Origin of the sequence: Anabaena sp. 54 (assembly GCF_017355725.1) — a bacterium.
Taxonomy (GTDB): domain Bacteria; phylum Cyanobacteriota; class Cyanobacteriia; order Cyanobacteriales; family Nostocaceae; genus Dolichospermum; species Dolichospermum heterosporum.
The window spans coordinates 1-115,343 of sequence record NZ_JAAVWA010000010.1; the positions used below are offsets into that span (position 1 = coordinate 1).

The following is a 115,343-nucleotide window of genomic DNA, read 5'->3' on the forward strand; positions in this document are numbered from 1 at the left end:
TGGGGGAGTTGGGGGAGTTGGGGGAGTTGGGGGAGTTGGGGGAGTTGGGGGAGTTGGGGGAGTTGGGGGAGTTGGGGAAGTAAAAGGGGAGAAATATTCTTGTGCAACTAACAACTGACAACTAACAACTAACAACTAACAACTAACAACTGACAACTAACAACTGACAACTGACAACTGACAACTAACAACTGACAACTGACAACTGACAACTGACAACTGACAACTGACAACGAACAACTAACAACTGACAACTAACAACTGACAAAAATACCATGCTGGCAAATGTAGATATTATCAACGCAAAAGTACCCGGTTATCAAGATTTACAAAGAATTTTGGTTAACCAAGCAGGCATAATTGAGGAAATTATGCCCATGAACACAGCATGGGAAAAAGTTGTACCACAAAACTTACAAATTTTAGATGTAGCTGGAGACTGGATTTCTTTAGGTGGTGTGGATTTACAAATCAATGGTGGACTAGGATTAGCCTTCCCGGAATTAACAGCAGACAATTCCTTTATGCTGCCAAAAATCTCTTCATTTCTGTGGGAAGCAGGAGTTGACGGTTATTTACCCACCCTAGTGACAACCTCCATCGAAAATATTCAGCGATCGCTCGCCATTCTCGCCAATTATACCCCCAATTCTCCAACCTCCGCCCAAATTCTCGGAGTCCATTTAGAAGGTCCATTTTTAAACTACTACAAACGCGGCGCACATCCAGCCGAATATCTTCTTCCCCTCACCATAGATCAAGTTAAACGGGTCTTAGGAGATTATGCCCATATTGTCAAAGTCATCACTCTCGCACCAGAATTAGACACCACAGGTAAAGTCATCCCATATTTGGGTTCTTTGGGAATCACCGTCAGCTTAGGACATTCACAAGCCACAGCTACAGAAGCCCAACAAGCTTTTACTCAAGGCGCTACAATGATCACCCACGCCTTCAACGCCATGCCACCCCTACACCACCGTGAACCGGGCTTATTAGGCGCAGCCATGAACAATCCTGATGTGTTTTGTGGTTTCATTGCCGATGGTCAGCACGTTACCCCAATGATCTTAAAAATTCTTCTGCGTGCCAGTGAAAGGTTATTTATTGTCAGTGATGCCCTTGCACCATTAGGATTACCTGACGGCATCTATCCTTGGGATACCCGACAAATAGAAGTTATCAACGGTACAGCCAGATTACAAGATGGCACTTTATCAGGAACAACCCTACCATTATTAACTGGAGTTCAAAATCTAGTGAAATGGGGAATTTGTGACCTAGAAACCGCCGTTAGCCTCGCTACAGACGCACCCAGGCAAGCTATCAACTTACCAAAATTTGCCGCCCAACAACCCGCCCACTTATTACGTTGGAAATGGGATGAGGTTGGTAAAGAACTGACATGGAAACGGTTAACTGTAGCGAACAGTTTTACTCCTGACTCCTGACTCCTGCTGTAATTAGTTTTCAGGATCAATACCTTGTTCAAATCGAAAAAAGTCTTGATTTGTAGGTTGGATTGAGGTACGTTCACGTATCCCTGACGGGAGGCGTTAGCCATAGTGTGGCGATAGCTTGCGTGGCGACGTAGGAGCCATAGCCATAACCCAACAAATGCGTCGGGTTGCGCTGTCGCTTAACCCGACCTACAAAAAATGGACAAGGTATTGCAGGATGACTATTTATATTAAACTCAGGCAACCCCAGACGCTGAATTTACTTTGGCGAGTTGGAGTTATAGTTAGCGACTACACTATCTTTCAGGGATTTATACTGGGAATACAAGTTTTGGAAAATGCCTAAAAGTGCTGATGATAACATTTCTGTATTTTCCGAATTATATGTATGTTTAATAGCTTGATATAAAATTGATTACTGATTTTATTCCGTAGCAACAAGTAAGTATGTATTTTTATATACTCAATAAGTGCATTTGTGCGCGTTTAATGCCATTTTTCTATGGTCTCATTAATTTTTTATTTGGGGATAAGAATAAATACTTACTGGAAATAAATCACTGTTATTGCTTGACAGTAATTGTTTTAATTGCAACTAATTATGTAGACATTTTAAATATATTTACTTACTAAAAATGTAGATAAAAAATCATGTACTGGGCGAAAAGAGTCCAAGTATTTTGACAATTTAATCTTTGTCTAGATTATGTTTAGGCTGGTGATATCTTTTGAAGAGTCAACTATTGGCAGTAAAATTTCATCGAAACACCAAGTAACTGGATGATTTTTCGATACTTCATAATTTACAACTACTGAGAATAAATATTAGGTAGTAATTGTCAAATTGGGCGATCGCTTAATATGAAGTTTCCCGAAGAAAATATAAAAATCTTAAAAAAAACGTTACATAGCCAAAGTCCTGAATTAATCACGGGTTACAAGCTCAAACTCAACTATAAATTTGGACATTTCTTTCAGACTTCCGCTAAAACCCTGATCCCCAAGTCCGAAAATTCATGTTAATGTATTCGAGTTACAAAACACAAAGTGAAAGCGGAACGGGTTAAAGTTTCCGGCGAGAGTCACTGTTCACAAGGTGAAACCCACGCTAATCAAAAAACTTAAGTTCTACAGTCGCTTTAAAATCGGACGCATGAATCAAAGACATTTGTGGACTACAGTTGCCGTAATTCTGGCCGTTTTGGGTTTACCCTCAGTTGGTCGAACTCAAACCAGTGAGGAAAGTTCCCCAACTAGGCAAGCATCATCTATCAGTGATGCAGTCAAAGTAGGAGAATACCAATCCCCAACAGAAAACCCCACCTTGGATGCTGTGATTACTAGGATTTATCCTCACAGTATTAAAGGTTTACAAGCAGCTACTCTTTATGTTCGGGACATTCCTGTTCTGACTTTTTTGGGTTCTACCCCAGTTACTAACAACAAAACTAAAGTTGGAGTAATTGGCAATAATGAGAATATCAATCCTGACTCTCTTGTTGCTACCAATACAGCCAAAGTTGCCAGTTTTAGCAATGCTGGTAATACAATCAATTTTAACAAACAAGTTAGCTCTATTGACAATGATCCAATTCAGAAAGCTAGTGTGATTGCCGCTAGAATTAACGAACTGATCCAGAACAATGTAGATGCCAGCAAGATTACTGTCAGTTGGAAAACAGCGGATAATTCCGTAATTAACAATAAAGCCAATAAAAAAGGCTTCTTCCGTAAACAACCGTCAGTGGATCGCTACACCATTACCATTGACGGTCAAGAACTGGTAGAAGTCAATGAAGGTACTAGATTAGCAGATACCACAGAAAATCTTGCCCAAGATGCCTTACAAGCAACTAACAGACTGCGGAGACTCATCGGCAACGCATCTCCCATTCAGAGAATTGCTAACTTACCCGCTAGTAAATCAGTTTCTAGTGCTAGTCTACCCCGGAAGATTGCCTTCGGTAATGTCAATCTCAGTTTCCAAGGGATGGCTTCTTGGTATGGATATGATGGTTCTGGCAATAAAACCGCTAGTGGTGAAAGATATAATCCCGAAGGATTAACTGCGGCTCATCGTAGCTTACCGATGGGAACAAAAATCCGTGTCACTAACACCCGTAATGGTCGTTCTGTTGTTGTCAGAATCAATGATCGAGGACCTTTCATCCGGGGTCGAATTATTGACCTTTCCGCCGGCGCTGCTCGGCTCTTGGGTATGATCAGCAGTGGTGTTGCTCCAGTTAGTCTTGAGGTTTTAGGAAAATAACCCGTTTCCTAGTTCCGACTCCGTTTTCGCTTTTCACGATTAAATACCCCTGGTTCTTCTATTTTATCTCCCAATTATCCTTTGCGCCACGCTGCGCTATCGGATATACACTAACGGGGGAAAGGATAGAAACTAGGGGTATTTTGTGCGTGTGCTGACAACAGTTGTAGCTTTACGCTGCTATTTAAATCGTCGTCGCTGGCAAAGCCATCTGAGGCTACCAGATGATCTGGGACTTGATGAACAAACCAGTTGGTATCCCACAGCGGTTGGTTTAGTGCCAACTATGGGAGGTTTACATCAGGGGCATTTAAGTTTGATTAAACGGGCTAGACAGGAAAATGCGACGGTAATTGTGAGTATTTTTGTCAATCCCCTACAATTTGGACCCAACGAGGACTATCAATGCTATCCTCGCACTTTGGCACAAGACCGAGAATTTTGTGAACAGGCGGGAGTTGATGTGATTTTTGCCCCAACTCCGGAAGAAATTGGTGTACCGGGGAAGAATATAGCAGAAACTCAAGTGACACAAGTGATCCCTCCATCTGATATGATATCTAGCTTGTGTGGTAATTTTCGTCCAGGTCATTTTACTGGTGTGGCAACTATTGTCACTAAGCTTTTAAACTTGGTAGAACCTGACCGAGCTTACTTTGGACAAAAGGATGGTCAACAATTGGCAATTATTAAACGGTTAGTAGCTGATTTGAATTTGCCAGTAGAAATTGTTGCTTGTCCTACGGTGCGGGATGTGTCCGGCTTGGCTTTAAGTTCTCGTAATCAATATTTGACGGCTACAGAAAAAGAGCAAGCAACTGTGTTATTTAAAGGTTTACGGCAAGCTGAAGCGGCGTTTCGGGCTGGCGTTCGTGACAGTGGTGAACTCATAGCATTGGCGCGGCAAGAAATCGCAAAAGTTAGCAATATCAGCTTGGAATATATTGAATTGGTTGAACCGAATACGTTGATGTTTTTAGAAAAAGTTGAGGATGAAGGAATGTTGGCGATCGCTGCTCGTCTTGGTTCTACAAGGTTAATTGATAATACGATTCTGCGCGATGGCAATGATGGACTCCGCCAACCGATCATTGCTATTGATGGTCCGGCTGGTGCTGGTAAATCTACTGTGGCTCGTCAAGTGGCACAGGAATTAGGTTTGGTGTACTTAGATACTGGTGCTATGTACCGGGCGATCGCTTGGTTAGTCATGGAACAGGGAATTGCTATTGATGATGATTGTGCTGTGGCGGAATTAGCCACTCACTGCAAAATTGACCTCACTCCCAGTCAAAGTTTGCAAACTCCCGTGAGAGTCCAGATTAATGATATTGATGTCACTCAAAAAATTCGCACTGTTGAGGTAACATCTCTTGTATCGGCGATCGCTGCCCAAAGTGCAGTGCGTCAAGCCTTGGTCAAACAGCAGCAAAGTTGGGGACAACGCGGGGGGTTAGTAGCAGAAGGTCGAGACATAGGCACTCACGTCTTTCCAGATGCGGAAATTAAAATCTTCTTAACCGCTTCCGTCGGTGAACGAGCGCGTCGTCGTCAGCAAGACTTTCAAAAAACAGGTTCAATCTTGAGTTTAGAACAACTAGAACAGGAGATTGCTGAACGCGACTTCAAAGATAGCACCCGGAAAGTCTCCCCTTTGCAAAAAGCGGCTGATGCCATTGAACTCCAAACCGACGGTTTAACTGCTTCTGAAGTAGCAGCACAAATCATTAGCCATTACAACCAGCGGCTATCCCATTGGTAGATCACCAGAACGTAGGGGCGCAGGGCCTGCGCCCAAATTCCTAAAGAGACTTCCAAGAAATAAATTATCCTAAGAAACGAACCACAGAGGCACAGAGTACACAGAGAGAGAATTTCTGCATCAGTTTTGGGACATTTTTTTATTTGGAAGTCTCAAAGGACTTCAAAACAGTGGTGAGCGCCGACTAACTCACCATTTTAATTTTTAGTGCTTTGAACTACATCCTAAACTAGTTTCAGATAGATTCATCTTTCTTGAGGTGGATATTAGTCTGAGTTAATAATTGTATATTTTAAACCGGGCTTTTTGTTCACGCAGAGGCGCAGAGTCAACAGAGAGAAGTTAAGAGTTTAAGCTAAATAGATGGAATTTGCTTTGTTTATAAACTAATTGGTGGAAATTTCCACTTTGGTAGTAGAATGACAATGTTAAGTTTTGTATTGCAGGATTAAGTAGGGCTTACTAAATACGAAACCTGTAATTTGCCTAGCTATGGCAATAGCTTTCAACTAGAAAACAGTAAAGAGAGGATTTCACAAAATGGCATTTACCCAACCAGCTTTACCTTTTGCTTCTGATGCTTTAGAATCCTATGGCATGAAGGCTGAAACCTTTGAATATCACTATGGTAAGCATCATAAAGCTTATGTAGATAATTTGAATAAGCTTGTTGATAGCACAGAATTAGCCAACAAGTCTTTGGAAGAAGTAATTCAAATCGCTTTTGGTGATTCTACCAAAGCTGGAATCTTCAACAATGCTGCTCAAGTTTGGAATCACTCCTTCTTTTGGAATTGCTTAAAACCCGCAGGTGGCGGCGCTCCTACAGGCGCATTAGCTGCTAAAATTGATCAGGATTTTGGTAGTTTCGACAAATTCAAAGAAGAATTTTCTAACGCTGCTGCAACTCAATTCGGTAGTGGTTGGGCTTGGTTGGTTGATGATGGTGGTACTCTGAAAGTAATGAAAACCCCCAACGCCGAAAACCCCCTCGCACACGGTAAAAAAGCTCTGTTAACCATTGACGTTTGGGAACACGCATATTACATTGACTTCAAAAATGCCCGTCCTGCATTCATCAAGAATTTCTTAGATAATTTGGTGAACTGGGATTTTGTCGCTGCAAATTTCGCTGCTTAGATTTTAATGGGTAATGGGTAATTGGTAATGGGTAATATTTTTACTTATTACCCCTTATCCAATCTCTAAGAGGATGTTTTAAAAGTGGTATCCCGTAATTTTCATCACATTGTTACCCCCCTTACAAAGGGGAGAAACAAGAAAATCCAGTTCCCTCCCCTTTATAAGGGGAGGGTTAGGGAGGGGTAAAACATTTGATACAGCAATCGTGACTTTTCAAACACCCTCTAAATTAATACTATTTAGGGCTTGCTGAAAAAGTTATCTGTGAGGGCTAGAAGTATGGCTAACGCCACGCTGCGCTATCAGGAGTTCAGGAGTGTATAAGTAGGTGAACACAATAAAACCAAACTGTGTAAAGAAATGTAAAATCGCCTAAACCCTCTTCACTCTTGCCTCTTGCCTCTTGCCTTTTGCCTTGCCATAACGACAATTTTCAACGCCAACCTACTTACTGCTATATTGTTAATTTACAATTTCTGCAATAATTCCTGAGTTAACTGCATAAATGCCTTAGAACCCGCTGTATTTGGACTTAGTAAAGAAACGGGCATAAAACTATCAACAGCTTTGGCAACATTAACATCAACGGGGATTTGAGCTTTACAGATTTTATCTACTCCAAAATCTTCGATAACTCGGTGCATTACCTGTTTATAATATCTGCCATTCAGGAGATTGGCATTAGACATACTAAAGACAATTCCCAACATTTTAATATCTATTTTGGCTTCATGTTCATGACTTTCTTTTAATTGCCCAATGCGTCTTTCTAAAAGTTGGATTCCGACTACAGATAGGGGTTCTGGTCTAGCGGGAAGAATGTAGAAATCACTGGTAGCTAAAGCACTTCGAGTCAAGAGATTATAACCGGGAGCGCAATCTAAAAGAATAAAATCATATTCATTCCGGATAGGTTCTAAAATATCTCTAATTAAGACCCTTTCAAAGCGATTCCAGATGGTTTCAAAATCCTGTTCTCCTAACGCTACTGATTGATTATGCAGCATTTCTGAAACCAAAAATTCATCATATAAATCTATGTCTCCTGGTAATAAGTTTAATCCAGTCAGGTTACAAATCTCAGGTTGAATGATGTCCCCAATTGTAAATTTTGCCTCTGGTTCAGGGTTGATAATTTGATCTAGTAAATATCTAAATGTCTTTCTTTGTTTGCGACGTTTGGCAAAATCAACAGGTGACATTAAACTCAGTGTGGCACTGATTTGACTATCTAAATCTAAAACAAGTACCTTTTTTCCGTGATTTTTGGCTAAACAGGTGGCTATATTCACGGTAATGGTGGTTTTACCAACTCCACCTTTCATGTTTGCGGTTGCAATTACATATCCCATTTTAATTCCTCTACTGACGCTTTCCCAATGATATAGCGTTTATATTATCTAATAAATTTAGATCCCCGACTTCTTAGAGAAGTCGGGGATCTTTTTTTTAAGGTAGTTTAATAGTTTGTGCTAATAAGCTTTGAAGACGTTGTCCGTGCGAACCACCTTGGTAAACTAAATCACCTTTGCCTAATAAATAGGCTGCTGTTGTTTCTTTAGGTCCACCCAGAATAATACATGAATCTGCTTGGCTGGAGGTACGTAGGGCGACTCGTCCAGGTAGGTTAGAACGGATAATTGGGGTGACAATACTGGCTTCTGGGCGTTGTGTGGAAATAATTAGATGAATACCTGCGGCTCTTGCCATTGCGCCTAAACGTTTGATACTTTGTTCTAATATGGTGCGAATTTCTTTTTCTGCCATAAAATCGGCATATTCATCAAATATACAGACAATACGCGGTAAAGCTGGGGAGGAACGTTGATTATAGGTGGTTAAATCTGCACATTTAGCTTTTTCAAATTTTTGATAACGAGATTCCATTTCTGCAACTAGTTCCTGCATTAATTCTACGGCGCGATCGCTATCTTTGACAACTGGTGCATATAACCATGACATTTGTTCAAATTCGGGAAATGTTACCCGCTTGGGGTCAACTAAGGCAATTTTGAGATGTTGGGGAGAATGACGATAGATTAAACTGAGAAGTAAGGATCTCAAAAATTCACTTTTTCCGCTTCCTGTTGTTCCTCCCACCAAAAAATGACAAGTATTCGGATCTGATAAATCAGCCTCTAATAACTTCCCATCAATACCCACTCCAATAGCAATTTTTACGGGTGCTGTTGGGGGTAAAAACTGCTTTTGAATATAATCTTCAAATTTGGCAATTTGTCTATCTTGACGCGGCAAATCAATACTTACATAACCAGCTTGGGGAGCAATTAAAGGCGGATATTCTAACCCTAATTGTACTTGTAAATCAGCGGATAATCTGAGAATTGAAGGAACTTTCACACCTAAATGTGGTTTAATTTTCACCCGAATAAATGCCGGACTTACATCAGCACCATAATAATCTACATTAACCTTAAAAGATTCTAGAATTGCCACTAAAGATGCGCCAATTTCATCAGCATTAATAAATGTATCTTTCTGACTTTTAAAAGTATCTGAAAAACCTCTCTCCTTGCAGGAGAGAGGCTTTGAATTCTCCCCCTTCCCTGGTAGGGAAGGGGGTTGGGGGGTTAGGTTTCGTGTTGGGTTTTCCAAATAATGTGAAGAGTCAGATGTATCTTCTCGTTTTTTGGAAGGTGCTATAAAATCAGGATTGTCATTATCTGGAATAACTTTATTTGGCGGTGCATTAGATTCAACATCGAAAAAAGTCTGACACTTTTGTTGTTGGGGGCAAATTTCACATAAATGAGGTTGAGTTGTCGCAGGTGGTGGGTTAGGATTGGGAGATTCCCAACTCAACCATTGTTGCATTTGTAATAATTTATAGGGAATTAATTGATGAACTGTATTTTCTAGCTGTTCCCAAGAATATTTGTATTCTTTAAATTCTGGTAAAACACAATAAACAGCAGAATCAATAGGTGGTTTTTTCCGCTTCGATAACATATAACTATAGAGAGAAACTTGCGCTAATTGTGCTGCTGAATCTACAGGTTGATAGGTTTTAAATTCTACCATACAAAGGCGTTTAAGTTCAAAATTAAAAACCAGACAATCAAACTCACCTCTAATTAATTGTTTTGTCCCATTAGGTAAATCAAAGTAATATTCTAAACTGCGTTCTTCAGAAATAAAAGTATTCTGAATAACTGTTTCTGCACTGCAATAACGGCGATTGATGATCAACAATTCAGTAAACTTTTTAATTAATCCTTGTAAACCTTGCCAAACTTGTAGCAGTAGAGAGGCTTTACTCGCGTCTTTTGCAATTGCATTTTGTAAATAGGGAAAGAACTTAATTTGATAGAATAATTGTTGAATTTCCGATGTAATTTGATCTAGATTTAATTGTGTTGCAGATGGATTAAATAAACTTTTAAATCTGGGTTCAATCAGCAGTAAATTAATAAAATCATCTGCTAATTTATGAAAAACATTACCAACACCCCCAAGAGTATCTTTAGGAGAGAATATTGCTTTACCATTAAAATGGTGATTTAGATAAAATAGTCGGGGACATTCAAAAGCTAATCTAACTTTAGTGGGAGTTAAAGAGGAATTTTCAGATTTGTGATCTACCATATTAAATACACGACTGATAACATCAGGATTGGATATTTCCAGTAAGCGATAATGAACAGCAGCTAAATAAACTGTATCCATTGCTGCATAGTTTAACTGTTTTTGAGTCAGGGGACGTTTTCCCCAATCACTGCTTCCTTCTTCTGCGTCTACATGAGAAAATTGACAGAGTTCAGCAGCTAGAGTTTTTAGTTTTAAGTTAGTAGTTTGTAAGACTTCTTTGGTGATTTTTCTCGCTATTTTGAAGGTACAAGTCACATTTTCTGCTAGTTCCTTCCCCAAATATTTTAAATCAAAACCAGCATTATGAAAAACTTTCTCAATTTGGGAATTAACCATGATTTGGTTAATGAAATATACAGCCAAATCAGGTTTATCTAAAACATCAAAAATGTAAGCAGATTCACCATTTAAATCTGTATAATCAGCCAATACCTGAATTAGTGCTAATTTTGGTTTATCAGTGTACCAATCAGCAATTTCCGTATCTATCCATAGAGTTTTAGATAGGGACAGTTGGGAAATTTGCTTGTAAATTTCAGAAGCTTCTGTCAGGTAGTGCATTGGCTGATATAAAAAATGTGCTGGATAGATTACTTGTGAAGAACTAAACAAATTGATTGAGCTTCTGGCTTTTCGTCGGGGTTAACAATTTTAACTTTATCTTCCTGACATAGTTGTTCAATCAGACTCCGAATTTCACTTTCTTTTACATCAGGAAATTGGTTAACTGCTTGTGAAATTAAAGTAGGTACTCCCATAAATGCTTGAGTTTTCACGAGATTTAATAGGAAATTTTTAACAGGTCTTAAATCTTTTCCTTCTTTACCATTTGTTTCTGACTTTCGATTTGATTTAGCAACAATATCTAAATCCTGTAATAAAGTACATTGATTCAATATCTCAGATTCATTAATTAAAGTTTCTAGTCTTTGTAAATTAATCGTTTTCCCACCAATTACCAATTCTTGAGATTTGGCAGAGTTTATCAAACCTTGATATGTTGCCAAGTAGTGAATAGAAGCCAGACTTGGTTTAATATGAACATGATTAGTATTGGTGAAAATCTGTCTATAGAGTTGATTTCCCGCTAGGTTTGGTTTTCCTAAATCTCCAGCACGGATTAAGTGCATAGTTTGACAGAGATTTTTTTGAATTACTATTTGACAAGCATTCATTACATGATAAAAACTAGTCATATTTGAGTCTTCTGTCCAAACTATACCCAATTTTTCCCGATTTGTAGGATGTTGATAACTCAAGGAATAACTAGCATATTTTCCGCTTAAAAGTTTAGTTTTAACTCCCTGTACTTTTAAAGTAGATATAGACTGTTGCAACATCTGAATTAAATCAGGTGATGATAACAAAGAAATCTTGGTAATTTTCCCCTGGCTTTTCGTGTATTCGTGCTGCCATAATAATTCAAATTCTGCTTGAGTTGTATCTTGATTATCTTGATGTCGTGGTGGAACAATGATTATAGGTTTAGGAACAGTTTTTTCATCTAATAATGAACCTTTATATTTTTGATATTCATCACGACCTAAAATTAGTGTATTTCTAGGTTTAGTTTTACTACCGGGGTAGTTTTTCTCCAACATTTGGAGATTTAGTGGAAAAATAGCAGATTCAGGTGTGGGATTTGCTCGTTGATGTAATGGTTTTAAGTGATAATTCCAGAGTGATGCGGCTTGTTCTAGTGTAATATCTTTTAACTTAGTTTTTTGATGTATTCCTGCTTTATCGGCTGGGAAAATTCGGTCAAGATGCCGATTCCACGTATTAGTAATAACGCTAATTATTACCAAGAAATTTTTTAGATTTTCTCCATGAATAGTTGTGTTGACATTTAAAAAAGGTTGTATATCCAGAAAACCTTCTGGTAACTGGGGCATAGTCTCTAAATTATCAAAACATAAAACAATCGGTTGGGTTTGTGTGGAAATTCTGCCAAAGTTGGCTAAGATATTTTTTGCAGCATCTTCTGTATCAATGCAGGTTTTGACTTTGATTTCTTGCATAGAATCTTCATTTAAATCATCACCACGCAACCATTCACAAGCCAAATCATATAATTCTGGATTTGCGAGATCATGCAACACTCCAAAAAACATATCAGGGTTATAAATACCTGCTTGTTTATAAGTATCCTTGAGGTGTTTGATGAATTTTTTGCGATTGCTTTGTAATGCTTCCCAAAAATTATCATTAAATATTCTTTGTTTTATATCACTTCTTGTAAATGCAGTTAAACTTTTGAGCCACAACATTAACTGTGATTCTTTTTCTCCTTCAGGAACTTGAATTAAACTATCAACAGTATGACGTAAAATATGCCGCCAAATGTAGGTACTATCAGCCCAGCTACAGAGGATATAAGCAAAAAATGCTTTGCTATTAAATGAGCGTTTAATCCGTCTTAGTAAATAAGTTTTGCCAGAACCAGATTCACCTTCTAGTAAAACTGTACGACTACGATGATCTTTACCCACTAAATCTAGTAATTCTTCAATCTCTCTTATTGCATTTTTATGAATTGATTCAACCATTAGTAATGAGTCTTCTTCGTCAGCCCAAAACTCTAGATGTTTCATTTCGATGTCAAAAGGGTTGACCTCGCGTTTAATAATGTTGTTAATGTCTGTCATAGATATAGGTGAGTGAGAGGAGGAAGTGATGAAAAAATGAAAAATATTTGGAAGACTGTTAATTAACTATGATAAAGAACAGTTGTCCACCAATATTTTGAGGAATTCCCGCGTCAATTTGTTCTGGTGTATAAGCACTAGATTCTTGTAAGGTACTAAAATCAATTTTGTCACTTTTTTGTAACCTATACAACGCCTGATCTAAATCATCTCGTAATAAAGGCGGTTGTAACTTTTGCCGTAAATGGAAAATTGGTAAATAATTCTCTGTACCCAATTCCCTATCTAATTTCTTGATAGTCTCTAAAATTTCTTCATCACTGATATTGCTAGTAATATCAGAATGTGATTCCATATTATCAGAAACTAAAGTAGAAACTTGTTCTGGCTTAACCCGCAAATTCTTCCGCAAAAAGCGCAAGTAATTACCCAGCAATTCCAAACTAATAACAGGGTTAGCACCTTTATGGGGATTATATTCATCCCGCAAAAACTCAATTCCTCTTTCCGTTAACCAAACTTCAGCCTTAACCCTTTTCATCTTGATTTCAGCAGCAATTAAACCCCGTTCACCCAAGGTTTTTAAGATTGCGTCTCGTTCATCTGATTTTAGTGATGAAACTTTGATTTCACTGGGGGCTATTTTTCCAGAACTCTTACCTATCTTCTCCAGTACCTTGAGTTCTTTATCATCAATAGGTAATTGTGCCGAGTCGAGTTTCAGTAGTGCTTGACCAGGAGGTAAAATCTTGACTGTGGCAATTTCGCGGGAATAGTCTACATATTCCAGTTCCCCCAAATCTCGACAAATTTTGTTTTTCTCACTTTTAAAACTATCAAAAGTGCTGGAACTCAAGCCAGTACGATAATTCGGACATCCCAACAGTTTTAAGATGAACTTTAACTCTTTCGTTTCCATACGGTTAGTCTTGCTGTATTCGATACTTGACTACTTTAGCGCGAATCACAAAAAAATAACACACAGTTCCTATATTAACTCTAATAAGAGCGATTTTTCCCTAAAAACTCAAAATATTATCCAAGTTTTCACTGATTACTTTCTAAATAAAAGACGGATTTTTTCTAGAGTTTTTCTACAAGCTTCCATGACATCAAAAAATTGGGAAGACTTGGATCTTCTATCCATTGGACTTTTTTAGAAAAATTTTATACAGATATTAAGTAAGTAGACGAAAATAAATCAAAGTAGATTAAGTAATGTAAAAAATCTGGAGATGATTTCGTAGTGAGGGCTTCAGCCCTCAAATGACGAATAAATTCCTCACTACAAACTTTGAATTATTCAAGCCGTTCTACTTAAATAAATTCCACCATATAGCGAGATTTATATGTATCATCTTTTAGATGACCAGATCATTCTATCTTTGACAATTCACAAAAGTTTAACTATTCATATTTGCACATTCTTTACCGGAAATTCACTGTATCAATTTATTAGAGATAAAGACTTTACAGTCTGCAATTAATATCTTTCTTCCTTTGCGCCTTGGCGTGAGAAAAAAATATAGGGTAGAATAAAAACCTACCCTAATCAACAATTTGCCAAAATCAAATTCCACTCATCTTGAGACAAAGGTATTACCTCTATTTCCATAGCAAAACAATCACAAGCTGCGGCTATTAAAGCCTTAATTATTGTTTCTTGATTGATAGTTTCTGGAAATTGGATAGGATGAAAAAACTCTTGATTAAATACCTTTGCAAATAAATCTGCATCTGGATTCAATCGCATAGAACCATGCTGAAGAACTGCGTCACCTTTCCTTAATTGAGCGCTACCAATCAGTTTAGAACCATCTGCTAAAACTAAATCTGCACCTGTCGCAGTCCCAAAACAATTAGGATTGTGAATATAACCGCGTCCAGCTTGACCATAGTACAATTCTATATTGAGCGATCGCCATCCTTGAATCAAAAACTCACAAATCTGCCCATACACATCCAAACGATTTCCCCTCAGTCCAGATGTTACCACAGAGTAAGTTAAATCACCTTGATGCAAAACAGCCCTACCACCTGTAGGACGACGCACCAAATCTAATTTCTCCCCTTTCCACCGCAAACCTTGCCAAAATTCAGGATATTGACGTTGATGATAACCCAAAGAAATTGCGGGTGGCGACCAAGTATAAAAACGTAAAGTTGGCGGATGTTGTCCCGACTCATGTTGTGCTAATAACCAGCGGTCTATAGCCATCTGAACATCACCAGCGGCAGCTAAAATGGGAATAAGTCGCCACACCTGCGAATCAGGCATTAAATATCACATTCCTTAACTAAGATTATCGAAACCTAAACTGCACAGAACTCGGATTGCAGATATTCATCATTATCATCAGCGATAGTCGCAACAATAGTAATGATGCGGGAAACTTCCCCTGGTGACAACTCCGCTAAAGTGCGTGTAGAAATCACCACCACCTGATGGTCAATAATGCCAAAGCGGGCTTCAAAGGTACTTACACAATTTAACTCTAAGAGATATCGTGTCAATCTGGCTTCATTTTGTACAGGTAACTTTAGCACCGCAGCCCAAACTGTGATCGTATCTTCATCAGTAATTCCCGTTAACTGCACAAATACTTCTACACTGCCATATTGGAATTTCCACAGATATTCCCCCTCAGAACCATGACTAACCATTGCACTTTGATCTTGTGCCAGGGTATCAATTACATTTTCAATAACTTCCACATGATTTGGGGCTGTGGTTTCTTGAATAACTTCATCCAGTAACTCATTTGGAGTTGGGGTTTCTAGGTAGCTGGCCATACAGATTTTTTTCTAAGTAATATAGTCACTGCTTTAATCTACTATTATGCTACCAAAAATGCCAGCATCTAACATACCTGTCTTCCCAAGTCGAGATGTCAGAATAGGAGCCATGTCAATTACTATGACATAAGCTAGACTTATTGTTATGCAGTAAAAACTTGGTTAAATTCTCAATTATTTTTTCCCGGTTTCAGGGCTTCACATCCAGAACCATTAGATGTAAGTCACATTTACCTTCATTTTAGGTAAAGATTTGTAGATTTATTATCTATTGTGTCTTATTAACGAGACTAAATGCCCATTTTGTTTATCTTACATCATTAAATTTCCGCTGTCGGTTACATAAGCTACTAATTTTAGTTAAAATAGGTAATCCAAAGCAGTTTATTTTGGTGTAGCGCAAAAATTACTCGCTAGTTTAGCGTCACAAGATGTAAAAATCAGGCAAAAGGAACAATTTGCTTATTTTTAGCATCAAAGGATACGGAACTGTGAGTTAAATCGTGAGTTACATAATGTACGCAAATTCATCGAAACTCAAGTTGACAAATTAGGGTGCTATCTGTTGAGAGGTTCTAGAATCTGACGTAAAAAACCGAAAAAACCCCAAAAACTTTTTTGAGATTTTTCCGGATTAGCCAAAAAATCTGCGATTATTGTTACACTGATTTTAATAAGCACTATGAATATTAAGCTTGATCACAGCACCCCATGTCATTTAACTTCCTTCTTTACCCTACTCATAAAAGAAGGTATTTCCCCTAATCAAATCGTTCTGGGTATTGTTCAACTAGCCACCCAGACCCATGAATTAGATGGGATGATGGCATCGGCAGATTGTTTACGGTTGCTACTGGTACTGATGCCAGCAGAGATCTGTGCCAAAGGAGTTTCTGAGTATATATCATCTTTAGCATCACAAGGCATTACCACATTAATGTTATTAGATGCTCTGAGCCTAGCTTGCTATGTTTGTGGACAATCAGACGAAGCTAACTTAGTCTACTTGACTTACAAAAGACTACAAGCTGATGCCATCATCTCCCAAATGCTTCGTGATTAAAAGCTAAGTTGTTAATTTTCCATCATTTTTCTAATATCTAACTATTTTCAAGTTAATTCCTACTTGTACATGGCAATTTTGTACTGGATAAATCCGTTTGTTCATTAGGCAATCGGTCGGTTTGATTAATATATAATTTTCTGGGCAACTGTTACTCAATGGCTGTTAGCTATGGCTTGGCTATGATTTGAATATTGCAATATTTCTTGTGAGTTTGACAGCACCGCATCTATCGCTTATCATCTGGGTTGGAAGTCTCTAGTGGTGGGGTAATCCCTGCATCCATAACTTCTCAACTTTTTCTTTAACCCTGTTGATATTCCATTAAAGCTGGAAACTAAAATGGTTATCTGCCAAAATGCCAAAATATGAGATCATCAGCGGAACATTTCGGGAATTCTATATTTTGCAAGTGAAGCGAGCATTTGGTTTGCCGGATTTAGCTTAACCAACAGAAGCCCCACGTCTGACCCGATAGGGCCGCGTGGGATGAATGGCGCGTGAATTAACGACGATTTTCCGACCAACGCGACAGCAAGGAAGGAAAACATGGAGAGAATTCACAAAATTTGTGTTATGAATTGAATATCTCGGCAAGGCGAGAGAATAGCGATAACCAAGCTAGATACATGATCATTTTTGTTGATTAACCTTGATTTTGCCTTTGGAACGAGGGGTCAGCCTATCGCCTTAACATCAGTCTTGTTGTTCTCGAAGAGCAAAAAGCTGTTAACTGGGTAGGAAGCCTATACTTACCCGCAAGGGAAGTGTAGGTAGTTCACATTGATAATTTCACCTTTATTTCATCTGGGGTTGGCATCTTGTGAGATGAACAGTATCGAGCTAATCACAATGCTTACTTACTCTCCAAACCCAACCTTCAGAACCAACTTGCCAAAATCACCCCTATTGGCAACGGTGACGGACGCACTAGGTAAAGTTCCTATTGTCCGATTAAATCGAATTCACCCAAGTTGTCAACAACATCATTTATATTTAAAACTAGAATCTTGTAATCCTGGTGGTAGTATTAAAGAAAAAAATGCGGCTTATCTGGTGAATGAAGCCGAAAAACAGGGTTTATTGCGAGCAGGTGGGACAATTATTGAATCTAGTTCTGGTAACTTTGGCATTGGATTAGCAATTGTGGGCGCTACTAAGGGTTACAGGGTAATGATTGTGATTGATGCCAAAACCCCTGTCACCATGCGAAGAATGCTTACAGCCTACGGTGCAGAATTGGTAGAAGTGCCTTTAAGTGCGGCTGATGCTCAAGGTTCGATGCAAGTAGCAAGAATGACAAAGGCTCAGGAATTAGCCGCAAATATTCCTGATTCTTGGTATTCTTGTCAACATAAAAATCCTAGTAATACTGATGCCCATGAACTTTGGACGGCGCGGGAAATTGAAGAAGCTTTTGGTGGTGCGCCGGATGCTATTGTTATTGGAGTTAGCACAGCCGGACAATTAGGTGGTATTAGTCGCTACTTTAAAAAGTATTATCCCCAAACCAGAATTATTGGTGTAGATGTGGCAGGATCAGCAATTTTTGGTACTCCCAGACACCCCTATAAGATGACTGGACTGGGTTTATCTTTCGTTCCCCCCAATTTTGACCCACAGGTGTTAGATGCGGCTTATAGCGTGGATGATGCTTTGGCGTTTTCTGTTTGTCATGCTTTGGCTAAACAGGAAGGTATGCTTTTAGGTGCTTCCACTGGTGCAATTGTGGCCGCAGCTTTAGCAGATACTCAAAGATTTACTCAGCCTCAAACTATGTTACTACTTAATCCTGATCGGGGCGATCGCTACCTGGAAACAGTTTACAATGCTGATTGGCTTACAGCACAAGGAATTAACATCCTTGAACATTCCCATCTCACAGAAGCAATTGCTAATCTTCTACCTGTACCATTGGATATTGTCGGTAGGAGTCAGGAGTGATAAAGATAATTATCTCACGCAAAGGCGCAAAGGCGCAAAGACTAAAAGGTTGAAATCTGGATTTTGCGCTTTTTTGTCAAAATAGCGTTATTATCACTCATTAGTTGGAAATGATATGAAGTTACAAGAACCCCAATCTCAACCAGTTAGTTTAGGGAGTTTATGGCGGGAATTTTTGCCTTTGTCTCTCAGTGATGTGACTATGGCCTGTGGTGATCCGATGATGACCACTACATTGGCTTATCTTCCTGATGCTCAAGTTAACTTAGCGGCTGTAGGTATTGCTAAATCTTTGGCGATATTTTTTGAAAGTCCGATTATTATGATTTTGCACGCTGCTAATGCTTTAGCCGGTTCTCAAGATTCACGGAAAGCATTATGGCGGTTTACATTATTTGTAGGTGCGGGACTGACTTGTTTATTGAGTTTGTTGGGACTACCAATGATATTTAATTTTGTGGGTGTGAGTCTGTTGGGCATACCATCTGCAATGTTGGCTACAGTTAGTCAAGTATTATTATTAATGGGTGGTTGGCCATTTGCGATCGCCTGGCGGCGTTATTTTCAAGGGTTATTAATTTATCATGGTCAGTCTCGCGCTGTGGCAAAAGCCAGTATTTTCAGGTTATTTACATTAGCATTAGTCCTCACGGGTGGATTTTTCTTGCCCATATCTGGGGGTGTACTTGCTGGATTTGCCCTCATCAGTGGGGTGGTTGTCGAAGCAATAGCTGTAACAATTTTTGCTCGGCTTTCTGGTGCAACTTTACCGCCACAAATAGAACAACCTAATTTACCCCGTAACTTAGCACAGGTGTGGAAGTTCTATTTACCTTTAGCTAATTCTATGATGGTGGTTTGGGGCGGAAGGGCGATATTAATTAGCATTCTTGCCCGCGCTGAAGATTCGACAATTGCTATTGCTGCTTGGTCTGCGGCTTGGGGACTGGTTCTTGTAATTGCCAATTCTACCCGGATGGTACAGCAAATGGTGATTAAATATCGTCATCAAGTGAGCGATCGCCAATTGCTGACTTTTGCTATCAGTGTCGGTGCAGCTTGTTCTAGCTTACTATTGTTGATGAGTGTAACACCGATAGGCGATCGTATCGTTCAAAGTTTCATTGGTAATGATATTATCTTAGCTAACAGCATCAAACCTGTACTTTTAATTTGTACAATTGTGCCATTATTTGTGGCTTTACAAAATGCAACTCAGGGTTTTTTAGTCAGCGAAAACCGCACAGGGCAAGTAAATCTATCTACCTGGTTAGGAACAGGGACTTTATTGATAATTGCCACCTTTGCTATTAACAAGGGCATGAATGGGGCAATGGCCGCCGCTATTGCCATGATTACATCTATGTTAGTTGAAGTTACTTGTTTACTTTGGAAACGAGCGGCAAAATCACAGTAAATGTACTGCCCTTATTTACATGACTTTGTACTTCTAATTTACCTTTGTGAGTTTGGACAATTGCCAAAGTAATAGCCAAACCTAATCCAGAACCACCAGTATTGCGAGAACGATCTGCATTAACTCGATAAAAGCGCTCAAAGATGTGGGGAAGATCAGAATTAGAAATACCAATACCTGTATCTTTAATAGTAATTACACCTTGATGATCATTAGTTGTCAGATGAATATTTACTTCCCCAGATTCAGGAGTGTATTTAATGGCATTACCAACTAAATTCAACAACATTCGATAAATTTGACTTTCATTACCGTGAATATAAAAATCAGATTGATCAGGAATATGACTAGATAATAAAACTTGTGCATCCATAGCCATTGGCATTAATTCCTCTTCTACATCTGCAACTAAATCATTCAAACAAATTTGCTGTAACTTAGCTTCTTGTAATCCACTTTCTAATCTAGATAATAATAACAAATCCTGTGTTAATGTTACTAATCTTTTAATTTGTCTCTTCAATGCTTTTTGAGTTTCTGGGCTAATTGAATTTGTTTCGACAATGGTTTGTAAAGATGTAATGGGAGTTCTTAATTCATGTGCCGCGTCAGCCGTAAATTGTTGTAATTGTTGATATGATTTTTCAATTGGCTGCATAGCTAAACCTGCTAACCACCAACCTGCACCACCAATGAGGATCATAGAAGAGGGAATACCCAATCCTAATAACCAATGTAAACTATTCATATAATCATTTAATCGTTGTACAGTTCGTCCAACTTGTAAATATCCCCACAATTGATTATTGTTGATTTCTAAGGGCATTAAATGTAAATGATAGAGTTCACCATGACGATTTCTGATATCATAAGAATGATTGAGGTGAATATTATCGGGAAATTCATCTGGATTATTACCAATCGCAGCAGTTGCTTCTCCTGATAGTGTTAAAAATCTCAGATAATATCCTTCTGCTAATAAATTCAGTAAATCTGATTCTGATTTAATGGGTAAACAAGATTGTTGCTTTAAACAAAGTCCTGGTAAAGATTTTTGAGTAGTAATAGATAATTCTCCAGGAATTTTTAACTCTGTTTTTAATTGATCTTGAAATACCTTACCAAAAACTTCCAATTCTCGATCAACTGTGCGAGTAAAAGCTTGTACCATGACACTGTGAGCGATGCAACCACATAGTAATAAAGTTGATCCCATCACACCAGCATAGGTAATCGCTAATTTAAACCGAGAATGATTGAATAGTGAATTATTATTCATCTGATTTTAGATTTTGTAAATATAAGATCCCCGACTTCTGGCATTAATTGATAACTTATTGACAAAATAAAAAAGAAGTCGGGGATCTCAACTATCCACAAAAACGATAACCAAAACCTCGGATAGTTTCAATTGCTTTAGAAAAACCACATTCTGATAATTTGCGTCTTAATAATCTCACTTGTGCAGCAACAACATTACTCACAGTATCACTTTCAAAATCCCACAACCTAGCGCGAATTTGATCATGAGTTAGTATTTGTTGAGGATGTTGCATGAAATATTCTAAAAGTTGAAATTCTTTAGCTGTGAGGATAATTGGTGAAGAATTTTCCACTGCTAAATTCACAACTGAAAAATTACTATAATCTAAAATTAAAGAACCTATTTGTAACTGCGGTGGTTGAAAATTTGGTAATCTTCTTTGTAATGCTCTTACCCGCGCCAATAATTCTTCCATACCAAAGGGTTTCACTAGGTAATCATCTGCACCTGCATCTAAACCCGTAACACGATCATTCATGCTATCTCTAGCTGTTAATAACATAATTGGTAACTGATTTTTTTGCGCCCTTAATCTTTTACACAATTCCAATCCTGACAACTTTGGTAACATCCAATCTAAAATCGCAATTTCATATCTTTGAGGTATTGTCTGCAAATAATCCCAAGCAGTCTCTCCATCTTCCACCCAATCTACTATATAATCGCGTTGAATAAGAGCATTATGAATACCATTTCCTAAATCATGTTCATCTTCAACTAATAATAACCGCATAATAATAATTATATGTAAGACTGCACAGAATAATTATCATCCATATTTATCCGCGTTCATCTGCGTTTATCTGCGTTTAATTATTCTTAAAATTCTCTTCTATGCAGTCTCATCTTAATTTGGTACAAGTAAAAATTAAAAGTGTTTTACCAAATATTTCTAGTTGGTTGTTGATTATTTATTGTCAGAAAATTTTTAGTCCCATTAAAAAACGTCTGGGAGTGTTGCCGTGTTTCCACCCCAGACGTTTTTTAAACTTGCTCCTCACACACAAATCTAATTTATCACCCTTTTCTGAAAATGGCAAGTACCCTAGACAACAATTTTAGAAATTGTTTGGAACAGGCAAGAGGCAAGAGGCAAGAGGGAACAAGATTTTTACCAATTACCCATTACCTAATGCAAAAAGTGGCGTACACCAGTGAGAACCATTAATAATCCCAGTTCGTTAGCGGCTTTGATAGAATCCTTATCCTTGAGACTGCCTCCGGGTTGGACAATGGCGGTAATTCCGGCTGCTGCGGCGGCTTTAACGGTATCATCGAAGGGGAAGAAGCCGTCACTAGCGAGGAATGCTCCTTGGGCTTTTTCTCCAGCTTGTTCGAGAGCGATTTTTGTCGAACCGACACGGTTCATTTGTCCAGCCCCGACACCTAAAGTTGTGCGATCGCTCGCAATGACGATAGCATTAGATTTAACGTGCTTACAAACTTTCCAAGCAAACAGTAATTCTGCTAACTCCCAGGGAGTAGGTTGACGTTCAGTGACAACTTGCCATTGACTAGGATCAGCAATGATATCATCAGCAGATTGGACTAAAAAACCACCAGCTACAGCTTTCACAGTTTCTTTCGGTCCAGTCAACAAATCTGGTAAAATCAAAACTCGGACATTGCCTTTTTTAGTTAAAATTTCCTGAGCTTCCTCGTCACAACCAGGAGCAACCACGCACTCTAAAAACGTCTTCGTTAATTCCGTCGCTGTCGCTGCATCAATAGGACGATTTAAAGCCACAATTCCCCCAAAAGCCGAGATAGAATCAGCATTAAAGGCTTTTTGATAAGCGTCAAAAATTGTGTCTGCTTCCGCAGTTCCACAGGGATTAGTATGTTTGATAATTGTCGCCGCAGGACTGGTTGTAAATTCAGCAATTATCCGCCGTGCAGCTTCCAAATCTACCAAATTATTATAACTGAGTTCCTTACCTTGCAGTTTTGTCGCTGCTGTCCAACCTGTAGCTTCACTTCCCGTTTGATACCATGCTGCGGGTTGGTGAGGATTTTCTCCATAACGCAAAGATTGGAGTTGTGTACCAGAAATAGTAAATTCTTGTGTTTGTGTGCCAGCTAAATAGGCTGCTATGGCATTATCATAACTAGCAGTATGCAAAAATCCCTTTAAAGCACATTTTTGGCGAAACTCTAAAGATGCCTCTCCATTTTGGCGTAATTCTTGCAAATACTCACCATATTGAGCAGGATCACATAATACCGTCAAATGGGCGTAATTTTTGGAAGAAGCCCTTAACATAGCCGGGCCACCAATATCAATTTGTTCCACCGCGTCAGCTAAAGTCACACCTGGTTTAGCAATGGTTTCTGCAAAAGGATAAAGATTAACAACGACTAAATCAATGGGACGAATTTGATTATTTTCCAAATCTGTGACATCTTGCTCCACATCTCGCCGTGCTAAAATCCCCCCATGAATGCGAGGATGAAGAGTTTTCACCCGACCGCCTAAAATTTCCGGTGAACCCGTATAATCAGAAACCTTAGTAACTGGTATGCCGGCATCTTTCAGGGTTTTGGCTGTTCCCCCACTGCTGATAATATCAAAGCCAAATTCTTCAACCAAACTCCGGGCTAAATCAATTACACCAGTTTTATTAGATACACTCAGCAGGGCTAAACGCGCCATAATTCCCTAGATTCCTTTGGACTAAATTGCAAACAGAAGAACATTTTACCGAAAGGGTGTTAAAAGTTCATACCAAATTAAGATAAAGCTGTATAAAAGCAGATTTATAGAATTTTGAACGCAGATAAACGCAGATAAACGCGGATGAATGAATGGATCTGATGATTCTGTGCCACCTCACATAAAAATCATCTAAAATAATTAGGGCTTTATTCTCAAAAAACTGGATAATTCGGGCAGAATCCAAACAAAGTTATTATGAATAGTGTATAGAAAACCGGACTTGTACTAGCTTCGGTCTCAATAGCAAAGGTTTAGAGATGTTTACTTCATCGGAAACTCCTATAATTGCAGCCATTGTGCTGATAGCGTCCGGCATTTTAGGCTGGGGCTTTTATCGTGCCAGACCTTTTGGTAAACTAGGCATCCTCGCCTGGTTACAATCTGTTGTCTTAATGACTCCCTGGCTTTTGTTCTTTGGATTATTTGCCGCTGGGATTTATATCAATATTGTTGGTATCTTGTTCTTGGTGGTAGCTTCCGCTGGATTGTATATTTTCCTGGGTAGAAAATTACGGGAAGCCGGTCAAGATGCTATTCTCAAGCAACGGGCAACGGACAGACTTGCAGCCCAAGGTGATAAAGACAGTTCCGTTGCAGTATCAGAACTGCAATTAGAACCAACACCCATACCCGAAGCAGATTTAAGTCTGATTAGAGGTATTTTCGGCATTGACACATTTTTTGCCACAGAAACTATTCCCTACCAAGAAGGAGTGGTTTTTAAAGGCAATTTGCGGGGAGAACCAGAAGCGGTTCATAACCGACTAACAAAAAGTTTACAGGAACGCTTAGAAGATAAATATCGCCTATTTTTGGTAGAAAATACTGACGGCAAACCTGTTATCATTATTCTCCCTAGCCGCACTGACCCCCAACGCGCCCAATTGGCACAAAAAGCTTTTGCAGTGATTTTGTTCATTGCAACTATCGCTACTAGCTTAGAGGTGGGGGGTATATTACAGAATTTCGATTTATTTAGTAACCCGGAACGCTTTGCAGAAGCTTTACCTATTGCTTTGGGTTTATCGGTAATTTTGATCTCTCACGAAGTTGGACATTGGTTGTTAGCGCGTCGTCACCAAGTTAAATTAAGTTGGCCGTTCTTTTTACCAGCGGTGCAAATTGGTTCTTTTGGGGCAATTACTAGGTTTGAATCCCTTGTCCCTAGCCGTAAAGCCTTATTTGATATTGCTTTGGCAGGACCCGCTTTTGGGGGGATTACTTCTTTGTTATTACTGGTGATAGGGTTGCTACTTTCTCACCCAGGGAGTTTATTCCAATTACCCAATCAGTTTTTCCAAGGTTCAATTTTAGTCGGTAGTTTGGCACGGGTTGTCCTTGGTTCGGCTTTACAATCTCCGGTGGTGAATATTCATCCTTTGGTAATTATTGGTTGGTTGGGATTAGTTATCACTGCGTTGAATTTAATGCCCGCTGGACAACTAGACGGGGGGCGAATTGTCCAAGCGATTTATGGACGCAAAACCGCAGGAAGAACCACTTTTGCCACGATAGTTTTACTGGCTATCGTATCATTAGGTAATCCTTTGGCGATGTATTGGGCAATTGTGATTTTGTTTTTACAACGCGATTTAGAGCGCCCCAGTTTGAATGAAATTAGTGAACCAGATGATGCTAGGGCGGCTTTATGTCTTTTGGCTTTGTTTTTGATGATTGCTACTCTTTTACCTTTAACTCCGGCTTTGGCTGGGCGTTTGGGTATCGGTAGTTAGGAATTTTGGCGTTGCTGATTGAAATAATATATCTCACGCAAAGGCGCAAAGGCGCAAAGGTTGAATTTATTAATTTCAATTCGGCAATGTCAGATTTTTTAGGGTTTCCAATTTGCTAATAGGTTGTAAGCATTCAGCCGTCAGCGAACAGTGATCAGCATTCTGAATATTACAGCAAATTGTCATCAAACCTGGAACAAGAACCCCACCCCCAACCCCCTCCCCGCAAGCGATGAGGGGGCTAGGATGTACACCCCTAAAATGTGGTTTTAGCTGACTGCTGACTGCTGACCACTGATAGCTGAATGCTTACAATAGGTTGGGGTAATTGGTGGGTGTGGGGAAGATTTTTTGCCATGTTTGTTGGCGTTGTTGGGGTTTTTCTTGGCTCATGTTCCAGAGGGTTTCGTAGAAGAAGAAGGAAACGCCGGCAAATTTTCGCTCTCGCACTTTTTCTATTTGGGTTTTGATTTGTTCCATTGAAATTGAGCGATTTTTTAACCCACTTAAAATGCCAATGCTGACGGGAATATGAGTTTGGGCTTGTTTGACTTCTGGATATTCTAATTCGTTGATAAAAACGTTTAAATCATTGCGATAAATCTGTATAACTAGGTCTTCAACTATTCCCATTCTTTCCCATTTCTGCCAATCCGCTAGGAAGTATTCGTAGGAAAAACGCTGGGGATTAGGAGCAACGGAAACGATACAATCTTTTTTATTAGCTTTAATTACTGTAAATACCCGTTTCATAAAGTCGGTAATTTTGTTCGCTCTCCAACTTACCCATTCTGGATCTTTGAAGTCTGCGGGGGTAAGTTTTCCTTGGTGTTCTTTTTTGTATAATGCTGTGGTGTAGGCATCATATCCTAGTTCTGATGGTAAGCCGAAATGGTCATCAAATTGAATCCCATCAATATCATAGTTTTTAACTATTTCTATAATTAAATCTTGGATAAATTGTTGCACTTCGGGACGAAAGGGATTTAACCAAACTCGGTTATCTATTCCTTCTTTGACTATTTTTGTGCCATCTCTGCGGTTTGTCAACCAAGTAGGACGATTTTTAGCTAAAAGGGAATCAGCAGGTGCCATAAAGCCAAATTCAAACCAGGGTATCACTGTTAAACCTTGTTTATGTCCCTCGGTGACTATCTCTTTGAGCATATCTCGCTTTTGGAGTCCGGGGGTAGGGTCAACTGCTTTACCAATGACTTTGGCTGCGACTTTGCTAGGATAAAGGGTATATCCCCAATTCCAGACGGCGGGATAAACGGTATTAAAATTAAATTGCTGTAATGTTCGTAAACTTTGTTTTAGTCTGTTGCTCTCAAATAAAACGTCACTATCAATATTTGTTAACCATACTCCCCGTAATTCTGTGGATTTAGGAATTTGAGCATTTAGGGGGAATGATAGCATGAGGAAAGCAACCATACTCACGGCCATCATAGCTGCTAAAAATCCCAGTTTTCTAGTTTGACGTTGCCATTTTAGGAATATTTTTTTCATTGGTTATACTATTTTAGATTGTTAAATTTACTGTATTATGCTTTGTAGTGTAATGCACCATTCTAAATCTTGACCTACTACATCGTTATAAGTCTCACAAAAATGCACAATCGGGCTTAAAAAAATGGCGTGTGATTTGTCTACGCAAATATAGTGTTTATTTATGACCCACAGTTACACAACGAAATACCAATGTATTTCCAAAGAAAATAAGCTAGAATCGGGACGACACGAAAGGACAGTGGGTGGAAAATATAAATATGGCAATTACAGTAGAAAAATCACTTAATTTGCAAAATGGTCCTAATTGGCCATCCTTTGAAAAGTTTCGCACAGAAGGTGGAAAAGCTCTTGAATCTGTAAAAAGTGGGACAGTTGCCACATTAAATACTAAAACTGGACAATACCGCATTCTTGAAGAACAGGATTTTCAAAGTCTATTAGGTTTAGCTCGTGATGTTGATCGTTTGCGCGGAGGGTTGCGTGTAATATCTCACTCTGTGCGTGTTGTACAAAAACATCGTGATGTTGAGAGCATTGATTTATTAATAGAAGCAATTGCTATGTTAGGAGGTTTACCCGAACTTCCAACTCGTAGTAGTTTCGGGCCTTTAATGCCAGAGGATGGTATAGATGTAGATGAGGATGATGAAGTAAATCTTGATCCCAATACAATCAAAAGACCTGAATTTTAATCAAAATTCTCAGCAGATATGCCAAAGAAAATTAGAGACTTGAAAAGTTTATTGTTACAGGCTGGGTTTGCTTATAAACCTGCCAAGGGAAGTCATAGCAAATGGATACATCCAAAATTATCACAAGCTATTATTATTGCAGGTAAAGACAGCAATGATGCTAAACTCTATTTAGAAAAGCAGGTAACGGAAGCATTAGCAGAACTAAAAAAGATTGAAGCAGATGAACAGGAGAAACCAAAAGAATGAAATATACAATAATTATTCAATGGTCTGAAGAAGATAAATGTTATGTAGTTTTATTACCTGATTTTACTAATGTAATGCAGCCTTGTACTCATGGCGAAACTTACGAAGAAGCTTTAAAAAATGGTCAGGAAGTCTTAGAAATGTTGATTGAGTCATGTTTAGAAGATGGTGAACTGCTTCCCGAACCGCAAGTTTTAGGCAATTTTTTGAAAGTGGCGTAATTTTTACATTGATGTAGGTTGGGTTGAATAAAATGAAACCCAACATTGATTAATTACAGCTTCAATAAATAAGTGTTCCTAAACAATCTTTGATAAAATCAATAATGATCTTAAAATCAACAAAATCATCAGCCTGTTTTCTTTCTTCACAAATCCATTTACAAAATTTCATTTTTTGAAATTCTTGAATTTGGTTTTCTTCTCCATACTCTCCATATTTGGTTTTTTGTACATAAAATTCTTCTGTAAATAAACAATCAGGAAATAGATTTTCAATACCTTTTTTGACTTTTCGATTCTTTTGTTGAGGTATTTTTCTGATTTTCAATAATTCATGATCTTCATTAGATTTACCAGTATCACAGTCATAGAGAAGTAATACTTTTCTAGTTAAGAATTTAGGGTTAGAAATCAGAACATCTCTAGTATTGTTCAATCCACCATCACCAGCATTTATACTTTTTCCTTTACCTATAGAAATTCCTACCCATTCAATATCAACCTGTACTAAAATTTCTTTTTCTCCTAGCAACTCTAAGGCTGTTTTAATATAAATTACATCAGTTTCTCCTTCTGTTAAAACTAAAGGTTTAGTACCTTTTTCGACAGTAGCTTGGACTTCATCTTTAACAGAATTTATTTTTTTACAATAGTCATAAAACATCCTTTGACCATGAACAGACATCAAATAACTACAGTAATCTTCCCAAACCTGAACAGACCAATGATTTAATGTTTCTCGAAGATATTGATAAGTAGGATTTTCTTTTCCATAACGATAATTTAAAAAATCATCAGGATAACAAAATGGTGTATGGGAGGGTATATTATGAAGTGCCATTATTCTTAATAAAGCAATTCCCTCACATTCCCACATTCTAAGGTGTTGAATGTCATAAGATAAATGAGCAGGATTAGAATAATCTGCAACAACAATAATACAAAATCCTAAATATAAAGGATTATTATATTCTCCTTTAAAATACCCTTTTTCAAACCCATCAATAATACCTTGTGCTTGATTGTCTTTTAAAACATTATCAATCCACCAATCAGGAATTTTTTCTTTATCATTAAATCCATAACCACACATCACCCAAAAACTACCCACAATGTTCTGAGGATACTCTTCAAGTAATGATATTGCTCTTGTAAAGCTAGGGATACCAATTTCAGGTAAATGCACAGTCATATTCAAAAATCCTAGTAAAAATAAAAATGTGATTTTATTCCATTAAACAACAAAATCAAATAAATAATGCGCCATTTCCAACTTAGAACAAGCCGGAATTTCTATCTCTCTTCCTGACCTATCTAAAAACACCGCTTGATTATTATCATTCCCAAAACCACTATCAACTTTATCAATAGGATTCGCTACAATTGCATCTAATTTCTTCCTTTGCAATTTCTCTCTCGCAGGAGTAATAATATCCCCAGTTTGTGCTGCAAAACCAATTAAATATTGATGGGGTTGTTTACGATTTCCCAGTTCAGCGACAATATCTGGTACTGCTGCTAGGGGAAGATTTTCGGGGAGCGATCGCTTGGGCAATTTTTCGCTACTATAATCTCTAGGCTTTACGTCTGCAACTGCGGCTGACATGATAATGATATCTGCATTGGCTAAATGCTGGAACATTACCTGCTGCATTTGGTCCGCACTAACTACGGGAATTGCTTCTACTCCCAAAGGTACATCCCAACTGGCTGGACAATGGACTAATGTTACCTTTGCGCCTCTGTGCAGTGCTGCCTGTGCCAATGCTAAACCCATTTTACCAGTTGAGGGATTGCCAATAAATCGCACCGGATCTAAATATTCTCGCGTTCCCCCAGCGCTGATTAAAACCTGTTTCCCAGCTAAATCTCTGTTTCCTTGGGTGTGTAATAAAGATTGAATATAAACAAATATTTCTGCCGCTTCTGCCATTCTACCAGCACCAATGCGATCGCACGCCAATAAACCAGAACCAGTTTCCATACCATAAAATCTACCGTCTGTCAATAGCTGCTGCCAATTTCTTTGGACAGCCACCTGTTCCCACATATCCGTATTCATGGCTGGTGCTAACAACACGGGACAGGTAGAAGCGAGGACTGTATTTGTTAGTAAATTATCTGCCATACCATAAGCTAACTTAGCTAAAGTATTAGCAGTTAAAGGCGCAATCACAATCAAATCAGCCCATTCACCCAACTCAATATGTAATGGACGAGCATAAATTGGTTGCCAAAAATCATCATCTATATAAGCTTGATGACGGGATAGAGTGGCTAAAGTTAAAGGAGTAATAAATTTTTGAGCAGATTTAGTGAGAATAACTCGCACTTCTAGCCCAGACTTAAACAGTGTAGAAACCAATTCACAAACTTTATAGGCGGCGATACCACCGCCTATAGCAATTAGGACTCTTTTTGATTGGGGATTTATAGATGATGGCATTATCTCTTTATTTTAATTAGTATTTTAGGAGGAACTTGATTTTCAGTAATCGGAAATCCATGATAGGTAGGATAACCCTGTTCATCAAAAGTATTATCTGAATGAAACACATAGAATTGATCTGTTTCTTTATGAAATCCATAACGTTTTTCACTATTTTCATTACTATTCCCCACAGAAATATTTAAAACTTTTTGAGCTTCTTTATCTGTTAAATTCATAGGAGTAGCATTTTCCCAATATCCTTTAGGATCATGTTTAGAATGAAGTTTATAACGAGGATATATTTTTCTAGCTTGTTTAATTTCAGTTAAATTTTTTATGCTTCTATTTTCTAGCGAACTTGTACCTTCTTGAAATTTAACTTCAATATTTTCTTGAATAAAATCAGGATTGTTTTGTAAACTAATTAATATTCCTTGAAGTTGAGCAGCACCAGCCAATGAAGTTGATGAAACACATTTTTTTTGATAAAAACATTGACAATCATCTATTAAATTTTGTAAATCTATAAAAGGACCTTTACTTAAAAGTCTCAGTAAAATCATTGCGATTTTTTGCTGCTCAGATTTTTTGGATTTAATTGTGGTTAAAATCCATTCATGTACTGTTAAATTTGCAGATAATTTTTGAGAAGCAAAACTACTATGAGTTTGGATGGGATCACCATTTTGAATCACACTGATTTCTTGAATGATTTCTAAAATATTTTTTATTAATTCATCAGCTTCATAATCATTGGTAGCTTGTGCAATAAAAGCAAGCTCATTAATCAAAAAGTGCATTTATAATAACTCCATTAAATCCTTCTCAGCTTGATCAAAAAAACCATCCGGCCATTTATCAATTCCTCCATCTGGATAAATTCGAGGTGTAATGATCTCTGTTATTGGTTGTCCTTTTTGTAGATATCTTTCAAAGTAGTTAATTTGCACTTTTTCAGCATCAAGTTTCTTATATTTTACTGCTTTACGAATACCATTGAGAACATGATCGCTATGAGTTTCTAAGATTATTTGAATACCACAACTTGCTGCTAAAGCAATTAATTCTCCCATCTTAGATTGTCCTCTAGGATGAAGATGAGCTTCTGGGTTCTCTAACAAAATCAATGTGTCTGAAGTAGCAGATAATATAGCGACAATAATTGGTAAAGTGTAGGTAATTCCAAAACCTACGTTAGTTGAACGATAGGAATTGTTATCTTCATAATAATACTGTAAATTTACTACATCCATTGCTGAATGTAATTCTATATCAATTCCTGTTCCAGGACTAATTTCGCCAAGCCAAGCTTCTACTTGATTTCCTAACTGATGAGACTTTATTGATTCATGTGATAGTTCACTATTTGGAATTATTTTACCTTCATTTATAAACAAAAAATGAGCAGTAAATTCACCTTGACTTCCAACCTGTTGATGTTGTCTGACTTGAAAATCAGACATTTGGAAATAATTTCTAGGTGCTATTCTTTCTGCTTTTAAATAATGAAATTTATCGGTAAAAAGACTTGAATTATAAATTTTTTCATCAATATTTGACAATGAAGATATTTGCATTACATCTGATGGACGATCATAATCAAAAACCCAAGTACCTTGAATGGTATTATCCATCACAATTTCCAAAGTCATTGAATCTTCTTTTGCTCTCTTAAATAGAGCATCTTGGGCTGTACCTATAGAAACTAAATCACCATTTAGTGCTAAACCTACATTATCTAATAAATTTTGTTGAGAAGATTGACGAAGTAGTAATAAAGATTGCAGTAAAGAAGATTTACCAGTGCTATTTAATCCAGAAAGTAATGTTAATGGTTTTAAAGAAAAAGACTGATTTTCAAATGGTTTAAAATTTTTTAAAGTCAAAGAACTTAACATGATAAAACCTCTTGAACTATTTGATCAATTTGTTCAAACCGATATTGAACTTTACTAGAAACTTGAGACACAGATTTAAGAAAATTAGAATCCTCTTTCATCTTTTGTATAAATTTTTCTTTTAATATTTCTTTATTTTTGATTAATATTTCAATTTGTTCTGGATTTAATTGACTTAATGTTACTGACCAAGCCTCAAAAAGAGATTTATTTACAGGAGAGCTTAAATATTTCCGAAAAGCAGCATTTTCAAAAATATTATAAGCTGCTTGCATTGCAATAGTAAACTGATTTTCTATTGTTTTTATCAAATTAGAGTCTATTTTGTTTAATCTTTTCATAGTTTCATGTAAAAAATAGTTGCGACCTTTATTTACTGGATAATCTTTATAACTGGTTAAAATAAAAGCAATAAAACCCAATACAAATTCATGATCATCCATACGTTGTTTTTTCTTTTTGCTTAGATTTATTACTCTTTTAAATTCTGGTAAATTAGCAAGGTTTTTGAGAATTTGTATCGGTTTACCAGGATTCATAGCTTGGCGGAGTTCTTGATTATTAAGAGGTAATCCACCCGTATTAATTCTTTGAAAAATATTATATTTAACTTCATCAGGAGTTCCGGGTTCAATTAAATAAACTGTTAATTCTGTTTCATCTATTCGTCTTTGATAATGACGAGGTAAATCATCATATTTTTTATTTTCTAAATCTTTAAGAAATTGTAATCCAGTTAATTTAAGCGGTTTATTCTTCGTATTTTTATCTTCTTCTTTATTAAGAAGAAACTCTTTAAATGTGCTGATTCTTTGTAAACCATCTATAATAATCCATTTATCATCATCTGTTGCATCTATATAAAATGCTGGAAGTGGAATCCGAATTAAAAGAGACTCGATTAAACGGCTTTTCGCTATATTTGTCCAAATATCTGCCTGACGCTGAAAATCAGGAGCTAAATCAATTTCATCATGCTTAATTCTTTTAAGAAGCAAATCCATTGTCATCGGTTTAGTTTTAACCCTGATTTTAGTCGGATCAAATGGTTCTAAATTTTCATCATCATCATCTTCAAATTTAAACTCATTTTCTAAATCATCTTCTTGATCTAGCAATTCCATCTGTTGATTATTAAGTTTATTTGTTTCCATATATGACAAATGCTACTAAAAATTTACTTAGGCAGAATTAGATATCATTAAATCATAATACCAAATAAATTATCTGGGCGTTGATTGAATAGAATTTTCAACGACTTATGAACAGTAATCTCACTGAGTAGTAGAACTTTTATTAAATTCGCTATTGAGGCAAAACGCATCTAAATTAAATTATGCAAGCAAAATCAGGATTTAGCATGGCTAAACCCTGAGCGACTCCTGAATTTTTCCCTACAATCTTTAGGCTTCGTCGTAAGCTTCTAAATCTAAGAGGTGGATATAGGCTTCAACTAACTCTGGACGCTGAAAAGCGATCGCCCGCAATAGATGCCAATCATTCAAACCCTCAAAAGCATTACTATAGTTATCTAATTCCAGACGTGTAGCCAAATCTTTTACCTCTGTCGCCGTCATAGCAGAAATTTCTGTTTTGGAAATGCTTAGAGTTTTCATAATGCTTGCCCCTCCCTTTTGCAGCGCTTACATTCAGCTTAGGGTGGAGTTGCTTCCACCTGTTCTATCTTACTCATTAACGAGCATGAAATTTGTAAAAATTCTTGTGATTTTTACCAGAATTTGGAAAATTTTTGTAACTAAACCTAACCAATTGTGTTAAGAACAAAAGTTCGTAGCACTTCTAACATTTGTAAATTAATTTCATGTCCCGTTGCAAATTCATGATACTCCACAGCTACGCCTAGAGATTGTGCCATTTCTCTCGACTTAATCGCCGCTTGTAGGGGGACTACTTCATCCCTTGTACCGTGCATGATTAATGTCGGCGGAAAATTGCCTTGATTCAGCGTTGCTACGTCAGGATGTAGATAGCCACTTATCACTACCAACCCAGCCAGGGGTAAGCTTAATCCTACATCTAAAGTCATCGCCCCACCTTGAGAGAATCCGCTCAAAATTGTGCGTGATAACGGTACACCCGTATTACTTTCTAAAGAGAGCAACCAATCTATGAGTAGTTGTTTACTTTCATTTAATCCATCATACATATTTTCTGTCCGCAGATCATACCATGCCTTACCCGTATCAGCATAAGGATAAGGATAGGGAGCATTGGGGAGGAGAAATTCGTAATCAGGTAAATTGACATAAGGAATCAAAGATGCAACATCTTGGGCATTTGCACCCCAACCATGTAAAGTGACGATTAAAGCATCTGGTGTTTTTCCTGCTGGTGGAGAAACTCTAATGAAGTCTAATGTTTGAGTCATGGGTAATTGAGTTAAGAATTAATGCAGATACAGTATACCGCGTCTTAATCCAGTACACATTTCCTAACTTTTTTCGTTCTTCTGGAAGTTTTTATATTTTGCCGTATTCACAGAGTGATATTGCATAATGACAGCATGAATTATGCTTTGCGCCAAGAAGCAAAGGCGCAAAGTTTAATACCAATTTTATGTGAGGTTACACAGAATTATGAAATCCATGAATTCATCCGTCTCTATCTGCGGTCAATAAGTCCCGAAATTTTATTCTATGCAGCTTAATCTTAATTTACACTCTCCCTTGGGGTATATATTAAATAGGGAAGTAAAATAAAAAAATAATATTGGGATGGGGATATGGTGACATTAAATATTGATGATTTACAAGAAGTTGATAAATTTCGGAATTTACAATTAACATTACGCGATCGCTGGCAAACTAGCGAATTATTCGACCATAGTGAAGCAGATATTTTAATTGTTCCTTCTTTGAGTATAGATCAAGGAGAATTACTCAAGATAGAAGGATGTGAGCATTATGAAGAAAGATTACTTTTTTCATTAATGCGGTTAAGAAATCCCCGGACTAGGTTAATTTATGTAACATCCATGCCACTGCATCCCAGTATTATTGATTATTATCTGCAACTACTTCCGGGCATTCCTTTTTCTCATGCTCGTCATCGCTTATTATTACTTTCTACCTATGATGCTTCTTTAAAACCCCTCAGTCAGAAAATATTAGAACGTCCTCGGTTATTAGAAAAAATTCACAAAGCTTTGCGACTAGATAAAGCTTTTATGGTATGTTATAATTCCACTTTTTGGGAAGCGCAATTATCTTTAAAGTTGGGTGTACCTTTATATGCTGCTGCACCAGATTTGCAAATTTGGGGAACAAAGAGCGGCAGTAGACAGATTTTTCAAGAAAGTAATGTCCCACTTCCCGACGGTAGTGAGTTAGTCAGGAATTGTGAAGATTTAGCAAATGTTGCGGCTGATTTGTGGGAACGTCAACCGACATTACAAAGAATGGTAATTAAGTTGAATGAAGGTTTTTCTGGGGAAGGGAATGCACTGTTAGATTTACGGGAAATAATGGATGTTGCACCGGGAAAAGCTGATCATAGTCAAAGAGTAACAGCAATTAGCGATCGCTTCCTGCATTTACGGTTTCAATCTTTACAAGAAACCTGGGCAAATTTTTCTCGGCGCATTCCTGAATTAGGGGCAATAGTGGAAGCTTTTATCGAGGGAGAAATCAAGCATTCTCCCAGTGTCCAAGGCAGAATTACACCCAATGGAGAAGTAGAAATTATTTCTACCCATGACCAAATTTTAGGCGGACCTGACGGACAAATTTATATAGGTTGTCGCTTTCCTGCGGATGCAAATTATCGCTGTGAATTACAGGAATTAGGTTTAAGAGTTGGGAATAAATTAGCGGAAAAAGGAGCTTTAGAAAGATTTGCCGTTGATTTTGTCACTGTAGATCGAGGTCATGGTAAATGGGATATTCAAGCCATTGAAATTAATCTTCGTAAAGGGGGAACAACTCACCCATTTATGACTTTAAAATTACTAACTAATGGACGTTATGATTTATCCACTGGATTATTTTATAGTCAACAAGGCAGACCTAAATATTATATTGCCACAGATAATTTACAAAAACCTAGTTATCAGGGATTATTACCTAATGACTTAATGGATATTATCGCTCACCACAGATTACATTTTGATAGTGGCACAGAAACAGGCACAGTTTTTCATCTCATGGGTTGTCTTTCCCAGTTTGGTAAGTTAGGATTAACCAGTATTGGTGATTCACCCCAAGAAGCGGAAGATATTTATCACAAGGTTATTGAGGTTCTTGATCAAGAAACCAGCGGTGATCATAATAATCATTCTATCTTTACTGATTATAATTTTCCCATCACTGGAGATGGATATAGTTGCTAATAAAAAGATAAAATTATGACATCAGATCATTTTCAAATTATCTTATCCTCTTGTTGGTTAGCTGGTTTGCTTGTATCTATCTAAAGACATTTAAAAGCTAATAATTTTCTACAAAAGAGCTTGAATATAAAAGTTTTTTGCTTGATTTACATGAATATCTAGAACTAAAGTGAAATAGACGCTAAAATCGATCCAGCCTTTGTATTTTCGTGGTTTTGACCCAGATAACTCAGAGTGCGGTTCACTGCATAAATCCCCATTGTCAACGTCCTTACCCTCAACCTTGGGGAAACAAATTCTGTAACAGTTGTGGCGCACCGCTGCATCTGTTAGATCGCTATTTCTCTCTTAAACCTCTCGGTGCGGGGGGATTTGCCCAAATTTACACAATTTGGGATGAAAAGACACAGACAGAAAAAGTGCTAAAGGTGCTAGTTGAAACTTCACCCAAGGCGCTGGAATTATTTATTCAAGAAGCGGAAGTTTTAAGTAGTTTCCGCAACTCCGGCGTGCCTAAAGTTGAGGCTGATGGCTATTTTCAAGTTAACTTAATTAATCCTAAACCCCATCAATTACCTTGTTTGGTGATGGAAAAAATCAATGGCTACACTTTAGAGGAAGTATTAATAAATTCTCCTCAAGGTTGTTCCGAAGATTTGGTAGTCGGTTGGTTTATTCAAGCTGTATTGATTTTACAGGAGTTACATAAACGCCAAATTATTCACCGCGATATCAAACCTTCTAATTTGATGTTGCGGACTTCCACACCAGTATCTCCTGCCAAAAGTGATCAATTAGTGCTAATTGATTTTGGTGGTGCTAAACAATTTAGTGGGTCAGTTTTGCGATCGCAGCCCACTTCTACACGCTTGTACTCTGCCGGCTATAGTCCCCAAGAACAAATTCGCGGCGGTAATATTGGACCAGGGGCAGATTTTTATGCGTTGGGACGGACAATGATTCAACTACTTACCGCCAAATATCCATCCGAATTGGAAGATAGTTTAACTGGAAAATTGCGTTGGCGTAATTATCGAACAATTAAACCAGATTTAGCGGATTTAATTGATGAAATGGTAGAAGATGATGTGCGATTACGTCCAGCCAATGCAGCTATTATTCATAAACGCTTACTAAGTATCGCCTCGTCATCTTCACAGCCAGGTTTATTCAGCAGTCCGGGTAAATCTGTTGTCCAATCAATCACTGAATTTACCCAAGCTATAAGTAATACTACTTTATTAATAATTCAGGGAATATACAAATTTTTATCCGCCTGTTTGGCGACTGTTTGGGTAATGATACTGACAAGTATCTGCGCGGGAATCGGGACTATAATTGGTTTTGTCCTGGCTTACCATACCAGTTTAGGCGATCGCTGGCTAGAATTACTAACCTATCCATTACCAACATTAGTCCAAAAACAACCTTATATAGCCGCAGAAAGTATAGTTTATGGTTTTGCAGGTTTGGGAACAGGTTGGGGATTAACCTTATCAGGCTGTTTTGGACAAAAGCGGCGGTTTCTGATCACAGCTTTAATGGGCTTAATTGGCTACAGTTTAGGCTGGATAGCTTGTCAATTCATCACCACTCCAAATCCGGCGGAAAGCTTAGTCACATGGATTTTAATCTCACTTCCCCTATTAACCCTTGGTTTAGGTCTTCGCAGTCATCAAATCGCTTATGCTGTCATTGCAGGTTTAGGAAGTGCCAACCTCATAGCCATTTTCGTGCGTTTAGGGTTAGGACTAAATTTATTCCATTTTTCCAGTCAACCACAAGGGCTTGATGTATTTTCACCCATAGGTTTTTTTAGTTTAGTGAGTATCTTAATCAGCTTTTCCCTGAGTATAAGCCATTACCTAATTGTCCCTTGCTTACGCTGGTTAGGTTGGCGATAACAATTAAAAATTCTTGAAACCCTTGTAGAGACGTTCCATGGAACGTCTCTACGATCTTTTTAGGAGATGTCTTTTGTAATCCCCATAGTGGAATATTTTTATTTTTATATAAGATTCCTACGGGCAAAAACAATACTAAAATAAAGATAATACCCTAAAACAGAGCTTTTTGCCCAGTTTATCACTAATATGAGTAATACCAATTTTTGGAAACCTGCTTACCAGCGATTCAAACCAGAAGAACCTCTGGCTACATCTGAAGAGTTGCAAAATTTCTACGTCCCCAGAGATAATAGTCCTGTAGACCAGCTTGTTAGTTTATTGGAAATGGAAGATGATCCAGCAAAATTTTTACTGGCGGGTCATCGAGGTGGCGGTAAAACTACTGAACTGCGACGATTAGAACAAAAATTAGGAAATACACATACTGTTATTTGGATAGATACCCAAACAGCCCTAGATAGATATAACATTGGCTATGCTGAAGTTGTAGTTTTGATTGGTTTGCAAATTGCACAGCAAGCTATTAAATCTAATTGGTTATTTAAAAAAGATAAATTATTAACAAGATTACAGGACGCACTCAAGACAGTAGTTTATCAAGATAAAGGTACTCATACTGAAGGTTTGGGAATGCCAGAATTTATCGAAAAAGCAGGATTAATTCTCAAACGTGGCTTAACTAGAGAAATAACTAAAACCGTTAATGTTCGTCCAAAATTAACGGAAATTATTGATAGCGTTAATGAGATTATTATCGCTGCTGAAAAAGAAAATAACCAAAAATTATTTATTATTGTTGATGGACTAGATAGACATGATTTAGTTACAGCTTTGGATATGTTTTCTAGTTCATTGCTGACAGAATTAAGCTGTCATATTATCTATGCAATTCCCATTGCTTTGCGATATTCGCCGAACTTTAGACAACCAATGGAAAGCTTTCAAAAATGTTTGGATTTGAATAATCCTCCCGTTTTTGAATGTGATAATAATCTATGTCCTACAAATAACCCTGATCATATAGGCAGACAAACTCTCGTGAATATAATTAATAAACGTCTCGATAGCTTAGGCTATGATTATCAAGGTTTATTTACACCTGATGCCTTAGAACTGATTTGTGAAAAAAGCGGTGGTGTGATTCGAGATTTAGTGAGATTAGCGCGGACTGCTTGTGAAATCGGACTGCGAAAAAGATTGAAGTTAGTAGATTTGGACACTGCAAAATCAGCAGTGCAAGAAGTTCGCAGAGAATATAATTTAGATGATTATCAATATCCCGAAATTCATTCAGTACATATTACTGGAAAGTTAACCTCTAAAACCCATAGTTTACCACAAAAAGGCGAATTTATTATTTGTGATGAGCTTTTACAAAACAAACTCGTTTTGGGTTATTACAATTCTAGACAAAAATCTTGGTTTGATATTAACCCTATTTTGATAGAGGATTTACAACGTTGGCAAGAGGCTAACAATTCTCTGTAAAAATGTAACTATTCTAGAAACCTTACTATAGAAAATTGCTGGCAAATGAAGTATAGAAATTAATAATAAAACTCTGGTGGGGTGGGCATCTTGCCTGCCATTGTGTATGGTCATGAAACATCCTGTAATTTAAACTGGTGCTAACTATGCTTTCTGATGACTCCAATTATATTTTGACCGAAGCTGATAAAGAAGAATTAGAAAAATTAGTCAGCATCTTAGAACTTTCCAGTGGAACAACAATTATTTTTGCTGTTGCACCAGAAAGTAGTCCTCAACATTTGGTTGTGCAACAGCTACAAGAAGATTTAAAAAAATGCGAAGAAAAATTTACTTTTGACAACTTTTTTTATAGTGAAAATTCTTTTCATAACTTCTTATATAGTTTAGATGAAAATGTGCAACCAGAGCGCAAATTAATTATGGCATTTGGTCTTGATCAATTGCCTACAGATAGATTGTTTAGAGAAATGCAATGTTTAAACTTAGGACGAGAAGAGTTATTTGGTAGAAACTTAATATTAATTTTTTGGTTGAATCAAATTAAATTTTTAGATGAGTTTCGTCACCGTGCGCCGGATTTTTGGGATTGGCGAGAAAAGGTAGTACAATTTGAAACTCGTAATCCCTTACTTTATCCTTATTTAGAATGGCTAATTGCTGAAAATTCCTATCTCAAAATGAGTGGGGTAATGCAGGTAAATCGTCAAGTTGATATTTTCCTTGACCAGATTTATGTTTCCCTGCAAGCACAACGACGACAAGAAATCATTGATACTTCTGCAAGTAGAGAAATTGAAGCAGTAACTGTTTTAAAATCTCCCTCTAATTTTAGTAGAGGTAAAGGAACAGGAATTGATTTCGATGATAGGGATGAAACTGAATATTATCAACCTGTACGAGAAAAAATCACATCTATATCTAGTACCAAAACCATTACAGAAAAGGTTGAATTATCCCAGGCAGTCAAAGCAAATTCTTACAGCGTAATTTTAGGCGCTCCTGGTGCGGGTAAAACTACTCTTTTACGTTATTTAGCTCTGCATTTTGCCACAGCTAAAAGGGATGATCAAGAAACGGTAATTGGTGGGGAAGCAAAGGAAGATTTAGGAAAAACTCTCCTTCCTATTTTTTTTCGTATTGCTGATTATGCAGAAAAACTAAAACAACAACCAAATTTAACTTTAACTGAATATTTACGCCAATTTTATCGTCAGTGGGAAGCTCATTTTCAAACACAAGGAGAAATGGGAACTGAGGTATCAGCATTTTTATTAGATGCTATGCGTCAGGGAAAATGCTTGATGTTGCTAGATGGTTTAGATGAAGTATTTGATCAGGAAAGCCGCAGACAAATTGTAGAATCTATTAATCAGTTTGTTAATGATTTTTCTAATAATAAATATGTAATTACTAGCCGCATTGCTGGTTATCGTGATGTGCAATTAAGCAGCCGTTTTGCTGAATATATGATTGAAGATATGAGCAGCGAAAAGGTAGAACAGTTTTTATATCGTTGGTGTCGCACAGTAGAAAAAGCACAACAACCAGATGCTAATGAAGAACAATTACAAAGAAAAGGAAATGAGCAAGCACAAAATATTGTAAATGCAATTCAAGAAAATGAAGGTGTAAAACGTTTAACAGCAAATCCCCTATTGTTAACTATTTTGGCACTGATTCACCGCAATGGGGAACGTTTACCTAACCGTCGGGTGAGGTTATATGAATTAGCAGTGCAAACTTTGATAGAAGATTGGCAACTTAGTAAAAAATTACCAGATGCTCCAAAAGTCGTATTAAGAGAAACTGAAGTAGTTGAACTTTTAGCACCTTTAGCATATTGGATGCACGAAGAAAAGCCTTCTGGTTTAGTAACAGAAACGGAAGTGCAACAGCAACTAGCAACCAAAATGGCAGAACTAAATGATGCTGAACCAGAATCAGATTTAGTGCGTCAAGCTGTAGGAGAATTTCTGCGGAAAGTGAGAGAAACAACAGGTTTATTTGTGGAACGCGCACCTGGTGTTTATGGTTTTATGCACTTGACTTTTGAAGAATATTTTGCCGCTCGTTATATTGCAGGTAATGATCAAAATGAAATTTTACAACTGATTCAAAAACACCTGCATGAACCCCGGTGGAATGAGCCAATTTTATTAGCTTTAGGATATTACGGAGACTATTCTACTGGACAAGTTAAGAAACTAGTAGACAAATTATTTATCAATTTACAAGACTATAAACCCACACTCCAATATGGTGAGATAAAAATTAAAACTTCTAGTTCTGCTCATGTAATTATTATTTATTTAAAAAGAGTGGAGGAGTCTGTAGAAAATTTACAAGAAACAGAATTTAAACTGCAAGACTTATTATTCGCAGGACAAGTTATTGCTGAAGTTGAAATTACTCATGTTGCTATTAGAAAAAATATTATTCAACAGTTAATTTTTACCTGTATTGGTATAGATGATGATTTTGAAACTGAGACAATTAAGCAAATTTTAAGAACTTTGCGGAAAATTGAGCTATTTTATCAAAAAGGTGAAGTCATAGCCAAATTAACAGAAGTAGCTAATGATGTAAGCCTATCTCAAGAAATGCGAATTAAGGCAAAAACAGCTATTCTGTATGTTGCTTGTGGTCAATCAGCAGGATTAGTTAATTACGCTACAGAAATTATTAATCAATTAGAGCCTTCACTGTTTGGTAGTATTAAGGATTTGGTTAAAGAACTAGGTGAAGAAATAACACCTGCTTTAGAAATTAACCGCCAGTATTATAATAATGAAAGTTGTCAAAAATCTTTAGTTTTTCTTACAGCTATGTCCTATGTAAGAAAAGAAAATTATGATAAAGCTATCGAAGTTTTTGAGTTATTAACCGAGGACACAGATAGTATTCTTAGTCCTTATATAGCTTGGTCTGTAGCTAATTGTTATCAAGAAAAAGGTGAATTTGATAAAGCAATTGATTATTATCAAGAATGCTTTGATAAATTAGCTCGATATATTGAACCTTCAGCTTTTATACTTTTTTGGAATAATCGAGGTGTTTGTCACAGATTACATGAAAAGTATGAAAAAGCTTTGGACTGTTTTATGCAAATGCTAACTATTAGTAAAGAGACTCAAAAAACTCAAAGTGAGTCATTAGCTTTATATCACATAGGTAGAACTTATCAAGATTGGGAAAAATACGAACAGGCAATAAATTACTACGAACAAAGTCGGGAACTTTATCAACAATTAGGTAAGGAAACATCTGTAGCTAATATGTGGTATTGGCTGGCTGATTGCTATAAAGAAGGGGGTAAATATGAACAAGCAATAAGTTACTACGAACAAAGTCGGGAACTTTATCAACAATTAGATAAAGAGAAAGATGTAGCTGATTCGTGGTATTGGATGAGTGAATGCCATAGAGAATGGGGAAAATATCAGCAAGCTGTTGATTGTGAAAACCAAGATTTAGCAATTCGTCAGCAGTTGGATGACCAAGATAGAATTGCTCTTGCTTATTTTCAGCTAGGAAGGATTTATCAAGGTTGGGGTAAATACGAACAAGCAATCAGTTACTACGAACAAAGTCGGGAACTTTATCAACAATTAGATAAAGAGAAAAGTATAGCTGGTGCGTGGTATTGGATGAGTGAATGCCATAGAGAATGGGGAAAATATCAGCAAGCTGTTGATTGTGAAAACCAAGATTTAGCAATTCGTCAGCAGTTGGATGACCAAGATAGAATTGCTCTTGCTTATTTTCAGCTAGGAAGGATTTATCAAGGTTGGGGTAAATACGAACAAGCAATCAGTTACTACGAACAAAGTCGGGAACTTTATCAACAATTAGGTAAAGAGAAAAGTATAGCTGGTGCGTGGTATTGGATGAGTGAATGCCATAGAGAATGGGGAAAATATCAGCAAGCTGTTGATTGTGAAAACCAAGATTTAGCAATTCGTCAGCAGTTGGATGACCAAGATAGAATTGCTCTTGCTTACTTTCAGCTAGGAAGGATTTATCAAGGTTGGGGTAAATACGAACAAGCAATCAGTTACTACGAACAAAGTCGGGAACTTTATCAACAATTAGATAAAGAGAAAAGTATAGCTGGTGCGTGGTATTGGATGAGTGAATGCCATAGAGAATGGGGAAAATATCAGCAAGCTGTTGATTGTGAAAACCAAGATTTAGCAATTCGTCAGCAGTTGGATGACCAAGATAGAATTGCTCTTGCTTACTATCAGCTAGGAAGAATTTATCAAGGTTGGGGTAAATACGAACAGGCAATCAGTTACTACGAACAAAGTCGGGAACTTTATCAACAATTAGGTAAAGAGAAAAGTATAGCTGGTGCGTGGTATTGGATGAGTGAATGCCATAGAGAATGGGGAAAATATCAGCAAGCTGTTGATTGTGAAAACCAAGATTTAGCAATTCGTCAGCAGTTGGATGACCAAGATAGAATTGCTCTTGCTTATTTTCAGCTAGGAAGGATTTATCAAGGTTGGGGTAAATACGAACAAGCAATCAGTTACTACGAACAAAGTCGGGAACTTTATCAACAATTAGGTAAAGAGAAAAGTATAGCTGGTGCGTGGTATTGGATGAGTGAATGCCATAGAGAATGGGGAAAATATCAGCAAGCTGTTGATTGTGAAAACCAAGATTTAGCAATTCGTCAGCAGTTGGATGACCAAGATAGAATTGCTCTTGCTTATTTTCAGCTAGGAAGGATTTATCAAGGTTGGGGTAAATACGAACAAGCAATCAGTTACTACGAACAAAGTCGGGAACTTTATCAACAATTAGATAAAGAGAAAAGTATAGCTGGTGCGTGGTATTGGATGAGTGAATGCCATAGAGAATGGGGAAAATATCAGCAAGCTGTTGATTGTGAAAACCAAGATTTAGCAATTCGTCAGCAGTTGGATGACCAAGATAGAATTGCTCTTGCTTACTATCAGCTAGGAAGAATTTATCAAGGTTGGGGTAAATACGAACAGGCAATCAGTTACTACGAACAAAGTCGGGAACTTTATCAACAATTAGGTAAAGATGAAAATGTTGCTAGATGTTTTCGACGACTTGCTTACTGTCAAATCTTATTAGCCAAAAATACCGTACACACTATAGAAGTTACTGAATTACTGAAACAAGCTGAGAAAAATATCCACCAAGCTATAGAAATCAATACTCTAGAACAATATCAAGAAAATCTTGCTTACGATTACACTACACTCAGTTTACTATATTCAGCAGATCTACATCTTTTACCTGTTGATAACTCTTCAATACCAGAAAAGATTGGTTTATTTGAGGAATACTATCACAAAGGCTTCACATATCTTGATGAACTGGGACAAATAGTAAATAAAGCCGAAGAAGCTTTAGATATAGCTCGTGTTTACCTAGAGGTAGAAATTCTAGAAAATCTTAACCGGAGCGAAGAAATGGCTCAAGAATGTTTACAAGTCTTTCAAGATTACAACCGCCAAAAATTGACAGCTTCAGCATATAAGCTGTTAGGGGAAATTTACCTGAAACGGACACAGCAAAATCAGCCTGATAATCAAGTTATTGCTCATCAGTTTTTAACTCAGATTTTGCAAATCTATCAAGATTTAGATTTACAGGAAAAAGCTGGAGAGATAAGCATGATCCTGGATAATGTATAATTCATTACTTATGATTATCAATAGACATCTGGTGAGAATTAAATGTGCGTGGTTTAAAACCCGTGTAGAGACGTTCCATGGAACGTCTCTACTTTTTTACCAGATGTCTAATTATCAGTTCCCCAAAACACAGATACCCCTGGTTCATTTTTGTTGTGAACCAGAGGTATCTCATAATTGGTAGACTATAAATCTTTCGGTATACTGAAGTTGAAACCAATATACACTCTTTATTCCCATTTGCATAGTTCTGTAATAACAATTTATTTAAGTTTTGTATACTTTTAATTATTTCTTTATATTTAAGATTAATTAAGCCAGCAAATATCCTGTTTTTATTCCCTTGCATTAGCAGCATTTTGGTGATAAATACCGCCTAAATTAGCTAATTCGGCACTTAATGATCGGAAATTAAGTTATTCTGAAGCTTATTTGCAAAAAATATGGAAACATTGAATATGGAACGCGCTATTTCATTTTTAGGCATTTGTGTTTTCATCGGTATATCCTACGCCCTGTCCGTGAATCGTCAAGCCGTGCGTTGGCGTACAGTTGCTTGGGGGTTAGGGTGGGAATTGATTTTGGCTATAGTCATTCTCAAAACGGCTTGGGGTTTGAACTTATTTAAATCCTTAGGAAATATCGTTGGTAACTTTTTAGCTTTTTCTGATGTTGGTGCAAAATTCGTCTTTGGTGAAAACTTCAAAGATCATCTGTTTGCTTTTCAAATTCTCCCCACAATTATCTTTTTCTCATCATTTATCAGTATTCTTTATTACTATGGCATTTTGCAAAGAGTTGTCAACGCCCTAGCATGGTTGATGATGAAAACCATGAAAACATCAGGTTCTGAATCTTTGTCCTGTGCGGGAAATATCTTCTTGGGACCAACAGAAGCAGCACTCATGGTCAAACCTTACCTAGCAAACATGACAAAATCTGAATTGCACGCTGTCATGACTGGTGGTTTTGCTACCATTGCTGGGGGTGTACTAGGTGCTTATTTGTCCTTTGGGATTCCACCAGAACATTTAATTGCTGCTTTTTTTATGACTTCTCCTGTTGCCTTGATAGTATCAAAAATAATGTATCCAGAAACAGAAGTATCGGAAACTACAGAAAAAGTTAATATAGACATCAAAAGTAATTATGTTAATGTTCTCGATGCAGCCACATCTGGGGCAATTGATGGGGTAAAATTAGCAGTTAATGTTGGGGTAATAATAATTGCTTTTTTGAGTTTATTAGCTGCTGTGAATGCTAGTTTAAGTTGGTTGGGAACGTTGGCAGGTTATCCGCAATTATCTCTAGAAGGGATGTTATCTTTAATTATGTTTCCCGTAGCCTGGTTAATGGGTATACCTTGGGCTGACTGTGGACAAGTTGGAGCATTATTAGGTAAAAAGACGATTCTTAATGAATTTATCGCCTATTTGGATTTAGGAGAACTGATTAAGAAACAAGAAATTTCTCAACGTTCAGCTATTATTACTACCTATGCCTTATGTAATTTTGCTAATATTGGCTCAATTGGCATTACTATTGGTGGAATGACAGGAATAGCACCCAACCGCCAACAAGACTTAGCCCGTATGGGTGTAAGAACTATGATTGGTGGATTATTAGCGGGTTTTATTACTGCGGGAATTGCAGGAATTTTAATTTAATAATATAAAATGATGCCTTGCTGTTGTCCTAAAAATAATTTAAATCAGGTTGAAAATAAACTATGAAATTGGCAGCAATCAATTCTATCAAAACATCAGTTAAAGTTATTACTTTAGGCATTTGTTTAGCTGGAGGTAATGTCTTTGCCCAAACATTATCACTTTCCCCAAACTTGATTGGTTTTGATACTCCTGAAGGTGAAAGGTTATTAATTGCCAGTAAATCAAACAATGATTTTTTTCCATTAAGTACGCAGTTTGTCACCCAAATTAATCAGGCATATTGTGGCGTTGCTAGTATGGTTATGGTGTTAAATAGTTTGAAAGTTCCTGCACCAGAAGCACTACAATATAAGCCATTTCGGGTATTTACCCAAGATAATTTTTTTAGTAATGCAAAAACTAGAACTGTGGTAAGTTCTGAAGTTGTTGCCCGTCAAGGTATGACTTTAGATCAGTTAGGAGGATTATTGGAAAGTTATGACGTGCAAGTTAAGGTGTATCATGCTGGTGGGACAAATTTAGCAGAGTTTCGCAAGTTAGCAGCAGAGAATTTAAAGCAACCAGGAAATTTTATTATTATTAACTATTTACGTCAGGAAATTGGTCAAGAACGAGGTGGACATATTTCGCCTTTAGCGGCATATAACGAGTTAACAGATAGATTTTTAATTATGGATGTTTCGCGCTATAAATATCCACCTGTTTGGGTAAAAACAGAGAATTTATGGAAAGCAATGAATACAAGTGATGTCGGTGCGGGGAAGACGCGGGGGTTTGTATTGGTGAGTAAGAATAATTGATGTTTATCTACAGGGAACAGGGAACAGGGAACAGGGAACAGGGAACAGGGAACAGGGAACAGTTGTTACCAAAACTGTAACAATTGAGGATTTATGAATCTGTGGATGAGATAGTGAACAATTAGGAGATTAGCAACGTCTTTTGTAATAGACACCTGAAAATCTGGAGTAATTGAGGTAAAAGGATGAATTCTGTCACAACCAATTTTCTGCAACGACGTTATGGGGTAAGTTTGGGCAGACGTTATGTTTTAGCAGCCGCTGGTGTTATGCTATTAGGTGCGTTTGCTTCCCGATAGATAACAGCAATAACGTTTTTACTAAATCTTATCTACCCAATGCCGAACTAGGATTTTTACCGGACGATAATCTACTTTGAGAGCAATATGGCGGATGAGTATGTCATGAAACACTCAAAGAATTATTAGGCTCTATTTTCGGAGATGCTTCTGGTGTCATGGGTGCAGATATCTCTTCGGGGTGAGAGTCTTCTGTGTCCAGATTAAGTGTTGAGGGACGAATGGCATTGATGATGCTTTTAATAACCACAGCGCAGGGAACAGCGACAATTACACCTAAAAGTCCGCCAATTCTCGCTCCAGTTAAGACAGAAATTAAAATCCACACGGGGTTTAACCCAGTAAAACTACCTAAGATTCGGGGTGCAATCAGATTTTCCAGAATTTGCTGGACAATTATGGCTGCTATTAATACCCTTACGCCCATAGAAACATCTTGAAGTGAGACTAAAGAGGTGGTAAGGGCGATACCTACAGAACCACCAAAGGGGATAAGTGCCATGACTCCAATCGTTAACCCAAATAATAGACCAAAGGGAACTTTTAGCCATAAAAAGGTGGGAATTAGGGCAGAAGCCATACAGGTTGAGAGGATTAGTTGGGTGATAAAAAAGTTTTGAAAGCTTAAACGAACTGTTTTGGAGAAGGGGGCGCGAAATTTACCAGGTAGCCATTCTACTAAACTTTGCCAAAGTTCACCGCCATGCTGTAATAAATAAAAGGTTAATACCATTGTCAGCAGGAAATCGAGCAGACTGGTAACAGTGATCACAGCTAAATTTAGCACCTGTCCGGCGATCGCCTGTAATTGTCCTTTGACGCGATCGTTGATTTGTGCGGCTAAAGCATCGAGGTTGATTGGTAAACCAGCACCTTCTGCTTTTTCATTGAGGATCATTAATTGAGAACGTCCTGAGTCTATTAATTCTGGTAACCGCGCCACCAGTTGTTGAGCTTGAGTCAGGGCGAGAGGAAACAGGGTGACACCTAGAGCTAATAAAATGGATAATGCTAACAAAAATACAAGAATGGCTACTTGCTCTCGTTTCGCTCCGTGATTTTCCATCCAACTCACGGGGTAGCTGAGTAAAAATGCTAATACGGAAGCTCCGACTAAAATAACAATCAGGGAGTGAAAATAATTGAAAATTGCGGCAATAGCCCAACCATTCAGAACTAATAGGGGCGCAAGTAGGGCGATCGCTAAAAATCTGGCTATAGGTGTCAGTGTTTGCCACCAATTGAGTAGCTTGCGTGTCTGCATTTTTAAGTAATTACACTATATAACTAAATGGGTTTCTGCTTGACCAAGTATTAATCTCGTTGAGGCAGATAATAGGTGATGAAAATTATCAATTATTAATTGCCTCCTACCTAACAAGTAACTTAAGTTATTTATCTCTAACTTAACGACTATTATTCACCATCTCTAGTTTATGATCACATCAACCACTATGGATAACTTGCCCTCAAAAGATACAGATATCTCAAAAACACAACTCGTTCTGTATTTGATTCCCATTATCGGCTTTTTTCCCTCCCTGTGGACTCTCTATCAGCGGCAGGGTAGTCGGGATCAACTGGCAATCAGTCGTTTGTCTATTACCTTGGCTTTTATCTGGATGTTAGGTTATTTATTGTTAACTACTGGATCAGTAACGAATTTTTTGACACTTCGCTTTTTAATCCTCAATAGTTTCCTGACTTCTGGTTATTTTTTAGTGAGTATTTGGTTGATTTTTCGGGTCATTCAAGGTAAATCCTCCCGTTTACCGGGATTTAGCAACTTGGCAGAACGAGTATGGCGGAAATATTAAGAGACTTCCAAATAAAAAAATGTCCCAAAACTAACGCAAAAACCCTCCCTATTTCTTCTCTCTCTGTGTTCTCTGTGCCTCTGTGGTTCGTTTGTTCATTTATTTATTGGGATAATTTATTTCCTGGAAGTCCCTAACCGGGGAACAGACTGAACTTTTATCTAAATCTAAGTAAAAGGAATTTAGTTGAAGATTACCATATTTAGCAGTTTTTTATAGCAAACTGATCAAGAGTTGGCTATTATAGTCTGATTTGTTTTAGATGTATTGATCGGCAAATTTAGTTTATTTAAAATCGTAGGTGAGAGGAAGTCTGTGACTAGTCAAAAAACATCAGCAGCACAACAAAGAGCAGCAAAAGCTAAATATAAGGGTCAAGGAAAAAATTCTCGCCCGTCTAAATCGGGACGGTGGCTATGGTTTGCGGTGGGTATGGGGGGGATTGCCATAGTATCAGGACTTGCAGGGGCATTATTAGCTGTTTCTTGGGAAAGTACGCCTTTACAACAAGCTCAACTTAGTCCCCAGGAAGAAGCAGTATTTGATAGCGACAGTATTTCTGGCAATGGGTTACAATTTTCTCAGCTAACTCGTCCTGTTAATATCCTGTTAATGGGTATGAGTGTACTACCTCCAGATGTCCAAAATCCCCCATCCGAAACCAAAAATCTGCGTTATTTGCCCCAGATTAACTCTTTTGACGGTCTTTCTGATGTGATGCTGCTGGTCAAATTTGATCCAGAGACCAAAAAAGTAGTCATGCTTTCTGTTCCTAGAGATACCCGTACACAAATTGAAGGGCATGGAGTCAAAAAAATTAATGCGGCTAATGTGGATGGTGGTCCAGCTTTGACGGCGAAAACCGTTAGTAATCTTTTGGGTGGAGTAGGAATTGATCGCTACGTTCGGATTAATGTCTTGGGTGTTAGTAAGCTAATTGAAGCTTTGGGCGGAGTGAATATTTATGTCCCCAAAGATATGAAATATCGGGACGATTCCCAGCATTTATACATTAATTTAAAAGCGGGTCAACAACATCTCAATGGTGAACAAGCGTTGCAATTACTCCGCTATCGCCATGATGAATTGGGCGATATTGGGCGAATTCAGCGGCAGCAAACGGTGTTGCGGGCTTTAATCGAACAGACTCTTAACCCGACAACCATCACGAAGTTACCAGATATTCTCAATGTGGTTAAGGAAAATATTGATACCAACTTATCCGTTGAAGAATTAATAGCACTGGTTGGTTTTGGTTCAAAAATCAATCGCGCAAATATGCAAATGTTAATGCTGCCTGGACGCTTTAGCGAAAATCGTGAGTTTGATGCCAGCTACTGGGTTCCAGATGGGCGGAATATTGCTAAATTAATGACTCAGCATTTTGGTCTAGAAGCAAAGACCACAGAAACATCATTTAGTGAGCCTGGTCGTTTGCGTGTAGCTATTCAGGATAGTACAGGAGGCGATAGCGAAGCGCGACCTAGGAATCGCTCTCAATTGCGTCCCCTCATTAAAACATTGGAGAAAGCCGGCTATACCAATATCTTCGTCTCTAAACCCTGGGGACAACCCTTAGATGTAACCCACATTGTCGCTCAACAAGGAGACGGAGACAGTGCCGAATCAATTCGTAGTTTGTTGGGATTTGGAGAAGTGCGCGTAGAAAGCACAGGTAATATTGGTTCAGATATTACTATCCAAGTAGGTAAAGACTGGTCTCAAAACCAAGCGATTTTCCAAAATTCTACCCGTCCGTAATCATAATTTGAGTATCAATTTCCGATTCATCCTTGAGAGTTTCAGATCTCCGATTTCTTTGAGAATTCGGGGATCTTGTTGATAATTGGTAATTAGACATCTCCAAAAAAGATTGTAGAGACGTTCCATGGAACGTCTCTACAGGGTTTTCAGGTCAAGTATCTTTAATTTTTGGAGATGTCTATTGGTGATGAAATTCCAGGTTTCATCCTGTTCATCCTTTAATCCTGGACATCCTGATTCTGACAGTTTCTCTAATATGCTCGAAAATTATTATATGAGTTAAAACTGAATGATGAAACAGCCTTGGGGTGCAATACAAGTAAAAAAGGCGCTGTGCGCTATGATTTCGGGTGTGGGGGTCGGGATGATCTTTTGGGGGTGTAATGCTAATAACCCCCAGTTTCAAGATACAAGATGGAATATATATGGAAATAGGCGTTATGGTTTTGAGTTTCCTTATCCGCATACTTGGCAGGTGTTAGGAAACCCAGACAATAGTGATGGTGTTGTTTTAGTTTCACCAAACCAAAAGAATGTGGAAATTCGTGCTTATGCAAGTAAGCCTGTATTAAAATCCTTAACTGAAAATTCTCAGCCAGTCCCTAATTTTCGGACTCACCAAGGTTTTGCTGGGGTATTGGCTGTAGATGCGGGGGAAAAGGTGACTGTGATCAAATTGACTATTAGCCAAGAGAAATTGGAGTATCACTGGCAAGGACAAAGCGGTAGCAAAGACTTTCCAAATTATTATCGGCTGTTTTACTACATCGCCCAGGAGTATAAAATTAGTCAGTAGTTAGTGGTTAGTTGTCAGTAGTTAATGGTTAGGTAAGGGACAGAAGTAATTTTGAATTTTGGATTTTGGATTTTGGATTTATTTACTGCCTTAGTGAGAATTTAATGATGAAGAGGGGACACAAACCTGATAGATTTAGCTATCAGCGAGTAAAAACTGGTAAAGATGAAAGTCCTGGTTATTGGTGGTGATGGGTATTGCGGTTGGGCAACCGCGCTTTACCTTTCTAATCGAGGTTACGAAGTTGGAATTTTAGATAGTTTGGTGCGGCGACACTGGGATAATGAACTGGGTGTAGAAACCCTTACCCCAATCGCACCAATTCAGAAACGTCTCCAGCGATGGCAGGATTTGACTAGTAAGTCTATTGATCTGTTTATCGGCGATATTACTAATTACGAGTTTCTGCACAAAGCTTTACACGAATTTCAACCAACTGCGATCGTGCATTTTGGTGAGCAACGTTCGGCGCCATTTTCCATGATTGACCGTGAACACGCTGTTCTTACCCAAGTCAATAATGTGGTTGGTACGTTGAATTTGCTGTACATCATGCGGGAAGATTTCCCAGATTGCCATTTGGTGAAATTGGGAACAATGGGTGAGTATGGAACTCCCAACATTGATATTGAAGAGGGATACATCACGATTGAACATAACGGACGTAAGGATACTTTGCCCTATCCGAAGCAGCCTGGTTCTATGTATCACTTGAGTAAAGTCCATGATAGTCATAATATCCACTTTGCTTGCCGGATCTGGGGTTTAAGGGCTACAGACTTAAATCAGGGGATTGTTTACGGTGTCCTAACCGAAGAAACGGGGATGGACGAACTGTTAATTAACCGTTTGGATTATGATGGTGTATTTGGTACAGCACTGAATCGCTTCTGTATTCAAGCTACCGTGGGACATCCTCTCACTGTCTACGGTACAGGTGGACAAACTCGTGGCTTCTTGGATATCCGGGATACGGTGCGATGTATTGAATTAGCGATCGCTAATCCTGCTGAACCGGGAGAATTCCGTGTGTTTAACCAATTTACCGAACTATTTAGCGTCGGTGATTTGGCGATGATGGTGAAAAAAGCCGGCAACGCTATGGGATTGAATGTGGATATTAACCACATAGATAACCCCAGAGTGGAGAAGGAAGAACACTATTTCAACGCCAAAAACACCAAACTCTTGGATTTGGGTTTACAACCTCACCTGCTCTCTGATTCCCTACTTGATTCGCTTTTAAACTTTGCTGACAAGTATCAGAACCGAGTTGATCACAAACAGATTCTCCCCAAAGTCTCTTGGCATAGAAAATAGAAAATAGGAGTTCAGGAGTATGGCTAACGCCACACTATGCCTTCGGCACACTACGTGAACGCTATCAGGAGTTTAGGAGAAAGAAGGAACAAGAAAGAAATCTTCTCTCCTGTCCTTCTCTCCTGTCCTTCTCTCCTGTCCTTCTACTCCTATTCTGAACTTCTGCAACTTCTGTAACTTCTGAACTTCTGATAATTTGATATGCGAATAGCCCTATTTACAGAAACCTTTTTACCGAAAGTTGACGGCATTGTTACCCGTCTTCGTCATACCGTTGACCATCTTCAACGTCTTGGCAATCAAGTTTTGGTATTTGCCCCTGAAGGTGGCATCACTGAACATAAAGGTGCGAAAGTTTACGGGGTTAGTGGCTTTCCCTTACCTCTTTATCCAGAGTTGAAAATGGCACTGCCTCGCCCTGCCATTGGTCACGCTTTGGAAGAGTTTCAACCAGATATTATTCATGTTGTTAATCCCGCAGTTCTCGGACTATCAGGGATTTTTTATAGTAAAGTTCTCAAAATTCCTTTGGTGGCTTCCTACCATACCCATTTGCCCCAATATCTGCAACATTACGGATTGGGGATGTTGGAAGGGTTACTATGGGAGTTGTTAAAGCTCGGTCATAATCAGGCTGAGTTAAATTTGTGTACCTCTACGGCAATGGTAAAGGAACTTTCCACCCATGGGATTGAAAGGTGTGATTTATGGCAACGGGGAGTAGATACAGAATTATTTCATCCTGATTTAGTTAGTGCGGAAATGCGATCGCATCTTTCCCAAAATCATCCAGATAGCCCTTTATTATTGTATGTTGGTCGTCTTTCGGCTGAAAAGGAAATCGAACGCATTAAACCAATTTTAGAAGCCATTCCCAATGCCAGATTAGCATTAGTCGGCGATGGACCTCACCGTCAAGTTTTGGAAAAACACTTTGCTGGGACAAATACTTATTTTGTCGGTTATCTCATGGGTAAAGAATTAGGTTCTGCCTTTGCCAGTGCTGATGCTTTTATTTTTCCTTCCCGCACAGAAACACTCGGATTAGTGCTGCTAGAAGCTATGGCTGCCGGATGTCCAGTGGTAGCAGCCCATTCTGGAGGCATCCCTGATATTGTCACAGATGGTGTAAATGGATATCTTTTTGATCCACAAGCTGATATTCAAGAGGCAATTAATGCTACTATACGTCTGTTAAAACAACGGCAGGAAATAGCTATTATCCGTAAAAACGCCCGTGCCGAAGCAGAGAAATGGGGCTGGAAATCGGCTACACAACAACTGGAAGATTATTATCAAAAAATAATTTTAAGCAGTGGGGGCAGGGAAACCCTGCCCAGGAGTCAGGAGTCAGGAGTCAGGAGTCAGAAGTCAGAATAAGAGTTCTATATGGCTTTTTTTCTAAATTTTGAACCTAAATTCATTTAGAACGCGCCTATAAATACTAGCAGATACCACCAAAGTCCTGGGGTAGTGTTTGGACAATGATCGCAAAACAGTCAGTCGTCAGTTGTTCCTTACTGTAAACCAATGACCAATGACTAACGGCTCTACCGGACTTAGTATGCTAAACTGGAGGGAACTCTTAACTGGGAACTCTTAACTGGGAACAGGAAGAATGTCAGATATTAATGACTTTAAAGACTTAATAATTTGGCAAAAAGGAATGGATATTGCTCAAAGATGCTATTTCCTCACTAAACTTTTTCCCAAAGATGAGTTATATGGTATGGTTCAACAAATTAGAAGAAGTGCTGTATCTATTCGGTGCTAATATATCTCTTATGATATGGACGAAGATATAGAGGAGAATATATAAGATTTTTAAACATAGCTCAAGGGTCAGTTAATGAATTAGAAACTCATCTAATTTTATCGAACAGAATTCAGGAGTCACCGAGTCAGAATTCAGAATGAATTCTGTGCGAGTGGCGGATGAATAACTGGGTTTAAGACCCCCACCAAATCTACGATTTGGTGGTCTTTAATCAGTCGCAGGTTTGAATCCTCGACTGATTGATTCTGACTCCTGGCTACTGACTCGGTGACTCCTTCTTCATCTCACCGAGTAGGATTATGTTCAGAAAAAGATGTAGAAATGATTCTTAATTTATTAAAAGAAGAAAGCAGAATGATTATTAGTCTTATTAAAAAACTAGGGTTCTTCGGTTATTTTTATGGAAAACCTGGTTCAAAATCATTGAAAGTACTATTGTGTAGGCATTTCATTGAAAATATGGAAATAATTGTTTATAACCCTTGTCCCGTAAGGGTTTTGTTATCATCAATCCTCAATTACCATAAAAGAGACGCAAGAGCCAAAACTAGAAAATTAAAATTTTTCCCCTGTTCCCAGTTAAGAGTTCCCTGTTCCCTTCTCTCAATTTCTCGGTTTAGCATAACAAGTACCGAAGAGCCTGACTAACAACCTAAACTTCTTCAGAACCGTTACTTGGAAAAGGTTGTTCACCGATTTTCAGTTGTTTTTTTGATTGTTTCAACTGTTTCCAAAGTAACTTAATCTGATCATAAGCCTCATCTGGTGAGATTTTGCCACCAGTTTCTAAATTGCAAATATAACTAACCTTTTGGGCAAATTCCTGCAAATTCGCATTAAATACCAAGTTTTCTGGTTTGACATGACCATAATAGCGACCACGGGGATAGAGAAAATCTTCTTTGCTCATCATTTTTTTTCTCCATTGACTCAACTGCTCTATAAAACTTATATAATACTGACAGCCCAGAGTGCCTTAAGCTATACATTCTTGTTTGTTTCCCCTGTTGGTGATCAAAATAGATGGATAGCTCTGTCTTCATAGCTCCTCTACTTTTTCAGAATGGAATAATAGATAAAACTATTACATCCTGGTGATAGTTTAGAGTGGCGTGAGCCATAGGTGGGGCTTTAGGACAGTTATTCACGTTTAGTTATTCTCTAATTTATTAACAACAGATTGTATTAAATTCAATATGTTATTAATATATCTCTTAAGATAGATTAATACATTCCTTTTTGCAATACTTGGCAAAACTTTCCTTGTAAACTATAATTATACATCTAAATTAGAATAATTGAAAATACAAGTATTTGATGACTAAATAGGGTTCGCGGAAGAAGTCTTTTCCTTAGGGCTAGTACCGCAAAGCGGAAGTCAAAAGTCAAAGGTCAAAAGTAATGTTAAGCAAGCTTTTTGACGATTGAGAATGGTTGGTGTATTTACGCCGCAGTGTAATAGGAGTCAGGGGGAAGAAAGAAGATTCGGATCATTAAGTAGTGAGACAGAATTAATTATACTCAAAACGGCTTGATTGTTTGATTCTAAACGTAGGGGTAAAGCAAGAGCTTCATTGGTGTCAACTTAACGTAAAACCTCTATCCCGCAAAGAACTCAAGTCATCTCATTCCCAGTCTCTGACTGGGAATGAATTCTAGAAGGCTCTGCCTTCAATAATATTAGAGGCAGAGCCTCATCAACTGCATTCCTAGTCAGAGACTAGGAACGAGATGTGGTAGGGATTTGAGCTTAAGTTGACACCAATGAGCTTTTGCTTTACCCCTACACATCCGGGTTCTTTGTCATTTGGCAAAAGTTTAAATCTTACCCGTGTTTAGTATATCAATTGTAATTTACTATCTACACAGATGTACGAGTTGCTTCTAGTAAACTGGAAAAGTAAAACTTTGTTCGCGCCATAGCTTGCCGTTGGATTGAAAAGCCATTTTTTTCCAAGATTTTGATAACATCAGCTTTAGGATGTAAATAAGCGCGAGTGGTTTTACTTGGACCAGGAAAGAAAGTACCGATTTTTTTGAGGATAGTCAGGAAGAAAGTTTTAGGCGCAAAACTGAGAATAATCCGTGATTGTGCTAAAGAACACAAATGAGAAATCATCTCGTCAGCTTTTTCTTGAGGGTAGTGAATCAGAACATCCAAACAGATAACAGTGTGATAATTACCACTCAAAGATTCCAAATCCTGTACCGTAAAAGAGGGGTTTACAGTATTTGACAAAGCCATTACAGCCCTATCCTGAGCTTCTGATACCATTTTGGCAGAAATGTCGCTGGCATAGACCTTAGCACCACTCATAGCTAGAGGAATACTCAGACTACCGACACCACACCCAGCATCACAAATTGATAATGATGGTAAATTGTTGTCAGCTTTTAACCAGCCGATGACATTATCTACAGTTTGTTGATGTCCAGTGCGAATATCTAGCTGAACCTTGTTGACTTCACCATCACCATAGATGCGTTGCCACCGATCAAAACCTGTGGAATTGAAGTATTCGCGGACTATTGTTTTATCGTCGGCTGCGTTCATAAACTCAATTTTAAAATTATCATTTGTCATACCAATTATATGTGAGGCTGCACAGAATCATGAAGTCCATGAATTTATCCGTCTTTATCTGCGGTCAATTATTCTTGAAGTCTTAGAGGATGTTTGAAAAGTATCAGAATTAATCGAGATCCCCCCAACCCCCCTTACAAAGGGGGGCTAAATTCCTTAAAGTCCCCCTTTTCAAGGGGGATTTAGGGGGATCTGCGGGTGTCAGATCCCACACGAAAAAGTTTTCAAACAACCTCTTATTCTATGCAGCTTCATCTGAATTTGGTATTAGTAAATTCTCAACGACAAAAATTCCGGCTAGTTTAGATTCTTAAAAACTTACTAGCTAATTTAATCGCGTCCATAATGTCTACATCACCATTACCGTCAGCATCTAGAAATTTATTGAGTAATGGATTACCACCAGATTGTAAAAAACTCAAAATTAAAGGGACTAAAGTTGGTAATAATTGTTGAATTGTATTCACATCTAAGCTAGTACCCTGAGCAGCATTTTCCGCTACTTGTGCTTGGATATCTGGAGAAAATAAGGTATCTACAGCTTGGAAATCGGCTGAAGTTCCGGCAAATTGATTTACCAACTCTTGTACGGCTTCACTTCCGTCAGTAGCTTGTTTTGCCTGCAAAGATGATTGTACTTGTTTACCAACAACTGATAGAACTGATTGCATGGTGGCAGAGTCTGAGCCAATGCCATTACCTAATTGTTTAACTGTGGTGGCAATATTTATCAAGTTATCCAAACCACCTGGCTGATTGGAATTACTAACTGCACCAAGAATTTGATCAAATAGCCCCATTAATTTTTTCCTGTTGTTTTTAATATCTCTAATTATCAATGATACAGCAAAATTAAGTAATCACCAGTTATAAATCAGGAATAAAGTCAAAATCATTATATTGGTGAATAAGGAATTGGTAGAGATATAGTAAATTATGTAACTTGAAAGGAATCAGAATAAAAGGTAATTTTTCTCTGATGGGTATCATCGGTAAAATTCTGGATTTTGATGAGATTTTTCTTGTATAGTATCAATAGGATTACTTAAAATTTTCATAAAAACTTGATATGATAATTTTGTATAACCATAATCACTATTTGTAAAAGTTTCGTTGGTAAATTAGCAAATAAGAGACATTCTTGATGGACTAAGATTGCCTTTTCTCTGGCTGTTTGAAAATAGCTATTGCCTACTAATCACCCTCCAGATATACCTAAAACTGCTATTCCCAGAGAAAGACTATACCCCAGGATAACTTTTTGCTGATCCTCGCGCGGGAGAATAGTTTTTTAAAAGAGCTAAAATGTTTAAACTCAGAGATAAAATTTATATTGTAACTCGGCATTTAACTTTCCCATGAATTGAGAGCAGGTAGAAAATGGAGAATTTAACAGTCAGTCAATCAGGCAACACTACACATACACTTAAATATTAGTTTATCAAAAATTGTTGCTTTTTAGTTTCTAGCTGAGAAAACCACTATACAGGTAATAACTTCTATCCTTCATGCCTTTGTCTCGTATTGTTACACTAATTGTTGGCCTAATCGTCATTTTGGCGTTAACCCTATGGCTAATTGATTCTCTTTCCCGCTTGTACTGGCAGTTGTCCTATTCGCCGTTGTTGGGTAATTTACTATTATTACTGCTAGTTTTACTGATTGGTGGTTTGATTGCTGCGTTTGTTTATTATGTATTGGTGCTGCGGCAGGGGGAGGAAAAATCCAGTCGTCAACGTCAAAGGGTGACTTCTGCCCAAATTCCAGCAGCTAAATCGGATGCGGCTTCTTCTACTTTGCAAGCGGTACGTCAACAAGTAGCCCAAATTCAAGATGAGGTGACACGCCAAGCTTTACTGAGTCGGACTAAGGAAATTGAGGCGAATTTAGCGAGAGGGGAAATTCAGGTTGTTGTTTTTGGTACTGGTAGTGCTGGTAAAACTTCTCTGGTAAATGCGATTATGGGGCGGATAGTTGGTGAAGTGAATGCACCAATGGGAACGACTCAGGTGGGGGAAACCTATTGTTTACGGTTGAAGGGTTTGGAACGGAAGATATTAATTACTGATACTCCAGGGATTTTAGAACCGGGGGTGGCGGGTACGGAACGGGAACAATTGGCTAGGGCTTTGGCGACGGAAGCGGATTTGTTGTTATTTGTGGTGGATAATGATTTACGCCGTTCTGAATATGAACCATTGCGGGGGTTGGCGGAAATTGGTAAGCGATCGCTTTTAGTTCTAAATAAAACAGATTTATACACTGAAACTGACATAGAATCAATCTTGGCGAGATTACGGGAGCGGGTACGGGGTTTTATTGCTACTAATGATGTGGTGGCGATCGCTGCCAATCCCCAAATAGCCCAATTAGAAACTGGCGAAACTTTCCAACCGGAAGCGGATATTATCCCTTTGTTACGGCGTATGGCTTCCATTTTACGCGCTGAAGGTGAAGATTTAGTGGCAGACAATATTCTCTTACAGTCTTTACGCTTAGGAGAAGAAGCCCGTAAACTGATAGATTCTCAGCGTCGTCGGCAAGCTGATAAAATTGTTGAGCGGTATCAATGGATTGGAGCAGGTGTGGTTTCTGTCACCCCATTGCCAATGGTAGACTTACTCGCCACTGCGGCGGTTAATGCTCAAATGGTGGTAGAAATTGGCAGGCTTTACGGTTGCGATTTAAACATGGAAAGGGGCAAGGAATTAGCCCTATCTTTAGGAAAAACTATTGCTGGTTTAGGGATTGTCAAAGGGGCAATTGAATTATTATCAACGGCTTTGCAACTGAATGTGGCTACTTTTATTGTGGGAAGAGCAATTCAAGGGGTGACAGCCGCATATTTAACCCGCATTGCTGGGAAAAGTTTTATTGAATACTTTCGTCATGATCAAGATTGGGGTGATGGGGGGATGACAGAAGTTGTGCAGCAACAATTTCAGATTAATCGCCGCGATGAGTTTATCAAAGTTTTTGTGCAAGAAGCGATCGCTAAAGTCGTCAAACCATTAACTGATACCTTTGCAGAAAAAGAAGATTATAAGTAAAAACACTGAAATAATTATTAAATATTTCACATAAGTAGGTTGGCGTTGAAAATTGTCGTTATGGCAAGGCAAAAGGCAAGAGGCAAGAGGCAAGAGTGAAGAGGGTTTAGGCGATTTTACATTTCTTTACACAGTTTGGTTTTATTGTGTTCACCTACTTACTGAATTATTTTCTATAATTCCGGAAAATAGTAGCCGATGTCAGAAAAGATATAGAAGGATTTCTGAGTAATTAGATCATGAATAACCAAATGATCGGCAAACTATTACAAGAGCGTTACCAAATTGTTCAACCACTTAGTGCCGGAGTGTTTGGGCAAACATTTATCGCGGTAGATATGCACCATCCAGAAAAACCTAGATATGTTGTTAAACAACTCAAAGTTAACAACTATCAATCTACCTCCTATTTTGACTATCTCAGACTACGGTTTTTAACAGAAACTGAAACTCTCAAACACTTAGGTCGCCATCCCCAAATTCCCGAATTAATTACCTGCTTTGAAGAAAATGAACGTTTTTATTTAGTACAACAATTTATTCCTGGAGAGTCTTTAGCAGCAGAACTACCAACTAGCCCCCAAAGCTCAAGTAAATGGAGTGAAATTGACGTTATTAAATTTCTAGAAGATGCCCTATATATTCTCGAATTTGTTCACTCTCAAGGCTTTATTCATTGCGATATTAAACCAGAAAACCTAATTAGACGAGCTATAGATGCCAGATTAGTATTAATTAATTTTGGCTCAATTCAACCAATAGATTTTAGTATTGAAACCGAATTATCCATAGATCAAATTCCTGTAACATCCTTGGGTTACATTCCTCCAGAACAATTCATTGGTCAAACTCAACCCAATAGTGACCTTTACTCCTTGGGCATAATTGCTATTCAGGCTATTACAGGACTTGCACCTCTGCAATTAGAAATTGATCCCAAAACCAATGAAATTATTTGGTGTGATGATGATACCCAAATTAATGATTATTTAATTGCTTTCCTCAATCAGATGATCCGTTATCAACATCAGGAACGGTTTCAATCCGCTCATGAAGCACTATGGGTACTCAAGCATATAGAATGGGTAAATAACCCAGCAGAAATACAAATATCAGAATCTCAATTATCTTATCAAACTATTGAAAAACCACATCAAAAATCCCAACCATTACTAGCAAAATTAAGATTAGGCTTATTAATTAATTCCGTTTTATTAGGGTTAGGAGTATATTCTTTATTTAATAATTCTCAAGCTTACTCAGCCACAGAAACTTTATATAAAGCCATAGCCAAATATCAATCTGGAGACCTACAAAAAGCAATTAATTTAGCTCAGTCAATCCCTCTTGATAGTAATATTTATGCAGAAGCACAAGCCTCAATTGAAGAATGGCAACAGCAATGGCAAAAAGACGCAGAGCATTATATTTCAGCAGAAAAAGCATTCAAAGAAAGTCGGTGGACAGACATATTAACTCACGCGGCTAAAGTTACAGTTAATTCTTATTGGCAAGCAAAAATTCAGCCCCTAGTTGAACAAGCAAAAGTAAATATCGAAGCCCAAGCACAAACATTATTAGCCAAAGCCTATGCAAAAGCTGAAGAAAGAGATTTCTCAACAGCTTTATATTACTTACAACAAATACCTGAAGAAAGCTCCGCTGGCACTATAGTTAAACAAAAATTAGCTGAATATAATCAAAAACGTCAAGTTAGATCGGGATATTATGTATATCAAGCCCACAATCAAGCATCTGTAGGTGACTTTTTTGGGGCAATTAAACTCCTGGAAAGAGTTCCCAAAGATACTGATGTCTATGCACAAGCAAGAGTCAAACTACAAGAATATTCCCAAAAGTTACGTCTACGTAATCAACAACAAGAATTAGCGACACTAAAAACAGTTCCTGTTATTGAAGTACAAAACACACCTACCGATAAACGCGCCGTTGAGCGTAGAGTATTTTTGCAACCAGAAGATTATTTACAGGAAGTAAATATTCGTAATTAGGGTTTGCTGATAGTCATTGGTGTCATGAGTTTAGATAATACAGTATCTAATTACGTAAATTTCCCAGTCACTTGGGCTGATTTGCTTCCCTGTCATCATAAGAATACCCGGTAAGTGGGAAACGAGCGCGTCTTTAGACCTGGATCTTAAAGTATTGGCAAAAATACGGAGATTTGTGGTTTTTGGCATTTTGGCATTTTTTCGACCTGTTACATTGCTATTGTGGGTACGCGAATGTCTTTGTGCGATAATTCCGACTTGCAGAATCCCTCGGTCTATAACCGGGGGTCTTTTTTATTTATTCAATTAGACAGAAATGAATTAATTTTAAACGTTCCTACAGATAGATATAACTATATAAAAATAAAGTTAAATTCATAAGTGAACTAGTCCACATTCCAATGTCTTTAATCATAGCCTCCAGTGGTTTTCAAGCTGGAGGTAATTTTTTATCAATCTTTTATGATAAAGGTTTGAATGATAAATTTCCATCTACATCATTGAAATACTTTTTCTAGATTATCTTGTTCTCCTTGTAATAAAGTAGTTATGGCTCTACCGGACTTAGTATGCTAAAATAACGAAAATAGGGAACAGGGAACTCTTAACTGGGAACAGGAAGAATGTCGGATATTAATGACTTTAAAGACTTAATGATTTGGCAAAAAGGGATGGATATTGCTGAAAAGTGCTATTTCCTCACTAAACTTTTTCCCAAAGACGAGCTATATTCTATGGTTCAACAAATCCGAATAAGTGCAGTATCCATTCCAGCTAATATAGCTCTTATGATATGGGCGACGATATAGAGGAGAATATATAAGATTTTTAAACATAGCGCAAGGGTCAGTTAATGAATTAGAAACTCACCTAATTTTATCTAAGCGAGTAGGATTATGCTCAGAAAAAGATATAGAAATGATTCTTAATTTGTTAAAAGAGGAAAGCAGAATAATTATTAGTCTTAGAGACTTCCAAGAAATAAATTATCCTAAGAAACGAACCACAGAGGCACAGAGTACACAGAGAGAGAATTTCTGCATCAGTTTTGGGACATTTTTTTATTTGGAAGTCTCTTATTAAAAAACTAGAAAATTAAAATTTTTTCCCTGTTCCCAGTTAAGAGTTCCCTGTTCCCTTCTCTCAACTTCTCACTTTAGCATAACAAGTACCGAAGAACCGTAGTTATCTGTGTATAATCATTAAATAATGAGGCTTGATCAAGAGTAGCTATTGTTTCTAAATCTTTAATAAAATTTTGTATTTTTTTGTTCTCACCTCGTGCTTTTCGCCAATGATGAGATTTTGCTAATTTATAAATCTGTTGACTGGATTGAGATATTTTAGCTAGATTAGCTGCAAAATGATTTTTATTTTCAGAACTATTCAGAGGGAACAGGGAACGGGCAACAGGGAACAGGAAAAACTCATGTTTTTAAACATGAGATTGAAATAATGACACTGTTTTTTTCGTGCTACGCATCTTTTAAAAACATCCTTTTTTTGACTGAGCTTTAAACTGGTGCAAATGAGTGTTTCTTATTTGCTCCCTGTTAAGAGTTCCCTGTTAAGAGTTCCCTTCTTTTGTAATAAGTAATTGGACAAAAATATTTACAGTCATTGCGAGGGAAGGGAAGCAATCACAACCCTTGGAATTGCTTCATTTCACTTCGTTCCATATGGCTAACGCCACGCTACGCATCGCACTTCATGATTAAATATAACTTTTAGCTTAAACAGTAGAAGCCTCTCACCTACCCGATAGGGAGGTGATGAGATGAATACAATACGCGCGAGTGACGAATTGCCCAACGAGCAAAATTAAGCGCAGCTTAATCAGTGTTGTTGGGCGATGTTAGCGCAGCGGCACGAAGTGCGGAATGAACACTTTCTTGATTTTTTTTTCAAATATTTGATATAATTTTCAACAGTAGGTGTAACTGTCTCAACAATTATTAATACTTAATAAAAAAGGGCGAACGACGGGATTCGAACCCGCGCGTGGTGGTACCACAAACCACTGCCTTAACCACTTGGCTACGCTCGCCATTCAATTTACTTCTGTAAGTCTAGCACGACCTGAGAAAAATGATCAAGTTTTTTGCCAGAAATTAGATAATTTTCTTGGTAGTCTTTAAAAGATTAACCACTATACTGGGTCGAGCTAGAAATGAAACCTTTAACTATGATTATATGCGTAGGAGCAGTGGGCGTTACTGTTCTAGGGGCAGTTATGGCGAAAACTAACCCTAATCAGGAGGAGTATGAAAAGTATGCAGTCCAAAAGCTGACAACATACTTGGAAACTGATGTATGTAAAAAAACACCAAGCTTTTTGGAAAAGTTAATTAAAGTTAATTGTGAACAGTTGCTTAATTCCGCTACGCCACATATTAAGGAACTGATTACTACTACTACTAACCGACAAGACTATATGATATTTAGTATTTACCGGACTCAAATCAAACTGGATGCTTGGATACCAGGGTACAAATTTGAAACGGTGGGGGCATTAAATCAATTTTATACTTATAATGCTGAGGAAAAATAAATCGGCGTAAGTCAAATGAAGACTTAATATACAAGTAGTTCTGAAAAATAACTACTATGTGATGAGTTTTTGTACTAACTGTTTGTACCCGCAAAATCCTGATGATGCGTGTTTTTGTATTAAATGTGGTAAGTTAATTTTACTTAAAGAGCGCTATCGTCCCCTTTATGCTTTAGGTAAGGGTGGTTTTGGGAGAACAATCTTAGGGGTGGATGAACACATTCCTTCCCAACCGCAATGTGTAATTAAACAACTCTGTTTTCCCGAGGAAAATCCAGCCGATTTTAAAAAAGCGGTGGAATTGTTTCGGCAAGAAGCAGTGCGTTTAGATGAGTTGCATCATCCCCAAATTCCTCAGTTGTTGGCATATTTTGAGCAGGAAAATAGGTTATATTTAATACAGGAATTTATCTCAGGACAGACTTTGTCCCAGGAATTACTACAAGCAGGGGTTTTTAATCAGGGGAAAATCCAGAAATTACTGCAAGATTTATTACCTGTGTTGGAATTTGTGCATAGTCATCATGTGATTCATAGAGATATTAAACCGGAAAATATCATGCGAAAATCTTCTGGGGGAGATTTGGTGTTGATTGATTTTGGTGTGGCTAAGTTTATTTCTGCCACTGGGGTGATGAAAACAGGAACAACTATTGGTAGTCCTGAATATATGGCTCCTGAACAAATGCGGGGTAAGGTGTTACCAGCTAGTGATCTTTATAGTTTGGGTGTGAGTTGTATTCAGTTGTTGACGGGGATTTCTCCTTTTGATTTATATGATGATACAAGCGATCGCTGGGTTTGGCGAGATTATTTACTTCCAGAAAATCAGGTTACACCACATCTGGGTGGAATTATTGATAAACTCATTCATAATGCTTTGGCTCAACGTTACAAATCTGCACAAGAAGTCCTAGCAGCAATAGAAATAAAAACACAAACAGGGAAGAAACAGCAACCTACTACTCTCCGTTCTGATACTGGTGTTAATTACCAGCAGTTACGTGATTTCCTGGCATGGAAACAGTGGGAAAAAGCAGATAAAGAAACTTGGGCGTTAATGTGTCAAGCTTTATCTAAATGGAGAGTTACTTATTTATCTAATAGTGATTTGGAAAGTTTGCCTTGTCAGGATTTACAAATAATCGATCAATTGTGGACAAAATATAGTCAAGGACATTTTGGTTTTAGTATTCAAACCCAAATTTATTATAGCTGTGATACCGACTATGCCCAATTTTGTAGTACGGTAGGTTGGTATTTGCCCTATGCTACTTCCCCCCGACAACAATTATCTTTTAAGTTATCTGCACCAATAGGTCATTTACCTTCTCACTTTTGGGCTAGTGGTACTCAGTTAGGAAAACACATGAAAGCTTTAGCTGGAAAGGTGGCAAGCTGTTACAATTAGTTTAAAATGGATATCCCAGCGTTAATGTCTTTTTCTGTAGTAGTAGCGAGGCAATATGACAACACAAGTTGTACTAGGAAATATTAATCCTGTTGTATTAGAAAAATTACAGGGTTTAGCTCAAAGCCATAACCGCAGTTTGGAAGATGAAGTTAAGACAATTTTGGAAAATTTTGTAGAGGCTGAATTAGTCAATCAAGAATCGGTTACTGCACAAGCGTGGAAAAAAATAGATATTGCACGTCAGCGTCATTTAGGTAAAATTTTTAGTGATAGTGTTGAACTTTTGCGTGAGGATCGAAACTGTTGAGTAAATTTGTAGTAGATGCAAATGTAGGGATTAAATGGGTACTACCGGAAATTCATTCAGAAGCAGCATTGCGTTTGAATAAACCAAATTACCAATTATTAGTTCCTGATTTCTTTTTTCCAGAAATTGGCAATATTTTATGGAAGCGGGTACGTCGAGGAGAAATGAATTTAGATGATGCTCAAAATAATTTAGAATTACTTTTGGGATTGCCTTTACAAATTTGTTTATCTCCTCGTTTAATGCCAATGGCTTTAGAAATTGCAGTAAGAGTTCAGCAAGCTGTTTATGATTGTGTATATCTAGCGCTGGCAGTAAATAATAATTGTAAAATGGTGACGGCTGATGAAAGATTTTATAATGCACTGTCTCATGATAAACTATTTAATTATTTGTGTTGGATAGAAGATTTACGATGAATTTTATTAAAGAAATATGTGAATACAAGAAAGACCTTTGCTATTCTTTGTAGGTTAGAGATGGCATTGATAAGGTTTCAAGTTACATTTTGAAGTGTGATATGTAAGTGATTTGTGGTATTATTAAGAATGGACTTACATCATTAAGTATAATAAAGATTGTTATTGTCCAATAAAATAATCCTGATAATAAGTCTAATTTTTAATGGCAATAAAATGATTCAACCCCGTAAACAGTTTGCTCAACATTGGTTAAAAAGTGATAAAGCTCTGAACGCAATTGTCCAAGCGGCTAATTGTCACGAAACTGATAAAGTTTTAGAAATTGGTCCGGGTACAGGAATTCTCACTCGTCGGTTATTACCGCTGGTGAAATCTCTATTAGCCGTAGAAATTGACCGAGATTTGTGTAAGTTACTGGCTAAACAATTGGGGGAAAAAGAAAATTTTCTCTTGCTACAGGGAGATTTTTTAACTCTTGATTTACCATCGCAATTAACAACATTTACTAATTTTCAGAAGCAGAATAAAGTTGTTGCTAATATTCCTTATAATATTACTGGACCAATTATTGAAAAGTTACTGGGGACGATTTCTCATCCTAATCCAGAGCCTTTTGATACGATTGTTTTGTTAGTACAGAAAGAAGTAGCCGAAAGATTATATGCTAAACCCGGTTCGAGAACTTTTGGGGCGTTGTCGGTGCGGGTGCAATATTTGGCGGATTGTGAGTTAATTTGTACTGTTCCGGCGGCGGCATTTGTGCCTCCACCCAAGGTAGATTCGGCTGTGGTGCGGTTGAGTCCTAAACAAATCGCAATTCCGGCTCATGACCCCAAAAAGTTAGAAACTCTGGTGAAATTGGGATTTGGGTCAAAGCGAAAAATGTTAAGAAATAATTTACAATCGGTAATTGAACGAGACAGCTTGACTCAATTACTGGAACAATTGGGAATAAATCCTCAAGTTCGCGCTGAAGACCTTGGTGTTGCCCAATGGGTATCACTGGTAAATACTATAGGAAATGGTGAATAGTTCTCTTGCCTCTTGCCTCTTGCCTCTTGCCTTTTACCTCTTGCTACTAAATAACCGTTATGCGTTCTTACAGTTTAATTGCACCTGCCAAAATCAATTTGTATTTGGAAATTATCGGGAGTCGTCCTGACGGGTATCATGAATTAGCAATGATACTCCAAAGTATAGATTTGTCCGACCAAATTGATATTCATTCGTCCAGCACTGAAAATATTCGCGTTTATTGCAATCATCCTCAAGTACCTACAGATCAAACTAATTTAGTTTATCAAGCGGCGGCATTAATGGCTAAGGAATTTCCCAAAGCTTTTAGTAATTTTGGTGGTGTGGATATTACTATCAAAAAGCATATTCCTGTTGCTGCTGGTTTAGCGGGAGGTTCTAGTAATGCCGCAGCGGTGTTAGTGGGAATGGATTTACTTTGGAATTTGGGATTAACTCAATCAGAATTAGAAGAATTAGGGGCTGGTCTGGGTTCAGATGTGCCATTTTGTATTGGTGGGGGAACGGCAATTGCTACTGGTAGAGGTGAAGAACTTTCTCCTTTGCAAAGTTTGGATAATTTACATATAGTCTTGGCCAAATATCGCAGTTTGGAAGTTTCTACACCTTGGGCATATAAAACTTATCGGCAACAATTTGGGATTGGTTATATTCAAGATTCGGAAGGTTTAGCGGCTCGTACTAGTGCTTTTCATTCAGAAGATATGGTGAAAGCTATCTTGAATAAGAATACAGAAAACATTGCCCGAAAACTACATAATGATTTGGAGAAGGTTGTTTTACCAGCTTATCCTCAAGTATGGCAACTACGGGAATTATTCGCTAGTCAACCCGGGGTTTTAGGGACAATGATGTCGGGTTCTGGCCCTTCTGTGTTTGCTATTGTTGAATCTCAAAATCAAGGGGAGATAGTTAAGGAACGGATACGTGAGGCTATTCCTGATGAGGATTTGGAATTGTTTGTCACCCATACCATTAAACATGGAATTAAAATCGCTCAATAAAATTGCCTAATTTATTATTTTACTATGAATCAACCGCAAGAAACGCCATCAGTAGATAGTTCTAATCAAGTCCAAGCAACTCCTTTACGCTGTATAACTGGGTCTGTGATATCGGGAGGATTTGCATTTGCTACTTATTCTTTAATGATAGCGATCGCCACTACTTTTGCCAATAAACCCACCCATTCTGATAACCAAACTGTGATCAACATTGCTTCTGCCGTGCGTACCCTAGTTGTAGGTATAGTAGCCTTGGGAGCGGGAATATTTGGGTTAGTTGCATTAGGTTTATTCGCCTTATCAATACAACTTTTTATCCAACAATTAAGCAATCCCAAAAGTAGTTAGTTTTATCTAATAGGAAATAGGGGGGTCATTTTTTCTGACTTTTAATTAGGGTTTGCTGAAAAAGTTGTCTGTCAGGGCTAGTAGTCTGCCAACCCGAAAATGACGGGTGAAGGCAAGCAGGGGGAGAAGAGAGGCACCGGGGGCAGGGGAGGGAAGAACAGAAGTTTTTTCCGCTCATTACCCGTCAAAATAAATTTGACGAACTACTAGAAGTATGGCTTAGAGGATGTTTGAAAAGTATCAGAATTAATTGAGATCCCCCCAACCCCCCTTACAAAGGGGGGCTAAATTCCTCAAAGTCCCCCTTTCCAAGGGGGATTTAGGGGGATCTGCGGGTGTCAGATCCCACACGAAAAAGTTTTCAAACAACCTCTAACGCCACGCTGCGCTATCAGCAAACCCTAATTAGGCGCAGGGACTGCGCCTCTACCTCCTGACTTAACTCCTCCCCGCAGGTACAGGGTTGAGTAATCGTGAGCGATTTTGCCTAAATTGCAACTTAGTCTTTGTCGAATCTGAATTTAACTGATGTTTTTTTCGCCAATTTCCGGGAGATAACCCATAATGTTGGCGAAACTGTCGAGAGAAATGAGGAGCATTTTGATAACCTATTTCAGCAGCAATTTCCTCAATTGTGTGATTAGTATTTTCCAATAAAGATAAGGCTGCTACCATGCGCCGTTTCACAATCCAAACATTTATTGGCTTTCCTGTTTGTTTACCAACTTGGTTAGTTAAATATGCAGAAGAATAACCTACAGCTTCGGCAACATCAGATGAAGTAATTCCTTCTTGATAGTTAGCTTCTATATAATCGAAAATTATTTTTAAATGGGGAATATCTGGAAAAATTGACGGAGAATTTGCTGATGTATTAGGTAATTCTGTTGATGTTAGTTGATTGGGGTTTGTTGCATACCAATATCTAAAAAGAGCCTGTTTTTGTAATCTAATATCAACGGCTCGCAATAACTCATCCGTTGTTACAGGTTTAGTTAAATAATCATCTGCTCCCAATTCCATTGCTTTTCGTAAAGATGCCTTTGTATTAATAGCAGTCAAAAAAATAAAAGGAGTAATTGCTGTTAATGGATCTTCCCGGAGGTGATTTAATAAGGTATAACCATCTATGTCTGGCATTACTAGGTCACAAATTACCAAATCAGGTAAATATTTCTTGATTAATTGCAGTCCAGTTATACCATTTTCTAAACCTATGGCATTATAGCCTTGAGAGTGAAGACAATCTAAAACAAAATTGCGGTTGACAATATCATTATCAATGACGATAATTCTTTTTGTTTCGTACATAACTATTCCAATCACTAGATTTTGTTATTTTTAGCCGTTACTAAACTCTGTAACAATTTGCGGAAAAATTTTGGATATAAATAGGGCAAAGGGAAACATAAAATTCGATTCAGAGGGAACAGGGAACGGGCAACAGGGAACAGGAAAAACTCATGTTTAAAAACATGAGATTGAAATAATGACACTGTTTTTTTCGTGCTACGCATCTTTTAAAAACATCCTTTTTTTGACTGAGCTTTAAACTCAGCAAATGAGTGTTTCTTATTTGCTCCCAGTTAAGAGTTCCCTGTTCCCTTCTTTTGTAAAGAGTTAATAAAATCTTGATAATTGCTATTGTTTCAATTAGTATTAGTAATTGATCTTTAGCAGATTTATGTTTAAGCTTGAATAAATCTGATTTTATCAATAAAAAGTAAATACGTTCAACTTGGTTGCATGAAAAAACTAATGGTTGTTTTTATTACTTTTCACTTGAGTCACCCGGAAAAATGAACCTAATTCCATACCAATACTTGTCGGTTAAGCTCAAAAAATAGAATTACGTAGCGACTGTCTTGATTGTCAAGCGCTCGTTAAGGAAAAATTTAAAGTCTAGGAATAAAGTCAGAAAATAGAGGAGAAAAACAGAGAAACGAAACCCAACATTTATAAGCTTTTTTTGGGTTACGCTGTCGCTTGACAATCAAGACAGTCGCTACAAAAACTCTTAACCGAACAGTATTGAATATCATACAATTGCCATATTGTCAATTAATATCTGTATAAACTTTGGGATGGTGAGATTTGATAAATAGGTAAATTGTGAGTTATTTACCTGATTTTCCCAAATTTAGTCTCTTTTGCATTCAACTATGAAAGAAGATACAAGGTCATCTGTCGCCAGGAATATCTTTCTGCCTCAAATTAGCTGCTAATCATTTAGCATCCTCCCCAGGGTAGATAAATGATTGATTAAATTTATATATAACTATCAGCAAGAATCACTGAACGGCAAAATTAGAAAATCTGGAATAGATAAAAGTTAAGAAGCAACATAAAAGGAGTAATGATTTTACTAATAATCACTTACCAAGTATTAAACTGAACGAAACAATTTTTAACTTGATTATACGAAAAAATTAACCTAAAAAAACAAGAAAATAGTATATAATCACGGCTAATAAATTTACACTTAAAAATCTAATAAGTAGGTGAACACAATAAAACCAATCTGTGTAAAGAAAAGTAAAATCGCCTAAACCCTCTTCACTCTTGCCTCTTGCCGCCTTGCCATAACGACGATTTTCAATGCTAACCTACTTATTCTGACAGTCTAATTAGGGCTAAAAAATAAGAGCGAAAAAATTATCAAGTTAATCAAAGAATAATTCATGTATTGAAAGAGTAACTTTGGGTAGTCTTAAAAAAGAGGCATGAAAAAATCTCAAAACCATTAGATGATTATGATTTTCAACAGGAGTGCATATTATGAGTCAAAATTTTAGCGATTATCATTCGTCTGTTAACAAAAAAATTAAGACTGAACAAATAGAGCAAATAATCAAAGCAATAATTGCGGGTAAATATTCTTGGGCTTGTGTTCTAGTTTTACAATTTGCTGGTTATAATCCTATGGACTATATACCCTATCGTACTTATATCAGATTACTTAAAACTAACTGCTTACTTGGTAATTCTCAGCAAAATTAACTTCCTATGATAAAAGCTGAAGGATTTGATGGAAAATTAAAGTAGTTGCGTTTTTAAATCTGAATTTGTGAAAATTCTTTCTGGAAAATAAAAAGGTAAGGTGAAGATTTATCAAAAAAAATATGATTATTATGCAGAATTCATGAGCTACCCAACCACAATTTATAATCATCAAATGCAAACAATTATTCAAGAAATTGTGTGGCAGAAAAAACTAGAAGTTGCACAAATGCAACAAGATATGTCCTGGGCTTCCTTGCAACGTCAATTAAGTGCTGCTCCTACTGTGCGGGACTTTTTTACGGCTTTGCAATTGAGTATTTATAAACCTAGTTTAATTGCAGAAGTGAAAAAAGCATCACTTTATCATAGTGTAATTAGACCAGATTTTGATCCAGTTACTATTGCTCAAGCCTATAAACGAGGAGGAGCATCTTGTGTATCTGTTTTTACCGATCAAAAGTTTTTTCATGGTGGTTTTGATCATCTACGTGCTATCAGATATCGGGTAGGAATACCTCTACTTTGCAAAGATTTTATCATTGATCCTTGCCAAATTTATTTAGCCCGTTCGGCTGGTGCAGATGCAATATCATTAATTGCTGCTATTCTTACAGATAAGCAATTACAAAACTTTTTACGAGTGATTCATTACTTAGGTATGAATGCTGTCATCCAAGTTCATAACTTAAATGATTTGGATAGAGTTTTAGCTTTAGAAGATGTGAGGATAGTTTCCATTAATAACCAGAGTTTAGGTGATTTTAGCATTAATATTAACACTACTCAGGAATTATTGGCAGCTAGGCGATCGCAACTTCAAAAACTGGGAATTTTAGTCCTTAGTGAATCAGGTATAGAAACCCCCGATGATTTATCGTTTGTGGCTGAATGTGGTGTACAAACAGTGATCATCGGAGAATCTTTGCTCAAAGAAAATGATTTGGAACTAGCTGTCAGAAATTTCCTGCAATCGAAATTCCCCATTCATTATTCAGAGGAATTAAAGATTAGGTAATAATTGATAATTACGGATTGATCATAGTAAGGGTTTCCACCAATCACTATGGCTGAGATACCATTCTACGGTTAAACGTAAACCTTCTGTAATTGTTACAGATGGAGTCCAGCCAAATTCTGTTTTTAGCTTATTGGCATTAATAGCATATCTTCGATCATGTCCAGGTCTATCCTTCACAAAAGTAATTAATTTTTCCGCTGGATATACTGGTAAATCTGGGGCTAATTCATTCATGATTGCACATAAATTTTGTACAAGACTGATATTTTCAACTTCGTTATTGCCACCAATGTTGTAATTTTCTCCGGGTTTTCCTTGATGGATTACCACATCTAACGCCCGACAGTGATCAACTACGTACAACCAATCGCGGACATTTTTACCATCACCATAAACAGGTAATTCTTTACCAGTTAGAATGTTAATACACATCAAAGGAATTAGCTTTTCTGGAAATTGAAAAGCACCATAATTATTAGAGCAATTAGTGATAATTGTCGGTAATTTATAAGTATGATAATAAGCCCGAACTAGATGATCACTTCCAGCTTTGGAAGCGGAATAAGGACTATTGGGACTATAGGCTGTAGTTTCTGAGAATGCCGGTTCATCTGAGGTGAGACTACCATAAACTTCATCGGTAGAAACGTGAAGAAATAGGTAATTACTAGGTTGGTTTTTTGCTTGCCAATATTGACGGAAAGCTTCTAATAAAGTAAAAGTTCCCACTACGTTAGTTTGGACAAATGCAGCAGGTCCGGTGATGGAACGATCAACATGAGATTCGGCGGCAAAATGGGCTATAGTATCTATATTTTCTGCTAAAAGTAGTTGATCAACTAAAGAGCGATCGCTTATGTCTCCTTGCACAAATCGGAAATTCTCTTTGGCTTCAACAGAGGCTAAATTATGGCGATTTCCAGCGTAGGTAAGAGCATCCAGTACCACGATTCTATCATTTGGATAAGCCTGACACCAATGATGGACGAAGTTCGCGCCAATAAACCCAGCACCTCCAGTCACCAGTAATCGTCTATTCATGAGATTCCCTAATTACCCTGTAAATATTTCTTCTTGATTTTAGCAAAGATTTTCTGTGTAAACAATTGCGCTAACCGGATTTTTGTAAAATTGGGAATTTTAGTTGAATAGTTATGTTTATGATCGAAGAAGTTATTTATGTCTGCTAAAATTACTTCTAAACGGTGAATAATATGCTCAGTTCTGTATTCTGCTAACACAGTTTCTGATAAAGTCAATGCTACTGAAGATTCTAAAACCTGCAAAATTTTGGCAACGTCATATTCTAAAGCATAACCAGCGATTTTATAAGAATTAAATCCCGGATCTAAATAATCCGATAATCCCCCATTGACACTAGAAAAGACTTGACAACCACAAGCTAATGCTTCCATTGGTTGTAAGCCAAATCCTTCGCTAACTCCTTGTAATTTCCAATATTCTGCCGAATCATAAAGATAAACTTTAGCACGATTAAATAAAGCTGGTAAATTTTCTACATAACTATCAATAACCAATACTTTACATTTTTTTTCTAAAGCCGGAATTAAGGTTTTAATTAAATATTCTGAAGATTTCCGGGTTTGCACTAAAACATCAATATCTCGATGTTGATGTAAATTAGTAAATTCATCACTAATTTGATTGGGTAAATAATAAATTAGAGAGTTTGGGGCTTGTTGTCCCCAATAACCCAAAGTATTTCTACTCACTGTAATTATGGGAATACTAGCTGGTAAATTAATTTTATAACCTGCACTATGAGCGTGATAAATTACATGATATTTTTGCAATTTAGCCGCTAATTTACCAACATTGAATCCCCAGCTAATTACAAAAATTATGTTATCTAAATCTAAGTTCTTTTCTTTTAATAAATCATCTAAAAATAATTTATCTGATTCTCGCTGACGATAGGTAACTATTTCAGCATCACAAATCTGTTGAGCTAAAGCAACTGTTTTCAATTCTGCCCAAAGACCACCACAAGCAAATTTACCATTTGTTCCTGGTACTAAAAAGTAAAGTTTTCTCATCATCCTAAATATCTAATTTTGAAGTTTATAAATAATGGTGTTGGTTGTGAATAAATCAGGGCGCAGGTGGTTAATGAATCAGGGCGCAGGTGGTGAATAAATCAGGGCGCAGGTGGTGAATAAATCAGGGCGCAGGTGGTTAATGAATCAGGGCGCAGGTGGTGAATAAATCAGGGCGCAGGTTGTGAATAAATCAGGGCGCAGGTGGTTAATGAATCAGGGCGCAGGTGGTTAATGAATCAGGGCGCAGGTGGTTAATGAATCAGGGCGCAGGTGGTTAATGAATCAGGGCGCAGGTGGTTAATGAATCAGGGCGCAGGTGGTTAATGAATCAGGGCGCAGGTGGTTAATGAATCAGGGCGCAGGCCCTGCGCCCCTACGGATTCCTAATTTTCCCAATATACTTTGATAAAATGACTTTCTTTACCCCAAAAATCACGGGTGATGGTAATATTTTCAATAGCTAAATTAAAGGGGATAGAGGTGGTAAGATAACGCTGGGTGAGCATTCCTAAATCTGGTGCAATTTCCGCTGCGGCTGTGGCGGCTAAACCAAAACCGATTAGTTGTTCAATTGGTCGAAATGGTAGTAAACAAGGAATTGTTACTGCTAGTCCTGCTGTTAATAACATGGCTACAGATACATTTGTGCCACAGCGGGGATGTACAGCTAAATCCCATTCTCCAGTGGTCAGACGATGTTTAGCTAATGTTACTGCACGGCGCAAATCATGAATATTCACATCACCATAGAGAAAAAATCCCTGTTCGGTAGACAAACCACCTAATAATTCATCATCTAATTGTATATTGGTGGTTGTTCCTGATGATAAAGAGGAATATTTATTTTCCCCTAGTAACCAGACAGTGGCGTGTTCCAGTGCGTGAACTTGACGGAGCATGAGAATTTCTTTCAACCCAGGGATAAAAGATAACTGTTGCAGTAAATCAGCATCTTGTTTGGGGTGAGGTGCAAGAAAGTCAAAGTTAAAGGAATACGATTCGCTCGAATAAGAAGTATTCATCTTTTTTCTTTTGAGAATTAATTTTCCTTGGTGATATTTTTTGACGATTGCAATAACTGAAAATTTCTGATTTTCCCAATAACCTCACCCCAATTCCCAATTCCCAATTACTATTTAACGCTGATTAGTTCTACGTCAAAAATCAAAGTAGAGTTGGGGGGAATAACGCCACCAGCACCACGCGCACCATAACCTAGTTCTGAGGGGATAATTAGTTGACGACGGCCACCTACTTTCATGGTGCTGAGTCCTTCGTCCCAACCTTTAATTACTTGTCCTGTGCCAATTTTAAAGCTAAAGGGTTTACCGCGATCGCGCGAACTATCAAATTTAGTCCCATTTTCTAATGTACCGACGTAGTGAACCTCAACGGTTTGTCCAGTTTGGGGAGTTGCGCCCGTTCCCTCTTGTAGTTCAATATATTTTAATCCAGAGGCGGTAGTAACAGCATTTGCTTCAGACATAGTATTGCTCTTTATTGGCGTATTGTTTTCTTGCGTGACAGTGGTGGTTGGTTGTGCTGGGGATGAATTACCGATCGCCGCATCTTTTTGACCGCTAATTTGGGTAAATACTAAGACGCCAACACATACCAGCATTAACACCACGCTGAGGAAAATTCCTTTCAAAATCAACCCTCTCTCTTTTAATTACCGATGATCAGATTACTGACAGAACACAAATTAGTTTAAATCAGAAATGATCTTTTAGCGCCATAGCTTATTTTCTAAATCCCGGACTTGACGCTCTAAACGGTCTATTCTCCCCCGTAATTCGTCTACTTCTGACTGACGGGCGACTCCCAAATCCTGCATCATGTTTCGCATTTGTCGCTGCATTTGCTCGTCCCAGTTGCCTTGTTCTGACTGTAACTGATGTACAAGATCATCCATGACTGCCTTTGCTTGCTCAGGATTGAGTTTACCGTCTTTTACCAGTTCATCACTCACTTCTTTGAGTTTGTCTGCAACTAAAGAAGTTGTGCCAATACCCAACATCATTAGCTGTTGCAACCAATTGTTACTATCCATACTGCCTTCCTCTGACTTGTTGCTAACTAAAAGCTTAGTAATTCTAGCCTACACATTTATTTTGTCAGTTGTCAGGAAGAAGGCAATAGGCAATAGGCAATAGGCAATAGGCAATAAATATTCTCCCTGCCCCCTACTCCCCTACTCCCCCTACTCCCCCTACTCCCCTACTCCCCTACTCCCCCAACTCCCCCAACCCCTCTGCCTCTTTACACCTGTATCCATCCGTGCATTGGTGCGATCGCTTTAGTGACTGACTCAATTATTTCTGGAGGTGCTTCTGAAAGCATGACACTGGGATAAACGGCGGTTCCCCATTGGGGATGGACAAGGACATGGCATTTATTTTGAATGGCGGGATATTTAAGTAAGGCTTGGGCTACTGCTGTGTCATCATGGGGAACTAGGCCAGAATGAGATAGTAATGGATAACCTGTGCGGGGATCTATGAGGTCTGTTAAATATCCGCGATCGCGCAAATTAAATGCCACATCGCAACCAAAACGCATAAATTTTTCCCGCAGTTTTTCTTTTTCTTGTTCTGTTTCTATAGTCATTTCTTCTAAAGGATATTGTGATTGCTGCAAGACAACCACCACCCACAAAAACTGTTGCTGTTTCCAATCGGGTAATATCTGTTCGCAGTTGGCACAGATATATGGACTCGGAGTATGAATAGAAATCTCTACAGCTTGTCCTGTTTTGCCAACTAAATGAATCGGACAGCTAGGCTCAGAAATACAAACTTGGGGATAATACACCACATTAATTTGGTTTATGAAAGTTTTTATTTTATCTTTGTTAAAAATAATAACTCTTAAATCTCCAAATAAATCATCAAATTTTGCAAATAGTTGAAATATGTTTTTTGTTAAAACTGCACATCTATCAGCATTTTCTGCCATTCTGAACTATTGTGGGGATTTTCTGCATCATCCTCCCAGTTTTGAGGATTATTCCCAATATATTCTTTAATATTACTTAAATGTGTTTCGTCCCTAATTATAGATTCATAATAATTACGTTGCCAAAAAGGCAGATCAGAATGATAACGAATTAAATTAACGCGCCGAGTCACAGAGGATTTAAACCCATTAATAAAAGAACCGAGCGAACCAGACCGTAGGGGCTTACGGCGTAAGCCCTCTTGGTTTAACTCCTTATTGCGTAAATCCTCATGGTTTAATTCCTCAATGCGATCGCACCTTCCCTGATCTTGATCCTGAATCCAAACAATTCCATGTAAATGATTAGGCATTAAAACCCATTCATCTAATTCAATCTCTTGGCGAATTGCTGATGATTTTAACCATTCTTGAACGACTATTTGACCAATTAGATTTAGTTGCATTTCCCCCCGTTTAATATCACCAAACCAACATTGTTTTTTATAAGTACATATTGTGACAAAATAAGCACCAGCTTGACCATAATTGTAATTAGGAAGCCGAATTGAACGCCGGTGATGTTTTTCGGGATCGAACTTCATATAACCAAATCAATAATTGTTAATCTCGTAGGGGCTTACGGTGTAAGCCCTCTTAATTTAAAATTATATACATCATATATGGGAAGGGCGCAATATGGAAGGGCGCAATATGGAAGAGCGCAATATGGAATATGGAAAGAGGGCGCAATATGGAAAGAGGGCGCAATATGAGAAGAGGGCGCAGGCCCTGCGCCCCTACGGGTATTATGGTTTAGCCGCTGGTTAGTTGTTTAATATGAGCCGGGAATCTGCCATTTTGTAATGCTTGGACTGCTGTTCCCGAATCTTGTACCCAAAACTGTCTTCCAAAGCGGACAATTTCTCGGTGATCTCCAGCCTGAACAACACCAATGACAGGTATTCTGGATTTATCTTTATCCCCTGCTTGTGCTTTGAGAATTGTATTCAAACGATGTTGTTCTTCAATTGTTCCTGCTTGTTGTGGACTCAGTTCCACTAAAATCATTTTTACAGTTTCGACAGTTTCCGCATCTTCCAGAATAAATTGAACTTGATCGTCGCGGCGATCTATCTTACCCCAAATAATCAATCTGGCATCAACTTCGAGTAAAGAACTAATGCGTTCATAGGTTTTAGGAAAAACCACCGCTTCCGAGGCAGCAGATAAATCTTCAACTTGCAGAATTGCCATAGAATCACCTTTTTTGGTGACAACCTTTTTGACATTATTCAACATTACTACCGCACAAAGAATAGAATCATCTTTTTGTTCTGCCAATTGTGCTAAGTTAATAGGTGCAAGGACTGAAGATGATTGTCTGATAGATTTAAGAGGATGATCTGAGAGATAAAATCCTAATAATTCTTTTTCCATTCGGAGTTTTTCTTGAGGTGGTAAATCATTGACAGGGGGAGCTTTTGGTGCAGATTCATAGGCATTTTTCTGGGGTTGATGATTATTCCCTGCCAATCCCCCTCCTAATAAATCAAATATATTACCCTGTCCACTAGCTTTGTCTCTAGCGCGGGATTGCGCCCACTCATAAACTAATTCTAAATCATGAATTAATTGGTTGCGATTAGCTTGAATTTTGTCAAAAGCACCGCAGTTAATGAGTGATTCTAAAGTGCGGCGATTCATGGCACGTAAATCCACGCGATCGCAAAAATCCGCCAAAGATTTAAATGGGACTAATTCTCCTGATTCTTCCCTAGCTTCTAAAATTGAGGCGATCGCATTTTGTCCCACATTTCGCACCGCCGAAAATCCAAATAAAATCTTCCCATCCACCGGCGTAAAATCTAAACCAGAGCGATTCACATCCGGTGCATCAATCACAATCCCCATATTAGAGCAATTATCAAGATACTTCCGCACCTTGTCTGTATCCCCACTATTAGCGGTTAACAACGCCGCCATATATTCCAATGGATAATTTGCTTTTAAATATGACGTTTGATAAGTTACATAAGCGTAAGCTGTAGAGTGAGATTTATTAAAACAATTGGCAGCAATAAAACCATTTTTAATGACGAAATTATGGTCATTTTCCACACCAATATCATAAACATTGACTTGACCGACATAAGTACGAGAAATTATTTTAACCATATCACTTAGCTTTGCCAAATTTGTTTATTTACATCTTAATAGCCATTATCAGCCACACAGATACCTTTACATTTAATACCATTTGTAGCAGTGCGTAGACAATGGGGACAGAGAACCTCTTCCTTCTCTGTTTCTTGATTTATCACTATATTAGTGCTTGTCTGGAGCTTATCTTTTTCGGTCTGGAGTTTGTCATTCATAAGAATAGATTTAATGAATTTCCATCTGCTGAAGTTTCTCTATTAAATCACCACGTCGGAAAGTGGCAGAAAGTTGTTGTAAAGAAATTTCCTGGTTTCCGTAAAGTGCTTGAAGTGCCTCTTGAACATCTCCGACTGAATCATTGAAATAATTATCCCAATTTTGATTAATCAACTGATTTGCATCCTTAAAATTACGGTGGTTAATTTCCTTCATTTGTAGATTCATTTTTTTGAGAAGTCTTTTCCCCATTTGCATAGCAATAAAGCACGAAGCATAACGGACACAAGCAGGATCATGGGGATACGGACGTTTACGTAGGGTTTCGGCAATTCTATACAACTGTACAGCTATGACGACTTGTGCGCCATTAAGCTGCTCAGTAAAAATTACATTATACAGTTTACCAAAATGCTCACGAGTGAAAAACTTAGCTTGATGAGGCTTTTGTCGCCAAACCGCCAGTATCGCCTCAGCCGCTACACCCGAAGTAATATCTGTGGATCTAGTGCCTGTATCAGAGCGTTTACGGCGATAATTAAATCCCAACTGTTGGATATCCATTTCCAGCCGCCGCTGTAGATTATCATTAGCTCGAAGGTCACGCAAATCCACAGGGTTCTGACTATTAGTAGCATAAGTAATTTTTTGGACTAAATCATCATTATCAGTAGGTAATTGATAAAGCCGAACTAAAACATAAGCTTGAGTATTTTGTTGGCAGAAATTTGGGTCTTGAAGAGTTTTAAAAATGGTCATACAAGTTTGACCACCATTAATAATTTGCAGGTTCTCAACTCGTACCTGATAATCACCATTTTGCAGCGCGTTATAGGAAAAACTGTCGCAAGTTAAAGTGATGCCATTATTATAAAAATAGAAATTGTTTTTTTCATCGCTATTTAAAGTATCCCGAATACCCTCGTTGACCCGGTTGCCTTGCAGCCCTAAATAACGGCGGATATTACGTTCTAACAAGCGTTCTCCGTGTCGCTCAATCAAAGCCGCAATTTCAGTTATAGAAATTCTGCCCACAAGTACCCGACTGAAATTCATATCTTCAACTACAGCTTTGCCACTTAGTTGTAAAGTATCTTTAACTGGTTTAGAAGCTTGCAGAATTTTGATCAGATGTTCATGATTAATGTGTTCCCATGTCACCTGATCACCGAATCCAGATCGATCAATTGCTTCTTGAGAAGAGTCATTCCATTTTATGCCATTATTACAACCTAATGCCCGCACCTGGGGAATATATCCATCCCGAATTAAACTGCGGGCTTCTTCTACTTTGGCAAGTAAGCGTTGATTAATATGCTCTAATTTTGCAGTGGGATCAAACAAAAATCTAATTGCATTAATGAGAGCCGTGATGCCATTTTCAGGAAAATTAGTCTTACCTTCTAGATTATTTACATACTTTACCTGAAATAAACTAACTGTAAACTCACCATCATATTCTTCAGAAATGTGCATGGCATCCACACCAAAATCTCCACCACCTTCGGTCAAACAATCAAAGGTATTAGAGTCTTCTAAATCTAGAATTGTTTGCACACAAAAATATACAAATGCCAAAGATTTAAGTTTGCCAGCATCATTAATATTTAATTCTTCAGTAGCCCGTTGTCGAATGACATTAGTTACTGAGCCTAAACGTTGATCAATAATAGAGGCATTAATATTCATGATTTGTATTTGAGAGAGTGACTTTGTAGACTTACAAATAATTGATCAATACTACTATCTTCATCGGCATATACAGCATCTATTGTTGAGTAATTTGATCCGGTTTGTGTAGTTGCAAATATTCTTGAAGTGCCACAGCAATGGAAGAATTTGTCGCTATAATTTGTTATACTTCTTCAAAGTCAGCCCACTCAATTCCTAGTTGTTTTATGGCTGTGCGTAACGTTCCTAGTTTTAAATCGCGGCCACTCCAATCAGGAATTACAGTTGCTTTCTGAGTAATTGGATTAAACCACTTTCTATGTGAACCTCCACCACGTCTGGGGATTTCTTCACATCCAAGTTTAGATAATTTCTTAGCAACTTCTCTATAGTTCATCTGATGGAGATAATTGTTTCTATTAAAGCTGGTGAGTTTTGGTCTACAGATTGTAGGTTAAGGGGAAGTTCTTTACCTAAATCTTGATATGTTTCCAGAACTGCTTCAAAGGCATCTCTAACATTGGCTAAAACCTCATCCATAGAGTCCCCCTCAGTTATCAATTCTGGTAAAAGTGGAGAAGTTACGGTGAACCCTCCTTCTGGTTGAGGTGTAAGCAATAATGGAATTTTGTAGAACATAATTGTGATTGTATAGTTGAGTCTATTCTATTTTAGATGTTTAGCTAAAAAACCATTAACAGATTTACCTGTGAACATAGAATATATACCTGCTATAATCAGTATCAGACCAAGGATGAAAACACCATGAGATAGACTCTACTCTGTTTACTAAGTGCTGAAACTAATATAATACATCTTCCAACACCATTCAAATCCCCCAATGCTATAAAATAAATAAAAGCTCAACCCTAACTCTCCACTTATGAGTCTCCATCCCCTCTTAAAATTTGACATTTCTGAACTCAGCATTGCAGAACGTATTCAACTTGCTGAAGATTTATGGGACAGCATCTTAGAACAGCAAGAAGAATTTCCCTTGAGTCCAGCACAACAACAAGAATTAGATCAACGGTTAGAAAATTATAAAAAAAACCCTACAAATGGTTCTAGTTGGGAAGAAGTTAAAAAACGGTTAGGATTCTCCCAATGAACTATAACCTAATTATTCAGCCAGAAGCAGAATACGATATCCAAAATGCTTTTGAGTGGTACGAATCTCAAAATCCAGGTTTAGGTTCAGAATTTGTTCGTGCTGTTGATGCTTGTTTGTCTGGAATTGGAAGACAACCTCTTGCTTACCAAGTTACCTACAAACAGGTAAGAAGAGTATTAATTCGCCGATTTCCTTACATAATTCTCTACGTTTTTGACCAAGATACTGTTTTTGTATTTGCTTGCTTCCATGCAAAACGCAATCCAAAACAGTGGTTAGATAGAATTGAATAAAACTTCTCTTTCTTGCCAAAGCAACTCAAATCACAGCATATCCCGTATGTTGCCTAACATTTTGCGGGTAAAAACCTAAAACAATTTTATCTTTAGGAATTCCCGCAGCTTCTAATTCATAAGTAACACCATCTTCTGTATCATCTCTTTGCACCCAGATTTTACCATCAATAATATCAAGATGCACCAGACAACCATGAATTCTTTTATGATCATGCCAACCAAGAGTTATTAGTAAATAACTATCATTTTCACTATCAAAAACTGTTTTACATTCAATCACTCCATAGGAATAAGGAATTTGTGTATAAGGTATTAACACTTCTTTAATAATCCGGCGATAATTATCTAAGGTATCCATTGGGTAATCCTCTCAGTATCAGAATTGAAAACAAGTAAATTCAGATTTTCACTTTCTCTTAAAAGTAATATTTTTACTATAACTAAACTCTTAAAACTCTCTTTGCGCCTCTGCGCCTTTGCGTGAGACAAAAAATTTCCTGTAACTTCAGACGCAAATTCCCCAATCCCCACACCTGTAAATGCTAAAATCAATGACTTGATTCCTTAAAGAGAACAATTATGGCATCCATCCGCGAGTTGCACGAACAGATAATTAGTAAAGAACGTTCTGCCGTTGAAATTACCCAAGAAGCATTAAATCGGATTCAAGAGTTAGAACCCAAACTGCACAGTTTCCTCACAGTCACGACAGAACAAGCCTTAAAACAAGCTCAAGCTGTAGATGCAAAAGTCGCTGCTGGAGAAGAAATTGGCATCTTAGCGGGGATTCCCATCGGGATTAAAGACAATTTGTGTACCAAGGGGATAGTCACCACCTGCGCTTCCCGGATTTTGGAAAATTTTATCCCACCTTACGAATCCACCGTCACCCAAAAACTAGCTGACGCTGGGGGTGTGATGGTAGGTAAAACCAACTTAGATGAGTTTGCAATGGGGAGTTCCACAGAAAACTCCGCTTATCAAGTTACCGCTAATCCTTGGGATTTATCCCGTGTTCCTGGTGGTTCTTCTGGTGGTTCAGCAGCAGCCGTAGCAGCCGATGAATGCGTGGTTTCCCTGGGTTCGGATACAGGGGGTTCAATTCGGCAACCTGCTTCCTTCTGCGGTGTGGTGGGCATGAAACCGACTTATGGGTTAGTTTCCCGTTATGGTTTAGTGGCTTATGCTTCGTCTCTCGACCAAATCGGACCATTTGGACGCAGTGTAGAAGATACAGCAATATTGTTGAGTGCGATCGCTGGCTATGATCCGCAAGACTCTACCAGTCTCAAAATCAAAGTTCCTGACTATGCAGCTAGTTTAAAACCGGATCTCAAACTTCGGAAAAAACTTAGAATTGGTGTCATTACAGAAACCTTTGGTGAAGGGTTGGATTCAGAAGTACAAGCCGCTGTCACCAAAGCCATTGAACAACTTCAAGAACTAGGTGCGGAAATTCATCCGATTTCCTGTCCCAGTTTCCGCTATGGTTTACCAACTTACTACATTATCGCCCCCTCGGAAGCATCAGCTAACTTAGCGCGTTACGATGGCGTTAAATATGGTTTGCGTTCCCCTGATGCAGACAATCTTTTATCAATGTATACCCGAACTCGTTCTCAGGGATTTGGGGCGGAAGTCAAACGCCGGATTATGATTGGTACTTATGCCCTTTCCGCTGGTTATTATGATGCTTACTATTTGAAAGCCCAAAAAGTCCGCACTCTCATTAAAAAAGATTTTGAAAAAGCTTTTCAATCAGTAGATGTGTTAATTTCTCCAACTGCACCAACTACCGCATTTCGAGCCGGAGAAAAAACTACCGATCCTTTGAGTATGTATTTAAATGATTTAATGACTATTCCCGCGAATTTAGCTGGTTTACCAGGAATCAGTTTACCTTGCGGTTTTGATAGTAAAGGTCTACCAATTGGACTACAAATAGTTGGTAAAGTGCTAGGAGAAGAGCAACTTTTCCAAGTAGCTTATGCCTATGAACAATCAACTAATTGGCATTTACAAAAACCCAAAATTGCTTAGAGGATGGTTGAAAAGTATCAGAATTAATCGAGATCCCCCCAACCCCCCTTACAAAGGGGGGCTAAATTCCTCAAAGTCCCCCTTTTTAAGGGGGATTTAGGGGGATCTAAAAATATTTGATACACCATGAGGGACCACCCTCTTAGTTTCTCACTCGCGGGGGTTTACGCCGTAAACCCCTACTACAGAGGTTTTACAATTATAGTGCATTGTAGCCCCCTCATCGCTTGCGGGGAGGGGGTTGGGGGTGGGGTTCTTGTACTTCATAATAAACTATTCAACAAAGAACTTTTCCAGACAGCGGACAAACATTTCCACACCCATTGGTAAAGCTGTTTCATCAAAATCAAATTGGGGATGATGATGAGGGTAATCTAATTTTTTCTCTGGATTTGCAGAACCAAGAAAAAAGTAACAACCGGGAACTTCTTGCAGAAAAAATGACATATCTTCCCCACCCATTGTTTGACATTCGGGAACGATACCAATGGGGGTTTCTATGACTGCTTCTGCGACTGAACGCACTAATTCAGCAATTCCCGTATCATTGATAACTGGTGGATAAAGATGAATATAATCTAAGTCATAACTTGCACCGTAACTTTGGCAAATTCCCGCAATAATTTGTTGAATGCGTTCTTTAAAAAAACCTGCCAAATCAGGATTAAAATATCTCACTGTTCCCCCCATTCTCGCGGTATCAGCAATCACATTAACTGCTGTGCCGGCGTGGAGTTCTCCCACTGTCACTACAGCCGAATCAATGGGGTTCACATTACGGGAAACTATTGTTTGTAAAGCATTGACTATTTGCGCTGCTACCACCACAGAATCCACTGTTTGATGAGGAATTGCCCCATGTCCACCTTTACCGAAAATGGTGCAACGGAACAATTCGACAGCAGCCATTAATGCCCCAGCCCGGACTCCTACAGTTCCCAATGGCAGATTATTCCATAAGTGTAAACCGATAATGGCATCAACATCAGGGTTTTTAAGTACACCTGCTGCAATCATTGGTTTTGCTCCACCGGGACCTTCTTCTGCGGGTTGGAAGATAATTTTGACAGTGCCGCTAAAGTCTTTTCGGTGTTGATTGAGGTAATAGGCTGTACCGAGAGCGATCGCTGTATGTCCATCATGTCCACAAGCGTGCATGACTCCATCATGTTGAGAACAATAGGGAACTTGATTCTGTTCTTGAATAGGTAAAGCGTCCATATCCGCCCGAATTGCTAACACTTTGCCATTCCCAGGTTTTTCACCTTTAATAATAGCGACAATTCCCGTTTGAGCAATTCCGGCTTGATGGACAATTCCCCAATTTTGCAATTTTTGGGCAATAAATTCGGCGGTAATTTTTTCCTGAAAACCTAATTCTGGTTTTTGGTGGATCTGTCTTCTCCACTCCACTAATTGTGGTTGTAAAGCCCGAATTTCTAACCGGACATTTTTGAGATTTACTGTTGAAGCCAGAGGAAATGTAAAAACCATATTTATCAATTAAAAATTAGTGATTAGATTTATATTTCTTCCCTGTTCCCTGTTCCCTATTCCCTATTCCCTACAATATATTTCCCAGTCCAAAGCCGCAGCCACTTCGGCAAGTTTTTCCAAATCTCTAGGATTTTCTAGGTAGGGAACACAACCTAAAACGGGAATATTTGTTAATGATCGAATTAAATCTGGTGGCGTTAAATCAGCAATTTCTGACTCGGTGCGAGGTTGGGTACAATTGAGAATAATCCCCCGCAGATTGATTTTAGTTTGCCTAGCTAATGCTACATTAGCCACAGCACTAGCGATCGCCCCCAATCTCACCGGCACAACCAAAATAGTTTTCAATCGCCATTCACCCGCCAAATCAGCCACAGTCAACTCATTGGTAACTGGTGAACCTAAACCCCCCAAAGATTCCACCAACACAAAATCACGCTGTTTTTGTAAAGATAACAAAGTTCGCCAAGCGATCGCCAAATCAACTTGACGATTTTCCTTCGCAGCCGCAATTGGAGGTGCTAAAGGCGCTTGAAAATACAAAGGTGTAATTTCCTCCGCTGACTGTTCCAAATTAAACAGACTTTGGTACAGTTCCCTATCACCCACCCCCGATTGAATTGGCTTCATCATCCCCAAACTGCGCTGAGGATAATATTTTTGCCAATAAGCCGCTAAAGCTGCCGTCACCACAGTTTTACCAGCATCCGTATCAGTTCCCGTAATCAATAAAGTATTCAACAACGTTTTCCGTTAAAAATGACAACTTAATTTGCTTCCTTTCCTAATTTAGCCCTAATTAGTCCCATTAAAACCTGGCGTTGGTGTTTCCGTTGGCGTTGGTGTTTCCGTCGGCGTTGGCGTTTCCGTTGGAGTTGGCGTTTCCGTCGGCGTTGGCGTTTCCGTCGGCGTTGGTGTTTCCGTCGGGGTTGGTGTTTCCGTTGGCGTTGGTGTTTCCGTTGGCGTTGGTGTTTCCGTCGGGGTTGGTGTTGGCGTTTCTAAAGCCACATTCAAACTATAATTAACCTCTGCCACACCCCCGGACAAACCTAATTGAATAATATATTTGCCATCATTCGCTAATATTCCCTCATAAGATGTAGATTGTTGATCTTGAGTATTCACGACTTCACCATCAGCAGTTAAAATCGTCAGAATAACACCACTGTTCTCATTTACAGATACAACTAACTTTTCCCCACTCTTACCTTGCAAACTATATTGAACTAATTCATTTTCCCGCAGTGTTCCCTCAACTCTCGCCATATTAGACCTGTCTAATTTCAGCCGTTGGCGATTAATCACAGGTTCGCTATTAATCGGTGTTGGAGTTGGTGTTAATGTCATCCCACTAGGAATAACTGGAGAAGGAAAAGATTGTGGAGTTGTAGTCGTTTCTCCCAATGGACGCGGCTTACCTTTCAGTGAAGTTACCAGAGTCCAAGAACCAAAACCTGCTAAAATAATCACAATACAGCCAATACCCCCCAACGCCCAACCATTATCCAAAATAGAGCTACTTTGCCCAGAATCTACTGAAGGTTGCGGCTTTTCAGATGCTTTCGATATAGGTTCAGGACGGTGACCAATAGCAATAGTTTGTAAAGAAGATAAATTAGCTGGAGGTTGACTACTATAGCCTATGTTCAGCAGTGCCTGAGTCACATCAGCCGCACTTTGATAGCGTTCCCCCGGTAGATAACTCAACATTCGCTGTAAAACCTGAGCAAATTCTGGTTTCACCGTTGCCCATTTTTGCCAATTCCAGGTTAGTTGCTGCTCATCAAATAAATCTGCGGGTTCTTTCCCAGTCAATAAAACTATAGAAGTCACAGCTAACGCATACAAATCACTACTAGGATATGCCCTGCCCGTCTGCATTTGTTCGCTAGGCGCATAACCTAACTTACCTACAGTTGTTACTGATGTAGCACTTGATGATTGTAATTTTGTGGCTAACTCCTTAACCACTCCAAAATCAATTAACACAGGCAGAAAATCATTTTCCCGTAAAATTATATTTTCTGGAGATATATCTCGATGAATAATTCCCTTTCCATGAATATAACTAAGAACAGGTAATAAAGTTCTTAATAAATGCAGTACATCGGCCTCATTAAAGGTTTTTCCCAGGTCTTGACGTTCTTTGAGCAAATTGCGGTAAGTCTTACCAGCCACAAAATCCTGTACCAAAAATAACTTTTCGTTTTGGGCAAATTTTTCTCGAAATTTGGGGATTTGCGAATGTTCAATTTGATACAATGTTGCAGCTTCTCGTTCAAATAACTCCTGTGCTTTTTGCCCATGGGATGTTTCTGTGATTGGGGCAATTAATTCTTTCAGAACACAAAGTTCATTAAAGCGTCTTTGGTCTTCTGCTAGATAGGTTCTACCAAATCCCCCCTGTCCAATAATGTGAATTATGTGGTAACGATTTTGTAGGATAGTACCAACTGTAATCGGTGATTGCATGATCTATTAATTGAATATAATAGCAACTGAGCTAGAACTTAGTAAAAGCATCATCCATCCACAACGTGACACAATATGTCTCAATTGTAGCTTCCGTAATTTTCCTCAGTCACCCCGCCTGCAAGGAAGTGTATACTGGAAATAAGTCTTGCATTATTCTATTCTTACGTTCTGCCTTAAGTCAGGATGTGTTCAATATGGTAGCGTTTTTATACAGGTTGATTACCTTTCCTGTCTATTGAGAAGATGATAACATCAAATATAATCAACTTATCACTGGGGGATAAATCCCCTCTTACAGCTTTCATCCCCGACTTACAAGACATTGATACCTAAAAATTTTGGGGATTTTTAGGGATAAATTCCGGGGTTTTGAGCCTATCTTCTTATAAATCAAGCGGTTTAGTTCACGGCAAATTTTTCCAGGTCTGGGGATTTATTAAAATTAATATTTAATCTTCAGTTAACTGGGTTATTAATTGGTAATAAGTATCATAAAATAATTGTTTGCACGTTTGGTGCTATTTAATCATAGGTGTTGTAACACCCCAGAGCTAACTGGAAGATCAATATTATTTGTTTACTCAATTTCGGCGAAATTTGCTCAATCTCTGATGATATTTCTATGAATGCACTTCGAGGATCTGCTGTGCTAAGTTCTGCCACTTTACCAATTCAGTCAATAGCAACGGGACTACCTGACAATAATCGTCTGCGGCTTTTTTCCGGTTCTGCCAATATAGCACTGTCGCAAGAAGTTGCTCGTTATCTAGGTATGGACTTGGGGCCAATGATTCGCAAAAGATTCGCGGACGGAGAACTTTATGTTCAAATCCAAGAATCAATTCGGGGTTGTGATGTCTATTTAATCCAGCCCAGTTGTCAACCCGTCAATGATCATTTGATGGAATTACTCATTATGATTGATGCCTGTCGTCGAGCATCTGCACGCCAGATTACAGCAGTAATTCCTTACTATGGTTATGCTCGCGCTGACAGAAAAACAGCCGGCAGAGAGTCAATTACTGCGAAGTTAGTTGCTAATTTGATTACTGAAGCAGGTGCTAACCGCGTTCTAGCGATGGATTTGCACGCAGCCCAAATTCAAGGCTATTTCGATATCCCCTTTGATCATGTCTATGGTTCACCAGTTATCCTAGATTATCTCATTAGCAAAGGATTACAGGATATTGTGGTTGTTTCTCCTGATGTGGGTGGGGTAGCACGGGCTAGGGCATTTGCGAAAAAATTGAATGATGCACCATTGGCAATTATTGATAAACGTCGTCAGGCTCATAATGTCGCCGAGGTTTTAAATGTGATTGGTGATGTGAGAGGCAAAACTGCCATATTGGTGGATGACATGATTGATACTGGCGGTACGATTGCGGCAGGGGCTAAGTTACTACGTCAAGAAGGTGCAAGTCAGGTATATGCCTGTGCTACTCATGCTGTATTTTCCCCACCGGCAATTGAGCGATTGTCTAGTGGGGTCTTTGAGGAAGTTATAGTCACTAATACTATTCCCATCCCAGAGGCTAATCAGTTTCCGCAATTGGTGACGCTTTCTGTCGCTAATCTCCTGGGAGAAGCAATTTGGCGGATTCATGAGGATAGCTCACTCAGTAGTTTATTCCGTTAATCAACCAATAACTATCTTCCTAAAGGAAGAAAAAAGGAGTCAGGAGTCAGGAGGAAGAAAGAAGAAAGAAGGAGTAAAAGCATGATAACTTTGTACTTCCTGTAACCTGCAATATGCTGTAAATAATGAAGGATGAAAGTTTTCGTTCTTCATTTTTTGTATGCAGCTAATATTTCTAATTCGGAAACTACTCTTTCTAATTCTTCTACTAAAGGAGTAAGTTGATTTTTCTGGAAAGCATCTGCCAGAGAACGATAATACCAAAGTGTGCCTGCTTTGCCACCTTGAAAACGTTCCCAAACTGCATCACCAATCATCCGATAATCTTTGAGAATTGAACGGACGTTATGGAGTTTGTCAGCGGCAGAAACTAGCAATACTTCTGGGGAAGCGGTGGAAATATGGGCAATATAGGCTTGTTTCCGGGGTTTCCAAGGGGGTTTAGGTGTGGTGTCTGTGTCTGTACAACCATCAACAATAGCAGTGACATGATCCCCAAATCGCCGACGAATTTCTGCTCTGGTGGCTGCTCCACCTTGGTCTTCTATGGCATCATGTAATAGGGCAGCGATCGCTTCATCTTCATTAGCACCATATTCTAAGGCTATGCTGGCTACTCCTAGTAAATGAGTGATGTAGGGAATATCACCAGCTTTGCGTTTTTGCGTGGCGTGGAGTTCATGGGCGTAGGTAAGCGCTTGGGTAAATCTTTCTGATAGCATTTTTAGTTAGAGGTTATAGATCCCCGACTTCTTCGAGAAGTCGGGGATCAGGGTATTATTTAGTTAAACAGGTATTTCGGCGTTAGTGGTAGTATTACTAACAAGACTTACACAACTGGCATATTCACAGATTACTACGTGCATTCTAATTTAAGGGTTTTTAGAACATGATTTTGAAATCCTACTAATCCTCCTCGTCTTCCCCAATGTTGGTTGAATGTAGGCGTTTCTAATTTCATCACTTTACCCCCTTGAAGATGAACCTGATAATCAAACACCATGTCTTGTTCTGGAGGTACACTCGAAAAATCTGCTATCCAAACTATTTGAACTAGACGAGAGATACCAAATTCTCCACCATCAGGCTCTTTATACAAAGTCCTGTTCAGAAGTTTAACAATATGGGTCACTTTGGCACGCTGTCTTAAAAGAATGAGTTCACTTTCCTCTGGTTTAAGGGCATTCTTTTCTTGTTCTGTTTTCCAATTTAACCGAAAAATTTTTAAGTCCGAATCAATATCGTGATAAGCCCAATATTTATCATCACCCTGATGATTTATATTTTTAGTCCACTTTAGTTTTGTCAAATCCATAAATTTAGTCTCTATTTAAACAACAAACTTTATATATTAATCTCAGCTAGTCCGCTGTTAGTGAAGGTTTGTTTGTAGAAAATCCTAACAACCACTCTTAAACCTAATTCTTTTTCTATGGTATATTTACCATCTTGTAATTGCTGTCCTGACAACCAAGCCATAACCTGTAAACTTATAAATCTATAAGTTCATTTTGGCACAATTTTAGTTGTAAGTGCTAATTTCAGGTTATTATCTGTCTAAAATAGTAGAAAACACTTGACTACAAACTAAAAACCTGTGCCACAAACAATTCTCAAGGAAATTCTCAGTCAGCTTGATAGTTTAGAACAAGATGAACTACAGCAACTTAATCAAGCTATCCAAATATGTCTAGCTGATAAAGCACAAGTTAATCAAATCACAAACTTTCATCAAGCACTGTTAAGTTCTGGTTTGGTGAAACAAATTAAACAACCTGCTGACAGTAAACAACATGAAAGAAAACTTATTCAGGCACAAGGAAACCCCGTTTCTCGAACTATTATTGAGGAACGTCGCTAAATGTCTGTTTATTTTTTAGATAGCAGCGCCTTAGTTAAACGCTACGTTGCGGAAATAGGTTCAGGTTGGGTTGTTAGCTTGTGCAATCCTACGTTAAAAAATGATGTATTTATTGCTGCTATTACTGCTGTAGAGATTACTGCGGCAATTAGTAGAAGAACGAGGGCTGGAAGTATTAATATTCAAGATGCTACAATGGTCTACCATCAGTTAAAAAATGATATCGAATCTGAATATCAAGTGATAGAAATTACAGACAATATCATTAATTCAGGAATGAGATTAGCTGAAAAATATTGTTTACGCGGCTATGATGCAGTTCAATTAGCTGCTGCTGAGTCCATAAATACCCTTTGCATTGCAAATGGTTTACCTCAATTAACTTTTGTATCTGCTGATAAAGAATTGAATATAGCCGCTGTCAGTGCAGGTTTGCTTGTGAAAAATCCTCACAACTATTCTTCAACCTAAACCATGCTCTTGATATTTATTATCAAAATAACAATATTTGTGACAATTACGCTAGAATTATTAAAGGTTCGTTACAGAATTGGCAAATCATCTCCACTTCTGTTAAAACGACCAAAAATAAGCTTCTTAATCTAAAAACCTTAAAGTTTACCCAAATCATCTATGACGCTCCCAATTCGTAACGTCGCCATTATCGCCCACGTTGACCACGGTAAAACCACCCTGGTTGACGCTCTCCTCAAACAGTCCGGCATTTTCCGCGAAGGCGAAGACGTTCCGGATTGTGTCATGGACTCCAATGATTTAGAGCGGGAACGAGGCATTACAATTCTTTCTAAAAATACAGCGGTTCGCTACAAAGACACCCTGATTAATATTGTTGATACCCCTGGACACGCAGACTTCGGCGGAGAAGTAGAACGGGTACTCGGCATGGTGGACGGTTGTATTCTGATTGTTGATGCCAACGAAGGTCCAATGCCCCAAACCCGCTTTGTGTTGAAAAAGGCTTTGGAAAAAGGTTTGCGTCCTATCGTTGTTATTAACAAGATTGACCGGGGACAAGCTGACCCCCATGTTGCTGTTGATAAGGTGTTGGATCTGTTCTTAGAATTAGGTGCAGATGAAGACCAATGCGACTTTAAATATCTATTTGCTTCCGGTATGGCTGGTTTCGCTAAGGAAAGCTTAGAAGCAGAATCAGTAGATATGCAGCCCCTATTTAATGCCATTCTTCGCCACGTACCTGCACCTGTGGGAGATCCTAACAAGCCTCTGCAATTGCAAGTGACTACCCTAGATTATTCTGAATATTTAGGACGGATTATCATTGGTAAAATCCATAATGGAACTATCCGCGCTGGACAACAAGCTGCTTTGGTAGTAGAAGATGGCAGCATTGTCAAGGGCAAAGTTACCAAGTTGATGGGATTTGAAGGTTTAAAACGGATAGAAATGGAGGAAGCTACCGCAGGTTATATTGTGGCTGTAGCTGGTTTTGCTGATGCTTATATTGGTGAAACTATTACAGATCCTAATGAACCTCTGGCTCTACCCTTAATTAAGGTGGATGAACCAACTTTACAAATGACCTTCTGGGTGAATGATTCGCCCTTTGCTGGTCAAGAAGGTAAACTGGTAACATCTCGGCAAATCCGCGATCGCCTATACCGCGAATTAGAAACCAACGTAGCTTTGCGCGTTGAAGACACCGACTCTCCCGATAAATTCCTGGTTTCTGGTCGGGGTGAATTACACCTGGGTATCTTAATCGAAACCATGCGTCGTGAAGGTTTTGAGTTCCAAGTATCCCAACCTCAAGTAATTTACCGCACAGTTAATGGTCAACCTTGCGAACCTTTTGAACTTCTAGCTTTAGACGTTCCCGCCGATGCAGTTGGTAGCTGTATTGAACGCTTAGGACAACGGAAAGCGGAAATGCAAGATATGCAGCCAGGTGGAGGCGATCGCACCCAACTAGAGTTTATTGTGGCAGCCCGTGGTTTAATTGGTTTCCGGGGTGAATTCATGCGGATGACTCGCGGTGAAGGGATCATGAACCACAGTTTCCTTGATTATCGCCCCCTTTGCGGTGATATTGAAGCCCGGAATAAGGGTGTTCTTATCTCTTTTGAAGAAGGTGTTTCTACTGCTTACGCGATGAAGAATTGTGAAGATAGAGGTGCATTCTTTATCAGTGAAGGAACAAAAGTTTACAAAGGTATGATTATTGGTGAACATAATCGTCCCCAAGATTTGGAATTGAACGTTTGTAAAACTAAGCAGTTAACCAACCACCGCTCATCTGGTGGTGAAGAACTGACTCAGTTACAAACACCCGTAGACATGAATTTAGAACGAGCTTTGGAATACATTGCTCAAGATGAATTGGTGGAAGTTACACCTGAATCTATCCGTCTTCGCAAGATGTCTAAGAAATTGGTGAAACGCTAATATCTGTAGGGGTGGGGTTTCCCCACCCTAATTAAATTGGCATTGCTGATTAAGGGTATGAATTTTAGTCTCACGCAAAGGCGCAAAGACGCAAAGGCAAGATTTTTAAAGGTTCAATTTGGAAATTTCATACCTCGATTCAGCAACGCCTTAAATTCATTCACAAGAATGATACAATCTTTGTTAGAGGGTTGTATTTTTTTATATATAATTAGATTGGATTAAGCGACAGCGCAACAAGGATTTTAATAATTAAGTTTAATAATGTTGGGTTTCCTTTGTCAACCCAACCTACATTTTCTTAAACTAAAAGTATTGTGTTGAGTAGAATTGATGAGCAAAACAACTATTAGTTAATTTTTTTTGTTCTCCATTATTGATTGTAGTCAAAAATTTGGGAATGCTTGAAAATAGGGATGAAATAACCTCTAGGGGTTGTGCAAATTTACATATCAAGCAGTTATTAGGCTAATAATCACAATGGCAAATTCAAACAATAAATTATTTACTCCTCGAAATGATGGAAATTATGTAAATACAAAAGAACAACAACGCCTACAAGCATTATTGAACCTGGGTTTGCAACAATCAGAAATGATTCCAGTATTTGAAGAAGCTGCTCAAACTGCTGCTCACTTTCTAGAAGTGGAAATTTCTATTTTAGGATTTATTGATCAAAAATTTCATTGGTTCAAATCGGCGGTGGGCTTATCTCGGTTAGGATTAATGAATGATTTAGCTTCTAAACGCCAACTTTTACGTCGGGAGTCATTTTGTTCTCAGGTAGTAGAAACTTTAGCCGAGTTACATCATGGACAAATTTCTATTCAAGGTTCGGTGGAGTCAGGATACCGTTATATAGTATCTTTGCCATTAAAGTTTGCGACTTCTTCAGCAAGTAGTTAAGGAAGTTTCGTAACTTACTAAATATGAATTTAAACGATTACTTGATTACACTGATGTTTTTGAGAGCTTTTGTCTTTGTTTAGGTAAATTTCTGATGAAAAAAGGTTGTCATCAAAAATCCAAAATTCAGCCAGTAATACTTTTGAGTCATTACTTTTATCTTTTATACGATTCAATGAATTTCATGAGAATTTATCCTGCGATCGCATTTCATGAACACAAAAATCTACCCCCGTTAACGTTGGGGGTGTCAATGCCTTATTTACCCAATGATTCGAGTTTTAATAGCCATAATCTTGTCCAAAAAAACACCGTATTGAGCAAGGTGTGGCTTCAAGATGTTATCAGCAAATGTTTGTTCAGTTGGTCCTTCTGCAAATAAATAGAGTCGTATCATTAGTGTGGACCTCCACCAATGATATTTTTTTCCCAAATTTCTCCTAAACTATATTCTTCTAACCAAGTTTCTAATTCTTGAGGATTTAACCGCTTAAATTGCGATTCCTTACCTACTCTATCTACCGTAATTACATCTTCAGGATTAAAGTTATCTAAAAAAGAACTAGATTGGGTACTGATGAGAATTTGTGTATGATAGGAGGCCTTACCAAACATCGCAGCTACAACATTGAGCGCGTAGGGATGAAGACCCAGTTCCGGTTCATCAACAATTATTAGTTCTGGGAGGTCTTCTTCTGGCTGCAAAAGCAACGTAGTCAGGCAGATAGCACGTAATGTACCGTCCGAAAATTGGTGTGGACCAAATACTTGATCTGAGTCTTTTCCCTGCCAGTTGAGAATAACATTATTCGCTCTAGGCTCAAGAACAAAATCATCGAAAAATGGGGCAATTAAACGGATCGTTTTAATAATACGCTGATAGGCTGTATTATGATATTCACGAAATCTCAGAAGTAATGCGGCTAGATTTCCAGCATCAGACACCAGCGAGCGGTTGTCATCAATATAACAGGATTGACGAACTCGCGCGGTAGATGACGTATCGTGAAAGTGGTAAACACAACAGCCATTGAGCAAATGTTTGATAGCGTTGGCAATTGTTGGCGTACCTTCTTGTGCTGCTTTGTTGATTTTTGTTTCCTGATGTCCTGCACCTAACGAGTAAGTGGTTGAAGGTTGAGGTAGGTGTAAGCCGTTTCGCGTCGCTGTTTCTTCAGCAAATATCAAAGTATCACCTGCCGCATGACCTAGACACATGGTATAGATAATATCCAAACTCCCATTGTCAATCTTGAACTCTAGTTGTGCCTCGATTTGCGGTGTTATCTTAGGTCCAAAGTGCAATAAGGATTGAGCGTAACCGGATATGCCGATATATTGTTGAAGTCGCCCGGCCATCATCTCATTCAGCATCTTAAAAAAGGAAATGAGATTACTTTTACCTGCTCCATTAGCTCCAATCAATATGTTTAAGGGACGCAACTCAAGATCCATTGTCTTAATGGACTTGAAGCCCTTGATAATTACTCGTTGTAGCATAATCAACAATCAGTATTTATACAAAATGATTATATATGTAGATGATGTACAGGGATTAAAAAAAAGGTGCGTTAGGCTAAAGCCATAACACACCCCAATTAAACTAAATTGCAAATACAACTAAGGATACAAGCCCCGATCATTCAAAGCTTGCGCGACTCTACCTACACCCAAAGTATAAGCAGCTAACCGCAGATTTACCCCCCGTGCTTGCGACTCATGAATCACCTTGCGGTAAGCCTGAACCATCAAATGTTCCATTTCCCGGTTGACTCGTTCTTCGTCCCAGAATAGGTAGGAAAGACCTTGTACCCATTCTAAATAACTGACCACCACACCCCCAGCATTGGCTAAAATATCCGGTAACACGGTGACACCTTGGGCTTCTAGAACGCGGTTAGCTTCCAAAGTCACTGGACCATTAGCCGCTTCTGCGACAAATTGGGCTTTGATTTGATGGACATTTTCTGCGGTAATTTGGTTTTCCAAAGCGGCAGGAATCAGGACATCGCAAGGTAAAGTTAATAAGTCTGCATTACTAATGGGTGTTCCTTGGGGAAATCCCACCACACTGCGATGGTTGGCCGCAGCGTAGGCTTTGACAGCGGAAATATCAAGACCATTTTCGGCAAAGATACCCCCACTAGCACTGGAAACAGCGATAATTTTTGCTCCTTCTTGGTGTAGCAATTCGGCGGCTGCCCCACCTACATTACCGAAGCCTTGAATTGCTACCCTGACTCCTACCAGGGATTTACCGTGATCGGCGATCGCTTCACGAACAATAATCATCACACCGCGTCCAGTCGCCATTTCTCGTCCCAGGGAACCACCAATAGATAAGGGTTTACCTGTAACTACTCCGGGGACAGAATGACCAACATTGACAGAATAAGTATCCATCATCCATGCCATTTCCCGCGCTGATGTTCCCATGTCTGGTGCGGGTATATCTACGGATGGTCCAATGTCTTTAATTAATTCACTAATATAACGACGACTAATCCGTTCTAATTCCCCCACACTGAACTTTTTGGGGTCTATGGGAATTCCGCCTTTGCCACCACCGTAGGGAATGCCTAACAATGCACATTTCCAAGTCATGAGCATGGCTAGGGCGGATACTTCTCGTAATGTCACTGCTTCATGGTAGCGAATACCACCTTTATAGGGTCCTAAAATATCCGAATGTTGTACCCGATGTCCAGCAAAAACCCGCACTTCCCCATTATCCATTCTTATGGGAATGGAAACTGTGACAACTTTTCGAGGGTGACTGAGTATTTCTACGATACCTTGATCTAATTTTAATTCTTTAGCAGCCCATTCTAAATAGCTACAGGCTTGATCATAAGGACAAATATGCGCTGGAGAATGATTTTCTATAAGTGGGAGAGACGTTGTCACCATAATACCTACTCCTCATCACCGTATGTTTGTGAACCGGACTGATATGGTTAGCTTACCCTCTTTTTTGAAAAAGATGTCAATTTTGTAGTTTCTGTTACAATTTTATTTTGATTTGTATGCAGTAAGACGCTTGGGCAGATAAACTATAAAAATATCGGCGTTGCTGATTAAGGGTATGAATTTTAGTCTCACGCAAAGGCGCAAAGACGCACTGAGGTTTGAGTTTTAAAGATTCAATTTGGGAATTTCATACCTCAATATGGCTGATACGCCACGCAGGCTATCAGCAACGCCAAATTTTGATGACTTGGTTGGGTGACGCAGAAGCTTTTCCCCAACCTATATTAATTAAATGAATGTTTCAGGTGTAAAACTCCCGTGTAAGCCATAGGGAATATGATGTTTGAGGTGTAGTTTTGCAATTTCACCTTTTTCCAAATTTACAGCATCTAAAATTACCACATCTGAACGATGATGTTCTGCATCATAAACTAAGGCTATTAGCCAGCCATCATCTTCTGTTTGGGAATTTGGACGAGGAATAAAAATTGGTTCACCGATAAAACCTGCTGGTGCAGCACTCCATAATTGTCTTTGTTGTAACTCTAAATCAAGTTTGAAAATTGCTTGTAGGGGAGCATTTCCCGTTGATTTATGAGCCGCAGCCGTGTATAGATAACGATAGGATTTACCGACATGATGAGGGTGCATTGTGGGAAATTCACAAGATCGATCATCTATTAAATGATTTTCGACTGTATTGGTTGGTAAATTCAGATTAAACCGCCAAAGTTTGCCAGGAGAATTGGCATCAAAATCTGTTTCTCGATAATCGCTATTGGGTTCAACTTCTGGTAATGATTCATAGCAAATAGAATCAATGATAATTTCATTACCCACTTCAAAAGCATTAACATGATGGAAAATAAAACCTGCCTGAGTTTCTAAAACTTTGATTTTTTTAGTTGGGTTTTGGCGAGGAATAATGATGATTTTTGTAGGTTGATTTTTTTGGACTTTAATACATTGGGCGGCGCTAGATATTCCCAAAGCAAAAGGTATGGGGTTAAAACTAACAGGATTTTGGAAGAAAATACAGTAATTTTCTGTAATCACAAAATCATGAATGAAGCAAAAACCAGCAACGCTATGATTTTGTTTATTGGTGATTTCTCCGTCGGTATTTAACTCAAATATGTTAATTGTAGTTGATAGTCCTGGTGTAATAGCGAAATTAACTAATGTACCATTTGCATCAATTCGCGGGTGGGCGCTAAAGGCTTCCCCTTTAGATAAAACACCGTTAAAGTATTCATTTCCTAATGTTTCTAGAGTGTGCGGATTAAGTAAATAGGGTTCAGATGCTTCCCATAGTGCTAATAGTTTTTTACCCCAATAAATTACATTAGTATTAGCAATATGTTTGATTTTGAAATCAAAGATATTAGCTAACCAGCCGCCCAGTTTTTGTGTACCAAAAACACCACGATAAAGAATTTTACCCGCTTTTTTTTCTGCTAAATAACCTGCTGTGGTAACAAAGCGGTTACGAAAATGGGCGCGGCCATTGGTAAATGTAATGCGGCTAATCATGCCATCACCGTCAAAGGGATGATGTAATTTTTGCCCATTAATATCTAGTAAACCAGGTCCATTTCTAAATAATGTTCCTTGCAATTCTGGTGGTATTTCTCCTTCTATATCATCAATCCAGTAATCAAATTCCTGGTGAAGAGATTCATATCCTCCTTGCCAATCTTTGAGAGTGTAGGATTTTTGGAGATTTTGCTGATCTTGAGGTTCTAATATTTGCATTTTTTCTTGGCTATGGTAAGTTTTTTCAGAAAACCAGGGATGTAAATATAGAGATAAATCTAATTGTCTTCGAGATTTTTATCTATTAAATAAGTACATCATTATCAATTCTATCATCTGGTAGCAATTTAACAAAAAATATGGGTATCAGAGAAGTACAGCTAGTGAGAATGATTAATAACCACAGGGAGTCAAATTGATATTCTGTGATTCCTAACCATTTCATCATGATTGATCCTAATGCGTAGGAAACTGTTCCTGCTACATTAAATACAGACATGATTAACGCAAAAAATGTGGCTTCTATGCCGGGAGGGCAAAGCTTTGTTGATAATACTAATATGGGCATGAATACAATTTGCCCAATCACAGTAATAATCAAACTATCACCTAAGCTAAACCAATGATCATCTATGCCTAACATTCTGTTGGTGTGCGTTACTAATAATAAATTCGTCATTCCTAAAGCTGTGGATAGGAAAATACCCGCAGTAATCATAGTTCTAAAGGGAATGTGCTTAAAGTAACGTTGGAAAGCCCAAACTCCAATTAGGGAAGCAAAACTCGTCACTAACCGAATTCGTCCTAAAAATTCTGGTTGAAAGTGGAGTTCATTAGTTGTGAAATAGAAGAATGCTGATTCGGTTTTTGGTGTAGCGTGCCAAATAAATATAAATAATGTGGGCAACCAAATTGTTTTTTGAGTAATTGCTTGGCGGATTTTTAGTAGTTGATCTTTTGTGTTGTTGCTTTTTTTGTGATCTTTATTAATAGGTTTTTCAGTAATTAACCAAGCTACAGATGAAATAATTAAAGGAAATAATGCTGTTATTAAAAATACTATACGGGTGGTAAAATATTCTAAAAGTAACCCGCTAAGGTAAGCTGTACATAAGGCACCAATAGCTGAACTACCCCAACAAAGAGATTGTAAAGAACCTATTTTGGCTTCTGATTCGTTTCTGGCTCTTTCAACTACTATGGAATCAACTATCACATCACTAATAGCCACAGAGACAGAAGAAAGTACAATCATAATTGTGGCTGTTGTACTGGTATGAGCGACTGTTCCTAAACATCCCCAAGCTGCACAGCCCAGAATTCCTGACATAACTATGTAAGGTTTTCTATGATAACCAAATATGGGTAAACTATCGGAAATAAACCCATATAATGGCTTAATCATCCAAGGTATAGTACAGATTCCCATAATTGTTGACATCTGCACGGGACCTAATAGTAATTCATCTTTGAGAAAAAAGCTGACAGCTAAACGCGATAATGTCAGTATACCTTGAACAAAATAGATGGTAAGAATTGCTATTAACTCAGCACTGGGTTCGTTACCTAAGAGAATTTTTTTGGTTAGTAAATCTTTGAATTTGGGTAAGGTAGGGGAGTCATTTAGCATTTGCATGAATAATGATTAAGTTTTATTTACTTTTATATCATAGATTTTTAAATTGAGGATAAGTTTTTATTAATTATGAAACTATAGGAATCCGGTTTGATTCTGTCAGTCGAGCGATCGCCTTTGGTGAATTTTGTATAGAAGAAACTTTCTTTTTAACCGTGTTCTCTGTATAAATGGTTATATATAAAACACATTAATTGACAATTTCCCAGGGGATGTGACTGAACATTAGTTTTTTGTAAAGTAATATTACAAACCTTGGAAATATATTGAGAAATTGTTCTTGAGGCAAACATAGATTTAAGGTAGAAGCTATAGGACAAAATTGAGGCCAGTTTTAAAATGAACACAAATAATATTCAAAACTATCGCTTTGTCTGTACCTTAACTTTTGGTGATATTTACGGTCAAATTATTGTTTGGTTAATTACGATTACTATTAGCTTGGCATCAGCTTTAGCACTAATGGGCGCAAAAAGACCTGTATACGCTTTAGCTACGGTAGGTCTTGTGGTTCTTTTATCTCTACCTTTTTTACTTTTCGCCTTTGTGACGACTTTATTAAATAATATTGAACTCAATGCTGTAGAGCCAAAAACCAAGACAGAATCAATACAAAGTAGTATTTCACAAAACCCAGTCCAAGTAACTAGCTAAAGGGGATTTCACCAATAGACATTTGGTAAAAATTAAATGTGTGTTTGCTACAACCCTTGTAGAGAAGTTACATGAAGCGTCTCTACATTTTTTTGCACCAGATGTCAAATTTACAATTTCTCTATTACCCTGTCTTGTAGATGGGGAATTTTTTTTTAATCGGTGGTTGATGATGCTTGAACATGATGTAATTATTGTTGGTGGTGGTTTGGCTGGCTGTCGGGCTGCGGTGGAAATTGCCCGGACTGACCCTAGTTTAAAGGTAGCGGTAGTTGCCAAAACTCACCCAATTCGCTCTCATTCGGTGGCTGCTCAAGGTGGTATGGCGGCTTCTTTAAAAAATGTGGATGGTACGGATTCTTGGGAAGCTCACGCTTTTGATACTGTCAAGGGTTCCGATTATCTGGCGGATCAAGATGCGGTGGCAATTTTGACTCAGGAAGCACCGGATGTGGTGATTGATTTGGAACATCTGGGGGTATTGTTTTCTCGTTTACCTGATGGTCGGATTGCTCAACGGGCTTTTGGTGGACATTCTCACAACCGCACTTGTTATGCGGCTGATAAAACTGGTCATGCAATTTTACATGAGTTAGTTAATAATTTGCGCCGTTATGGGGTGCAGATTTACGAAGAATGGTATGTAATGCGCCTGATTTTGGAGGATGGCCAGGCGAAGGGTGTGGTGATGTTTCACCTGTTGGATGGGCATATTGAGGTGTTACGGGCGAAGGCTGTGATGTTTGCTACGGGGGGCTATGGTCGGGTTTATAACACGACTTCTAATGATTATGCTTCTACTGGTGATGGTTTGGCGATGACAGCTTTGGCTGGTTTACCTTTGGCAGATATGGAGTTTGTCCAGTTTCATCCTACAGGTTTGTATCCTGTGGGTGTGCTGATTTCCGAGGCTGTGCGCGGTGAAGGGGCATATTTGATTAATGCTGATGGCGATCGCTTTATGTCCAATTATGCCCCCAGTCGCATGGAATTAGCCCCTCGTGATATTACCTCACGGGCAATTACCTATGAAATCCGGGCTGGTCGTGGTGTAAATACTGATGGTAGCGCGGGTGGTCCCTTTGTCTATCTGGATTTACGCCATCTAGGTAAGGAAAAAATCATGAGTCGTGTTCCCTTTTGCTGGGAAGAAGCCCATCGTTTGCTTGGTGTAGATGCTGTCACTCAACCTATGCCGGTTCGTCCTACCAATCATTATTGTATGGGTGGTATTCCTGTCAATACCGATGGACAAGTTAGAAGTAATAATGATAGTTTTGTCGAAGGCTTTTTTGCCGCTGGGGAAACTGCTTGCGTGTCGGTTCACGGAGCAAATCGTCTAGGTAGTAACTCCTTATTAGAATGTGTAGTTTATGGTAAAAGAACTGGGGCGGCGATCGCTAATTATGTCCAAAATCGGCAATTACCATCCATAGATGAAACACGCTACATCAACGAAGCCAAACAACAAATACAACTCTTAATAGACCAACCAGGACAGTACAGAATTAATCAAATCCGTCAAGCTTTTCAAGATAATATGACTGAAAATTGTGGCGTTTTCCGCACCGACGAAGTAATGCGTCAGGGATTAGAAAAAATCGCCCAACTACAACAAAAATATTCACAAATATATTTAGATGACAAAGGAAAAAGCTGGAATACAGAATTAGTTGAAGCCTTAGAATTGCAAAGTTTAATGGTAGTTGGACAAACCATTTTAACTTCCGCCCTCAACCGCCAAGAAAGTCGCGGCGCACACTTTAGAGAAGACTTTGCCGAAAGGGACGATAATAAGTTTTTACAACACACAATGGCTTATTATTCACCCACAGGAATTGACATTCAATATCGTCCCGTGACAATCACAATGTTTGCACCAAAAGAGCGAAAATATTAATTAAAGATACAGCACTTTCCGGTGTTATGAGGTACATATCCAGCGGGCAAGATGCCCGCACTACAAGAGTTTCATGATTCAACTTTGTACCTCATAAGAGCGGAAACCGCTGTAATATTTAATTTTCTAAAATATGCGGTTATTCGGTTCTTTTTATCGAAAACCTGGTTCAAAATCAATGGCGGCCTTAGAGGATGTTTGAAAAGTTTTTAATGTATCAATAAACCCCTCTCCAAACCTCTCCCCTAAGCGGGGAGAGGCTTTGAAACCCCCCTTCCCAGCCTTCGGCACGCTGCGCTAACGTAGGGAAGGGGGGCTGGGGGGTTAGGTTTTTGGAGATTATCGGTTTCATCTAATACTTTTCAAACAACCTCTTAGAGGATGTTTGAAAAGTTTTTAATGTATCAATAAACCCCTCTCCAAACCTCTCCCCGACGCGGGGAGAGGCTTTGAAACCCCCATTCCCTTGTAGGGAAGGGGGGAAGGGGGGTTAGGTTTCGGAGATTGTTGGTTTCATCTAATACTTTTCAAACAACCTCTTATTGTGTGGGCATTTCATTGAAAATATAGAGATAATTGTTCAGAACCCTTGTCCCGCAAGGGTTTTGTTATAATCAATCCTCAATCACCATCAAAGAGACGCAAGAGCCAAATATGCCCACAATGAGAGGCTGTTACAAAAATGGTAACAACAGTTCAATTTTGTCATTTATCCTGGATAATCTTCTAAATACAATGTCATAAGTAAGTAGACGAAAATAAATCAAAGTAGATTAAGTAATGTAAAAAATCTGGAGATGATTTCGTAGTGAGGGCTTCAGCCCTCAAATGAGGAATAAATTCCTCACTACAAACTTTGAATTATTCAAGCCGTTCTACTTAGCTACCTTAGTCTATACCAAGTTCACCAATGAACAGAAAACCATATCTGATAGCAGTTACAGGGCTTGCTGTTTTATCCGTACAGGCTCTAGCATCACCAAATGGCTTGGCATTTCCCCAACCAAATCATCATTCCAACCCTGTCATAGCCCAAAACTCGGAAGAACAAACGCGAATTCGAGTGAATCAAAAAGCCAGTCCAGCCGTAGTTTATATCAACACAGGTAAATCAAGCGGCAGTGGCTTTATTGTTAGTTCTGACGGGTTAATTATTACCAATGCTCACGTTTTGCAAGATGCACCCGCAACCGTTACTGTAGTTTTAGAAGACGGGAAACGGCTTCCTGCTAACGTGATTGGCTTTGCTAAAAATGGAGTAGATTTAGCAGCCATTAAAATTCGTAACCAGAAGAATTTACCCACATTATCTTTAGCAAAATCAGCCCAAGTGGGACAGTCTGTATATGCTATTGGTAGTCCCTTCAGCTATGACAATCTAAATAATTTTACTGCCGGTGTTTTGAGCAATATTGACGAGCAAGATGGTATAATTAAACATGATGCTAGAATTAATCCCGGTAATTCTGGTGGTCCACTTCTCAATTCCCAAGCCCAAGTTATTGGCGTAAATACTGCTATTCAACTTGATAGAAATAGCAGCAATAGTGGTATTAGTATTGCCATCCTGGTAAATAAAATACAACCTTTCTTAACGGCAATTCGTCAGGGAAATATTTCCCGTTTACGGCGCTAATAGTCTGTTGAGAATTGAGATTTGTATAGGCTTCTAGCTAGTTTGTCTATCTGGACAGGCAGGATGCCCACCCCACAGAAATTAAATGTCCCTTTCCCAAATTAGGAGATTTAAGAAATGATGAAATTAACATTATTAACCACACTATTCTTAACCACCACATTAGCATCTACTCCTGTTTTTGCTCAAGAAGACGCTAATAATCAAATTCGCTTTATCTGTTCTACAAGTCGTTACTCCGAAAATGGAAAGTCTGTTCCTACCACTTTTCTTTGGACACCAAATTTCCAAAAAGCAATGGTGACTTGGACATCTGTTTTAGGAGGAGTTAAACCACAACAACGTTGTCAAAAAGTTTCTGATAACTTCCAAACAGCTTTTAATAACGGCAGTCTTAATTACGTTACCAATGGTGTTCAAAATGGGAGCAAAGTAATTTGTTCTGTGAGTTCAATTGATGGTGGTTGTGATACTGTATTATTTACATTGCGACCTCAGGACAAGTCTAGGGATGTTCTCAAACAGTTAAACAAACTCTGGTTTGGCAGTGCTACGACAGTACCTATTGCACAAAGTTCTGGAGAAGATAAATTTAAATTTTACATTGATATTCGCCAATTCCTCAATACACCACCAGCGAATAAGATGCAATAAAGAAGATTCTCAAAAATTGTAGGTTGGGTAGAACGAAGTGAAACCCAACTAATTTAAAGAAGTTGTCAAGAAGTGTTGGGTTTCGTTCCTCAACCCAACCTACTTAAAGAAGTTGTCAAGAAGTGTTGGGTTTCTTTCCTCAACCCAACCTACTTATTTAACTAATGATCATGTAATCAATCCAGGTGAATCTTATCGCATTCAAGCACCAGATTCTTAAAAATTGTAGGTTGGGTAGAACGAAGTGAAACCCAACTAATTTAAGGAAGTTATCAAGAAGTGTTGGGTTTCGTTCCTCAACCCAACCTACTTAAAGAAGTTGTCAAGAAATGTTGGGTTTCGTTCCTCAACCCAACCTACTTATATTCATCTCCTAATTTACTCAAACAAAAAAAGATCATGAAACACCTATTTTTTACCCTCATTTGCACAACTGCTTTATTAACTATTCCTCAGCAATTGTTATTGATTTCTCCTCAACCAGTTACCGCACAAGAACCTACAAAAAAACTATTAACCTCAGCAAAATTACAAGATTTAGCCAAATCTATCACTGTGAAAATATTAACTAAAAATGGCAGTGCTTCGGGAACTTTAATTGCTAAAAATGGTAATAATTACACTATTTTAACTAATGATCATGTGATGAATCCAGGTGCATCTTATCGCATTCAAACACCTGATGGAAAAATATATCCTGCTAATGTGATTAAAGAAAAACCAGCATCTTTAAAAAATCAAGATGTGGCTTTATTCCAGTTTCAATCAACAGCAGAATATACGATAGCTACTTTAGGAATTTCCGCACCTATAGCAGTAGAACAAAAAATTGTCGCGGCTGGATTTGTGAGTGATAGTGCTAAATTGGTTTTCACAGAAGGACAAATTTCTCTATTACCAGATAAGAGTTTTCAAAGAGGTTATCGCATAGGTTACAGCAATAAAGTTCAACCAGGAATGAGTGGCGGACCCATATTAAATTATCAAGGTGAAGTTATTGGTATTAATGCCGTTCATGCTTATCCTATTTCTGATAAAATATATACTTATATTGACAATAGTAAACCCAGTACAGCCGAACGTCAGCAAATGCGTCAATATAGTTGGGGTTTACCGATTTATAGTGTCGCTAAAGTAGTCAATGAAGTTATTGCTAAATCGCCTAAAAAGATTGATGATTCTGCTTTGATAGCGAAAAAAGGTTTGATTAATGATATTGATAAAATTGCCCAAGAAATTACGGTTTTAATTCCTAATGCTAACCCCACAGATATGGGTTCCGGGGTAATTATTGCCCAGAAAGGTAATATTTATTATGTGTTGACTGCGGATCATGTTATCTGGAATCGTGATGAAAAAAAATTAAAAGATAAGTTAGAAATAGTCGCACCAGATAATCAAAGATATGCTATAAATATCAGCAATGCGAAAAGAATGCCTGGAGTTGATTTAGCCGTTGTTCAATTTACCAGCAACCAAAAATATCAAGTTGCAACTTTAGCAAATTATAGTTTAAACACTAAAGATCAAAAAGTGTTTGTTTCTGGTTTTCCTGCTAATAAACAACAAAATAAAAACAAACCTCACCGGATTTTAACAGCGGGAATTTTGAGTGAACAACAAAGCATTAAGTTCACTACTTATCTAAGTTTCAATAATCAAAGTTCTCTGATACCTGTGCGAATACAAACTGTTTTAAGTGATGGTTATGATCTACTTTATAGTAATATTACTAAGGGAGGAATGAGTGGCGGTGCGGTTTTAGATACCCAAGGAAGATTAATTGGTATTCATGGCAGAGTGGAAGGTGAAACATCACTTGATTTTGATGGTAAAATCAATTTAGGTAGTAGTTCTGGTATTCCCATTAGCACATTTTTAAATTTGGTTCAACAGGTAGGAATAGATTCAGATTTAAAAGTCGAAACTACTGCACCAGCTACACTAAAAAAATCGGAAGAGGATGTAATTAGTGAATATTTATTACCATTGGATGAAGTTCCTAAAAATAGCGATGATGAAATATCATGGCTAAATTATGCCAATCAACTATGGCGTTCTCAAAAATATGCAGAAGCAATCAAAGCTGTTGATAAAGCGATTGCGAAAAAACCGGATTTTTATCAAGCTTGGTATTTCAAGGGGATGATATTTCGTAGAGAGGAAAAATATCCAGAATCTATTGCTGCTTTTGATAAAGCTTTGGAAATTAATCCCAACTTTGCTCAAGCTTGGAAACAGCGGGGTAGAGTGCTGCTTAGATTAGATAAATACTCCGAAGCCTTAACATCTTTTGACAAAGCCATTGCTCTAAGTCCTAATCAATTTGCTCTTTACTTCCTGCGAGGTTTCACGCTTCGTTACTTAAAGCGGTTTCCTGAAGCAATTGAGGCTTATAATCAAGCTATTAAAATTGATCCTCTGTTTAAATTGGCTTATTCTGGGCGTGGTTTGTCCTATGGAGATTTAAAAAAATATCGACAAGGCATAGCTGATTTTACTCAGTTCATTCAACTTGACCCTAAAGACGCTGGCTATTACAATCTAAGGGGTTTGTATTACGGACAATTAGAAGAATACAAACAAAGCATAGCTGATTCAACTCAAGCCATTCAACTTGACCCTAAGGATGCCGACTACTACTCAACAAGGGGTAGTGCTTACAGTGGATTGAAAGAATACAAACAAGCCATAGCTGATTATACTCAAGCCATTCAACTTGACCGTAAAGATGCAACATACTATTTAGTGAGGGGTAATGCTTACCTTGAATTAAAAGACTACAAACAAGCGATTGATGATTACACTCAAGCCATTCAACTTGACCCTAAAGATGCAAGATCCTACTCCTTGCGGGGTGGTGTTTACTCAATATTAAAAGACTATAAACAAGCCATAGCTGATTTAACTCAAGCCATTCAACTTGACCCTAAAGATGCAATCTACTACTCCTTGCGGGGTGGTGTTTACTCAAAATTAAAAGACTATAAACAAGCTATATCTGATTTAACAGAAACTATTCGTCGTGACCCTCAAAATGCACCATACACCTGTGCAAGGTCTCAGATACTCTGAATTTAAAGATAATAAAAACATCCTTATCGCTTACACTACCATAATGTCTACGACTTACGCAGATAGGGGTGGTACTTACTATGACTTAAAAGAATACAAACTGGCGATTAATGATTACACTCAAGCCATTCAACTTAACCCTAAAAATGCCGAGTATTATGCTATTCGTGGTGGTATTTACTCTGTCCTGAAAGAATACAAACAGGCGATTGATGATTACACTCAAGCCATTAAAATTGACCATAAAAAGGCAATATACTATGATTTTAGGGGTCTTGCTTATTTACAATTAAAAGACTACAAACAAGCCATAGCTGATTATACTCAAGCCATTCAACTTGATCCTAAAAATGCAACATACTATGGTGGTAGGGGTTTTGCTTACTTTCAATTAAAAGACTACAAACAAGCAATTAATGATTGGAATCAAGTCATTAAAATTGACCCTAAAAATGCAACATACTATAGTGCTAGGGGTGATGCTTACTTTCAATTGAAAGACTACAAACAAGCAATTAATGATTACACTCAAGCCATTAAATTAAAATCCGACTTTACCGAAGCCTACTATGTTCGGGGTATTGCTCACTATTTCTTAAAAGACTACAAACAAGCGATTGATGATTGGAATCAAGCCATTAAAATCAAACCTGAATTTCCTGAAGCATACACCAATTTAGGTATAGTTTCCTACGAAATGGGAGAAGTAGAAACAGCAATTAATTATTGGCGAAATGCGATAAAAATCAATAGCAATGTTGCAGAAGCACATCTAGCTTTAGGTGTAGCTTTGTATGCTAAAGGCGATAAAGAAGCGGGTTTGAAATCGGGAGAAACGGCATTAAAATTAGATAAACGTTATGGAAAGATAGAGTTTCTCAAAGAAAATGGTTGGGGTGACAAGTTGATAAAAGATAGTCAGGAGTTTTTGAACAATCCTCGGATAAAAGGTTTGATTTAGAACCCACCTTCCGCACCCTTAGAGGATGTTTGAAAAGTGGTATTCCGTAATTTTCATCACATTGCTACCCCCCTTTCCCCTTGTAAAGGGGGGAAACAATAAAAATCCAGTTCCCTCCCCTTTACAAGGGGAGGGTTAGGGTGGGGTAAAAAATATTTGATACATCAACCATAACTTTTCAAACACCCTCTTAGTATCACAATCGGTAATTTCGGATTTTTCAATACTTAAAAGGATGATTTTTATACAAAAATGTGAAAATTTCAAATAGCTATAGCGAAGTGCTGCTGTAAGCATTTCGCTAGTCCCAAATTTCCCAACGACCAATTTTCCTTGTGTGACGGTTTAGGGTGCGAAAGGTGGGTTATCACCAAAAAAAGCTACTTATGCTTAGGTTGAAAATTCGGCAATTCTACAGATGCTAAAGATTTGCGTCCCTTGGGTGGTCGTTGGGGATAAATCAATGGTGAAGGCGATTTATGGTCAGATGTATTTTCATCCAATAACTTTGGCAAAACATCATCAATTGGTAAATTTGATTCCGTTGTCGGGGAAATATCCAACCAATAATCTTCCATTTCCACAGTATTGATCTGATGGCTGAGAGCGGTGGAAATGATTGGAAATTCCTCTATTAGTGATAGTGGAAAATCTTCCTTTCCAGAATTTTCAGTAGTACCATAAGGATCAATTTCTATCTGCAAATCCTGTTTAATTATTATTTCTGGTTGTGCATAATTTTCCGAAGTAGATACTAAAGTTTCTAAAACAGATATATCACCTTGATGAATATTTACTTTTGCCTGTGTCCCCTCCTCCGTTGTGTCAGATGATGGTGTAATAAAAAACCGATGAATTATCCCTTCTAATTGCTGGTCTAGGGATAATACTCCAGAATCATCTTCAGTTGTTGATGGAGTTGTTGATTCATCAACTTGTGTAGGCTGAGAGATTACTGGTTCTGGATCATGGGGATAATTTTCCGAAGTTGTCACTGTAGACTTAACCCAGGAATTATTTACAGACTCATTCACAGAATCTGTCTCCCCTGTCCAAGGTCGAATAGGTTGAGCATTGGGAAACAAAGACCGGGCTTTTCTGGAGAATCGCGTTTGTTTGTGAATCACATCATGGGGATGATGGATATGATCTTCTAAATTTTCATGGCTAGGAATGGGAGTATCTAGACATTTTTCCAAAGCCGATTTAAACTGCATGGTCTGTCGTTGTTGGCGCATTAGTCTAGCCCGCAACTCACGACAGGTATTTTCCGAGTGTAATAGCTGCTGGGACTCTTGACTGTAGTTAGCTTGCAGAAGCGAACATTCTCTTTCCAAATGTGCTAACCGCTGTTGGCTAATTTGCAAATTAGCTTTATAATTTTCAATACAAATTTCTTGTTGTTGAACTGTTTGGACAGATGTTTCTAACTGCTGATACAGGGAATGAATTTGTTCTTGACCAGCGGAAAGTTCTTGATTTTGTTGGTTAAACATAGATTCCGTCACACTAGACCGGGTTTTGTGCCATTGCAAAATCTTTTCGGCTTCAGCTAATTCGGTTTTTAACTGCTCTACCTGAGCATAGAGATGATTATTAGCTGTAGTTAATTCTGTATTTAACTTGAGTAATTGCTGAAATTCTAAGTTGATCTGTGCTTGTTGATCAATATTAGGTTCTGCAATCCAGTCTTGTTGGTTGCTGTCTTCCAATTTTT

At 38.1% G+C, this 115,343-nt stretch carries 97 protein-coding genes, 1 tRNA gene and 1 pseudogene (1 of these 99 running past the window's edge); 51 read left to right on the top strand and 48 right to left on the bottom strand.

Features of this window, described 5'->3' with window-relative positions; genetic code table 11:
* Positions 1–275 precede the first annotated feature (275 nt).
* The 4 genes from nagA (at position 276) to HEQ36_RS11840 (ending at position 6,631) form a co-directional block, all read left to right on the top strand.
* Complete coding sequence (gene nagA, locus HEQ36_RS11825; protein ID WP_168637036.1) at positions 276–1,451, top strand: N-acetylglucosamine-6-phosphate deacetylase; 1,176 nt, start codon at positions 276–278, stop codon at positions 1,449–1,451.
* A gap of 1,162 nt (positions 1,452–2,613) precedes the next feature.
* A complete protein-coding gene (locus tag HEQ36_RS11830; RefSeq protein ID WP_168637037.1) occupies positions 2,614–3,729 on the top strand; it encodes a septal ring lytic transglycosylase RlpA family protein in 1,116 nt (371 codons plus the stop codon).
* Positions 3,730–3,874: 145 nt separating this feature from the next.
* Positions 3,875–5,491 (top strand): bifunctional pantoate--beta-alanine ligase/(d)CMP kinase, encoded by a 1,617-nt coding sequence (locus tag HEQ36_RS11835; RefSeq protein ID WP_168637038.1) that lies wholly within the window; start codon positions 3,875–3,877, stop codon positions 5,489–5,491.
* Positions 5,492–6,031: 540 nt separating this feature from the next.
* Positions 6,032–6,631: a superoxide dismutase gene (locus HEQ36_RS11840; RefSeq protein ID WP_027404913.1), complete on the top strand. Its 600-nt coding sequence runs from the start codon at positions 6,032–6,034 to the stop codon at positions 6,629–6,631.
* A gap of 470 nt (positions 6,632–7,101) precedes the next feature.
* Here the strand turns inward: HEQ36_RS11840 and HEQ36_RS11845 are convergent, their stop codons facing one another.
* From HEQ36_RS11845 to HEQ36_RS11870, 6 genes are all read right to left on the bottom strand, one after another.
* On the bottom strand, positions 7,102–7,986 hold the full coding sequence (locus tag HEQ36_RS11845; protein WP_039203575.1) for a ParA family protein: 885 nt from the start codon (positions 7,984–7,986) through the stop codon (positions 7,102–7,104).
* A 97-nt stretch (positions 7,987–8,083) separates the two neighbouring features.
* On the bottom strand, positions 8,084–10,804 hold the full coding sequence (locus tag HEQ36_RS11850) for a DNA translocase FtsK (RefSeq protein ID WP_168637117.1): 2,721 nt from the start codon (positions 10,802–10,804) through the stop codon (positions 8,084–8,086).
* A gap of 29 nt (positions 10,805–10,833) precedes the next feature.
* Entirely contained in the window at positions 10,834–12,891 is a 2,058-nt protein-coding gene (locus HEQ36_RS11855; RefSeq protein WP_168637039.1) for an ATP-binding protein, read from the bottom strand.
* Between the two features lie 58 nt (positions 12,892–12,949).
* Positions 12,950–13,810: a transcription factor RcaD gene (locus HEQ36_RS11860; protein WP_168637040.1), complete on the bottom strand. Its 861-nt coding sequence runs from the start codon at positions 13,808–13,810 to the stop codon at positions 12,950–12,952.
* Between the two features lie 633 nt (positions 13,811–14,443).
* Positions 14,444–15,169, bottom strand: a complete 726-nt coding sequence (locus HEQ36_RS11865; RefSeq protein ID WP_168637041.1) for a biotin/lipoate A/B protein ligase family protein — start codon at positions 15,167–15,169, stop codon at positions 14,444–14,446.
* A gap of 35 nt (positions 15,170–15,204) precedes the next feature.
* A complete protein-coding gene (locus HEQ36_RS11870) occupies positions 15,205–15,684 on the bottom strand; it encodes a YbjN domain-containing protein (protein ID WP_168637042.1) in 480 nt (159 codons plus the stop codon).
* A gap of 685 nt (positions 15,685–16,369) precedes the next feature.
* On the opposite strand from HEQ36_RS11870, the gene HEQ36_RS11875 reads away from it, so the two are divergent.
* From HEQ36_RS11875 to HEQ36_RS11885, 3 genes are all read left to right on the top strand, one after another.
* Entirely contained in the window at positions 16,370–16,750 is a 381-nt protein-coding gene (locus tag HEQ36_RS11875; RefSeq protein ID WP_053539235.1) for a hypothetical protein, read from the top strand.
* An 852-nt stretch (positions 16,751–17,602) separates the two neighbouring features.
* Entirely contained in the window at positions 17,603–18,694 is a 1,092-nt protein-coding gene (locus HEQ36_RS11880; RefSeq protein ID WP_168637043.1) for a cysteine synthase family protein, read from the top strand.
* A gap of 115 nt (positions 18,695–18,809) precedes the next feature.
* Positions 18,810–20,111 (top strand): hypothetical protein, encoded by a 1,302-nt coding sequence (locus HEQ36_RS11885; RefSeq protein ID WP_168637044.1) that lies wholly within the window; start codon positions 18,810–18,812, stop codon positions 20,109–20,111.
* On the opposite strand, the gene rppB is transcribed toward HEQ36_RS11885, so the two are convergent.
* From rppB to purH, 3 genes are all read right to left on the bottom strand, one after another.
* The gene (rppB, locus tag HEQ36_RS11890) at positions 20,071–21,390 is read right to left on the bottom strand and encodes a two-component system sensor histidine kinase RppB (RefSeq protein ID WP_168637045.1); all 1,320 of its coding nucleotides are present in this window, start codon (positions 21,388–21,390) and stop codon (positions 20,071–20,073) included. The genes HEQ36_RS11885 and rppB overlap by 41 nt on opposite strands.
* Before the next feature lie 91 nt (positions 21,391–21,481).
* Positions 21,482–22,168, bottom strand: a complete 687-nt coding sequence (gene rppA / locus HEQ36_RS11895; RefSeq protein WP_168637046.1) for a two-component system response regulator RppA — start codon at positions 22,166–22,168, stop codon at positions 21,482–21,484.
* Between the two features lie 396 nt (positions 22,169–22,564).
* Entirely contained in the window at positions 22,565–24,088 is a 1,524-nt protein-coding gene (purH, locus tag HEQ36_RS11900) for a bifunctional phosphoribosylaminoimidazolecarboxamide formyltransferase/IMP cyclohydrolase (RefSeq protein ID WP_168637047.1), read from the bottom strand.
* Between the two features lie 320 nt (positions 24,089–24,408).
* On the opposite strand from purH, the gene HEQ36_RS11905 reads away from it, so the two are divergent.
* The gene (locus HEQ36_RS11905; RefSeq protein ID WP_053539242.1) at positions 24,409–25,884 is read left to right on the top strand and encodes a site-2 protease family protein; all 1,476 of its coding nucleotides are present in this window, start codon (positions 24,409–24,411) and stop codon (positions 25,882–25,884) included.
* Positions 25,885–26,193: 309 nt separating this feature from the next.
* Here HEQ36_RS11905 and HEQ36_RS11910 read toward each other — a convergent pair whose 3' ends face one another.
* On the bottom strand, positions 26,194–27,396 hold the full coding sequence (locus HEQ36_RS11910) for a glycoside hydrolase family 10 protein (RefSeq protein ID WP_168637048.1): 1,203 nt from the start codon (positions 27,394–27,396) through the stop codon (positions 26,194–26,196).
* A 260-nt stretch (positions 27,397–27,656) separates the two neighbouring features.
* On the opposite strand from HEQ36_RS11910, the gene HEQ36_RS11915 reads away from it, so the two are divergent.
* From HEQ36_RS11915 to HEQ36_RS11925, 3 genes are read left to right on the top strand one after another with little or no spacing between them, the layout of a single operon-like run.
* Positions 27,657–28,091, top strand: coding sequence for a hypothetical protein (locus tag HEQ36_RS11915; protein WP_039201802.1), 435 nt, complete (start codon positions 27,657–27,659; stop codon positions 28,089–28,091).
* An 18-nt stretch (positions 28,092–28,109) separates the two neighbouring features.
* Positions 28,110–28,340: a type II toxin-antitoxin system HicA family toxin gene (locus HEQ36_RS11920; protein ID WP_039201800.1), complete on the top strand. Its 231-nt coding sequence runs from the start codon at positions 28,110–28,112 to the stop codon at positions 28,338–28,340.
* Complete coding sequence (locus HEQ36_RS11925; protein ID WP_039201799.1) at positions 28,337–28,561, top strand: type II toxin-antitoxin system HicB family antitoxin; 225 nt, start codon at positions 28,337–28,339, stop codon at positions 28,559–28,561. The genes HEQ36_RS11920 and HEQ36_RS11925 overlap by 4 nt, the downstream gene beginning before the upstream one ends.
* Positions 28,562–28,622: 61 nt before the next feature.
* Here the strand turns inward: HEQ36_RS11925 and HEQ36_RS11930 are convergent, their stop codons facing one another.
* The 7 genes from HEQ36_RS11930 to HEQ36_RS11960 form a co-directional block, all read right to left on the bottom strand.
* Positions 28,623–29,753, bottom strand: a complete 1,131-nt coding sequence (locus HEQ36_RS11930) for a hypothetical protein (RefSeq protein ID WP_168637049.1) — start codon at positions 29,751–29,753, stop codon at positions 28,623–28,625.
* Positions 29,754–29,795: 42 nt separating this feature from the next.
* On the bottom strand, positions 29,796–31,007 hold the full coding sequence (gene coaBC / locus HEQ36_RS11935) for a bifunctional phosphopantothenoylcysteine decarboxylase/phosphopantothenate--cysteine ligase CoaBC (protein ID WP_168637050.1): 1,212 nt from the start codon (positions 31,005–31,007) through the stop codon (positions 29,796–29,798).
* Positions 31,007–31,792: a hypothetical protein gene (locus HEQ36_RS11940; RefSeq protein WP_168637051.1), complete on the bottom strand. Its 786-nt coding sequence runs from the start codon at positions 31,790–31,792 to the stop codon at positions 31,007–31,009. The genes coaBC and HEQ36_RS11940 overlap by 1 nt, the downstream gene beginning before the upstream one ends.
* Complete coding sequence (locus tag HEQ36_RS11945; RefSeq protein WP_053539247.1) at positions 31,793–32,890, bottom strand: DUF3696 domain-containing protein; 1,098 nt, start codon at positions 32,888–32,890, stop codon at positions 31,793–31,795. It abuts the gene before it with no gap.
* Complete coding sequence (locus tag HEQ36_RS11950; protein ID WP_053539248.1) at positions 32,884–34,044, bottom strand: DUF262 domain-containing protein; 1,161 nt, start codon at positions 34,042–34,044, stop codon at positions 32,884–32,886. The genes HEQ36_RS11945 and HEQ36_RS11950 overlap by 7 nt, the downstream gene beginning before the upstream one ends.
* A gap of 249 nt (positions 34,045–34,293) precedes the next feature.
* Positions 34,294–34,506: a DUF2555 domain-containing protein gene (locus HEQ36_RS11955; protein WP_015078552.1), complete on the bottom strand. Its 213-nt coding sequence runs from the start codon at positions 34,504–34,506 to the stop codon at positions 34,294–34,296.
* Between the two features lie 146 nt (positions 34,507–34,652).
* Entirely contained in the window at positions 34,653–35,279 is a 627-nt protein-coding gene (locus HEQ36_RS11960; protein ID WP_168637052.1) for an alpha/beta hydrolase, read from the bottom strand.
* Between the two features lie 354 nt (positions 35,280–35,633).
* Between HEQ36_RS11960 and HEQ36_RS11965 the strand changes: the two genes are divergently transcribed.
* The 6 genes from HEQ36_RS11965 to HEQ36_RS11990 all read left to right on the top strand — a co-directional run bounded on the left by HEQ36_RS11965 (position 35,634) and on the right by HEQ36_RS11990 (position 48,784).
* The gene (locus HEQ36_RS11965; protein ID WP_168637053.1) at positions 35,634–37,238 is read left to right on the top strand and encodes a peptide ligase PGM1-related protein; all 1,605 of its coding nucleotides are present in this window, start codon (positions 35,634–35,636) and stop codon (positions 37,236–37,238) included.
* A 209-nt stretch (positions 37,239–37,447) separates the two neighbouring features.
* A complete protein-coding gene (locus tag HEQ36_RS11970) occupies positions 37,448–39,142 on the top strand; it encodes a serine/threonine-protein kinase (protein ID WP_290707804.1) in 1,695 nt (564 codons plus the stop codon).
* Between the two features lie 189 nt (positions 39,143–39,331).
* The gene (locus HEQ36_RS11975) at positions 39,332–40,633 is read left to right on the top strand and encodes a hypothetical protein (RefSeq protein WP_168637055.1); all 1,302 of its coding nucleotides are present in this window, start codon (positions 39,332–39,334) and stop codon (positions 40,631–40,633) included.
* 146 nt (positions 40,634–40,779) lie between these two features.
* Positions 40,780–46,314, top strand: coding sequence for a tetratricopeptide repeat protein (locus tag HEQ36_RS11980; RefSeq protein WP_290707805.1), 5,535 nt, complete (start codon positions 40,780–40,782; stop codon positions 46,312–46,314).
* 458 nt (positions 46,315–46,772) lie between these two features.
* Positions 46,773–47,981 carry a NupC/NupG family nucleoside CNT transporter gene (locus HEQ36_RS11985; RefSeq protein ID WP_168637118.1) on the top strand — a complete coding sequence of 403 codons (1,209 nt, stop codon included), beginning with the start codon at positions 46,773–46,775 and terminating at the stop codon, positions 47,979–47,981.
* A gap of 62 nt (positions 47,982–48,043) precedes the next feature.
* The gene (locus HEQ36_RS11990; protein ID WP_168637057.1) at positions 48,044–48,784 is read left to right on the top strand and encodes a phytochelatin synthase family protein; all 741 of its coding nucleotides are present in this window, start codon (positions 48,044–48,046) and stop codon (positions 48,782–48,784) included.
* A 402-nt stretch (positions 48,785–49,186) separates the two neighbouring features.
* Here HEQ36_RS11990 and HEQ36_RS11995 read toward each other — a convergent pair whose 3' ends face one another.
* Positions 49,187–50,347 (bottom strand): AI-2E family transporter, encoded by a 1,161-nt coding sequence (locus HEQ36_RS11995; protein WP_168637058.1) that lies wholly within the window; start codon positions 50,345–50,347, stop codon positions 49,187–49,189.
* Between the two features lie 190 nt (positions 50,348–50,537).
* Between HEQ36_RS11995 and HEQ36_RS12000 the strand changes: the two genes are divergently transcribed.
* The 7 genes from HEQ36_RS12000 to HEQ36_RS12030 all read left to right on the top strand — a co-directional run bounded on the left by HEQ36_RS12000 (position 50,538) and on the right by HEQ36_RS12030 (position 56,697).
* Positions 50,538–50,900, top strand: coding sequence for a hypothetical protein (locus HEQ36_RS12000; protein WP_174763466.1), 363 nt, complete (start codon positions 50,538–50,540; stop codon positions 50,898–50,900).
* 315 nt (positions 50,901–51,215) lie between these two features.
* Positions 51,216–52,661, top strand: a complete 1,446-nt coding sequence (locus HEQ36_RS12005) for an LCP family protein (RefSeq protein WP_168637059.1) — start codon at positions 51,216–51,218, stop codon at positions 52,659–52,661.
* A 343-nt stretch (positions 52,662–53,004) separates the two neighbouring features.
* Positions 53,005–53,460, top strand: a complete 456-nt coding sequence (locus HEQ36_RS12010; protein ID WP_290707809.1) for a hypothetical protein — start codon at positions 53,005–53,007, stop codon at positions 53,458–53,460.
* A gap of 165 nt (positions 53,461–53,625) precedes the next feature.
* Complete coding sequence (locus HEQ36_RS12015; protein WP_027403808.1) at positions 53,626–54,780, top strand: NAD-dependent epimerase/dehydratase family protein; 1,155 nt, start codon at positions 53,626–53,628, stop codon at positions 54,778–54,780.
* A 201-nt stretch (positions 54,781–54,981) separates the two neighbouring features.
* Complete coding sequence (locus tag HEQ36_RS12020; protein WP_039202474.1) at positions 54,982–56,160, top strand: glycosyltransferase family 1 protein; 1,179 nt, start codon at positions 54,982–54,984, stop codon at positions 56,158–56,160.
* A gap of 238 nt (positions 56,161–56,398) precedes the next feature.
* Positions 56,399–56,554 carry a four helix bundle protein gene (locus tag HEQ36_RS12025; protein ID WP_250636666.1) on the top strand — a complete coding sequence of 52 codons (156 nt, stop codon included), beginning with the start codon at positions 56,399–56,401 and terminating at the stop codon, positions 56,552–56,554.
* Between the two features lie 56 nt (positions 56,555–56,610).
* Positions 56,611–56,697: a hypothetical protein gene (locus tag HEQ36_RS12030; RefSeq protein WP_234413436.1), complete on the top strand. Its 87-nt coding sequence runs from the start codon at positions 56,611–56,613 to the stop codon at positions 56,695–56,697.
* Positions 56,698–57,209: 512 nt separating this feature from the next.
* On the opposite strand, the gene HEQ36_RS12035 is transcribed toward HEQ36_RS12030, so the two are convergent.
* The 3 genes from HEQ36_RS12035 to HEQ36_RS12045 form a co-directional block, all read right to left on the bottom strand.
* Positions 57,210–57,467, bottom strand: coding sequence for a hypothetical protein (locus HEQ36_RS12035; protein WP_053539260.1), 258 nt, complete (start codon positions 57,465–57,467; stop codon positions 57,210–57,212).
* A gap of 951 nt (positions 57,468–58,418) precedes the next feature.
* On the bottom strand, positions 58,419–59,111 hold the full coding sequence (bchM, locus tag HEQ36_RS12040) for a magnesium protoporphyrin IX methyltransferase (protein WP_039204768.1): 693 nt from the start codon (positions 59,109–59,111) through the stop codon (positions 58,419–58,421).
* Positions 59,112–59,443: 332 nt separating this feature from the next.
* Complete coding sequence (locus HEQ36_RS12045; protein ID WP_168637060.1) at positions 59,444–59,941, bottom strand: DUF937 domain-containing protein; 498 nt, start codon at positions 59,939–59,941, stop codon at positions 59,444–59,446.
* A gap of 708 nt (positions 59,942–60,649) precedes the next feature.
* Between HEQ36_RS12045 and HEQ36_RS12050 the strand changes: the two genes are divergently transcribed.
* The 4 genes from HEQ36_RS12050 to HEQ36_RS12065 all read left to right on the top strand — a co-directional run bounded on the left by HEQ36_RS12050 (position 60,650) and on the right by HEQ36_RS12065 (position 65,286).
* Entirely contained in the window at positions 60,650–62,191 is a 1,542-nt protein-coding gene (locus HEQ36_RS12050) for a YcjF family protein (protein ID WP_053539263.1), read from the top strand.
* A gap of 239 nt (positions 62,192–62,430) precedes the next feature.
* Positions 62,431–64,203: a serine/threonine-protein kinase gene (locus HEQ36_RS12055; protein ID WP_027403815.1), complete on the top strand. Its 1,773-nt coding sequence runs from the start codon at positions 62,431–62,433 to the stop codon at positions 64,201–64,203.
* Positions 64,204–64,874: 671 nt separating this feature from the next.
* The gene (locus tag HEQ36_RS12060) at positions 64,875–65,012 is read left to right on the top strand and encodes a four helix bundle protein (protein ID WP_250636667.1); all 138 of its coding nucleotides are present in this window, start codon (positions 64,875–64,877) and stop codon (positions 65,010–65,012) included.
* Positions 65,013–65,037: 25 nt separating this feature from the next.
* The gene (locus HEQ36_RS12065) at positions 65,038–65,286 is read left to right on the top strand and encodes a four helix bundle protein (protein WP_250636668.1); all 249 of its coding nucleotides are present in this window, start codon (positions 65,038–65,040) and stop codon (positions 65,284–65,286) included.
* A gap of 891 nt (positions 65,287–66,177) precedes the next feature.
* On the opposite strand, the gene HEQ36_RS12070 is transcribed toward HEQ36_RS12065, so the two are convergent.
* Positions 66,178–66,250: transfer RNA gene (locus tag HEQ36_RS12070), tRNA-His, on the bottom strand.
* Positions 66,251–66,373: 123 nt separating this feature from the next.
* Between HEQ36_RS12070 and HEQ36_RS12075 the strand changes: the two genes are divergently transcribed.
* The 7 genes from HEQ36_RS12075 (at position 66,374) to HEQ36_RS12105 (ending at position 71,284) form a co-directional block, all read left to right on the top strand.
* Entirely contained in the window at positions 66,374–66,754 is a 381-nt protein-coding gene (locus HEQ36_RS12075; RefSeq protein ID WP_168637061.1) for a DUF4359 domain-containing protein, read from the top strand.
* Between the two features lie 61 nt (positions 66,755–66,815).
* Entirely contained in the window at positions 66,816–68,165 is a 1,350-nt protein-coding gene (locus tag HEQ36_RS12080) for a serine/threonine-protein kinase (protein ID WP_168637119.1), read from the top strand.
* 55 nt (positions 68,166–68,220) lie between these two features.
* Positions 68,221–68,475 carry a hypothetical protein gene (locus tag HEQ36_RS12085; protein ID WP_039204761.1) on the top strand — a complete coding sequence of 85 codons (255 nt, stop codon included), beginning with the start codon at positions 68,221–68,223 and terminating at the stop codon, positions 68,473–68,475.
* Complete coding sequence (locus HEQ36_RS12090; RefSeq protein WP_168637062.1) at positions 68,472–68,894, top strand: type II toxin-antitoxin system VapC family toxin; 423 nt, start codon at positions 68,472–68,474, stop codon at positions 68,892–68,894. The genes HEQ36_RS12085 and HEQ36_RS12090 overlap by 4 nt, the downstream gene beginning before the upstream one ends.
* Positions 68,895–69,110: 216 nt before the next feature.
* The gene (gene rsmA / locus HEQ36_RS12095; protein WP_168637063.1) at positions 69,111–69,929 is read left to right on the top strand and encodes a 16S rRNA (adenine(1518)-N(6)/adenine(1519)-N(6))-dimethyltransferase RsmA; all 819 of its coding nucleotides are present in this window, start codon (positions 69,111–69,113) and stop codon (positions 69,927–69,929) included.
* Between the two features lie 59 nt (positions 69,930–69,988).
* Positions 69,989–70,936 (top strand): 4-(cytidine 5'-diphospho)-2-C-methyl-D-erythritol kinase, encoded by a 948-nt coding sequence (ispE, locus tag HEQ36_RS12100; RefSeq protein ID WP_168637064.1) that lies wholly within the window; start codon positions 69,989–69,991, stop codon positions 70,934–70,936.
* 24 nt (positions 70,937–70,960) lie between these two features.
* Positions 70,961–71,284 carry a DUF3082 domain-containing protein gene (locus tag HEQ36_RS12105; protein ID WP_039204766.1) on the top strand — a complete coding sequence of 108 codons (324 nt, stop codon included), beginning with the start codon at positions 70,961–70,963 and terminating at the stop codon, positions 71,282–71,284.
* A gap of 438 nt (positions 71,285–71,722) precedes the next feature.
* Here the strand turns inward: HEQ36_RS12105 and HEQ36_RS12110 are convergent, their stop codons facing one another.
* Complete coding sequence (locus HEQ36_RS12110; protein WP_053539269.1) at positions 71,723–72,595, bottom strand: DNA-binding response regulator; 873 nt, start codon at positions 72,593–72,595, stop codon at positions 71,723–71,725.
* A 1,467-nt stretch (positions 72,596–74,062) separates the two neighbouring features.
* On the opposite strand from HEQ36_RS12110, the gene HEQ36_RS12115 reads away from it, so the two are divergent.
* Both HEQ36_RS12115 and HEQ36_RS12120 read left to right on the top strand, forming a co-directional pair.
* Positions 74,063–74,284, top strand: coding sequence for a HetP family heterocyst commitment protein (locus HEQ36_RS12115; RefSeq protein ID WP_027403825.1), 222 nt, complete (start codon positions 74,063–74,065; stop codon positions 74,282–74,284).
* 142 nt (positions 74,285–74,426) lie between these two features.
* Positions 74,427–75,302: an indole-3-glycerol phosphate synthase TrpC gene (locus HEQ36_RS12120; protein WP_053541278.1), complete on the top strand. Its 876-nt coding sequence runs from the start codon at positions 74,427–74,429 to the stop codon at positions 75,300–75,302.
* A gap of 21 nt (positions 75,303–75,323) precedes the next feature.
* Here HEQ36_RS12120 and rfbB read toward each other — a convergent pair whose 3' ends face one another.
* The 12 genes from rfbB to HEQ36_RS12180 all read right to left on the bottom strand — a co-directional run bounded on the left by rfbB (position 75,324) and on the right by HEQ36_RS12180 (position 84,991).
* Positions 75,324–76,346 carry a dTDP-glucose 4,6-dehydratase gene (rfbB, locus tag HEQ36_RS12125; RefSeq protein WP_053539270.1) on the bottom strand — a complete coding sequence of 341 codons (1,023 nt, stop codon included), beginning with the start codon at positions 76,344–76,346 and terminating at the stop codon, positions 75,324–75,326.
* Positions 76,347–76,354: 8 nt separating this feature from the next.
* Positions 76,355–77,362, bottom strand: coding sequence for a glycosyltransferase (locus HEQ36_RS12130; protein ID WP_168637120.1), 1,008 nt, complete (start codon positions 77,360–77,362; stop codon positions 76,355–76,357).
* A gap of 386 nt (positions 77,363–77,748) precedes the next feature.
* Positions 77,749–78,387, bottom strand: a complete 639-nt coding sequence (locus HEQ36_RS12135; protein WP_168637065.1) for a DUF6391 domain-containing protein — start codon at positions 78,385–78,387, stop codon at positions 77,749–77,751.
* 110 nt (positions 78,388–78,497) lie between these two features.
* On the bottom strand, positions 78,498–79,016 hold the full coding sequence (locus HEQ36_RS12140; RefSeq protein WP_081424364.1) for an FKBP-type peptidyl-prolyl cis-trans isomerase: 519 nt from the start codon (positions 79,014–79,016) through the stop codon (positions 78,498–78,500).
* Between the two features lie 78 nt (positions 79,017–79,094).
* A complete protein-coding gene (locus HEQ36_RS12145; protein ID WP_027403831.1) occupies positions 79,095–79,418 on the bottom strand; it encodes a phasin family protein in 324 nt (107 codons plus the stop codon).
* A 209-nt stretch (positions 79,419–79,627) separates the two neighbouring features.
* Entirely contained in the window at positions 79,628–80,182 is a 555-nt protein-coding gene (locus tag HEQ36_RS12150) for a methylmalonic aciduria and homocystinuria type D protein (protein ID WP_096667273.1), read from the bottom strand.
* 107 nt (positions 80,183–80,289) lie between these two features.
* Positions 80,290–80,907, bottom strand: coding sequence for a transposase (locus HEQ36_RS12155; protein ID WP_053539274.1), 618 nt, complete (start codon positions 80,905–80,907; stop codon positions 80,290–80,292).
* Between the two features lie 211 nt (positions 80,908–81,118).
* On the bottom strand, positions 81,119–82,480 hold the full coding sequence (locus HEQ36_RS12160; RefSeq protein WP_053539276.1) for an OB-fold nucleic acid binding domain-containing protein: 1,362 nt from the start codon (positions 82,478–82,480) through the stop codon (positions 81,119–81,121).
* A gap of 35 nt (positions 82,481–82,515) precedes the next feature.
* Complete coding sequence (locus HEQ36_RS12165; RefSeq protein WP_168637066.1) at positions 82,516–82,680, bottom strand: hypothetical protein; 165 nt, start codon at positions 82,678–82,680, stop codon at positions 82,516–82,518.
* A gap of 10 nt (positions 82,681–82,690) precedes the next feature.
* Entirely contained in the window at positions 82,691–84,370 is a 1,680-nt protein-coding gene (locus HEQ36_RS12170) for an AIPR family protein (protein WP_168637067.1), read from the bottom strand.
* Positions 84,371–84,536: 166 nt separating this feature from the next.
* On the bottom strand, positions 84,537–84,749 hold the full coding sequence (locus tag HEQ36_RS12175; RefSeq protein ID WP_168637068.1) for a type II toxin-antitoxin system HicA family toxin: 213 nt from the start codon (positions 84,747–84,749) through the stop codon (positions 84,537–84,539).
* Positions 84,746–84,991, bottom strand: coding sequence for a type II toxin-antitoxin system HicB family antitoxin (locus tag HEQ36_RS12180; RefSeq protein ID WP_015078469.1), 246 nt, complete (start codon positions 84,989–84,991; stop codon positions 84,746–84,748). The genes HEQ36_RS12175 and HEQ36_RS12180 overlap by 4 nt, the downstream gene beginning before the upstream one ends.
* 244 nt (positions 84,992–85,235) lie before the next feature.
* Here HEQ36_RS12180 and HEQ36_RS12185 point away from each other — a divergent pair, with 244 nt between their 5' ends.
* Positions 85,236–85,463, top strand: a complete 228-nt coding sequence (locus HEQ36_RS12185; protein ID WP_168637069.1) for an addiction module protein — start codon at positions 85,236–85,238, stop codon at positions 85,461–85,463.
* On the top strand, positions 85,460–85,759 hold the full coding sequence (locus tag HEQ36_RS12190; RefSeq protein ID WP_053539280.1) for a type II toxin-antitoxin system RelE/ParE family toxin: 300 nt from the start codon (positions 85,460–85,462) through the stop codon (positions 85,757–85,759). The genes HEQ36_RS12185 and HEQ36_RS12190 overlap by 4 nt, the downstream gene beginning before the upstream one ends.
* A 25-nt stretch (positions 85,760–85,784) precedes the next feature.
* Here HEQ36_RS12190 and HEQ36_RS12195 read toward each other — a convergent pair whose 3' ends face one another.
* Complete coding sequence (locus HEQ36_RS12195) at positions 85,785–86,120, bottom strand: XisI protein (RefSeq protein WP_168637070.1); 336 nt, start codon at positions 86,118–86,120, stop codon at positions 85,785–85,787.
* A 221-nt stretch (positions 86,121–86,341) separates the two neighbouring features.
* Between HEQ36_RS12195 and gatA the strand changes: the two genes are divergently transcribed.
* On the top strand, positions 86,342–87,802 hold the full coding sequence (gene gatA / locus HEQ36_RS12200) for an Asp-tRNA(Asn)/Glu-tRNA(Gln) amidotransferase subunit GatA (protein WP_168465716.1): 1,461 nt from the start codon (positions 86,342–86,344) through the stop codon (positions 87,800–87,802).
* A 273-nt stretch (positions 87,803–88,075) separates the two neighbouring features.
* Here the strand turns inward: gatA and HEQ36_RS12205 are convergent, their stop codons facing one another.
* The 3 genes from HEQ36_RS12205 to HEQ36_RS12215 all read right to left on the bottom strand — a co-directional run bounded on the left by HEQ36_RS12205 (position 88,076) and on the right by HEQ36_RS12215 (position 91,771).
* Positions 88,076–89,296: a M20 family metallopeptidase gene (locus tag HEQ36_RS12205; protein ID WP_168637071.1), complete on the bottom strand. Its 1,221-nt coding sequence runs from the start codon at positions 89,294–89,296 to the stop codon at positions 88,076–88,078.
* Positions 89,297–89,359: 63 nt separating this feature from the next.
* Positions 89,360–90,043, bottom strand: a complete 684-nt coding sequence (gene bioD / locus HEQ36_RS12210; protein ID WP_190383512.1) for a dethiobiotin synthase — start codon at positions 90,041–90,043, stop codon at positions 89,360–89,362.
* 51 nt (positions 90,044–90,094) lie between these two features.
* A complete protein-coding gene (locus HEQ36_RS12215) occupies positions 90,095–91,771 on the bottom strand; it encodes a serine/threonine-protein kinase (RefSeq protein WP_053539285.1) in 1,677 nt (558 codons plus the stop codon).
* A 625-nt stretch (positions 91,772–92,396) separates the two neighbouring features.
* On the opposite strand from HEQ36_RS12215, the gene HEQ36_RS12220 reads away from it, so the two are divergent.
* On the top strand, positions 92,397–93,413 hold the full coding sequence (locus HEQ36_RS12220) for a ribose-phosphate pyrophosphokinase (RefSeq protein WP_039204898.1): 1,017 nt from the start codon (positions 92,397–92,399) through the stop codon (positions 93,411–93,413).
* Between the two features lie 149 nt (positions 93,414–93,562).
* On the opposite strand, the gene HEQ36_RS12225 is transcribed toward HEQ36_RS12220, so the two are convergent.
* The 3 genes from HEQ36_RS12225 to HEQ36_RS12235 all read right to left on the bottom strand — a co-directional run bounded on the left by HEQ36_RS12225 (position 93,563) and on the right by HEQ36_RS12235 (position 94,892).
* Positions 93,563–94,135: an HD domain-containing protein gene (locus HEQ36_RS12225; protein ID WP_168637072.1), complete on the bottom strand. Its 573-nt coding sequence runs from the start codon at positions 94,133–94,135 to the stop codon at positions 93,563–93,565.
* 134 nt (positions 94,136–94,269) lie between these two features.
* The gene (locus tag HEQ36_RS12230; RefSeq protein ID WP_053539287.1) at positions 94,270–94,728 is read right to left on the bottom strand and encodes a hypothetical protein; all 459 of its coding nucleotides are present in this window, start codon (positions 94,726–94,728) and stop codon (positions 94,270–94,272) included.
* A gap of 29 nt (positions 94,729–94,757) precedes the next feature.
* Positions 94,758–94,892: a hypothetical protein gene (locus HEQ36_RS12235; protein WP_257720870.1), complete on the bottom strand. Its 135-nt coding sequence runs from the start codon at positions 94,890–94,892 to the stop codon at positions 94,758–94,760.
* Between the two features lie 118 nt (positions 94,893–95,010).
* Here HEQ36_RS12235 and HEQ36_RS12240 point away from each other — a divergent pair, with 118 nt between their 5' ends.
* The 4 genes and pseudogenes from HEQ36_RS12240 to HEQ36_RS12255 all read left to right on the top strand — a co-directional run.
* Entirely contained in the window at positions 95,011–95,274 is a 264-nt protein-coding gene (locus HEQ36_RS12240; RefSeq protein WP_168637073.1) for a hypothetical protein, read from the top strand.
* Positions 95,275–95,745 carry a type II toxin-antitoxin system VapC family toxin gene (locus tag HEQ36_RS12245; RefSeq protein WP_148764174.1) on the top strand — a complete coding sequence of 157 codons (471 nt, stop codon included), beginning with the start codon at positions 95,275–95,277 and terminating at the stop codon, positions 95,743–95,745.
* A gap of 162 nt (positions 95,746–95,907) precedes the next feature.
* Positions 95,908–97,698 (top strand): translational GTPase TypA, encoded by a 1,791-nt coding sequence (typA, locus tag HEQ36_RS12250; protein ID WP_039204906.1) that lies wholly within the window; start codon positions 95,908–95,910, stop codon positions 97,696–97,698.
* Positions 97,699–98,178: 480 nt separating this feature from the next.
* Positions 98,179–98,493, top strand: a pseudogene (locus tag HEQ36_RS12255) (histidine kinase); the annotation flags it as partial.
* A gap of 373 nt (positions 98,494–98,866) precedes the next feature.
* Here the strand turns inward: HEQ36_RS12255 and HEQ36_RS12260 are convergent.
* The 5 genes from HEQ36_RS12260 to HEQ36_RS12280 all read right to left on the bottom strand — a co-directional run bounded on the left by HEQ36_RS12260 (position 98,867) and on the right by HEQ36_RS12280 (position 104,740).
* Complete coding sequence (locus HEQ36_RS12260) at positions 98,867–99,001, bottom strand: hypothetical protein (protein ID WP_290707819.1); 135 nt, start codon at positions 98,999–99,001, stop codon at positions 98,867–98,869.
* Positions 99,001–100,104 carry an AAA family ATPase gene (locus tag HEQ36_RS12265; RefSeq protein WP_168637074.1) on the bottom strand — a complete coding sequence of 368 codons (1,104 nt, stop codon included), beginning with the start codon at positions 100,102–100,104 and terminating at the stop codon, positions 99,001–99,003. Before HEQ36_RS12265 ends, HEQ36_RS12260 begins: the two co-directional genes overlap by 1 nt.
* A gap of 120 nt (positions 100,105–100,224) precedes the next feature.
* Positions 100,225–101,514, bottom strand: a complete 1,290-nt coding sequence (locus HEQ36_RS12270) for a Glu/Leu/Phe/Val dehydrogenase (protein WP_053539292.1) — start codon at positions 101,512–101,514, stop codon at positions 100,225–100,227.
* A gap of 348 nt (positions 101,515–101,862) precedes the next feature.
* Positions 101,863–103,329 (bottom strand): carotenoid oxygenase family protein, encoded by a 1,467-nt coding sequence (locus tag HEQ36_RS12275; protein ID WP_053539293.1) that lies wholly within the window; start codon positions 103,327–103,329, stop codon positions 101,863–101,865.
* Between the two features lie 85 nt (positions 103,330–103,414).
* On the bottom strand, positions 103,415–104,740 hold the full coding sequence (locus tag HEQ36_RS12280; protein WP_168637075.1) for a folate/biopterin family MFS transporter: 1,326 nt from the start codon (positions 104,738–104,740) through the stop codon (positions 103,415–103,417).
* A gap of 345 nt (positions 104,741–105,085) precedes the next feature.
* Here HEQ36_RS12280 and HEQ36_RS12285 point away from each other — a divergent pair, with 345 nt between their 5' ends.
* The 6 genes from HEQ36_RS12285 to HEQ36_RS12310 all read left to right on the top strand — a co-directional run bounded on the left by HEQ36_RS12285 (position 105,086) and on the right by HEQ36_RS12310 (position 113,626).
* Positions 105,086–105,400: a hypothetical protein gene (locus tag HEQ36_RS12285; protein ID WP_039203801.1), complete on the top strand. Its 315-nt coding sequence runs from the start codon at positions 105,086–105,088 to the stop codon at positions 105,398–105,400.
* 172 nt (positions 105,401–105,572) lie between these two features.
* Complete coding sequence (locus HEQ36_RS12290; RefSeq protein WP_168637121.1) at positions 105,573–107,300, top strand: succinate dehydrogenase/fumarate reductase flavoprotein subunit; 1,728 nt, start codon at positions 105,573–105,575, stop codon at positions 107,298–107,300.
* A 910-nt stretch (positions 107,301–108,210) separates the two neighbouring features.
* A complete protein-coding gene (locus HEQ36_RS12295) occupies positions 108,211–108,936 on the top strand; it encodes a trypsin-like peptidase domain-containing protein (protein ID WP_168637076.1) in 726 nt (241 codons plus the stop codon).
* Positions 108,937–109,053: 117 nt separating this feature from the next.
* Entirely contained in the window at positions 109,054–109,590 is a 537-nt protein-coding gene (locus tag HEQ36_RS12300) for a COP23 domain-containing protein (RefSeq protein ID WP_148761569.1), read from the top strand.
* 399 nt (positions 109,591–109,989) lie between these two features.
* Positions 109,990–112,665, top strand: coding sequence for a serine protease (locus HEQ36_RS12305; RefSeq protein WP_168637077.1), 2,676 nt, complete (start codon positions 109,990–109,992; stop codon positions 112,663–112,665).
* A gap of 43 nt (positions 112,666–112,708) precedes the next feature.
* On the top strand, positions 112,709–113,626 hold the full coding sequence (locus HEQ36_RS12310) for a lipopolysaccharide assembly protein LapB (RefSeq protein ID WP_168637078.1): 918 nt from the start codon (positions 112,709–112,711) through the stop codon (positions 113,624–113,626).
* Between the two features lie 380 nt (positions 113,627–114,006).
* On the opposite strand, the gene HEQ36_RS12315 is transcribed toward HEQ36_RS12310, so the two are convergent.
* Positions 114,007–115,343 carry the 3' portion of a hypothetical protein gene (locus HEQ36_RS12315; RefSeq protein WP_290707824.1) on the bottom strand. The gene runs 85 nt beyond the window's last position, so the window shows 1,337 of its 1,422 coding nt (coding positions 86–1,422); the start codon falls outside the window, past its right edge; its stop codon occupies positions 114,007–114,009.

Bases quoted from the DNA above. Each gene is read 5' to 3' on its own strand.
- HEQ36_RS11965 (WP_168637053.1), top strand. From the start codon at position 35,634: ATGGTGACATTAAATATTGATGATTTACAAGAAGTTGATAAATTTCGG.
- HEQ36_RS12215 (WP_053539285.1), bottom strand. From the start codon at position 91,771: ATGCAATCACCGATTACAGTTGGTACTATCCTACAAAATCGTTACCAC.
- nagA (WP_168637036.1), top strand. From the start codon at position 276: ATGCTGGCAAATGTAGATATTATCAACGCAAAAGTACCCGGTTATCAA.
- HEQ36_RS11845 (WP_039203575.1), bottom strand. From the start codon at position 7,986: ATGGGATATGTAATTGCAACCGCAAACATGAAAGGTGGAGTTGGTAAA.
- HEQ36_RS12260 (WP_290707819.1), bottom strand. From the start codon at position 99,001: ATGATACGACTCTATTTATTTGCAGAAGGACCAACTGAACAAACATTT.
- HEQ36_RS11940 (WP_168637051.1), bottom strand. From the start codon at position 31,792: ATGCACTTTTTGATTAATGAGCTTGCTTTTATTGCACAAGCTACCAAT.
- HEQ36_RS11910 (WP_168637048.1), bottom strand. From the start codon at position 27,396: ATGAAAAAAATATTCCTAAAATGGCAACGTCAAACTAGAAAACTGGGA.
- HEQ36_RS12290 (WP_168637121.1), top strand. From the start codon at position 105,573: ATGCTTGAACATGATGTAATTATTGTTGGTGGTGGTTTGGCTGGCTGT.
- HEQ36_RS12170 (WP_168637067.1), bottom strand. From the start codon at position 84,370: ATGAATATTAATGCCTCTATTATTGATCAACGTTTAGGCTCAGTAACT.
- HEQ36_RS12155 (WP_053539274.1), bottom strand. From the start codon at position 80,907: ATGAAGTTCGATCCCGAAAAACATCACCGGCGTTCAATTCGGCTTCCT.
- HEQ36_RS12185 (WP_168637069.1), top strand. From the start codon at position 85,236: ATGAGTCTCCATCCCCTCTTAAAATTTGACATTTCTGAACTCAGCATT.
- HEQ36_RS12145 (WP_027403831.1), bottom strand. From the start codon at position 79,418: ATGGATAGTAACAATTGGTTGCAACAGCTAATGATGTTGGGTATTGGC.
- HEQ36_RS11925 (WP_039201799.1), top strand. From the start codon at position 28,337: ATGAAATATACAATAATTATTCAATGGTCTGAAGAAGATAAATGTTAT.
- HEQ36_RS11915 (WP_039201802.1), top strand. From the start codon at position 27,657: ATGGCAATTACAGTAGAAAAATCACTTAATTTGCAAAATGGTCCTAAT.
- HEQ36_RS12115 (WP_027403825.1), top strand. From the start codon at position 74,063: ATGAGTCAAAATTTTAGCGATTATCATTCGTCTGTTAACAAAAAAATT.
- HEQ36_RS12205 (WP_168637071.1), bottom strand. From the start codon at position 89,296: ATGGTTTTTACATTTCCTCTGGCTTCAACAGTAAATCTCAAAAATGTC.
- HEQ36_RS12120 (WP_053541278.1), top strand. From the start codon at position 74,427: ATGAGCTACCCAACCACAATTTATAATCATCAAATGCAAACAATTATT.
- HEQ36_RS12080 (WP_168637119.1), top strand. From the start codon at position 66,816: ATGAGTTTTTGTACTAACTGTTTGTACCCGCAAAATCCTGATGATGCG.
- HEQ36_RS11920 (WP_039201800.1), top strand. From the start codon at position 28,110: ATGCCAAAGAAAATTAGAGACTTGAAAAGTTTATTGTTACAGGCTGGG.
- HEQ36_RS12020 (WP_039202474.1), top strand. From the start codon at position 54,982: ATGCGAATAGCCCTATTTACAGAAACCTTTTTACCGAAAGTTGACGGC.
- HEQ36_RS11880 (WP_168637043.1), top strand. From the start codon at position 17,603: ATGCTTACTTACTCTCCAAACCCAACCTTCAGAACCAACTTGCCAAAA.
- HEQ36_RS11875 (WP_053539235.1), top strand. From the start codon at position 16,370: ATGAATATTAAGCTTGATCACAGCACCCCATGTCATTTAACTTCCTTC.
- HEQ36_RS12105 (WP_039204766.1), top strand. From the start codon at position 70,961: ATGAATCAACCGCAAGAAACGCCATCAGTAGATAGTTCTAATCAAGTC.
- rfbB (WP_053539270.1), bottom strand. From the start codon at position 76,346: ATGAATAGACGATTACTGGTGACTGGAGGTGCTGGGTTTATTGGCGCG.
- HEQ36_RS11870 (WP_168637042.1), bottom strand. From the start codon at position 15,684: ATGGCCAGCTACCTAGAAACCCCAACTCCAAATGAGTTACTGGATGAA.
- HEQ36_RS11995 (WP_168637058.1), bottom strand. From the start codon at position 50,347: ATGCAGACACGCAAGCTACTCAATTGGTGGCAAACACTGACACCTATA.
- HEQ36_RS12280 (WP_168637075.1), bottom strand. From the start codon at position 104,740: ATGCTAAATGACTCCCCTACCTTACCCAAATTCAAAGATTTACTAACC.
- HEQ36_RS12060 (WP_250636667.1), top strand. From the start codon at position 64,875: ATGGATATTGCTGAAAAGTGCTATTTCCTCACTAAACTTTTTCCCAAA.
- HEQ36_RS12275 (WP_053539293.1), bottom strand. From the start codon at position 103,329: ATGCAAATATTAGAACCTCAAGATCAGCAAAATCTCCAAAAATCCTAC.
- HEQ36_RS11980 (WP_290707805.1), top strand. From the start codon at position 40,780: ATGCTTTCTGATGACTCCAATTATATTTTGACCGAAGCTGATAAAGAA.
- HEQ36_RS12165 (WP_168637066.1), bottom strand. From the start codon at position 82,680: ATGAATGACAAACTCCAGACCGAAAAAGATAAGCTCCAGACAAGCACT.
- HEQ36_RS11975 (WP_168637055.1), top strand. From the start codon at position 39,332: ATGAGTAATACCAATTTTTGGAAACCTGCTTACCAGCGATTCAAACCA.
- HEQ36_RS12050 (WP_053539263.1), top strand. From the start codon at position 60,650: ATGCCTTTGTCTCGTATTGTTACACTAATTGTTGGCCTAATCGTCATT.
- HEQ36_RS12245 (WP_148764174.1), top strand. From the start codon at position 95,275: ATGTCTGTTTATTTTTTAGATAGCAGCGCCTTAGTTAAACGCTACGTT.
- HEQ36_RS11950 (WP_053539248.1), bottom strand. From the start codon at position 34,044: ATGGAAACAAATAAACTTAATAATCAACAGATGGAATTGCTAGATCAA.
- HEQ36_RS12225 (WP_168637072.1), bottom strand. From the start codon at position 94,135: ATGCTATCAGAAAGATTTACCCAAGCGCTTACCTACGCCCATGAACTC.
- gatA (WP_168465716.1), top strand. From the start codon at position 86,342: ATGGCATCCATCCGCGAGTTGCACGAACAGATAATTAGTAAAGAACGT.
- HEQ36_RS11905 (WP_053539242.1), top strand. From the start codon at position 24,409: ATGTTTACTTCATCGGAAACTCCTATAATTGCAGCCATTGTGCTGATA.
- HEQ36_RS11865 (WP_168637041.1), bottom strand. From the start codon at position 15,169: ATGCCTGATTCGCAGGTGTGGCGACTTATTCCCATTTTAGCTGCCGCT.
- HEQ36_RS12270 (WP_053539292.1), bottom strand. From the start codon at position 101,514: ATGGTGACAACGTCTCTCCCACTTATAGAAAATCATTCTCCAGCGCAT.
- HEQ36_RS12265 (WP_168637074.1), bottom strand. From the start codon at position 100,104: ATGCTACAACGAGTAATTATCAAGGGCTTCAAGTCCATTAAGACAATG.
- purH (WP_168637047.1), bottom strand. From the start codon at position 24,088: ATGGCGCGTTTAGCCCTGCTGAGTGTATCTAATAAAACTGGTGTAATT.
- typA (WP_039204906.1), top strand. From the start codon at position 95,908: ATGACGCTCCCAATTCGTAACGTCGCCATTATCGCCCACGTTGACCAC.
- HEQ36_RS11960 (WP_168637052.1), bottom strand. From the start codon at position 35,279: ATGACTCAAACATTAGACTTCATTAGAGTTTCTCCACCAGCAGGAAAA.
- HEQ36_RS12175 (WP_168637068.1), bottom strand. From the start codon at position 84,749: ATGAACTATAGAGAAGTTGCTAAGAAATTATCTAAACTTGGATGTGAA.
- HEQ36_RS12110 (WP_053539269.1), bottom strand. From the start codon at position 72,595: ATGTACGAAACAAAAAGAATTATCGTCATTGATAATGATATTGTCAAC.
- rppA (WP_168637046.1), bottom strand. From the start codon at position 22,168: ATGCGGTTATTATTAGTTGAAGATGAACATGATTTAGGAAATGGTATT.
- HEQ36_RS12180 (WP_015078469.1), bottom strand. From the start codon at position 84,991: ATGTTCTACAAAATTCCATTATTGCTTACACCTCAACCAGAAGGAGGG.
- HEQ36_RS11990 (WP_168637057.1), top strand. From the start codon at position 48,044: ATGAAATTGGCAGCAATCAATTCTATCAAAACATCAGTTAAAGTTATT.
- HEQ36_RS12025 (WP_250636666.1), top strand. From the start codon at position 56,399: ATGTCAGATATTAATGACTTTAAAGACTTAATAATTTGGCAAAAAGGA.
- HEQ36_RS12055 (WP_027403815.1), top strand. From the start codon at position 62,431: ATGAATAACCAAATGATCGGCAAACTATTACAAGAGCGTTACCAAATT.
- HEQ36_RS12075 (WP_168637061.1), top strand. From the start codon at position 66,374: ATGAAACCTTTAACTATGATTATATGCGTAGGAGCAGTGGGCGTTACT.
- HEQ36_RS12000 (WP_174763466.1), top strand. From the start codon at position 50,538: ATGGATAACTTGCCCTCAAAAGATACAGATATCTCAAAAACACAACTC.
- HEQ36_RS12230 (WP_053539287.1), bottom strand. From the start codon at position 94,728: ATGGATTTGACAAAACTAAAGTGGACTAAAAATATAAATCATCAGGGT.
- HEQ36_RS12085 (WP_039204761.1), top strand. From the start codon at position 68,221: ATGACAACACAAGTTGTACTAGGAAATATTAATCCTGTTGTATTAGAA.
- HEQ36_RS12190 (WP_053539280.1), top strand. From the start codon at position 85,460: ATGAACTATAACCTAATTATTCAGCCAGAAGCAGAATACGATATCCAA.
- HEQ36_RS12010 (WP_290707809.1), top strand. From the start codon at position 53,005: ATGATTTCGGGTGTGGGGGTCGGGATGATCTTTTGGGGGTGTAATGCT.
- coaBC (WP_168637050.1), bottom strand. From the start codon at position 31,007: ATGCCATCATCTATAAATCCCCAATCAAAAAGAGTCCTAATTGCTATA.
- HEQ36_RS11850 (WP_168637117.1), bottom strand. From the start codon at position 10,804: ATGCACTACCTGACAGAAGCTTCTGAAATTTACAAGCAAATTTCCCAA.
- HEQ36_RS12135 (WP_168637065.1), bottom strand. From the start codon at position 78,387: ATGAATACTTCTTATTCGAGCGAATCGTATTCCTTTAACTTTGACTTT.
- bchM (WP_039204768.1), bottom strand. From the start codon at position 59,111: ATGAACGCAGCCGACGATAAAACAATAGTCCGCGAATACTTCAATTCC.
- HEQ36_RS12295 (WP_168637076.1), top strand. From the start codon at position 108,211: ATGAACAGAAAACCATATCTGATAGCAGTTACAGGGCTTGCTGTTTTA.
- HEQ36_RS12300 (WP_148761569.1), top strand. From the start codon at position 109,054: ATGATGAAATTAACATTATTAACCACACTATTCTTAACCACCACATTA.
- HEQ36_RS12305 (WP_168637077.1), top strand. From the start codon at position 109,990: ATGAAACACCTATTTTTTACCCTCATTTGCACAACTGCTTTATTAACT.
- HEQ36_RS11945 (WP_053539247.1), bottom strand. From the start codon at position 32,890: ATGTTAAGTTCTTTGACTTTAAAAAATTTTAAACCATTTGAAAATCAG.
- HEQ36_RS12160 (WP_053539276.1), bottom strand. From the start codon at position 82,480: ATGGTTAAAATAATTTCTCGTACTTATGTCGGTCAAGTCAATGTTTAT.
- HEQ36_RS12285 (WP_039203801.1), top strand. From the start codon at position 105,086: ATGAACACAAATAATATTCAAAACTATCGCTTTGTCTGTACCTTAACT.
- HEQ36_RS12235 (WP_257720870.1), bottom strand. From the start codon at position 94,892: ATGGCTTGGTTGTCAGGACAGCAATTACAAGATGGTAAATATACCATA.
- HEQ36_RS12045 (WP_168637060.1), bottom strand. From the start codon at position 59,941: ATGGGGCTATTTGATCAAATTCTTGGTGCAGTTAGTAATTCCAATCAG.
- HEQ36_RS12015 (WP_027403808.1), top strand. From the start codon at position 53,626: ATGAAAGTCCTGGTTATTGGTGGTGATGGGTATTGCGGTTGGGCAACC.
- HEQ36_RS12035 (WP_053539260.1), bottom strand. From the start codon at position 57,467: ATGAGCAAAGAAGATTTTCTCTATCCCCGTGGTCGCTATTATGGTCAT.
- HEQ36_RS11855 (WP_168637039.1), bottom strand. From the start codon at position 12,891: ATGACAGACATTAACAACATTATTAAACGCGAGGTCAACCCTTTTGAC.
- HEQ36_RS12130 (WP_168637120.1), bottom strand. From the start codon at position 77,362: ATGAGAAAACTTTACTTTTTAGTACCAGGAACAAATGGTAAATTTGCT.
- rsmA (WP_168637063.1), top strand. From the start codon at position 69,111: ATGATTCAACCCCGTAAACAGTTTGCTCAACATTGGTTAAAAAGTGAT.
- HEQ36_RS12310 (WP_168637078.1), top strand. From the start codon at position 112,709: ATGTCTACGACTTACGCAGATAGGGGTGGTACTTACTATGACTTAAAA.
- HEQ36_RS12195 (WP_168637070.1), bottom strand. From the start codon at position 86,120: ATGGATACCTTAGATAATTATCGCCGGATTATTAAAGAAGTGTTAATA.
- HEQ36_RS11885 (WP_168637044.1), top strand. From the start codon at position 18,810: ATGAAGTTACAAGAACCCCAATCTCAACCAGTTAGTTTAGGGAGTTTA.
- rppB (WP_168637045.1), bottom strand. From the start codon at position 21,390: ATGAATAATAATTCACTATTCAATCATTCTCGGTTTAAATTAGCGATT.
- HEQ36_RS11930 (WP_168637049.1), bottom strand. From the start codon at position 29,753: ATGACTGTGCATTTACCTGAAATTGGTATCCCTAGCTTTACAAGAGCA.
- HEQ36_RS11860 (WP_168637040.1), bottom strand. From the start codon at position 13,810: ATGGAAACGAAAGAGTTAAAGTTCATCTTAAAACTGTTGGGATGTCCG.
- HEQ36_RS11985 (WP_168637118.1), top strand. From the start codon at position 46,773: ATGGAACGCGCTATTTCATTTTTAGGCATTTGTGTTTTCATCGGTATA.
- HEQ36_RS11955 (WP_015078552.1), bottom strand. From the start codon at position 34,506: ATGAAAACTCTAAGCATTTCCAAAACAGAAATTTCTGCTATGACGGCG.
- ispE (WP_168637064.1), top strand. From the start codon at position 69,989: ATGCGTTCTTACAGTTTAATTGCACCTGCCAAAATCAATTTGTATTTG.
- HEQ36_RS11840 (WP_027404913.1), top strand. From the start codon at position 6,032: ATGGCATTTACCCAACCAGCTTTACCTTTTGCTTCTGATGCTTTAGAA.
- HEQ36_RS12220 (WP_039204898.1), top strand. From the start codon at position 92,397: ATGAATGCACTTCGAGGATCTGCTGTGCTAAGTTCTGCCACTTTACCA.
- HEQ36_RS11830 (WP_168637037.1), top strand. From the start codon at position 2,614: ATGAATCAAAGACATTTGTGGACTACAGTTGCCGTAATTCTGGCCGTT.